We start from the raw sequence: 109,427 nt of genomic DNA on the forward strand, positions 1-109,427 counted from the left end.
GGGAGGTGCTTCACGAAGCGTTACAAGCAGACTTTAAAAGAGAACGCCCTTTCTGTGCGTCCGAGCGGGCCGTCGCCCTCAGGGATTGAGTACAAGCACCTACGCCTCCCCGACGGCCGACAATTCGCCAGAGTGGCCTGGCCAGCCCTCCCCGCCGTCCCGGCCCCAGACCCCTCCACCATGTACGTCGTCGAGATCTCCCTCCGGCTCAGCCCCATGCCCGTTGCCGTCCAGCGCAAGGACCTGGAGGCCGCCCGGGCCCTGTACGGGGAAGTGCGTCAGGCGCTCGAGAGCGGGCACCCCAAGGTGCTCGAGCTCACCTGCGAGAAGGACGAGCAGAAGCGCGTCAGTCTCCTGAGCGGCGAGATCGTCGCCGTGCAGATTTATGAGAAGTCATCGGTCGCCGGCGGTGGCAAGCGTCCCGGCTTCAGCTTCGAGCCTTGACCGCAGCGGCGACCTCAGAGGCGGTCGAGCCGCCCCTGAGGGTTGAGGGACTCCGCTTTGGCTGGGGCGAAGGGGCCCTGGCCCTGAGTGACTGTCAGCTGCGCATTCCGGGGCCAGGCCTCTGGATGCTCGTCGGCAGCAACGGCAGCGGCAAGAGCACCCTGCTGCGCCTGATCGCCGGCCTGCTCACACCGACGGCCGGGACCATCACCTGCCAGGGCAGGCCAGCCCTGGTGTTCCAGAACCCCGACCACCAGCTGCTGCTGCCCAGCTGCGGCAGCGATCTGCAACTGGGTCTCCCTGAGGGACTCGACGATCGCGCCCGTGCCGGGCGGGTGGCGTCGGCCCTGGCCCAGGTGGGCCTGGCGGGCCTGCAGCAGCGCCCCATCCATACCCTGAGCGGCGGCCAGAAGCAGCGGCTGGCGATCGCCGGGGCCCTGGCCAGCGCGGCGACCCTGCTGCTGCTCGATGAACCCACGGCACTGCTGGATCCGGACAGCCAGAAGGAGGTGCTGGAGCTGATTCACCGACTGTGCCACCGCAGCCCGTCCCCCCTCACGGCGTTGTGGATCACCCACCGCCTTGAGGAACTGGAGTGCTGCGACGGGGCCGCCCGCATGGAAGCCGGCACGATCGGCCCCTGGCAGAGCGGCGAAAGCCTGCGCCGCTCCCTGGCCCCCTTGCCCGCCGGCGGGGCCGAAAGGTAAGGTCTTCAAATCCCGGTACGCCGGGTGTTTTCCTCGGTAGCTCAGTGGTAGAGCGGTCGGCTGTTAACCGATTGGTCGCAGGTTCGAATCCCGCCCGGGGAGTTTCTCCTTCCGCCCGTTGCCGGGCCCCAGCCACCGGCCACGGCTTCCGACGGCTGTCCCCTGAGCCGAGCTGCCGCCCCCGGCCAGGGAGCGCACCTGCACCCTGCCCCCTGCGGCCTTGCCGCAAAGCCACGACACTGTTGGCTCCCGTGCCCGTGTTCCCCCCTCAGGCACCCACGACGACACGCCTCGCCTCGACCCTCCCATGAAGCCCTCGATCCTGCTCATCGAAGATGACGGCGACATGCTTGATCTCGTCGCCGGACACCTCGAGCACGGCGGCTTCGATGTCCAGAGAGCAGCCGACGGCATCAAGGGCCAGGCCCTGGCGGTTCAGTACTGCCCCGATGTGATCCTCCTCGACCTCATGCTGCCCAAGGTCGACGGCCTCACCCTCTGTCAGCGCCTCCGCCGCGACGAGCGCACCGCCAAGATCCCCATCCTCATGCTCACCGCCCTCGGCAGCACCAAGGACAAGGTCAGCGGCTTCAACTCCGGGGCCGACGACTACCTCACCAAGCCCTTCGACCTTGAGGAGCTCATGGTCAGGGTCAAGGCCCTTCTCCGGCGCAGCGAGCGCGCCCCCCTCTCCGCCAAGCACAACGAAATCCTCAGCTTCAGCTGTCTCACCCTCGTTCCCGAGCGCTTCGAGGCCATCTGGTTCGATGCACCCGTCCGCCTCACCCACACCGAGTTCGAACTCCTCCACTGCCTTCTCCAGCGCCACGGACAGACCGTCGCCCCCTCGCTCATCCTCAAGGAGGTCTGGGGTTACGAACCCGACGACGACATCGAAACCATCCGGGTCCACATCCGCCACCTCCGCACCAAGCTCGAACCCGATCCCCGCAAACCCCGCTTCATCAAGACCGTCTACGGCGCCGGCTACTGCCTTGAGCTGCCTCCCGCCGATCAGATGGAACCCCTCGCCGCCGCCATCCGCAGTGCCAGGGAGGCCAGGCTCACGGCTGATGCCAAAACGAACGAAGGGGCGGTGGCCTGAGCGGCCCCCTCAGGTGCCCAGGTCGAGCAGGGCCACCTCCCAGGCCAGCCGCGGCTGGACATAGGCCAGCAGGTGGGCGCGCAGTTGCTCAATGCGCCGCAGGGGCGCCGCCTCCAGGCGCCGCCGCCAGAGCTGCAGCTGCCACCAGTCGAGCAACCAGAGCTGCTGCTCACCATCGAGGGCCTCGCTGAGATCGCGGGCCAGACCAAGGGCCTCCATCGGCTCCCGGCCCAGGGCCAGCAACCGGTCCGCCAGGCCTTCGGGCAGTCCGTGCCAGACACGCCGGTGGCGCAGCAGGGCCCCGGGCGAGCCGGCGGCCAGCTCGATGAGCTCGGGAGGATCGGCCACGCCCCCCTCCCCAGCCCCCTCCGGCGCCGGCAGGCCCGCCAGCACCTGGTGCACCAGGGCGGGGGACAGACGCGCGAAGGGGATGGCCTGGCAACGGGAGCGGATGGTGCTCAGCAGCCGGTCCGGCGTCGCCGTGAGCAGGATCAGCAGGCCGTGGCCCGGTTCCTCAAGCGTCTTGAGCAGGGCATTGGCGGCCGCTTCGGCCATGGCCTCGACCGTGTCCAGCACCACCAGGGAACGCTCCCCCTCCACCGGACGGCGTGCCAGGAAACGGGTCACCTCCCGCACCTGCTCCAGACGCAACTGGGGGGGACTGCGGCGGCTGAGGCCCTGGGCCTCGGCCTCGGAGGCCTTCACCAGCCGGCCCTGGTGCAGGTGGGTGGGCTCGACCCAGAGCAGATCGGGGTGGTTGCCCTCCGCCAGGCGTCGCCGCAGCGGTACCGATCCGGTGGTTCCCCCGGCGAGCACCCCTTCGAGCAGGCGCAGGGCCGCCAGCCGGCGGCCCACGCCCTCGGGCCCGACGAACAGGTAGGCGGGTGCCAGCCGACGCCGTTCCAGGGCGGCCGTGAGCAGGGCCACCGCCTGGGGCTGGCCCACCAGATCGGCGAACAGCTCAGCCATGGCCCCGTGCGTCGGCGGCGCCCAGGTGCTCCGTGATCAGGGTGCGGCAGTGGGCCGTCACCTGCTCGATCGGCCCTCCGGCCGCGACCCGCTGCCAGCCCCGCTCGGCGGCCAGGGTGGCGAAGCCGTCGCTGACCCGCTGCAGGAAGGCCTCGCCCGTGGCCTCGATCCGGTCGGCGGGCCGACCGCCGCGGCGCCGCAGGGACCCGGCCAGGGGCAGATCGAGCCAGAGGGTGAGATCGGGCTCCAGGCCGCCGGTGGCCATCGCCTCGAGCTGGTGGATGGTGGCCATGGGCAGGCCGCGGCCATGGCCCTGGTAGGCCGCGGTGGAGCCGCTGTAGCGATCACTCAGCACCCAGTCGCCGGCGGCCAGGGCGGGGCGCAGGCACTCCTCGACGTGCTGGGCCCGGTCGGCGGCATAGAGCATCAGCTCGCAGAGGCTGCCGGGAGCGACCCCGTCTGGAGGGTGCAACAGCAGGGCTCGCAGCGCCTGGCCCAGGGCCGTCCCGCCCGGTTCCCGCGTCACCACCAGCCGCGAGTCGGGGGCCATCAGGCCGCTGAGCGGCAGCCAGGCGCGCAGGGCCTCGATCTGGGTGGTCTTGCCGCAGCCGTCGATGCCCTCCAGCACCAGGAAGCGCCCGCTCATGGCGACCGATCCGGGGGAAGATCCTGCAGGAGCAGGGCGTTGCCGACGACGGTGATCGAGCTGAAGGCCATCAGCAGGGCCGCCAGTTCGGGCGAGAGGCTCAGGCCGAAGCCCGGCAGGAGCGCACCGGCGGCGATCGGCAGGACGATCAGGTTGTAGCCGAAGGCCCAGGCCAGGTTCTGGCGGACCTTGGCCATGGTGCGTCGGGCGATCTCCAGGGCCCGGACGATGCCGTCGAGTCCTTCCCCCATCACCACCAGGGCCGCGCTCTCCTGGGCGATCTGGGTGCCCGTGCCGACGGCGATGCCCAGGTCGGCGGCGGCCAGGGCAGGGGCATCGTTGATCCCGTCGCCCACCATCGCCACGGCCCCCTGACGATGGGCCAGCAGCAGGCGTTCCAGCTTCTGCTCGGGCCGCAGCTCCCAGGCCAGTTCCTCCGTCCGCAGGCCCAGGCGGCGGCCCAGCCCCTCGACGCTGGCGCGCCGATCACCGCTGAGCAGGCCCAGCCGCAGCCCCAGCCGCCTCAGGCGGCTCACGGTGGCGGCTGCATCGGCCCGCGGCCTGTCCTCCACCGCCAGGAGTCCCAGCAGCCGTCCCTCGGCAGCCACCGCCAGCAGGGTGGCCCCGCCGGCCTCCAGGTCCTGCTGCAGAGCCGCGACTGCGGGCTCCACCCTCACCCCGTGGCGAGCCAGCCAGTCCAGCCGCCCCACCCGCACCAGGCCGGAGCCCTCCACCAACCCCTGCAACCCTTCCCCAGGGAGGGTCTGGGCCTCGCTGACGGTCAGCAGGGGGAGTCCCCGGCACTGCGCCTCCTGCAGCACGGCGTGGGCCAGGGGATGGCGGCTGTGCTGCTCAAGGCTCGCCGCCAGCTGCACCAGCCGGGCGGCCTCGGCCGCCACCGCCGGGCTGCCCGGGGCCGCCCCCACAACCCGGACGTCCGTCACCAGGGGGCGGCCGATGGTGAGGGTGCCGGTCTTGTCGAACAGCACCGCCTCCAGCCGCGAGGCGGTCTCGATCGCATCGCCGCCCCGGAACAGCAGGCCGGAGCGGGCCGCCAGCCCGGAACCCACCGTGATCGCCGTCGGCGTGGCCAGGCCCAGGGCGCAGGGACAGGCCACCACCAGCACCGCGATGGCCAGTTGCAGCCCCAGGCTGAAGGGAGTGCCGGCTCCCCCGCCCCCGTGAGCCAGGGAGCCGTGGCCGTGGGCGCCATGGCCGGTGGCCGCGGCCACGGTGAGCACCTCGGGCCAGTGTCGGCACCCCCACAGCCACCAGAACAGCAGGGTGGCCAGCGCCAGCAGCAGCACCACGAGGGTGAAGCGACCGGCGACCCTGTCGGCCAGCCCCTGGATCGGGGCCTTGCGGGCCTGGGCCCGTTCCACCAGCCGCACGATGCGGGCGATGGCGCTGTCGGCACCGCTGTGGCGCACCTCCAGCACCAGGGAGCTCTCCAGGTTGAGCAGGCCGGCGGCCAGCTCACTGCCCGCTTCCACCGCCTGCGGCCGGGACTCGCCGGTGAGGCTGGAGGCGTCGACGCGCGAGCAGCCCTCCAGCACCACCCCGTCCACCGGCACCCGGTCCCCCGGCAGGAGCCGCAGCCGGTCGCCCGGCCGCAGCCCCCCCACCCGTACCTGGCGGGGGGGGTCGTCGCCCAGGAGCAGCAGGGCATGGTCGGGCTGGAGGGCGCCCAGCTCCTCAATGGCCCGGCCGGTGCGGTAGCGGGCGCGCTCCTCGAGGAAACGGCCGGTGAGGACGAAGCCGAGCAGCATCACCGGCTCGTTGAAATAGCAGGGCCAGCCGCTGGCCGGCCACAGCCAGCCCACCAGGCTGGAGAGGTAGGCGCTGGCCACCCCCAGTCCCACCAGGGTGTCCATGCCGGGCACCCCGGCCAGGGCCGAACGGGCGCCGCGGACCAGGATCGGCCGGCCGGGGAAGGCCAGGGCCAGGGTGGCCACCAGGGCATGGAACCAGGGGCTGCCCAGCAGCGGCCAGGGGCCGCGCCAGGCCAGCAGACCGGCATCGGCCAGATGCCCCAGTCCGGAGACAAGCAACAGCAGCAGGGCCACCAGCAGCTGGCGCCAGTGGCGCCACCACTGCTCGGCCTGGCGGCGCTCCCGCTGGCTGGCCGGCTCCGGCTCCTGGGGGCGCAGCCGGGCCTGGAAGCCCAGGCCCTCAAGGCTGCCCAGCAGGGCGGGCAGCGGATCGGCGGCGCTGCCGTCGGGTCCCTCGACCCGGGGCTCCAGATCCACCCAGGCCGTGCGGGTCAGCAGGTTGACGCTCGCCTGGCGCACCCCTGCGGTCTGCAGGAGGCGCTGCTCCACGGCGCGGACACAGCCGCCGCATTTCATGCCCTCCACATCGAGGAGCAACGGCTCGCGGGGGCTGCTGGCGGGGGGGGTGGCGCTCAAGCGGGGGGTGCCGGTGCTGGGTGCCGGAGGGGGGGCCGGGCCCCAGGCTAGGGAGCCGCCACGCCCTTGCCCCGACCGCCCGAGGCAGGATGGGGTGACGATCCGGACCTGGACCCTTGCCCCGCTCGCAGCGCAACGACAACTTCATCGACAAGAGCTTCACGGTCATGGCCGACCTGATCGTCAAGCTGCTGCCGATCGATCCCAAGGCGAAGGAGGCCTACGTCTATTACCGCGACGGCCTGTCGGCCCAGAACGACGGCGACTACGCGGAGGCGCTGGAGAACTACGAGGAGGCCCTGAAGCTCGAGGAGAACAGCATCGACCGGGGCGAGATCTTCAAGAACATGGCGATCATCTTCATGAGCAACGGCGAGGAGGAGAAGGCCCTCGACTACTACCGCCAGTCCCTGGAGGCCAACGGCAACTCCCCCTCCTGCCTCAAGAACATGGGGCTGATCTACGAGAAGTGGGGCCGGCTGGCCGAGGAGACCGGCGACCAGGACGCGGCCGACCGCTGGTTCGACGAGGCGGCCGTGCACTGGACCAAGGCGGTGCGTCTCTACCCGGGCGGCTACCTGGACATCGAGAACTGGCTCAAGTCCTCCGGCCGCAGCAACGTCGACGTCTACTTCTGATCAGACATCTCCTTCTGACGACTCGGGGTTGACCCCCAGGCCGGCGACCAGGGCCTCGGCCACCGTGGCCGCCTCCAGCAGCTGCAGGCCCAGGCCGGCCGCCACCGACCCGAGGGCACTGCCGCGGGGCACCACGGCCCGAACGAACCCCAGCCGGGCCGCCTCCTGCAGGCGCAGCTCCAGCTGGCCCACGGGCCGCAGCTGGCCCCCCAGTCCCAGTTCCCCCAGCAGCACGGTGCCCGCCGGCAGGGTGAGGTCGCGGTAACTGGCCACCACGGCGGCCGCCACCCCCAGATCCGCCGCCGGTTCCTCCACCTCCAGGCCACCAGCCACCGCCAGGTAGCAGTCGAAGCGGGAGAGGGGCAGGCCCATGTGCTTCTCCAGCACCGCCAGGATCTGGTGCAGCCGGTTGGTGCCGATCCCGGTGGCGGTGCGCCGCGGGCTGGCGTAGCTGGTGGGGCTGACCAGGGCCTGGATCTCCACCAGGAGCGGGCGGGTGCCCTCGCAGGCCACGATCGTGGCGGTGCCGGGACTGGGGCCATCCCCGGCCAGGAACAGCTCGCTGGGGTTGCTCACCTCCACCAGGCCCGCCCCCCGCATCTCGAACACCCCCAGTTCGTGGGTGGCGCCGAAGCGGTTCTTCGCCGCTCGCAGCAGCCGGTGGCTGGCGAAGCGGTCCCCTTCGAAGGTGAGCACCGCATCCACCAGATGCTCGAGCACCTTGGGACCCGCCAGCATCCCCTCCTTGGTGACGTGCCCCACCAGCACCAGGGCGGTGTGCTGCCGCTTGGCGATGCGCTGCAGGGCGGCGGCGCATTCCCGCACCTGGGACACCGACCCGGGGGCGCTGCCCAGCTCGGCGTCGTGCAGGGCCTGGATGCTGTCGATGATCGCCACCGCGGGCCGCAGGGTCTCCAGCTCCTGCAGCACCAGCTCCAGGTCGGTCTCCGCCAGCAGGCGCAGGCCCTCGCTGTCGCCGTCGCCTGCCTCCGGCACGGCGCCGGTTGCAGCGCCGGAGCCGTCCTCGGCCAGGCGCCGCCAGCGCAGCTTCACCTGCTGGGCCGATTCCTCGGCGCTCACGTACAGCACCACCGACCGCGAGGCCATGGCGCGGGCGCTCTGCAGCAGCAGGGTGCTCTTGCCGATGCCCGGGTCACCCCCCAGCAGGACCAGGGAACCGGGCACCAGGCCGCCGCCCAGCACCCGGTCCAGTTCGCCGTAGCCGCTGGCCAGGCGTTGCAGGGGCAGGTCTCCGACGGCCTGGATCGGTTCGGAGCGGCGGGGCCGGCCCGGCATCCCGGCCCCGTCAGCCCCCGGAACCGTGCTGGAGGCCACCGGCCGGCGGCGGCGGGTATCGCCGCTCGGCTCGCTCTGCTCCACCAGGGTGTTCCAGCCGCCGCAGGCGGCGCAGCGGCCGAAGAACTGCCGTGTCCTGGCGCCACAGGCCTGGCAGACGAACGAGGAACCGGGACGGGCCAAGGCGGGCGGGCGGTGTGTATGAAGAAAGGTGGCGTTCGGTGAATTCCCGACCTTCCGGCCGGTTCAGTGGGTCGGAACCGTGTTGCATTCTCCTCGCCGCGCAATGACGGCCTCCCCCACCGCCAAGGAAACGATCCTCGTCGTCGACGACGAGGCCAGCATTCGCCGGATCCTCGAGACGCGCCTCTCGATGATCGGCTATCAGGTGGTCACCGCCAGCGACGGCGAGGAGGCCATCGAGGCCTTCCACCGCGTCCTGCCGGACCTGGTGGTCCTCGACGTGATGATGCCCAAGCTCGACGGCTATGGCGTCTGCCAGGAGCTGCGCAAGGAATCGGACGTGCCGATCGTGATGCTCACGGCCCTCGGTGACGTGGCCGACCGCATCACCGGGCTCGAGCTCGGGGCCGACGACTATGTCGTCAAACCCTTCAGCCCCAAGGAACTGGAGGCCCGCATCCGCTGCGTGCTGCGACGGGTCGAGAAGGACCCGGGCGCGGGGATCCCCAACTCCGGCGTGATCCAGGTGGGCGATCTCCGCATCGACACCAACAAGCGCCAGGTGTACCGGGGCGATGAGCGCATCCGCCTCACCGGCATGGAGTTCAGCCTGCTGGAGCTGCTGGTGAGCCGTTCCGGCGAGCCCTTCAGCCGCGGCGAGATCCTCAAGGAGGTGTGGGGCTACACGCCCGAGCGTCATGTGGACACCCGCGTGGTGGATGTCCACATCTCGCGGCTGCGCTCCAAACTGGAGGATGATCCAGCCAACCCCGAGCTGATCCTCACGGCGCGGGGCACCGGTTATCTGTTCCAGCGCATCGTTGAACCCGTTGCCACCGAAGGATCCTGAAGGCGCAGGGCGCGACGGCCGTCGCTTCGCCTCCAATCGCCCCAAACCCAACCGCACGATCCGCCGCCTGGTGATCTGGTACCGCCGCAACGCGGCCGTCACCAGCCTGGTGGGCACCGCCACCGCCACCGCCAGCGGCGCCGCCTCGGGGGCGGTGTCGGTGGCCGGCAGCATGGCTGGCGCCGCCACCAACGTGGCGGGCTCCGTGCTCCAGCCCCTGGTGTTCGATCCGCTGCGCCGTCTGCAGCAGGGGAGCCACACCGGCGCCGCCATCGACGACCGGCAGCGCCTCTGGGTGGCCGTCGACGGCATGGGCGGGGACCACGCCCCGGGACCGATCCTGGAGGGCTGCCTGCGGGCCGTGGCCCTGCTGCCCCTGCGCATCCGATTCGTGGCCGAGCCGGAGCCGCTGCGGCAGGCGGTGGCGGCCATGGGCCTCGGCCATGAGCTGGAGGAGGCGGTGCAGCGCGGCCTGGTCCAGGTGGTGCCCAGCGGCCCGTCGGTGGGCATGAACGAGGAGGCCACCGTGGTGCGCCGCAAGCGCGACGCCAGCATCAACGTGGCCATGGACCTGGTCAAGAACGGCGAGGCCACCGCCGTCTATTCCGCCGGCAACTCCGGCGCCGTGATGGCGGCGGCGATCTTCCGCCTCGGCCGACTGGCCGGCATCGATCGGCCGGCCATCGGCGCCCTGTTCCCCACCAAGGACCCCAGCCAGCAGGTGCTGGTGCTCGACGTGGGGGCCAACATGGACTGCAAGCCCGAATGGCTGCACCAGTTCGCCCTGCTCGGGAACATCTACAGCCGCGACGTGCTGCAGGTGAAGCGGCCCCGTATCGGCCTGGTGAACATCGGCGAAGAGGCGTGCAAGGGCAACGACCTCTGCCTGCGCACCCATCCGCTGCTGGCGGGGGACGAGCGCTTCGTGTTCGCCGGCAACTGCGAAGGGCGCGACATCCTCTCCGGTGACTTCGACGTGGTGGTCTGCGACGGCTTCACCGGCAACGTGCTGCTGAAATTCCTCGAATCAGTGGGCAGCGTCCTGCTGGACGTGCTGCGGGCCGAGCTGCCCCGGGGACGGCGGGGCAAGGTGGGCTCCGCCTTCCTGCGCAGCAACCTGGTGCGGATCAAGAAACGCCTCGACCATGCCGAGCACGGCGGGGCCCTGCTGCTCGGGGTCGACGGCGTCTGCGTGATCGGCCACGGCAGCAGCCGGGCCCTCTCGGTGGTGAGTGCCCTGCGCCTGGCCCACTCCGCCGCCAGCCACGGCGTCATGGACGACCTGCACGCCCTCGGCGAGGGGAGCGCCGGAGTGGCAACCACCTGTGGTTGACTGTGCCCACCTGTGAACCGAATGGGTGCCGCTCGGCTCGGACAAGACGGTGACCACGGCCGCCTTGCGGGGAATGGCCCTGGTGGGCTGCGGACGCGCCCTCCCTGCCGCCAGCATCAGTAATGACCAGCTGAGCGAGCGGGTCGAGACCAACGACGACTGGATCCGCAGCCGCACCGGCATCGGCGCCCGGCGGGTCGCCGGCCCCGGCGAGACGGTCACCAGCCTGGCCGCCGAAGCCGCCCGGGCGGCCCTGGCCCATGCGGGCTGGCAGGCCGACCAGGTGGATCTGATCCTGCTGGCCACCTCCAGCCCGGACGACCTGTTCGGCACCGCCCCGCGGGTGCAGGCGGCCCTGGGGGCCCATCGGGCGGTGGCCTTCGATCTCACCGCCGCCTGCAGCGGCTTCCTGTTCGCCCTGATCACCGCGGCCCAGTACATCCGCGGCGGCACGATGCGGCGGGTGCTGGTGATCGGCGCCGACCAGCTGAGCCGCTGGCTCGACTGGGACGACCGCCGCACCTGTGTCCTGTTCGGCGACGGGGCCGGCGCCGTGGCCGTGGAGGCCTGCGACCCCGCCGCCGACGGCCTGGTGGGCTTTCGCATGCGATCGGACGGCAGCCGCAACGCCTGCCTCACCCTGGCCCAGGTGGCCGAGCAACGCCCGCTGGTGGGGGATCTCTCCGCCCAGGTGGGCGGCTTCGCGCCAATCCACATGAACGGCCAGGAGGTCTACAAGTTCGCCGTGCGCGAAGTGCCCGCCGTGCTGGCGGAGCTGCTGGAGGCCACGGGCACCGCCGCCGCCGACGTGGACTGGCTGCTGCTGCACCAGGCCAACCAGCGCATCCTCGATGCGGTGGCCGACCGCTTCGCCATGCCCGCCGAGCGGGTGCTCAGCAACCTCTCGGCCTATGGCAACACCTCCGCCGCCACGATCCCGCTGATGCTCGACGAAGCCGTCCGCGATGGACGGGTCGGCGCCGGCGACCTGATCGCCAGCAGCGGCTTCGGCGCCGGCCTCAGCTGGGGCGCCGCCCTGTTCCGCTGGAGCGGTCCCGGGCGCCCGCCAGCCGAGCCCTAATCTCCTGCCGTTGCACGGGAGGCTTGCATGGCCATCGCCTGGGTGTTTCCGGGACAGGGTTCGCAGAAGCCGGGAATGGCCGACGGGGTGATCGACCTGCCGGGAGCCCGGGAGCGCTTCGATCGGGCCTCGGCGCTGCTCGGCCGCGACCTGCTGGCCATCTGTGCCGATGGCGACCTCAACGACACCCGCAACACCCAGCCGGCCCTGTTCGTGGTCGAGAGCCTGCTGGTGGATGAACTGCATCGGCAGGGCCGTAACGCCCTGTTGGTGGCGGGCCACAGCCTTGGCGAGCTGGTGGCGCTCTACGCCGCCGGTGTCTTTGACGCCGAGACCGGCCTGGGCCTGATGCGCCGCCGCAGCGAGCTGATGGCCGCCGCCTGCGGCGGCGCCATGACCGCCGTGATGGGCTTCGACCGGGACGAGCTCGAGCAGGCGGTGGCCACCACCGAAGGGGTGGTGATCGCCAACGACAACAGCGCCGCCCAGGTGGTGCTCTCCGGCACCCCGGAGGCAGTGGCGAGTATCGCGGCCACGGTGCGCTGCAAGCGGGCCATCCCCCTGGCGGTGTCCGGCGCCTTCCATTCCCCCTTCATGGCCGCCGCCGCCGAGGCCTTCGCCGCCGAACTGGAGGCGGTGCCCTTCGCCGACGCCCGGATCCCCGTGCTCAGCAACGCCGATCCCCGGCCCGAGACCGACGCCACCGTGCTCAAGGAGCGGCTGCGGCGGCAGATGACCCAGGGTGTGCGCTGGCGGGAGACCATGGACCGGCTGCAGGCCGAGGGGATCAGCACCGCTGTGGAGATCGGTCCGGGCAACGTGCTCTCCGGCCTGATCAAGCGCAGCTGCCCCGGGCTCGGTACCGCCCAGATCGCCACCTCAGCCGACCTGGGCCAGTGAGACGCCGCCGCCGCCCCCCCGCCGATCCCCCCGCCCTGCTGAGCACGCCGAAGCCGAGCCTGACCTACCGGCTGATCAGCTACCTGCTGGTGTTTCCCGTCTTCCGGATGCTGTTCCGGGGTCGGACCACCGGCAACGACAACGTGCCCCTGGAGGGGGCCGTGGTGGTGGTGGCCAACCACGGGTCCCACCTGGATCCGCCGCTGCTGGGGCACGCCCTCGGCCGGCCAGTGGCCTTCATGGCCAAGGCGGAGCTGTTCCGGGTGCCGCTGCTGGGGCCCATCATCCGGGCCTGCGGCGCCTACCCGGTGGAGCGCGGTGCCGGTGACCGGGAAGCGATCCGCACCGCCACCGACCGGCTGCTGCAGGGCTGGGCCACCGGGGTGTTCCTCGACGGCACCCGCCAGACGGATGGCCGCGTCAACCAGCCCCAGCCGGGGGCGGCCCTGCTGGCGGCCCGGGCCGGCGTGCCGCTGCTGCCGGTGGCGATCATCAACAGCCACCGGGCCCTTGGACCCGGCGGCCACGGCCCCCGGCTGGTGCCGATCCACATCCGCATCGGCACCCCGATCCCACCACCGGCCTCCCGGCGTCGCCCCGACCTGGATGCCGCCACCCGCGCCGCCCAGGAGCAGATCAACCGCATGCTCGACCTGGGCCCGATCAGCGGATCCCTGCTTTTTCCAGCCAGGGAGCCACCCGCTCTTCCACCCACGGCCTGATGTCCTGACCGCTGATCACCCAGAGGGCCGCCCTGGCGCCGTCGCCCCAGAGGCGCCGCCGGCCCTCGACGACGCAGAGCTCGCCGCAGGGCACGGGGACCGGGGTGAGATGGATGCCGCGGCTGCCGGCCACGATCCGTCCCACCAGCAGGGCCCGCTCCATGTGGTCGGCGGAGGTGACCAGCAAGGCATGGCGGATCCGGGCCTTGCGCAGGTCGTCCACCAGGGAGGTGAAGTTGGACATCGTGTCGCGGGCCCGGTAGTCGAGCTGGACCTGGCGGGGGGACAGACCCTCCTTCTGCAGGAACAGCCAGTGGGCGTACTCGGGGTTGGTGCCGCCGGTGACCACCACCGGCAGTCCGTCCACCCGGGCCAGGCGGGCCGCCGCCGCCTCCCGATCGGCATCCCCCCCCAGCACCAGGATCATCTGGGGCGGCGGCGGCGTGGGCCACCAGCCACCGCGCGACAGCCACAGCAGGGCCAGTCCCGCCAGGCCTGCCAGCAGCACCCGGCCCGAAACGGGTCGCCGGGGACGCGGCCCCCGGCGCGAGCGCTGGGGGGCGACGGCCGGGGGCATGGCGGTGGTGGCGGGGCGACGCGGGCGGCGCCGGCGCGGCCGGGGCTGGGGGCGGGATCCGGGGCGGCTCAGCATGGGAGCGCCTCCACCGGACTGGTGGGATAGAGGGGCAGCACCGGTTGCCAGGGGGCATCCTGTCCTTCCGCGGCGTTGGCCGCACCGATGCCGAGCAGCTGGATCACGTCCTCCGGCAGCTGCACCAGGGCCGGAAGGATCGGGTACGGGGCCAGCGCCCCACTGTCGCGATGGAGCCGGGGCGCTTCCAGCTCGGCGATGCCGCCGGGCTGGCCCGGGTCGGCGCCGTAGAGCCCCGCCACCACACCGCGCCGCGGCAGTTCCTGCAGCAGCCAGAAAGGACCGTCGCCTGGAGGCTGGGATCCGGTGAGCAGGCGGCGGGCCATCAGGCGGAAACTGCTGATCCCGTCCAGGGGCAGCGCCAGCTGCTGGGCCAGGGTGCGGGCCAGCACCACCGTCAGGCGGGTGCCCGTGAAGCCCCCGGGGCCGGTGGCCACCGCCAGACGGCCCAGCCGGGGCCAGGCGCTGGCCGGCAGCACCGACTCCAGACACTCGAACAACCCGTTGGAGAGGGAGCGACCCAGGGGGAACGTCTCCAGCCGCTCGGGCGCCGCTGCACCGAGGCGCTGCAGCCCCACACCGAGGCTCTCGCTGGAACTGTGCAGGGCCAGCAGCCAGCGGCGGCCGTCCGGATCGGGAAGCGCGCTCATGTGGGCAGCGGTCCCTCGGGCCGGCAGCGACGCCAGCGGCCCGGATCGGAGCGGAAGTCGGAGCAGGCCCGCACGTCCCACTCCACCCCCACGCTGGTGCCGCCGGTATCGAGATCGACCACCTGCACGTGGATGCGCGGCTGGCGGGGGCTGAAGTCGGGCTGGGGATTGAGGTGGGCGACGCCATGCTGGCGCTCGACCGCGTGGTAGGCCTGACACCGCTCGACCCAGTGGCAATCCACGCAGATGCACATGCCGCCGCGGCCCAGCAGGGCGCCCATTGTGGCGTGCGAGCCGGGACGTCAAGTCCCTGAACTGTGGCGAGCCCTGGCGCCGGAGACCTGGCCGGTGGCCCCCCACCAGCTGCCGGCGGGCACGGCGCTGGTGGGGGGGGCGGTCCGGGACGGCCTGCTGGGCCGCCTGACCGCCCAGCCGGATCTGGACCTGGTGGTGCCCGTGAACGCCATCGACCTGGCCCGGCGCCTGGGGCGGCAGCTGGGCGGCAGCTGCGTGGTGCTGGACCAGGAGCGCTCGATCGCCCGGCTGGTGCTGCAGGGCTGGACGATCGACCTGGCCCGCTGCGCCGGTGAGGATCTGACGGCCGACCTGGGCCGGCGCGACTTCACCTGCAACGCCATCGCCCTGCCCCTGGACGGGGCGCTTCCGGGCGGCAGCGGGGCCGTTGATCCCCGGCTGATCGATCCCTGCGGCGGCCTCCAGGATCTGGCGGCACACCGGCTGGTGGCCATCAGCGAAGCCAACCTGCTCGATGACCCCCTGCGGCTGCTGCGGGGGGTGCGGCTGGCCTGCGAACTGGCGTTCAGCATCGCTCCAGCCACCTGGGAGCTGATCAGGCGCCATCGGCAGCGGATCACCGCCGTGGCCGGGGAGCGCGTGCTGGCGGAGCTGGAACGTCTGGCCGCCGCTCCCGAGGGGCACCGGGGGCTGGGGCTGGCCCTGGAGGCGGGGCTGCTCCAGCCCTGGGGGGGCGCCGACGGTTCCGGGCCCCGGCTCGAGCCCCTCGGGCCGGGGCGGCCGCAGGCCTGCGGCCTGACGCCGCCGGAGGCGGCCTGGGCCCTGCCGCTGGCACGGCTGGCGGCCGTGCTCGACGGGCCGACCCTGGAGCGGCTGCGGGCCAGCCGGCGCCTGCAGCAACGCTGCCAGAGGCTGCGGCACTGGCACGAGAGGCTCCAGCGCAGCGCTGCGCCCCAGGGCGAGCCGTGCCTGGAGGCCCTCGGCGAAGCGGATCGGCTGCAGATGCACCGCCAGCTGGAAGAGGATCTGCCCGCCCTGCTGATGCCGCTGGATCCGGCGGCCGCACGGGCGGCCCTGGTGCGGTGGCGCAACCCGGCGGATCGCCTGTTCCACCCCCGCCCGCCCCTGGACGGCCGCCGGCTGCAGCAGCTCCTGGCCATCCCGCCGGGCCCCCGTCTGGGCCAGCTGATCGACCACCTCACGGCCGAGCGGGCCTTCGGTCGACTCGGCGGAACCGCAGCGACGGACACAGCGGAGTTGAACGACCCGCTTGCGGTAGAAGAGGCCGTTACCGCGGCCCGGCTCTGGCTCAACCGCCGTGGCCCCGGCGCGTCACCGGACCCACGACGTGATTAACTGCTGAATGCAATGGCGCGATCGCACCGCCTGCCAGAGTTTTTTCCTTTTCCTGAGCCCCTCCCCATGAGCGTTCGTCTCTATGTCGGCAACCTGCCGCAAACCTTTGATGCCAAAGAGCTGGATGCTCTCTTCTCGAGCGTGGGAGAAGGGGTTCGCTTCAAGGCGGTGAACGACCGCGAGACCGGCACCTGCCGCGGCTTCGGTTTCGCCAACGTCGACGATCTGGCCCAGGCCGAGGCGGTGATCGCCCAGCTGAACGGCAAGGACTTCGGCGGCAGCACCCTGCGCATCGAGATTTCCGAGCAGCGCCGTGAGGTCCGCGGTGGCGCCGGCAACGACCGCCGCCCTGGCAGTGCCCCCACGGCCGCCCGCAAGAGCGTCAACAAGGTGGTGCATGCCGACGCCGTCGGCGAAGGCGCCCCCGATCCCCGCTGGGCCGGTGAACTGGCCAAGCTGAAGAGCCTGCTGGCCAACCAGAAGGCCGCGGTCTGAACTGATCGCCGTCGCCCCTGGCCCGCTGTCCTTACGGGGGGCAGGCCTAGGGGAGGACCGCCATCAGGCCGATCACGCCGACGAAGATCGCCAGGAAGACGAAGCCCATGCGCGTCATCTTGCGCTCGTGGCTGTCGATGCCGGCCTCCACGTCGGCACCGATCAGCTCCCGGAATTCGGAGAGGGCGTGTTCCTTGTCTTCGGGGCGGACCGGCTGGATGCTCATGGAACGGGGCCAGGTGGGATTGGCGGGGGGGGGTGACCGGCGCTCGTGAAGGGAGCCGCGGCCGGGCGAGACCGGCTGGATCCGATCGGATCGCCGGCTCAGCCCCGGTGAAAGTACCAGTAGGAACCGATCGCCAGCAGCACCATCAGCACGATCGGCACAGCGATGGCCGCCATGCCGCTGTGGCTGCGCACCACCCGGCCCTCATGGGCGACGACCGCCTCGCGGATGCTGGCCTGCATCTCCTCGCGCAGCCGGGCCAGGTCAGATTCCAGGGTCTCGTTGGTGTAGAGATCGCGCAGGCGGTCGAAGACGCTGCGTCCGAGCACCAGGCTGCGCTCGGGATGCTCGAACAGCAGGTCCATCAGTTCGTCGCGGCTGAAGACGAGCAGTTCCGTGGGCAGCGAGGCCCTGGCGGTGTGGGTGCGGGCGCGGCCGTCGATGAGTTCCACCTCACCGAACACGTGGCCGGGGCCGTGGCGGCCGTCGACACCTTCTCCGGTTTCGGGATAGAGGGTGACCAGTTCGATCGCCCCGGTGCGGACGAGAAACACCTCCTGACCACTCTCTCCACTGCGGTAGGCGAACTCACCGGGATCCAGGTGAAGCTTGCGCACCGGTTGCCGTTCAACAGGGCGGCAGTCTAATTGCTTCAGCCGTTTCAACTTGGTCCCCGGCTCCAATGGTGCTAAACAGGGTCGGTCGGCCCGTGGAACCCGTGTCGCGCCCGGCTCAAGTACGACCCAAGGAATGACCCAGGGACTCGAGAACTTCTGGTATGCGGTGGAGCATGCCCACGGGCTCCGCGACCAACCCCTTTCCGTCACCCTGCTGGGGCGCCGCTACCTGCTGTTCCGCGACGCGTCCGGCCAGGCCCATGCGCTGGCCGACTACTGCGCCCACCGCGGCGCCAGCCTGGCCCGGGGATGGGTGGAGGGCTCCTGCGTGCGCTGTCCGTACCACGGCTGGAGCTACGACACCGACGGGCACTGCGTCCGGATTCCGGCCGATCCCCCGGGGACGGCCATCCCCGCCCTGGCCCGCATGGCCACCTTCCCCATCCGGGAGCAGTCCGGGTTCCTCTGGATCTTTCCCGGCGAGGCCGGGCGTGCCTCCGAGGTCCCGATTCCGCCCTTCCCGGAACTGGGGCAGCCGGGCTGGCGGGCGGTGAGCGGGTCCTACACCTGGAACGCCCACTTCAGCCGCGTGGTGGAGTCGGCTCTGGACACCTCCCACGCCCCCTTCGTGCACCGGCCCTTCTTCGGCAACCGGGAGGACGCGAGCGTGGAGGGTCTGGAGATCGTGAGCGAGCCGGGCCTGGTGTCCACCCATCACAAGCTCAAGCCACCGGCCCGGGTGGGACTGCTGAAGTACATCGTCAAGAGGAAAAGAAGCCACTCCAGTTCCACCCTCACCGGGTACCTCCCCAACGTCAACAGGATCGCCCTGGACTTCAACTGGAAGGGGTATCAGTACATCTATTTCGCCAGCAACATCCCCGTCGGGGATCACACCACCCTTACCAAGTGGATCGGCGTGCGCAATTTCCTCCCCTACGGCTGGGCCGACGGCAACTCGATCCGCAACACGGTCGACACCTACGAGGAGGACAAGGCGGTGGTGGAAACCCAGCCCCCGGGCCCGTCCTGGAGCACCCAGGGGGATGAGCTGCTCCTGGCTTCCGACCAGCTGATCCTGGCCTACAGGCGTGCCCTGGCCCGGGCCTGCCCGTCCGCCGCCCCTGTCCCCGCGCCCTGAGATGCCGACCCCGTCGCCCTGGCCCACCGACTGCTGGTATGCCGTCGGCCTCTCCAGCCAGGTGGGGCACCAGCCCCTGGCCCACCGCTTCCAGGGCCGGGAGGTGGTGCTGATGCGCGACGGCGCCGGCCGGGTGCTGGCCTTCGATGGCCGCTGCGCCCACCGGGGCTGCTCCCTCGCGGCGGGATGGGCGCAGGGGGACCACCTGGTCTGTCCTTACCACGGCTGGCAGTACGACGCCCAGGGCACCTGCGTGCACATCCCGGCCCTGCGGGCCGAGGAGTCGATCCCGCGCCAGGCGCGGCTGCGCACCTTCCCCACCCGGGAGCGGCACGGGTTCGTCTGGCTGTGGCTCGCCGGCCGCCAGGCCAGCCCCGATGGCGATGTGCTCGACATCCCGGAACTGGAGGGGCTGACCCTGCGGGCCGGCGGTGACATGGCCTACACCTACGCCACCCATTTCACCCGCACGATCGAGAACGGCATCGACCCCACCCACGCCGCCTTCGTGCACGGCAAGAGCATCGGACGGGTGGACCCGACCACCGACTTCAGCCTCGAGCACTATCCGGTCCAGGTGGAACCCGGGAGCCTCTACGGCCGCATGCCGATCAAGGTCAAGAAGCTCAATGGCCTCACCCGCCTGCTGCTGAAGGGGGACAGCTCCAATGCCTACAAGGAGTACCGCTTTCTGTACCCGAATGTGGTGGTCTCGATCATCCATTTCGGTGCGTTGACCCTGGCGGCGCTGCAGGCCCACGTGCCCGACAACGACGGCGAAACCACCGTCCGGGTCACCAACGGCCGCAACTTCCTCACCGCCACCCCCCTGCTGAACCGGCTGTTCGATCGCATCACCCTCGACACCGGCCTGCAGATCTCCAAGGAGGACGCCGCCGTGATCATCGAACAGGAGCCCAAGCGGGTGACCTTCCGGGGCTCCCATGAGGTGCTGATCGACTCCGACCTGATCCTGGTGGAGTACCGGCGGATGATGCGCGAGCGCGCCCGGGTCTGAGGCGCCCTCTTCAGAGCCCGGCGCTTTCGCTTCAGCCGGCGATCTCGACGGGGACCGGCACCGGTTCCCTGACGCCGCGCAACAGGGGCGCCCCCAGCAGGCAGACCACCGCCTGGAGCAGGAAACAGAGGGTGGGGGACTGGTCGTAGAGCACCCCCGCCAGCATTGGACCCAGGGCACTCGCCAGGCCCGTGAGGGCCAGCAGGCTGCCCAGCATCACCCCCTGCCGGTTCTCCGGGACCAGCCGCGACACCAGGCTGCGGGCCGTGGGGATCACGCAGGCCGCCCCCACCGACAGCATCACGGCGGCCGTGACGATCACGACGGCGGCGGCGGCGCCGAAGACCCGGGCCAGGGGGATCAGGGCGATGCCGGCGGCGACCGCCGCCAGGCCATAGATGTTGAGGCGAGCCTCCCCATGGCGCCGCACCAGGGGGCCGGTGAGCGCCACCTGCACGTAGGTGACGGTGAGGCCGACAATCACGAAGATGCCGCTCGACTGGGAGGCCGACCAGGAGAACTGATCCTTGAGATAGAGCACCAGCAGGGTGGTGAAGCCGCTGAAGGCGAAATTGAAGCAGCAGAAGGCCAGGGCCACGCGGTTCGCCTTGGGCAGCGCCAGCAGGGCCATGACCGGCGCCAGTCCGTTGATCTGGGACCACTGGAAGCGAGGCCTGTTCTGGAGCGGCAGGGTCTCCTTGAGATAGAGAAACGCCATCAGGAAGTTGTAGGCCGCCAGGCCGGCGGCCACGAACACCGGAAGGCGCATGCCGAATCCCACCAGCGCCCCCCCCAGGGCCGGACCGGCGATGGCCCCGAGGCCGAAAGCGGCGCCGCTGATGCCGAAATTGCGGGCCCGGTTCGCCGGGGTGGAGATATCGGAGATGTAGGCCTGGGCCGTGCCGACCGTGGCGGTGGAGACGCCGTTGATCGCCCTGGAGAGAAAGATCAGCCCCAGTGTCCCGGCCAGGCCGAACATGAACAGGGACAGGCCATTGATGGCCACGCAGAGGAGAATCACCGGCCTCCTGCCGCAGGCATCACTGAGGGAACCGATGATCGGCGACGCCAGTACGGAAAAGAGTGTGGCCGTGGAGGCCAGCAGCCCCAGGGTGAGTCCGTCGGGAGAGAACTTCTCGAGGATGAAGGGAAGCAGAGGGTAGACGATGTTTTCGCCCAGCTTGTCCAGCAACAGGGTGAGAAACACGATCGCCAGGGGACTGCGCAGCTTGCGAATCACTTGCGGATCATTCGGACGGCAGTGTGGGACGACCCAACCTTGGCGGCGGCGCCAATCTAGGGGGTGTCGCTCTCTCAATCGGGACGTTTCGCTTAAGATCCGCGCAGCATCGGCAGAGCATGTCATTGGCTGGGACCACTTCAGAGACATCCCCTCCCCAGGTGTCTCAACTGGCCCGGAACTGCTGGTACGCCGTCGCCTCTTCGTTCGCCTTCCGCAAGGGACCGGTGGCCGTGCCCTTCGCCGGCCACGATTTCGTGCTCTTCCCGGATGCCGAAGGCCGGCCCAGGCTGTTCAGCGACCGCTGTCCCCACCGGGGGGCCTCCCTGGCCCTGGGCAGGCTGGAGGAGGGCGGCTGCCTGCGCTGTCCCTTCCATGGCTGGAAATTCACCGCCGACGGCACCTGCCTGGAGGCCCCCGCCGAGCCGGCCGGCGCCAGCCCCCCGGCACGCAGCGCCCTGGTGGGTGAGCGGCCAGCGGTCGAGTCCCGAGGCTTCATCTGGATGTGGTGGGGCTCCGGCCCGCCCGATCCGGCCCTGTTGCCCGATCTCCCCGTCTTCCCGGAGGAGGCCTGGGGCCATGTGGAGAGCAGCTTCGACTGGGAGACCCATTTCAGCCGGGTGATCGAGTCCAACCTCGACAATTCCCATGCCTACTGGGTGCACAAAAGCACCTTCGCCAGCCAGGATTCACCCCTGTCGGTCCCCGTCGATCTCCACAGGGAGGACCGCATGATCGCCGCCACGGTGAGCTTCGAACTGCCGGTGAAGGGGGTCCTGAAGCTGCTGCGCACCCTCGGCGGCCAGAGCGGCCCCCTCTGCGCCACCACCACCTTCAGCTTCTATTACCCCAACCTCAACATCGTCGACACCAGCATCGGTGACCAGCTGCGTTTCATCTTCTTCAACGCCAGCCTGCCCCAGAGTGACACCCACACCCTGGCCCGCTGGGTGAAGTATTCGAAACGCAAGCGCTTCCGCCTTCCCGGCAGCGAGGCGCAGTCGATCGCCATCTCCCGCACCATCTTCCAGGAGGACCATGGCGTGGTGCGCAGCCAGCGTCCGACACCCGTCCCCCTGGATCTCACCCAGGAGCGTCACGTGGCCTCCGACATCCTCTCGATCGAGTACCGCCGGATGCATGGGCGCTGGCTGGGCGCAGAGGCGGCGGCTACCATGGCGCGCCCGGAGCCCCTCGGTTCGTGACGGAGACGCCGCACGTCGACAGGCTTGAGGGCCTGCAGCGCTTCTGGCGGGAGCGGGCCTGGGGCAGCGGCCGCCAGAAGGTCGTCACCGTGTCGCTGCTGGCGGGGCTGGGGCTGGCGGGCTGGCAGCTGAGCCACCGCCCCGCCCCGCCCCCGCCGCCCCTGGCGCCTCGGGCCGTGACCGCCTTAGGACGCCTCACCCCCCAGGGGGGCGTCGTGTCCCTCTCCACCGCCTCAGGCAACAGCGGCGGTTCGGAGGTCGTCGACAAGTGGCTGGTGGCGGAGGGGGCGGTGATCCGCCGCGACCAGCTGCTGGGTTTCCTCAGCAGCTGGGCCAGCCTCCGCAAGGGGGTCGTCCAGGCCGAGAGCCAGCTGGCCCTCAGCGAGGCCAAGCTGGCCCAGGTCGATGCGGGAGCCCGCAAGGGGGCCCGGGCCAAGGCCGAGGCGGATCTCAAGGCCGAGCAGGTGGTGATTCCGTACCTCAAGATCAGCCAGCAGAAGAGCGTCGAGCTGTTCAAGGCCGGGGCGATCTCCGAGGAGGAACTCGGCAAGGCCGATGCGGCCCTCGCCCAGGGCCAGGCCAACATCCAGGCCCTCAAGGGCACCCTGTACGACAACCTCACGGTCCGCCCGGTTGACCGGGAGGTGGCCCTCGCCGACGTGGCGGTGGCCAAGGCCAATCTCGCCCAGGCCCGCAGCCAGCTGCGGAACGCCGAGATCCGCTCCCCCCTCGACGGAAAGCTGCTGCGCATCTACAGCTGGCCGGGCATGAAGGAAACCGACCAGGGGCTTGCTCAGATCGGGCAGGTCGGGGCCATGCAGGTGTGGGCCCAGGTGTTCCAGAGCGACATCCCCCAGGTGCGCCCCGACCAGCCGGTGGAGATCTGGCCGGAGAGCGGCGGCTTCAGCGGCAAGCTGGAGGGCCGTGTCGTGGACATCACCGGTGAGGTCTCCGACCGGGATCTGTTCAGCGTCAATTCCAACAACAACGTCAATGCCAGGGTGGTGCTGGTGAAGATCGCGCTCAGCCCCGCCGACTCCGCCCGCCTCGCCAGGCTCAGCGGGCTGAACGTGAACGTCCGCTTCCTGCCGTGATCGGCCGCTCCCTGAGGCGCAGCCTGGGCGATCTGCCGGTGGCCTGGCTGCAGCTGAAACGCCAGCCGATCCGCTACCTGGTGGCCGTCACCGGCATCGGCTTCGCCGCCCTGCTGATGTTCATGCAGCTGGGCTTCCAGTCCGGGCTGCTCACCAGCGCCACCACCTTCTACCAGGCCCTGATCACGGATCTGGTGGTGATCAGCCCCGGCACCCGCGACAGCGGTGCCTTCCAGCAGTTCCCCCAGTCCCAGCTCTACCAATCGCTGGGTGTGCCAGGGGTGGCCGACGTCATCCCCGTTTATGTGGCCAATGTGAACGCCCAGCAGATGGGCGGAATCAAGCCCACCAGCCTGCGGCTGATTGGCTTCGATCCCGACCAGCAGATTCTCGATCTGGCCCCGGTGCGCGAGCAGATCGACCGGATCCGCACGCCCGGTTACGTGCTGTTCGATGCGGCCGGCAACAGCAACACCGGGCCGGTCGCGGCGGCGGTGAAGGCCCAGGGGAGCCAGACCATGATCCTCTCCGACTATTCCAAGACCTTCCGGGTGGTGGGCCTGTTCCGCCTCGGCTCCACTTTCGCCGCCGACAGCAACCTGATCAGCAGCGACACCACGGCCCTGCAACTCGCCTACAAGCAGATCAACGAGGGCGAGATCTCCATGGGGCTGATCCGCGTCACCGATCCAGCCGCCATTGCCCCCGTTCAGCGCCATCTGCGGGCCCTCTACGGCAGCCAGCTCCAGGTGTTCACCAAGCCCGAGCTGATCGCCAGCGAGCAGAACTACTGGAACACCAGTTCCTCCTTCGGCATCATCTTCGGCTTCGGCACGATCATGGGTCTGCTGGTGGGGGGGGTGATCGTCTATCAGGTGTTGTACACCGATGTCAGCGACCATCTGCACGAGTACGCCACCCTCAAGGCCCTGGGTTTCCGCAACCGCTTCCTGCTGCTCCTGGTGCTGCAGGAGGCGTCGATCCTGGCAATCTCCTCCTTCGTGCCCGCCCTGGTGGCCAGCGCCGCGCTCTATGCCTTCCTCACCGCCGTCTCCGGCATCCAGATCGTGATGACCACCGACAAGACCGTGCTGGTGTTCAGTCTCACGATCGGGGTCTGCGCCGTGGCGGCCGCGATCGCGCTCAACAAGCTGCGGGATGCGGATCCGGCCAGCGTCTTCTGATCCCGATGCTGCCTGTCGTCGCCGAGAACCTGCGCCACGCCTATGGGGAAGGTCCGCTGCGCAGCGAGATCCTGCACGGGATCAGCTTCACGGTGAACCCCGGCGAGATCACCCTGCTGGTGGGGCCCTCCGGCAGCGGCAAAAGCACCCTGCTCACCCTGGTCGGGGCGCTGCGATCGGTCCAGGAGGGCTCCCTGCGGGTCCTCGGCAGCGAGGTGCGACGCTCCAGCGAACGGATGCGGGTGGAGATCCGCCGGCGCATCGGTTTCATCTTCCAGAGCCACAACCTGGTGGCCTCCCTCACCAGCCTGCAGAACGTGGCGCTCGTTCTCCAGCTGAGCGAGCCGGACCCCGAGCGGCGTCGGCACCGGGCCACCGCCCTGCTTGAGGCGGTGGGTCTGGGCCACCGCTTGCATTACTTCCCGTCCGAGCTCTCCGGCGGCCAGCGGCAGCGGGTGGCGATCGCCCGAGCCCTGGCTCCCGAGCCCGATCTGGTCCTGGCGGACGAACCCACCGCCTCCCTCGACAGCACCTCCGGGCAGGAGGTGGTGGCCCTGCTGGGCGACCTCTGCCGCAAACGGGGCAGTTCCGTGCTGCTGGTGACCCACGACCTGCGCCTGCTCGATGACGCCGATCGGATCTGGGCCATCGAAGATGGCAGGGTCGAACCCTGGAAGGGGTCCCATTGAGTCCCCCGTCCTCAGGCCCCATGACCGTGACACCCCTGGCCGACGGCGGCACGGTTTTCCCAACGAACTGGCTGGGCACCTGGTCGTGGCAGGGGCAGACCATCAGCTACGTGCACCACAGGCCCGCGGCAGCGGATGGGGAGAGCGGCGCGGCCCTGCCCGTGCTGTTGATCCACGGCTTCGGCGCCTGCAAGGAGCACTGGCGCCACAACCTGCCGTCCCTGGCCGGCCAGCGCCCGGCGTACGCCATCGACCTGGTGGGCTTCGGGGCCAGCAGCAAGCCCCCCTCCCGGCTCGAGGACGAGCCGGAGGACGGCCAGGCGCTGCGCTACGGCATCGACCTGTGGGCCGGGCAGGTGGCCGCCTTCGTGCGGGAGGTGATCGGTGGGCCGGTCCAGCTGGTGGGCAATTCGATCGGGGGCGTCGTCGCCCTGGCCGCGGCCGCCAGGCTCGGGGACGACGCCAGGCAGGTGATCCTGATCGACTGCGCCCAGCGCAGCCTCGACGACCGCCGCCTGGCCGAGCAGCCGCCCCTGCGCCGGATCGGCCGGCCCCTGCTGAAGCGCCTGGTGCGCCAGCGCTGGCTCACGGGTCGCCTGTTCCGCTGGCTGGCCAACCCGGGCGTGATCCGCCGGGTGCTGGGCGCCGCCTACCCCTCCGGCGACGGCATCGACGACCAGCTGGTGCAGCTGCTGCTGGTCCCGGCCCGCAGCCCGGGCGCCGACGAGAGCTTCCGGGGCTTCATCAACCTCTTCCGCGACCGGCTCGCCCCGGACCTGCTGGCGGAACTGCCCGGCCCGGTCCGCCTGCTCTGGGGGGAGGCGGATCCGTGGGAGCCGGTCGCCGAGGCCCAGCGCTGGGCCGGGGCCTTCGCCGCCATCCGCGACCTGCGCATCCTGAACGGCCTCGGCCACTGCCCCCACGACGAAGATCCCTCCCGGGTGAACCCGGTGCTGGAGGAATGGCTGGCCCTGGCGGATCAGCCCTGAGGCGGGGCCGCCGGCCTGCTGGCGCCGAGCCGGGTGCGCCAGCACTCGCGGGCGGGATCCCAGCCCAGCCAGCCCCACTCCTGCAGCTGGGCCCGCAGCTCCGCCGGAGCCTGACCAGGAGCCACCGCAGCTGCACAGCCGGCGTCGAGCTCGGCCTCGGCCAGTCCGGCCCGCAGGCCCGCCGTCAGAAGCCGTCGCAGCGCAGCGGGTTCGAGCGCCACCAGCCGGGCCATGGTCAGGGGGCCCTCCGGCAGGGGAAGGGGGGCCGGGCCGTCGCCGGCGGCAGCAGGCTCAGAGGAGCGCATCGGCGAGGTCGGCCGCGAGCTGGGTCACACCGGTGCTCCAGGGGTGGGAGGGGACATCCACCAGGGCCAGGCTGCCACTGGCGATGGTGAGCAGGTCGTCGCTGAGGGGCAGGATCGCTCCGACGGGAATGCCGTAGCTCTGGGCCACCCGGGCGCGCACCTGTTCCGCATCGAAATGGGCCGGCAACTTGTTCACCACCAGGCGGGCCTCCGGCACCATCAGCCTCTGGGCCACCTCGATCGCCACCGCCGTGCCGAGGTAATCCTGCTGATCGGGGCGCATCACCATCACCAGGCAGTCGGAGATGGCGGTGGAGAGCAGGGTCTCCTCGTTGATCCCGGGGTGGGTGTCGACGATCAGCAGATCCAGGCGCTGGCTCTGGCCGAGGCTGAACAGGGCATCGTTGAGCCGCTCCACCTCATAACCTTCCCGCAGCAGCCGGGCGATCCGATCCCCCTCCATGGCGGCAGGCACCAGAAAGATGCAGCCCTTGCCACCCGCCATCGAGGCGGGAGTCACGTCATGGGAACATTTTTCGATTGGAATGGAGCCCTGCAGATGATCATTGAGCGTATGGGATTGCGGCCCTGCCGTGAACCCGAATAGGACGTGAATACCCGGTGAAGCAAGGTCGGTGTCGAAGACCCCGACCCTGAGTCCGCGGGCCGAAAATGCGGCTGCCAGATTCGCCGAGAGGTTGGATTTTCCCGTTCCACCGCGGAAGGAATGGACGGAAAGGATCCTGGTCATGAAGCGATCCAAGTCACGGGCGTGAGAAAATCATAGGCATGGTGCTGCAGGCCCTTTTGAAGATTCGCCCCCGGCTCCAGGGAGGATCGCCGCAGGCGCCGGACCGGAGGCTGGGGCGACCGATGCGCCTGTCCGTGCGGCTGATGCTCCTGGGGATCAGTGGCCCGCTCGTGAGCCTGGCGATCTTCCTGGCGCTGGCCACCATCGGCTCGATTCGCCTGGCCCAGAAAGCCAGGATCGAGATCAGCACCATGTTCGACCACGACAACCTCTCCTCCCTGGCGGTCACCACTTCGATCATCCAGAAGTCGGCCGCAGAGTTCAGCCGGGACATCCAGCAGGATTCCCAGGAGCTGGCCGGAAGCCTGGCGCCCCTGCGGGTGGATGCGAAGGGACGACTGTCCTGGAGAGGCGCACCCCTCTCCGTGGACCAGGCACCGGCGCTGCTCAACGAACGGCTGCGGCTCCCCCTGGCGATGCCCCATGAGCGGGCGTCGCTCTATGTGCGGGAACGCCCTGGTGTCTGGCGTCGCCTGACGGGCATCACCAGCCGGGGCAAGGCCCTGAGGCCCGGCACCCTGGCCCGCCCATCCACGGTGGCGGACTTCGAGAACCTCTTCAAGGGCGCTCCGGCCACGGAGGTCGGTCGCAACACCCTGATCCAGCTGGACGGGGAATGGCGGATGGCCCGGCTGACACTGCTTTCGGGTGGGAAGCCGGGTGATGGCCATCTGGCCCTGATGGTAGATGTCAGCACCCAGGCCGCCTCCCAGCTGCTGGCCGCCGGCTCCAGCCTCTTCCCGATCGACACCCACCAGGCGGCCTTCTTCGGCATCAGCCCCACCGGGACCCTGTACTGCAGCTACCAGACCCCGGACACCCAGGCCTGCATCGACCTGGCCATGGCGATGCGGGAGAACGGCGGGATTCCCGAACCCCGCGCCCTTGGCCAGAGCCGGACCTTCGAGCGCAAGGCCATGGTGCGTCCTCCGGGCACCGACACCCCGGTGCTTCAGCACCTCTACATCGCCACCTTCCCGGAGTGGAACTGGCTGGCGGTCGTCTCCGTGGAGGAGGAGGCCCTGGCGGATGCCCTGGTGCCGATGCAGGAGGCCAAGGACCAGATGGTCCGCCGGCTGGTGATCCTCACCCTGATCCTGATCAGCGCCAGTGGGGTCGCCGCCTGGCTGATCGCCCGCGGCATCCGGCGCGAGCTGCGGGAGCTGGCGGCCGCCGCCGATGCCATCGCCGACGGCAAGGACCATCAGGCCCTGACCTACCCGGCGGACGACGCCATCGGCCGGCTGGTGCGGGCCTTCAACCGGATGTCGGGGGCCGTGGCGGACCGGGAGAACTCCCTGCGCGACCAGATCCGGCAGATGGAGATCAACATCAACGCCAGCGAGCTGCAGGGCCAGGTCTGCTCGATCCTCAACGATCCCGGCTTCGAGCAGCTCAGTGCCCGGGCCCGGGCCATGCGGCAGCGACGGCTGGAGCAGATCAGCGCATCTGGGCCATCCGCGTCGGCAGACGCAGGGTCTGCAGGGGATTGCCCACCGCCTGGAGAAGGGCGGGATCGGGCTGCACCGGCAGGCCGCTCGAGCGGCTGAGCTGCACCAGGGTGTCGTTGTAGGTGGCCAGGTTCTCGATATAGGAGCTCACCGCCTGGCTGATCTCCTGCTGGGCCTGCACCACATCGGTGATCGTGCCGTAGCCGGCGTTGAAGCGCAGGGTCTGGAGGCGCAGCGCCCCGTTGGCCGCCTTGACCCGTTCGGCGCCGGCCATCACGATGCTGCGACCGGAGCGGGCCTGGGCCACCAGGGACTGCACGTCGCTGCGCACCTGCAGCAGGGTGGCGCTGTAGGTCTCGGCGGCGGCGGCGGCCTGGCGGCGGGCGGCGGCGGCGTTCATGCGGGCCTGACCGCCGTCGAAACCCGTGAAGGTCAGCTGCAACAGGGCGGATCCGTTCCATTCATCGGAGCGGGCATTGGGCACGAACGGAGGGCCCTGGTTGAGGTACCCCACCCCCTTGGTCCAATAGAGGGAGGTGATCAGCTGCAGGGTGGGGCGGTAGGTGGCCAGATAGATCCGGGCCTGGGCCTCGTTGGTCTGGACGGCGAGGAGCTGCTGCTCCAGCACCTTGCGGTAGGCGATGCTCGCCGTGATCGAGTCGTCGAGGGAATGGTCCCAGGCGCCGAGGGGCTCGAAGGGCGTGGCGGGCGTGAGGGCCTCGGGGCTGGGGGTGGCCAGCAGCTGGGCCAGGTTGGCCCGGGCCGTCTCCACCTGCTGTTCGGCGGCCAGCAGGGCCTGGCGATCGGCCAGCAGGACGGTCTGCTGCTTGAAGACCTCCAGCTTGGAGGCCACCCCCATCTGCACCCGGGTCTGGGCCAGGCGATAGAGAAGCTCATCGTTCTCAACGATCTCACGGCCGGTCTTGACGGCGGCAAGGGCCCGCTGCAGATCGATGAAGGCCGCCTGGGTCTTGAGGCGCTGGTCGCGGCGGGTGATCACATAGGTGTCGGCCGCCTGGCGTACCAGGTACTTGTTCTGCCAGATCGTGGCCGATCGGGTGGGATCGATCAGGTTCCAGGTGGTATCGATCTGGCCGATCGCCTGGAAATAACTGGCCTCGAACACCCTCTCACTGCTGAGACCGGAACCCGAGATGGGGAAGCCTGCGGAGGCACTGAAGGGGTAGTTGTAGAAGGTCTTGGAGCCGTAAGGCCCGCCGTTGAGGCTGAGGTTGAGGGTGGGCCACCAGCTGGCGTAGGCGGCGCCGAGGCTGTTCTGGGTGGCCACCAACGACTCATAGGCGGAGCGCACCACAGGATTGCGATCCACCGCCCAGGCCGCCGCCTGCTCCATCGTCAAGGCCCCCAGGAGCTCGGAGGGAAGGGGGGGCAGACGGTCGCCGGTGGGCATCGGACCGGGCCATCCCGCCCCCAGGCCCTCGACGGCCTTCACTTCGGGGGGGGGTGAGCGTGGCGGGCAGGGACTGGGTCCGGGCCGGGTCCGGCAGCACCAGTCCGGCGATGGCGGCGGAAGCGAGGCTGAGGCTGAGGGCCTGCCGGATGGGGCGCCACTTCATCGCGTCTGGGCGATCACATAGGAGAGGGGAAGATCCAGCAATTTGCCGACCCTGGGCACGAAGGCGCGGTGATTGAAGACGTCATAATCCAATCGCTCGATGACATCAAGGATCCCCCGATACAGCCGCAGCGATGCCCACACCGGCCAGCGGGCATCGGGAGCCAGCCAGCGAACCCCGGCCTCGGAGCGATTGAACCAATCCCGGGCCCGCTCCAGCTGGAACCGCATCAGCGCCTGCCAGTTCTCATTGAGACGACCGGCCATCAGATCGGCTTCGGAGTAACCAAAACGGTCCAGATCCTCCTGGGGCAGGTAGATGCGGCCGCGACCGCGATCCTCACCCACATCCCGCAGGATGTTGGTCAGCTGGTTGGCAATGCCCAGGGCCACGGCCGCTTCGGAGGTGTCGGGCCGCTCGCTCCAGGGGGCGGAGGTGTAGGCCGCATCGACCCCCATCACCTCCTGGGTCATCAGACCCACGGTGCCGGCCACCCGGTAGCAGTATAGCTGGAGATCGGAGAAGCTGGCGTAGCGGTCGCGCAGCACATCCATCCGCTGACCCTCGATCATGTCGAGATAGGCCTGCAGGGGCTGGGGGAAGCGCTCGATCGTGTCCAGCATCACCCGGTCGAGGCCATCGACGCCATGGCCGGCGAACAGGGCGCGGGTGCGCTCCTCCCAGGCATCGAGACGCTCCAGCAGAACCTCGGCCGACAGCGTCTGGGCCTGGGCGCTGTCCATGAGTTCGTCGGTGCGGCGGCACCAGACGTAGATCGCCCAGATCGCCCGGCGCTTGGCCGGCGGCAGCAACATCGTGCCGAGATAGAAGGTCTTGGCCCACTGCGCCGTCTCCTGGCGGCAGGATTCGTAGGCCTCCTCCAGATCGGAGGCGTGCTCGAGGGGCAGCGGGGCCAGCACACTCACACCGTCGCCAGGCTCTGGGCGGGGGCCGGACCCTGGCCGCTGCCGGAGAGGTGGGCGTCGACGGCGGCAGCACAGAGCTTGCCGCTCAGCACCGCCCCCTCCATCGAGGCCAGGTAGCGCTGCATGGTGAAGCAGCCCGCCAGGAAGAAGTTGGGGATGGGGGAGTCCTGGGAGGGCCGCAGCTGCTGGCAGCCCGGCACGGTCTTGTAGACGGAGAGGGGGGTCTTGACGACCACCGACTTGCGCAGCACGGCCGGGGTGTCGCCAGTGAAGTGGATGGGGAACAGGCGCTTGAGCTCCTCCATGGTGGCGGCCACGATCTCCGCATCGGGGCGACCGATCCAGTCGGCGGCCGGGGCGAACACCAGCTCCAGCATGGAGCGCTCGGGATCCTCGTACTCCCGGCAGGTGTTGCTCATGTCGGCATAGACGCTGAGCAGGTCGGAACGGCTGAACAGCAGGTGGTCGATGTCCGTCAGCTTGCGGTCGAACCAGAGATGGATGTTGATCACCGGCACCCCCCGCAGACCCTCGAGCTTGCTGAAGTACGGCAGCGACTTCCAGGCGTCCGGCAGCAGCAGCTTGAGCGGATCGACGGGCATGGCGCTCACGTAGGCATCGGCCTGGATCTCCCGCTCGGGCCGCCCCTTGATGCCGCCGATGCGAAAGCCCGTCACGGCGCCATCCTTGCCGATGCGGATCTCCCTGAGCGGGGAGTCCAGATGGACCTCGCCGCCCCGGGCCTCGATGTAGTCGACCATCGGCTGACAGAGCCGCTCCGGCGGATTGCCGTCCAGGAAGGCCATTTTGGAACCGTCCGTCTCCTGGAGAAAGCGGTTGAGGGCGGTGAGGACCACCGTGCTGGAGATCTCTTCGGGGTTGATGAAGTTGAGCGCCTTGCTCATGGCGAGAAAGACTTCATCGTTAACGCGCTCCGGAATATTGTGAATGCGCAGCCATTCACTCCAGCTGTACTTGTCGCATTCCTCCACATAGTCCTGGCCGCGCAGCATGGCCGGCACCAGGCCGAGGCCGAAGGCGATCTTCTCGGGCCAGGTGAGCATGTCGTTGTTGCCCAGGATCGCCGCCACCCCGTTCAGCGGGGCCGGCAGATCCGGAAAATCGAAGCGGCTGTAGGTGCCGGGCACTTCCTTCTGATTGAAGATCATCGCGTGGGATTTCCACTGCAGACGATCCTCGATGTCCAGCTCGGCGAAGAGTTGGCGCATGTTGCGATAGGCGCCGAAGAAGATGTGCAGGCCGGTTTCGTACCAGTCGCCGTCCTCGTCCTGCCAGGCCGCCACCTTGCCTCCCAGCACATCTCTGGCTTCGAGCACGATCGGGGTGTGGCCGGCGTCGCAGAGGTATTTGGCGCAGGACAGGCCGGCCAGCCCGGCCCCGGCGATGACAACCCGCATGTCGTACCCGAGATCAGCAGCAACCTTATCGGGCCTCCCAGGGCAGGGGTGACCGGCACCGGGGGGCCTCGGCGCCGGAATCGGCCGCCGACCTACCTAAAGTTGCGGCAGCACTCAATGGGTGCCACCCCTTCTCCCGATCCCCGCCCCCGAGGCTGAGCCCATGGTCGAGACGCTGCTCAAGTCCACCACCCGCCACATCCGGCTGTTCACGGCGCGGGTCGAGAACGACGACCTCATCCCCGACCCGGATCAGCTCACCCTCGACATCGATCCCGACAACGAGTTCCTCTGGGACGAGGCGGCCCTCGAGAAGGTGCGCGCCCGGTTCCGGGAGCTGGTGGCGGCCCAGGCCGGTCAGGAACTGAGCGATTACAGCCTGCGTCGCATCGGCTCCGAGTTGGAGGGGCTGGTGCGGCAGATGCTCCAGGCCGGAGAACTCAGCTACAACCCCGAGGCCCGGGTTCTGAACTACTCGATGGGCCTGCCCCGCAGCTCCGAAACCCTGTGACCCGCTCCCGCAGCAGCGCCGGCCGCTCCGAACCGGGCGGCTACGCGCCCCGACCCGACCGCGCCACCCCCCGCTACGACCCCCGCTCCGACCGCTACGACGACCGGGGGGATCGTTTCGCCACCGGCTACGGCCGCCGGGAGGATCCCCGCTACGGACCCGAGCGCCGCGGCAGCAACGGTGGCGGCGGTGGACGCCCCCCCGCCGGCAACGGCGGTGGCCCGTCCGGCGGCGGTCCCAACATCCAGCTGAACGTGGCGACGGTGGCAGTGCTCGCGGGCGTGCTGGTGGTGGGCATCGGCATCGGCAGCGCCGTGACCAGCACCACTCAGGGGAACCAGGGCAACATCGCCAGCGCCCAGCAGCTGGACATGGCGGTGCCCGACCCCGAGTTCTGCAAGCAGTGGGGCGCCAGCGCCTTCGTGATGGACATCGAGCTCTACACCACGATGAACCCGAGCAGCAGCTTCGTGACGCAGCCGACCCTCCAGCCCGGCTGCGTCATCCGCCGGGAGAACTGGTCGGTGCTGCAGAAGGAGGGCGCCGTGACCGCCGAGCAGATGCGCCAGTGCAAGCAGCGCATGAACACCTTCGCCTACATCGGCTCGGTGCGCGACAAGCCGATCGTCCGCTGCGTCTACCAGACCGACATCTCTGGCAACAAGTTCCAGACCCGGGGCGTGGCCGGGGCCGCCGACGACGCCGTCGGCATCACACCGGAGGCCGATCAGTTCTGACGCCGTTCCGCTCCGCCAACCCCGGCGTGGTCTGCACCTGGCGCAGGGGGCTGTCCGGGCTGGCGAACACCGGCAGCACCTCGCGCCGGAAGGCGTCGGCGGCCCGCGAGCAGTAGCGGGCCGGGTGGGTGATCAGCTTCAGCTGGCGGCGCACCATCAGGTCGGCCACCTGGGGCCGGTGCAGGGTGCCGGCGGCCAGCTCCCGCTCGATCGACACCACCGGCAGGAACGCCGCGCCCAGGCCCGCCTGGACGGCGTTCTTGATGGCCTCGAAGGAGTTGAGCTCCATCTCGATCTTGAGCCGCTGCACGTCGAGCTTGGAGCGGCTGAGCAGCTGGTCCACCATCTTGCGGGTGGTGGACTGGGCGTCGAGACAGACGAAGCCGAGGCGGTAGAGATCGTCCTTGGTGAGCTCGGGCAGGCGGGAGAGCGGGTGCTTGGGGGGCAGCACCAGGGCCAGTTCGTCGTTCGCGTAGGGCACCACCTGCAGCAGGTCGTTGAGGTCCGCCGGCAGTTCGCCGCCGATGATCGCCAGGTCGATCTGGCCGTTGGCCACGCTCCAGCCGGTGCGGCGGGTGCTGTGCACCTGCAGCTGCACCGCCACGTCCGGGTACTTCTGGCGGAACAGGCCGATCATGCGGGGCATCAGGTAAGTGCCCGTCGTCTGACTCGCCCCCACCACCAGGGAGCCGCCGCGCAGGTTGTGGAGATCGTCGAGGGCCCGGCAGGCCTCCTGGCACTGACTCAGGATCCGGTCGCAGTAGCTGAGCAGCAGGTGGCCGGCTTCGGTGAGCTGGGCCTTGCGGCCGCCGCGGTCGAACAGGGAGACGTCGAGCTGCTTCTCCAGGTTCTGGATCTGCAGGCTCACCGCCGGCTGGGTGACATAGAGGCTGTCGGCCGCCTTCTTGAAGCTGCCCTCACTGGCGATGGCGCGCAGGATGCGCAGCTGGTCGAGGGTGAAAGGCAGATCTGCCATGGGTCGGGGAGGCCGCGGGGGGACCGTTCGCCGGAGCCGGCAGGCCGTGCGGAACTCTAGGGGGCTCCCCCGGTGGCAAGAATCGGCCTGTCACATCCGCTCCCGGACGCCGCATCACCATGCCCTCGCTCCCCCTGGTTCCGGCGGGCCCCCAGCACAGCAGCGTGGTCATGCTGGCCCTGCTGGTGGTTTTCGCCCTGATCCACAGCGGCGGGGCCTCCCTGCGGGTCTGGGGGGAGGAGCGGATCGGGGCCCGGCTCTGGCGCCTGCTGTTCGCCGGCCTCAGCATCCCCTCGGCCGTGCTGGTGGTGGGCTACTTCCTCGCCCACCGCTACGACGGGGTCCGGCTCTGGAACCTGCAGGACCAGCCCTGGGTGGTGCCGGTGGTCTGGACCGGCACGGCCATCAGCTTCCTGTTTCTCTATCCGGCCACCTACAACCTGCTGGAGATCCCGGCCGTGCTCAAGCCCCAGGTGCGCCTCTACGCCACGGGGATCATCCGGGTCAGCCGCCATCCCCAGGCCGTGGGCCAGGTGCTCTGGTGCGCCACCCACCTGCTCTGGATCGGCACCAGCTTCACCCTGGTGGCCTGCGTGGGACTGATCGGCCACCACCTGTTCGCCGTCTGGAACGGGGACCGGCGCCTGCGCCACCGCTTCGGCGCCGCCTTCGAGGAGCTGCGAGCCTCCACCTCGGTGCTGCCCTTTGCCGCCGTTCTGGACGGCCGCCAGACGCTGGTGGCGGCGGAATTCCTGCGGCCCTCCCAGCTGGGCATCGCCATCGCCATCGGCGTCCTCTGGTGGGCCCACCGCTGGATCGGCCTTGCCGCCACCACCTTCTCGCGCACGGGCCTGGCCCACTGGCTGGGGTGAAGCTCCCGCCAGCCGGCGGGGGTCGATGGGCAGGCCCCCACAGAGCCGGAGCCAGGCCGGCGGGCCTGCCTAAACTCGCCCCAACAGAGCCTCCAGGATGCCCGCCGCTTCCGAACTTGCCTGGCTGATCCCGGTGCTGCCCCTGCTGGGGGCCTGCCTCACCGGCCTGGGGCTGATCACCTTCAACCGCACCGTCAACCGCCTGCGCAAGCCGGTGGCGCTGCTGCTCATCACCACCGTGGGCATGGCCGCGGTGCTGAGCTTCGCGATCCTGGCCGAACAGCTGGGCGGCGCAGGCTCCACGGAAGTCCTCTTCGACTGGGCCGGCGCCGGCACCTTTCACCTGCAGATGGGCTTCCGCGTCGACGCCCTCGGGGCCGTGATGCTGTCGCTGGTGACCACCATCGCCCTGCTGGTGATGGTCTATTCCGACGGCTACATGGCCCACGACAAGGGCTACGTCCGCTTCTTCACCTACCTGGCCCTGTTCAGCAGCTCGATGCTGGGGCTGGTGATCAGCCCCAACCTGCTCGAGATCTACGTCTTCTGGGAGCTGGTGGGCATGTGCTCCTACCTGCTGGTGGGCTTCTGGTACGACCGCGACGCCGCCGCCAATGCCGCCCAGAAGGCCTTCGTGGTCAACCGGGTCGGTGACTTCGGCCTGTTGCTGGGGATCCTCGGCCTGTTCTGGGCCACCGGCAGCTTCGGCTTCGAGGAGATCGGTGCACGGCTCTCGGCCGCCGTCGCCGGCGGGGGCCTGCCCACCGGGGTGGCCGTGCTGCTCTGCCTGCTGGTGTTCATGGGCCCGATGGCCAAGTCGGCCCAGTTCCCCCTGCACGTGTGGCTGCCCGACGCCATGGAGGGCCCCACCCCGATCTCGGCCCTGATCCACGCCGCCACGATGGTCGCGGCCGGTGTCTTCCTGGTGGCGCGGCTCCAGCCGGTCTACGAGCCCTTCCCCCAGGTGCAGCTCGTGATCGCCGTGATCGGCACCATCACCCTGTTCCTGGGGGCCACCATCGCCCTCACCCAGATGGATCTGAAGAAGGGCCTGGCCTACAGCACCGTCTCCCAGCTGGGTTACATGATGCTGGCCATGGGCTGCGGCGCTCCGGTGGCCGGCATGTTCCACCTGGTCACCCACGCCTTCTTCAAGGCGATGCTCTTCCTCGGCTCCGGCTCGGTGATCCACGCCATGGAGGAGGTGGTGGGCCACGAGCCGGTGCTGGCCCAGGACATGCGCCTGATGGGGGGCCTCCGCCAGTACATGCCCATCACCTCCGCCACCTTCCTGATCGGCTGCATCGCGATCAGCGGCATCCCCCCCCTGGCGGGTTTCTGGAGCAAGGACGAGATCCTCGGTCAGGCCTTCAACAGCTTCCCGCTGCTCTGGGCCATGGGCTTCCTGACCGCCGGGATGACCGCCTTCTACATGTTCCGCCTCTATTTCCTCACCTTCGAGGGCTCCTTCCGCGGCCAGGACGCCGGCATCCGCTCCCAGCTGCTGAGCGCCGCGGGCCAGCCCGCCGGCGGATCCGCCGACGAGGGCCACCACGCCCACGCCAGCCATCCCCACGAATCGGGCTGGCAGATGGCGGCCCCCCTGGTGGTGCTGGCGGTCCCGTCGGTGCTGATCGGCCTGCTGGGCACCCCCTGGAACAGCCGCTTCGGCCTTCTGGTCGATCCCGCCGAGGCCATCGAGGCCGCCGAGCACTTCCGCTGGGGGGAGTTCCTGCCGCTGGCCGGTGCCTCGGTGGCCATTTCCAGCCTCGGCATCGGCCTGGCGGTGCTCGCCTACGCCCTGCACCGCATCGACCTGGGCACCGCTGTGGCGGGGCGCTTCCCGGCCATCAACCGATTCCTGGCCAACAAGTGGTACCTCGATGCCATCAACGACAAGCTGTTCGTTCAGGGCAGTCGCCGCCTGGCCCGCCAGGTGCTCGACGTTGACTCCAAGGTGGTGGACGGGGTGGTCAACCTCACCGGCCTGCTGACCCTGGGCAGCGGCGAGGGTCTGAAGTACTTCGAGACCGGCCGGGTTCAGTTCTATGCCCTGATCGTCTTCGGCGGCGTCATCGGCCTGGTGCTGCTGTTCGGGGCCTTCGGCTGATCCCCGCCCGGCCAGGGGCGCGAGCCCCGCTGTGTGTGACAACGCCCATCCGGTGGGTGGGTTGGAGGCCGGAATTTCTACACTCCGGCCAGATGGACAGCACCGTTCTGTGCCCTTTCCCTGGCTGAGCACCGCGATTCTGTTCCCGATCGGCGCCGCTCTGCTGATCCCCTTCGTGCCGGACAAGGGCGATGGCAAGCAGGTCCGCTGGTACGCCCTCGGCGTCGCCCTCACCACCTTCCTGGTCACCGTGGGGGCCTACCTGCGGGGCTACGACCCTGCTGATCCCGGCCTCCAGCTGGTGGAGCGGGTGCAGTGGCTGCCCGATCTGGGGCTGGCCTGGTCGGTGGGGGCCGACGGCCTCTCGATGCCGCTGATCCTGCTCACCAGCTTCATCACCTCCCTGGCCTGCCTGGCGGCCTGGCCGGTGACCTTCAAGCCCAGGCTGTTCTATTTCCTGCTCCTGGCCATGGACGGCGGTCAGATCGCCGTCTTCGCCGTGCAGGACATGCTGCTCTTCTTCCTTGCCTGGGAGCTGGAGCTGCTGCCGGTGTACCTGCTGCTGGCCATCTGGGGCGGCAAGAAGCGTCAGTACGCCGCCACCAAGTTCATCCTCTACACCGCCGGCAGCTCCCTGTTCATCCTCCTGGCCGGCCTGGCGATGGCCTTCTACGGCGGCGGTGCCCCCAGCTTCGAGTACACGGTGCTGGCCGCCAAGGAGTTCGGCACCGGCTTCCAGGTGCTCTGCTACGCGGCCCTGCTGATCGCCTTCGGCGTCAAGCTGCCGGTGGTGCCCCTGCACACCTGGCTGCCCGATGCCCACGGTGAGGCCACGGCGCCGGTGCACATGCTGCTGGCGGGCATCCTGCTGAAGATGGGCGGCTACGCGCTCCTGCGCTTCAACGTGCAGCTGCTGCCCGAGGCCCACGTCCAGTTCGCCCCCCTGCTGGTGATCCTGGGGGTGGTCAACATCATCTACGCCGCCCTCACCTCCTTCGCCCAGCGCAACCTCAAGCGCAAGATCGCCTACAGCTCGATCAGCCACATGGGCTTCGTGCTGATCGGCATCGGCAGCTTCAGCGCCCTGGGCACCAGCGGCGCCATGCTCCAGATGATCAGCCACGGCCTGATCGGCGCCAGCCTGTTCTTCCTGGTGGGGGCCACCTACGACCGCACCCACACCCTTCAGCTCGACGAGATGGGCGGGGTGGGCCAGAAGATGCGCAAGATGTTCGCCCTCTGGACCGTCTGCTCCCTGGCCTCCCTCGCCCTGCCGGGCATGAGCGGGTTCGTCTCCGAGCTGATGGTGTTCGTGGGCTTCGCCACCAGCGAGGCCTACAGCCTCAGCTTCCGCATCGTCATCGCCGTCCTGGCGGCCATCGGCGTGATCCTCACCCCCATCTACCTGCTGTCGATGCTGCGGGAGATCTTCTTCGGCAAGGAGAACCCCGAACTCGCCTCCCACACCCACCTGGTCGACGCCGAGCCGCGGGAGATCTACGTGATCTCCTGCCTGCTGGTGCCGATCATCGGCATCGGCCTCTACCCGCGCCTGGTCACCGACAGCTACCGAGCCGCGATCGAGGCCCTGGTCGAGCGCGAGTCCGTGGCGATGGTGAAGGTGGGCCGTGCCCCGGTCCCGGCGGTGATGGCCACCGGCGCCTTTGGCAGCCTCCCTCCGGCCCTGCTGCACGCCCCTGCCCTCGGCTGAGCCCCATCCCCGCCAGGGCGAGGTGTCGGTCGGGGGCCGGTTACGAAACCCTGCGCAGCCCCGGGACCATGGCGCCATCCTCCGGGGAGGATGCCTACGCTCCTCCATCGCACAGCGAGGGTCTCCATGCGGCAGATCAACTTCCTTCTGATCTTCAGCTTCGGCTTGGCCACGGTGATGTTCACCCTGGAGAACACCGCGGCCACCACGGTGCATTTCCTTCCGGGCGTCAGCACCACCCTGCCGCTGGCGGCTCTGCTGCTGCTGGTGGGCGGTCTCGGTGCCACCGCCGCCTGGATCTACGCCGTCTGGAGCGGCGTGGTGCGGAAGGTGGAAACCCTGCAGACCGCCGGCGAGGTGGAGGCCCAGCAGGTGCGGATCAGCGAGCTGGAGAACGATCTGCGCCGCTACCGCGCCACCGTGGACGCCCAGCTGGGGCTGCTGCCGGCCGCCGGCGAGAGCTCGGCGCCGTCCTCCACGGACGGGGGCGACGGGAGCCTGTCCCTGGCGGTCGACTGAGCCCACCAGGGCTGGATCGGTCGTGACCGTGACTGGTGCCATGCGGCCGCAACCGGTAGCTTGCCCAGGGACGGCACCCTCCGAACAGGACATCGCGCGTGGCAGAAGCGGGGGCCAGACTCGCTATCCGGTTGCTCCAGGACGCGGCCGAACGGGGCGACATCGATCCCTGGGATGTGGATGTGATCGCTGTTGTCGACGGTTTCCTCGACCAGCTGCGTCAGCGCATTGAGCTCCCCAGGCGCCTCGCACCCCGGGGAGGCAGCTACGAACAGGATCTGGCCGAGTCCAGCGAGGCCTTCCTGGCCGCCTCGGTGCTGGTGGGGCTCAAGGCGGAACTGCTGGAATCGGCCACCTTCCCTCCCGAACCGATGCTGGAGGACCCCTTCGCCGAGGAGGACGGCGGCTGGGACTCCTCCGCCGTGGCCCTGCCGCGGCGGCCCGAACGGCACCTGCAGCGCCGGCCGGTGGCCCCGCCCCCCCTGCAGCGTCCCGTCACCCTGGGGGAACTGATCCGCCAGCTCGAGGACATCGCCGAGCGTCTCGAGCGGGACGGGGGCGAGGGCCGCCCCAGGCCCCGCCACCGCCGCTACAGCGAGCGGGCGGCGATCGCCCAGGTGGCCTCCCTGGCCCACCGGGAGAAGCTGCCGGAGACCACCGCCGCCCTGAGCCGCTTCCTGCTGGCGTGGGCGCCCACCGCCGAGACCCTCGAGTGGGTGGCGTTCGATGCGCTGGTGGGCGCCTGGGCGGAGGCCCTCTCCAGCCCCGCCGCGGGCTCGCCGGAGGACACCGATCTGGACAGCGACCGGGTGGGGGTGTTCTGGGCCCTGCTGTTCCTCTCCTCCCAGGGCAAGGTGGAGCTGGCCCAGGACGGCGGCCTCTACGGCCCCCTCAGCCTGCGGCGGCACCGTGACGAGCGGAGTGAGGCGGTGAGCCTGCCGCGGCTGCCGGGCCAGGGGTCAGATAGGGGGCCGGCTCGGGAAGCACTGGCCGCCTGAGGTTTCTCCGTAGGCTGGGCTTTCACCTCCGACCTGAAACGACGCCGATGAAGGCGATGATCCTGGCGGCAGGCAAGGGAACAAGGGTGCGTCCGATCACGCACACAACGCCCAAGCCGATGATTCCGATCCTCCAGAAACCCGTCATGGAGTTTCTGCTCGAATTGCTCCGGGAGCACGGCTTCAACGAAATCATGGTCAACGTCTCCCACCTGTCGGAGGAGATCGAGAACTATTTCCGGGACGGCCAACGCTTCGATGTCCAGATTGCCTACAGCTTCGAGGGGCGCATCAAGGACGGTGAGCTGATCGGTGAAGCCATGGGCTCCGCCGGGGGCCTGAAGAAGATCCAGGACTTCCAGGCCTTCTTCGACGATACCTTCGTGGTGCTCTGTGGCGACGCCCTCATCGACCTCGATCTCACCGAGGCCGTGCGCCGCCATCGGGAGAAGGGCGCCATGGCCAGCCTGATCACCAAGCGCGTTCCCCGCGACCAGGTGAGCAGTTACGGGGTGGTGGTGACGGATGACGCTGGCCGGGTGCTCTCCTTCCAGGAGAAGCCGTCGGTCGAGGAGGCCGCCAGCGACATGATCAACACCGGCATCTACATCTTCGAACCGGAAGTCCTTGACTTCATCCCCAGCGGAGAACCCTTCGACATCGCCGCCGATCTGTTCCCCAGGCTCGTGGAGTCCGGTGCTCCCTTCTACGCCCTGCCCATGGAGTTCGAGTGGGTCGACATCGGCAAGGTGCCGGATTACTGGCAGGCGATCCGCAGCGTGCTTCAGGGGGATGTCCGCCAGGTTCAGATTCCCGGCAAGCAGGTGCGCCCGGGCATCTACGCAGGTCTGAATGTGGCGGCCGACTGGGACAAGATCCACGTTGAGGGGCCGATCTTCGTGGGCGGCATGACCCGCATCGAGAACGGCGTCACGATCATCGGGCCGGCCATGATCGGGCCGAGCTGCCACATCTGCGAAGGGGCCACGATCGACAACTCGATCATCTTCGACTACTCCCGAATCGGCCCCGGGGTGCAGCTCGTCGAGAAGCTGGTCTACGGCCGCTACTGCGTCGACCGCAACGGCGACCACTTTGATCTCCAGGAGGCAGCCCTCGACTGGCTGATCACCGATTCCCGCCGCCAGGACGTGGGCACGCCCTCACCGCAGCAGAAGGCCATGGCCGAGCTCCTGGGCACCGACCTCGCCGCCAGCGGCGCCCCCTAGCCCCGCCAGCTGCAGGATCTCGGGAATGCGGTGTTCGGCCTTGATGGCCATCAGGTGCACCCCCTGGGCGATGGAGCGGTAGGTGGCCACCTGTTCGGCGGCGATCGCCACCCCTTCCGCCGCCGGATCGGCCGCGCCGGCCAGGCGATCGATCAGGGACTGGGGGATGCAGGCACCCGGCACGACACGGTTGATGAACTGGGCATTGCGGGCCGACTTGAGCAGAAACACGCCGGCCAGCACCGGCAGTCCAAGGGGTCCGGTGATCTCCTCCACGAAGCGGCGCAGGGCGGCCGCATCCATCACCATCTGGGTCTGGAGAAAGCGGGCCCCCGCCTCCTGTTTGCGCCGCACCCTGGAGATCAGGCCACTCCAGCTGGCCGACTGCGGATCGGCGGCGGCGCCGGGGAACAGCGCCGTGGCACCATCGGGCAGCTCCCCCTTGACCGGGTCCTCACCGGCGTTGAGGCCCCGCACCAGCTGCAGCAGCCGCACCGCCTCCAGCTCATTCACCGCCCGGACCCCGGGCTGATCGCCGGCGCGCACCGGGTCACCGGTGAGGCAGAGCAGGTTGCGGATGCCGAGAGCATGGGCGCCGAGCAGATCGGCCTGGAGGGCGATGCGGTTGCGGTCGCGGCAGGTCATCTGCAGCACCGGCTCGATGCCGACCTCCAGCAGCAGACGGCACACCGCCAGGCTGCTCATCCGCATCACGGCCCGGCTGCCATCGGTGACATTGACCGCATGTACCAGCCCCCGCAATGCCGTCGCGGCCTCGAGGGTGCGCGTGGCATCACCACCACGGGGCGGTGTCACTTCCGCCGTCACGGCGAACCGACCATCCGCCAGGACCTGTCGAAGCTGCAACGGCCATCTCCAAGACAGGGGCATCATGGAGCAGCCGCTGCCTAGAGTGAACCAGCCCTCGTCGAGGAGCCGATGGCTGAACGCAGGTCCATGGCGGCTTCCAGCTCCGTGTCCCCATCCCCGTCCCTGGAGCGGCCCATGGTCCATCCACGCAGCGAGTTGTCCGAACGGGAACTCGAGATCATCGAGCTGGTGGCCACCGGTCTGACCAATCTGGAGATCGCCGGCCAGCTCACCATCAGCAAGCGCACGGTCGACAACCACGTCAGCAACATCTTCACCAAGACCGGCGCCAAGAACCGGGTAGCCCTGCTGAACTGGGCCATGGACCACGGCAAGATCTGCCGTGACGGCTTCAACTGCTGCGCCCTGCCCCCCGACGACGGGAACGGCAAGGGCTGAGCGCCGGGGGATCACCACTACGGGCCCGGCGCGGTCGGCTCAGGTGGTCAGAGCAAGCAGGGCCTGGCGGTCGGCCTCCAGCCACAACGCCAGGGGATAGCGGGCCAGGGCGGCATTGCTGAGTTCGCGGCGGCCGGTGATCTCCCTGGCGCACCAGGGGGGAACGGCCACCGGCTGGTCGGCGCGCTCCAGTTCCACCTCCGCCACCACCAGGGGCGCATTGGCGCCCTCAAAGACATCCAGGACCCAGTCGCCCCCTGGCAGATCCAGGCCGTAGCGGATCTTGCCGACCCGGTGGGGGCACCGCTCCAGCAGGGCCTCGGCGTCGCTGGATGGGATCGCGTACTCGTACTCCTCCCGCGCCAGAGCCACGCCGGCGGCAGGGATCGGTTCCCGGTGCTCCGGCCCCGTCAGACCTTCGCCTGCGGGCGGCAGCTTGAGGGTGAGGAAGGCCGCCACGGGCCCCGCGGGGGGGCGGGCCAGCCGCACCCGCAGGGTCGGGCCCTCGTTGCCGCTGGCCAGGTACCCCTGGCGGATCACGCTCCCATCGAGCGCGTAGGGACGCCATAGCTCCCCGCGGACGAGGAAGCGGCGCTCGATTTCCAGGGCCATGGTCGGAGTGGGCGGTTCAGTTGCGGGACGGTTCGACGGCGGTGAGGCTGCCGGCCCAGTGGAGCTTGTGGGTGAGGGTGCTGTAGTACGAGGGACTCTGCTCCAGCTGGAGCATCAGCACCGGATGGCGGCCCCGCTGCAGGACGCAGCGATCCCCGGGTTCCAGCACCGTGGCATGGGCCCCGTCCTTCCAGAGTTTCACCCGGCGGCTGGCCTCCCCCAGGGGCCACACCGACAGCCTGGAGCCGGGGGGCACCACCACCGCCCGGCTGGAGAGACTCATGGGGCAGATCGGCGTGACCACGATCGCTTCGATGCCCGGGTGGAGGATCGGGCCCCCCGCGGCCATCGCGTAGCCCGTGGAACCGGTGGGCGTGGCGATGATCAGGCCATCGCCACGGTACTGATCCACCACCTCCCCGTCGATCTCGAGCTCGAGCATGCAGGTGGGGGAGAGCTCGTCGAGGGCGGGGCGAAAGTAGAAGTCGTTGAGGGCCGTGTGGGGGCCATCGCCGACCCCGCTGAGGTCGCCGTCGGAGGCCGCATCCCCCTCCTGGGGCACGCCATCGCCCCGGTCGACCCGGGCCTCGAGCATCATGCGCCGCTCGATCGCGAAGCGGTCATCCCGCAGGCGCTGCCAGAGGGTGTCGCCCGGGTCATGGCCGCCGCTCTCCCCGTGGCCATCGCCCTGCAGCCTGAGCAGGCGCCGCTCGTGGGTGAGGAAGCCCAGATGGCCGCCGACGTTGAAGCTGAGCACCGGCACTCCGTAGCTGGCCAGGTACCGACCGGCGGCCAGAACGGTGCCGTCACCGCCGAGGACCACGGCCAGATCGGGCAGCTCCGCTTCGGTGGCCAGGAGTCCGGGGAAGGGGTTCAGCCCCAGCCCGCTCACGGCGGTGGTGACGATGGTCCCCTGGGAGCGCAGGTCCTGGGCGCAGCGACGGGCCTGGCGCTGGGCCGCCTGGCTGCCCTTGCGCTGGATCAGCCAGACCCTGTCAAGCCGCATGGACGCCATCCGGGGACAGTGGCACCGCTACCAGCGCAGGAGGTTGAAGCGCTCCATGTCGACGGTTTCGCGGTTGCGATAGAGCGACAGCAGAATGGCCAGACCGACGGCTGCCTCGGCCGCGGCCACGGTGATCACGAAGATCGCGAACACCTGGCCGCGGATCAGCTGACCATCGAGGTAATTGGAGAAGGCCATCAGGTTGATGTTGACGGCGTTGAGCATCAGTTCGATGCTCATCAACACCCGCACGGCATTGCGGCTGTTGATCAGCCCCCAGACACCGACGCAGAACAGCATGGCCGCGACGGCGAGAAAGGCCTCGAGGGGGATCGGGGAGGCGGCGTCGGAGGTCATGGCTTGGTGAGCAGGGTGGGGGCGTTGGCGGAGGTCTCGATCAGCAGGGGGGTGCGATCCTTCTCGATCAGACCCTGGTCGGCCGGCTCACCGGTGATCACGTCGGTGCTGAAGACGTCGCGGCGGGCCAGCACGATCGCCCCGATCATCGCCATCAGCAGCAGCACCGACGCCAGCTCGAAGGGCAGCAGGTAGTCGGTGAACAGGTGCTCACCGATCCGGATGGTGGCCTCCTCGCCCACCGGCGTGGGGCCCGGCAGGGCCCACGGGGTGGTGAACGCCACCCGCAGCAGCAGGGCGAACAGGCCGGCGCAGACGGCCCCGGACAGGAGACGGCGGACCAACAGGCCGGGAATCGCAGCGAGGGTTTCCTTCTTGTTCACGAGCATGATCGCGAACAGGATCAGCACATTGACCGCCCCGACGTAGACCAGGATCTGGGCGGCCGCGACGAAGCTGGCGTTGAGCAGCAGGTACAGACCGGCCACCGAGAGGAAGACGCCGCCGAGCAGAAAGGCGGAGTAGACGATGTTGGGCAGCAGGACAACGCCCAGGGAGCCGATCACCGTGGTGGCCGAGAGCACCAGGAAACAGATCTGCTGGGTGGTGGAGGCGATCGACATCAGGACTCTGCGGTGCTGTCGGAGGGGAGGGTTTCCAGCACCTGGGACGGCAGCCGGCCGGCCCGGGGCTCGCTGGCGGGAACCCCATGGGGATCCATGGCGCCCTTGGGAAGGTAGGCCAGTTCCCGCAAGGCGAACACCGCGGGGTCGGAGGTGACGCTGGTGGGCAGGCGGCCAAGGGCGACGTTGTCGTAGTTGAGGCTGTGGCGATCGAAGGCGGCCAGCTCGTACTCCTCGGTCATGGAGAGGCAGTTGGTGGGGCAGTACTCCACGCAGTTGCCGCAGAAGATGCACACCCCGAAATCGATCGAGTAGTTGCGCAGTTCCTTCTTCTTGGTGGCCTTGTTCATCACCCAGTCCACCACCGGCAGGTTGATGGGGCAGACCCGCACGCACACCTCGCAGGAGATGCACTTGTCGAGCTCGTAGTGGATGCGGCCCCGATAGCGCTCGGAGGGGATGAGCTTCTCGTAGGGGTACTGCACCGTGATCGGGCGCCGGCGCAGATGGTCGAAGGTGACCGCCAGCCCCTGGGTCATCGTCTGGGCCGCGCTCACCGCCTCCCGGGTGTAGTCACCGACTTGCTTGAGAAACCCGAACATGGCTGGGGCGTGGGGGTTACGGGATGGGGTCCATGATGGCCCGGTGGGGGCCGCTGTGTTGGTATCCGGGGAACGGTTCAGCCGCCGAAGGCGACCGGGAAGGCCAGCTTGAGGCCAGCAGTGACCAGCAGGTTGACCAAGGCGATGGGAAGGAGGAACTTCCAGCCCAGGTCGAGCAGCTGGTCGATCCGAACGCGCGGGGTGGTCCAGCGCAGCAGAATCGCGAAGAACACCAGCAGGTAGGCCTTGAGGATCGTGCTGACGATGCCGATCGAGCCGGTGACCACCTGGACCAGGGGGGCATCGGGGGAGACGCCGAGCCAGCCCGTGATCCACTCGACGGGCACAGGGAAGCTCCAGCCGCCCAGGTAGAGCACCGACACCAGCAGGGCCGAGAGCACCAGATTGATGTAGCTGCCCAGGTAGAAGAGGGCGAACTTCATGCCGGAATATTCGGTCTGGTAGCCGGCCACCAGCTCCTCCTCGGCCTCCGGAAGGTCGAAGGGCAGGCGCTCGCACTCCGCCAGGGCACAGATCCAGAAGACCACGAAGCCGACGGGCTGGCGCCAGATGTTCCAGCTGAAAATGCCGGCCCCGGTCTGTTGGGCGACGATGTCAACGGTGCTCAGGGAGTTGCTCATCATCACCACCGCCAGCACCGCCAGGGCCAGGGGGATCTCGTAGCTGATCGACTGGGCCGCCGCCCGCAGCCCGCCCAGCAGGGAGTACTTGTTGTTGCTTGAGTACCCACTCATCAGCAGGCCGATGGGCTGGATGCTGCTCAGGGCGATCCAGAGGAAGATGCCCACCCCGACGTTGCTGATCAGGAGGTTCTGGCCGAAGGGCACCACCAGCCAGGACAGGATCACCGGCACCACCACCAGCACCGGGCCGAGGCTGAACAGCAGGGCATCGGCCCGGGCCGGGATGATGTCCTCCTTGAACACCAGCTTGAGACCATCGGCCAGGGGCTGCAGCACCCCCAGGGCGCCGGCGTACTCAGGACCGATGCGCTGCTGCACCGCCGCCGAGATCTTGCGCTCGAGCCAGACGCTCACGAGCACCCCGACCACGGCCCCCACCAGCACCAGGACCATGGGCAGGGGCAGCCACAGCAGGCGGGCCGCACCGGGGGTGAGGCCCATGGCCTGGGCGAGGTCGAGGAAGCTCGACTGGAGGTCGAGACCGGGGGGAGCGATGGCGGCTCCCAGCAGGCCAGTGGACAGCATCAGAGAACTCCGTTGGAAGGGAACCTAGGGGGGAACGGGTCAGCCAGTGACTCAGCCAGGAACCGGACGGCTTTCCAGGGGGAGCCAGCCCCGCTCGGCGGGGCCGGTGTAGATCTGGGAGGGACGGTAGATGCGGTTGGCACCCAGTTGTTCCTTCCAGTGGGCCAGCCATCCTGCCGTACGGGCGATGGCGAAGATGGGGGTGAACAGGTCGCGGGGAATACCCAGCTTCCGGTAGACGAGACCGGAGTAGAAGTCGACGTTCGGGTAAATGCCCTTCGGCCCCAGCCGCCGGCCGGCCACCTCCTCCAGCTTGAGGGCGACGTCGTACATGGCGTCGTGGCCGAAACGCTGGAAGAGCTCCTCCGCCAGGCCCTGCAGGATCACGGCCCGGGGGTCCTTGACCCGGTACTCGCGGTGGCCGAAACCCATGATCTTCTGCTTCTGGGCGATGGCCCTCTCGAGCCAGGGTTCCACCTGATCGATGCTGCCGATCTGGTCGAGCATGTCGAGCACATCCTCGTTGGCGCCGCCATGCAGGGGGCCGGCCAGGGTGCCCACCGCCGAAGCCACCACCGCGTAGGGGTCGGTGAGGGTGCTGGCCGTGACGCGGGCACTGAAGGTGCTGGCGTTGAGGCTGTGCTCGGCGTGCAGGATCAGGCAGGCATCGAAGATCCGCGCCGCCAGGGGATCGGGCTCCCGCTCGGTGAGCATGTAGAGGAAGTTGGCCGAGTAGGCCAGGTCGTCCCGGGGCTGGATCGGGTCCTGGCCCTTCCGGATCAGCTGGAAGGCCGCCACCATCGTCGGGATCTTGGCGATCAACCGCACCACCGCATCAACGATGTACTGGGGGTCGTAGAGGGCGCGGCGGGAATAGAAGAGACCCAGGGAGGCCGCACTGGCCTGAAGGGCATCCATCGGATGGCCCGTGGCCGGGAAGCACTTCATCATGTCCCGGATGCGGAAGCTGAGCCGCCGGTGCATCTGCACCTCCTGCTCGAACTCACGCAGCTGGAAGATGGTGGGCAGCTCCCCCCAGATCAGCAGGTAGGCGGTTTCCAGAAAGCTGCTGTGGCTCGCCAGCTGCTCGATCGGGTAGCCCCGGTAGGTGAGCAGGCCCCGCTGGCCCTCGATGTCGCACACCGCCGACTGGGTGGCCGGCACCCCCTCGAGACCGGGGCGGTAGGTGGGCGGGGCCGCCGCCGGGGGCGATGGGGGGGGTGGGGTGCCCTGAGGGTCGTTGGCCTCTGGGGTGCTCACCGCCGCCATACCGAATCCTGTGGATGGGATGAACTTAGGCGCAGGAACCGGCTGCTGCCGTAGCGCCGGCTGCCGGCTCAGGGGCGGGGCAGCCAGAGCTTGGGCCGCACCAGCCAGTCCAGACGGGCGGTTCCGGCCAGCACCCCCCCGGCCGGAACCACGGGCAGACGCAGCAGGGCCAGGCCCGCCTTACGCACGGCGATGGCGCCGGGGGGCGCCCCCAGGAGGCGGGCCGCCAGCAGCCCCAGGTCCGGTTCATGGCCCACCAGCAACAGCCGGCAGGGCGCCGCCGCGCCCCCCTCCGCCTGGCTCAGCCAGGCCGGCAGCAGGGGCAGGGGATCACCCCCCGGCTCCAGGGCCTGGGCGAGCTCCAGGGCCCCGGCCAGCCCGGCTTCGCAGGCGATCTCTGCGGTCTGCCGGGCCCGGGCCAGGGGGCTGGAGAGCAGACGATCGGCCCGCAGCCCCAGGCTGGCGGCCCGCTCCAGTACGGCCCGCGTGCGGGTCCGGCCGGCGGTGGTGAGTTCCCGCTCGGCATCGACGCGGTCGGGGTGGCGCTCCTCGGCGATGCCATGGCGCAGCAGCAGCAGTTCCCAGGCCGGAGACGCCATGGTCAGGAGTCCCCGAAGTCGAGACGCGCGTCCACCGCCAGCACCCCGGACTCTCCCGTCAAGGCAAGAGCCAGGCCCGCCACCGGGTCGCTGAGCGGACCGCCGGCCAGGGCGCTGAGGCGCTGCCAAGGCTGCCAGGAGGCCAGCAGGTCGCGGGCCAGCGGACCATCGAGGGCCCACTGCAGGGCCGCGCCTGGGGCGCCCAGCGCCTCCAGCGGGTCCTGAGGGCGTGCAACGCCTTTCGGCCCGGGGCCGTCGAGGCTCTCCAGCTGCCCCAGGGACGCTCCCCACCAGGCCTGGTCGCCCCGTTGCCAGCGCCAGCCCAGCAGGGGCGCCTGCAACTGCTCGGCCCGGTTGTCGCGACGGCCGGCGCCGGCCCGCAGCCGCGTCCAGACCAGCAGCGAATGGCCCTCCACTTCCAGGGGAGCGGCGATCAGGCCATCGGCCGCCAGGGAGGCTTCGACGGCCGCCACCGCCGGGCGATCGGCCCCGGTGCCGAGCAGCCAGCGGTCGCCGCTGGCGGCGGCCAGCAGGGGGCCCCCGTCGGTCCCCACCACAAGGGATGGCAGGGGTCCGGCCGCCCCCGCCATGCGCGTGAGCAGCGGCTGCAGCAGGGGAATCGCGGCGATGGCGGCGGGGTCCTGGACCAGGGCAAGGCTGGCGGAGGGGCGGTGCAGGGCACCCCGCAGGGCCCGGCCCAGGTCGCCGTCGGCCCCGACCTCCGGCAGCGTCGTCTGCGACGGCAGCTCCAGCAGGCCCGAGAGCCGCAGGCTGCGGCCGTCGGGCCGCAGGGCCAGCAGCAATCCGCCGGGCCGCTGGTCGGCCGGGGCCGGCAGCGGCAGCCCCAGCCAGCGCTCCAGGGCGTCCGGGGCCGCCTGCACCAGGGCGGCCCCGGTGCCCAGCCGCCGCAGCCCCTCCTGGAAGCCGGGCTGGCCGGCCTGGTTGAGCTCGTCGATCTGGGAGACGTCGAGGGCCTGCTCCAGCACCCCCCGTCCCGAGGCGATCAGGACGAGGTCGTCATCCACCAGGGCCGTGGCCAGGGGCATCGGCGTCCGGCCCAGCAGGGCTCCCCGGCCGCTGATCAGACCCAGGCCCCGGTAGGTGCTGATCTGGAGATCCGTGCCCGCCAGGCTGCGGGTCTGCCAGAAACGCTGCAGAAAACGGCGGGCGCCGCCGTTATCCCGGCTGCCCAGCACCAGCAGCCAGCCCCCGCGCCGGGTGGCCCCCGCCGAGCCGGCGTCCGCCTCAAACAGGGCCAGGCCCACCGGTGACGCCAGCCAGGAGCTCAGCTCCGTGCCGTAGTCGAGGCCGGCCGCGGCGAAGGCCCCGTCCCGCAGGCGGCCGACCGCCTCCGCCGCCTGGCGGCGCCGGCGGGGAGGGGCGACGGCACGGGCGTAGTCGAGGGGCTGCTCGCCGTCGCTGAACAGGTGGAGGCTGAAGGGGGCGTCCCGGGGCACGAACCGGGCCGCCCGCGGCGCCACCAGCGGCAGCCGCTGGAGCCGCAGGGCACTGCGCTGCCACACCAGCCACCAGCCACCGAGCCCCAGACCGAACACCGCCAGCACCAGGGCCAGCAGCACCGCCAGGAATGGGCGGGCCTTCATCTGTTCTCAGCAGGATGGGACCATCCTGACGCCACCCCTCCTCCGACGCCCACCATGGACGAGCCGACCGCCCCGGGCACCCCCCGCACCCTCTCCGCCGTGGAGCTGCAGCGGCGCCTGGCGGAAGGAGAACCGCTCCGGATCGTGGACGTGCGCGAGGACCGGGAGCTGGAGGAGGCGGTCCTGCCCCACGCGGTGGTGCATCTGCCCCTGAGCCGCTCCGTGGAATGGATCCCGGATCTGGAGACCCTGCTCGACCGGCAACAGCCCGTGGTGGTGCTCTGCCATGCGGGCATCCGCAGCTGGCACTTCGCCTGCTGGCTGATCCAGGAGCAGGGCTACGTCGAGGTCTGGAACCTGCAGGGGGGCATCGACGCCTGGAGCCGGGAGGTGGATCCCCGGGTTCCCCGTTACTGAACCCCCGTGCCGGGCGGAGGGCGGGTCCGTCGCACCTAGGATGAAGGTTCTGTTTATCTTTTCAACTTTTCCCCCATTCCTTGGACACGCTGCCGCGCCGACAACAGGAGGTCCTTCGGGCCACGGTGCGGCACTACGTGGACACCGTCGAACCCGTGGGCAGCAGCACACTGGTGCGCCGTTTCGCTCTGCCGGCCAGTCCGGCCACGGTGCGCACGGCCATGGGAGCCCTTGAGCAGCGCGGCCTGCTGACCCAGCCCCACACCTCCGCCGGCCGGATCCCCAGCCAACGCGGTTATCGCCTCTACGTCGATCAGCTGCTGCCGGCCCCGGGGGCCGCCGCCCTGCAGCTGGAGCGTGAGCTGGCCGGGATCAGCCTGCAGTGGGCCGCCCTCGATGATCTGCTGCTGCACCTGGCCCGCCGCCTGGCCGATCTCACCGGCCTGCTCAGCCTGATCACCCGCCCCCAGCGGCCCAGTCCCCTGCTGCAGGCGGTGCGGCTCGTACCCAGCGGCGACCGGCTCCTGGTGTTTCTCGTCCAGGGGCCCGACTTCAGCACCAGCCTCAATCTGCGCCTCGGTGCCGGCCTGGAGGAGGAACTGCCCATCCTGGAGCGCTGGAGCAACCAGCAGCTCCGCGACGGCGGCACCGGAAGCATCCCCTGGGATCGACTGCCGGCGGAACTGCGCCGCAGCGGCGGCCTGCTGCGCCAGGCCCTCGACAGCCACGGCCGCATCCGCAGCGAGGAACTCGACGCCGTGGTGGCGGCCGGCCTGGGCGGGCTGTTGGCCCAGCCCGAGTTCCGCCAGAGTTCAAGTCTGCTGCCCGTGGTGCAGCTGGTGGAGCATGGCCCCCGGGCCCTGCTCGGGATCACCGGCGACCAGGATGCGGTCGCGACCGAAGCGATCTGGATCGGCACGGAGCATCCCCATGCGGCCCTCGGCCAGTGCTCGGTGGTGCAGGCCACTTACCGCACGGGGCACGGCGGCCGCGGCCAGGTGGGCCTGGTGGGTCCGATGCGGATGGCCTACGCCACTGCCCGCGCCGCGGTCCAGTCGGTGGCGTCGATCCTGGAGAGGCTGCTGAGCTGATGACCTACTGCCTCGGCTTCCTTCTCCACAGCGGCCTGGTGCTCGCCTCCGACTCCCGCACCAACGCGGGGGTCGACTACATCTCGAGCTACAGCAAGATGCACGTGCTGGCGCCGGCTGCCGACCGGCTGTTCGTGCTGATGGCGGCGGGCAATCTGGGCACCACCCAGGCGGTGCTCAATCGGATCCGCCGGGACATCGAGAACCACGGCGCCGGCCCCAGCCCCCAGTGGACGCGCCAGGACGACCCCCCGGCTGGGCCGAGCATGCTCACCGCCCGCTACCTGTTCGAGGTGGCCGACTACATCGGCCGTCTCAACGTGATGGTCCAGAAGGAGTTCAACCCCAACCTGCGCCAGGCGGGCGCCAGCGGCGAGGCCAGTTTCATCCTCGGCGGCCAGATCGCCGGCCAGCCCCATGGTCTCTACATGATCTATCCCCAGGGGAACGCGATCATGGCCACCGATGACACGCCCTTCCTGCAGATCGGCGAAACCAAGTACGGCAAGCCTCCCCTCGATTACATCGGCCGCCCCGACCTCTCCCTGGAGGATGCGGCGCGGCTCTGCCTGGTGTCGGAGATCGTCACCCGGCGCTCCAACCTCACCGTGGGGCCTCCCTTCGAGATCGCCATGGTCCCGCGTGACGGCTTCAAGGTGACCCGGCACCTGAAGCTCGAAAAGGACGCTCCCGAGATCCAGCACACCATGGACGTCTGGGCCCGCCACATGCAGGAGGGGCTCAACAAGCTGCCCCGTTTCCCCTGGGAGCACGACCCCCTCTGAACCCCGAACCTGGGAACCGTGGCTGGAGACCTATCCAGCCAATCCGTCGCCCAGCTTCTCCGCCACCGTGTTGACGTCCTTGTCGCCGCGGCCGGAGAGGTTGAGCACCACTTCGGTGCCGGGCGCGAGGGTGGGGCAGAGGGTCTCCAGCCAGGCGAAGGCGTGGGCCGTCTCCAGTGCCGGGATGATCCCCTCCAGTTCGCTCACGCGCTGCAGGGCGGCCAGGGCCTGGGCATCGGTGACGGCGGCGTACTCGGCCCGGCCGATCTGGCGCAGGTAGCTGTGCTCCGGGCCCACGCCGGGGTAGTCGAGGCCGGCGCTGATCGAGTGGGCCTCCTGCACCTGGCCTTCGTCGTCCTGCAGCAGCAGGCTCATGGCGCCGTGCAGCACGCCCACCCGGCCTTCGGTGATGGTGGCGGCATGGCGACCGGTGGCCACACCCTCGCCGGCCGCCTCCACCCCGATCAGGCGCACGGAGGCGTCCTCGACGAAGGGATGGAACAGCCCCATGGCGTTGGAGCCGCCGCCCACGCAGGCGATCAGGACATCCGGCAGCCGGCCGAAGGCCTCCAGGCACTGGGTCCGGGCTTCCTGGCCGATCACGGCATGGAAATCCCGCACCAGCATCGGATAGGGGTGCGGGCCGGCCACCGAGCCGAGGATGTAGTGGGTGCTCTCCACGTTGGTGACCCAGTCGCGGATGGCTTCGCTGGTGGCGTCCTTGAGGGTGGCGGTGCCGGCGGTGACCGGCTGGACCGTGGCCCCCAGGAGCCGCATCCGGAACACGTTCAGGGCCTGGCGGCGCATGTCCTCGGCGCCCATGTAGATGACGCACTCCAGTCCGAAGCGGGCGCAGACCGTGGCCGTGGCCACGCCGTGCTGACCGGCGCCAGTTTCGGCGATGATCCGCTTCTTGCCCATCCGCAGCGCCAGCAGGGCCTGGCCCAGGGCGTTGTTGATCTTGTGGGCACCGGTGTGGTTGAGGTCCTCGCGCTTGAGCCACAGGCGCGGACCCCCCTCGGGCCGGCGGTAGTGCTCGCTGAGCCGCTCGGCCTCATAGAGGGGGGTGGGCCGGCCGACGTAGGTGCGCAGCAGGTGGTCCAGCCGGGCGGTGAAAGCGGGATCGGCCCAGGCCTCGGCGGCGGCCACCTCCAGCTCCGCCAGGGCGGGCATCAGGGTCTCGGGGACGTACTGCCCGCCGAAGGGGCCGAAACGGCCCAGGCCATCCGGGCGGACCGACGGCTGCAGCTCGGCAGGATCGGCGCTGCGGGTTGGGGCGGTGCTGGTCACCGGCGCTGCGCGAGAGGAGATAATTCACCTTAGGGAGCCGCCACCCGGGGCGGCAGCGGCGGAGGGGCTACCGGGCGCCACCGGAGAACCCTCCGCTGGAACGGCTGCCGACCGAGTCGCCCACGAACGCCAGAGATGCTTCCCGCCGACTACCTCACCTCCCTGCCTCTGGCGGAACGCCTGTATCGACACCAGCCGGATCTGGCCGGCCGGATCTATTCGCCCCCCGTGCTCGATTTCCTGCGCGATGGTGTGGTGATCCTTCCGCAGGTGCTGGACTCCGAGCTCCTCGATCGGATGGACCGCGACCTCGAGGCCCTGCCGGCACTGGCCCGCACCTCCCTGCTGCACGGCATGATCGGCATCGATGGCAAGGCGGAGCATTACGAAGCCCGGGTGCTGCGCAATCTGTCGCTGCTCGGCATCAGCGATCTTCGCGAGGCCGCCCCGGGACTGAAGCTCAACGACCTGCACCGCTACTTCGAGGCGGCCCGTTCGCTGGCTTTCGCCGATCCCATCATCCATTTCCTTGATGAACTGTTCGGATCGGCGCCGGGGCTGATCCAGACGCTCACCTTCTGGAAGAGCAGTGAGCAGTCCCTGCACCAGGACTTCTCCTACGTCCACCACCACAGCCGCCTGGGCCATCTGGCCGCCGCCTGGATCCCCCTGGAGGACATCAGCGATCAGGCCGGACCGCTCGTCTACTACAAGGGCTCCCATCGTCTGGCCAGCGATCAGTTCTACAACTGGGGAGGAGGTGGGATCCTGGCCAGTCGCGACAGCGACCCCCGGACGGCGGAAGGGTACGGCCGGTACCTGGAGGCCCTGATCGACGCCCAGGGCTGGACCCCGAGCATCTACCTGCCCCGGCGCGGCGATGTGCTGATCTGGCACGGGGCCCTGATCCACGGCGGCAGCCCGATGGGCGACCCCGCCCTCACCCGTCGCTCCTACGTCTGTCACTACACGGCCGCCGCCGGCCACAAGGCCCTGGCCCGGCACCGTGTCGGTGACGGCTACGACTTCTCCGAACCGCCCACCCTGCCCGAGACGATGCGCCCCAGATCCCTGCCCTCCCGGCTGGTCGCCGCCGCCGGCCGCCGCCTCAAGGGACTGATCACAGCGGGAGCCACCCATGGCTAAGGGGGGCTGGAGGGAGTTCAGCGGGCCCGAGAGCCTGCGGCGGCCCGAGGCCGCGTCGGCTCCGGCCCCCAGGGGGCTCCAGACGGTACGGGTGCAGCGCACCCGGGCGGGCAAGGGCGGGAAGCTGGTCACCACCATCACCGGCCTGGAGACCCCCGAGGCCGAGGCGTGGCAACTGCTCAAGCGGCTCAAGGCCACCGCCGGCACCGGCGGCACCCTCAAGGACGGGGTGATCGAACTGCAGGGGGACCATGTGGCGGCGGCCCTGGCCGCCCTGGAAAAGGACGGCTACCGGCCGAAGCAGGCGGGGGGGTAGGGGAGAATGCGGCCCGAAGCCCCCGCCCCGTTTCCGTGTCCGAGATGACCTCGCCGGCCAAGGCCACCAACATCGTCTGGCACCACTCCACCGTGACCCGTGCCGCCCGGGCCCACCAGCGGGGCCACCGCAGCGCCATCCTCTGGTTCACGGGCCTGTCGGGGGCGGGGAAGAGCACCCTGGCCAATGCGGTCAACTCGGCCCTGTTCGAGCAGGGGCTCGCCTGCTACGTGCTCGATGGCGACAACGTCCGCCATGGGCTCTGCAGCGATCTGGGCTTCTCCGACGCCGATCGCGAGGAGAACATCCGCCGAATCGGAGAAGTGGCCAAGCTGTTCCTGGATGCCGGGGTGGTGGTGCTGACCGCCTTCGTCTCCCCGTTCCGGGCCGACCGCCAGCGGGCCCGCGCCTTGGTGGAGGACGGCGACTTCCTCGAGATTCACTGCGCCGCCGACCTGGCGGTCTGCGAGCAGCGGGACACCAAGGGGCTCTACGCCAAGGCCCGGGCCGGCGAGATCCGGGAGTTCACCGGCATCTCCAGCCCCTATGAGGCCCCCGAGGCCCCCGAGCTGCGGGTGGCCACCGGGGAGCAGAGCCTCGAGGACTCGGTGGCCCAGGTGATGGCCGAACTGGAGCGGCGCGGCATCATTCCGGCTCCGGCAGAGGCCTGAACGACCCCGGTTCGGGCCACTCCCTTCGCAGGCGCAGGGCCCAGGCATCGAGGAAGGTCTTGGCGCAGCTGGCCACCGGCACCGCCAGCAGCAGGCCCAGCAGTTCCCCCAGCCCCATCAGCGCCCCCAGCCGGGCGCCGATCGGCAGGCTGATCAGCAGCCAGGCCGGCTGCAGCCCCACGATCGACCCCATCAGCCTCGGCTGGATCACCTGGTCGACCACCTGGCCGACGGTGATCGCCACCGCCAGCACCTCCAGCCCGGTGCGCGGATCCTGCAGGGCCAGCAGCACGCTCACCCCCACGATCGTGAGGGCGCTGGCGTAGGGGATCAGGGTGGTGAAGCCGATCGCCACCGCGAACAGCACGCCATAGGGAATCCCCAGCAGGGTGAACACCAGGCTCTGGGCACCGCTGAGGATCAGGGCGAGCACCACCTGGCCGGCGAAGTAGCCCCGGAAGGTGCGGTCCAGGGTGCTGAGCACCAGGGAACGGGTGCCGGCGGGCAGCCACTCCACCAGCCCCCTGGCGATCCCCTCGCCCCCCAGCAGCAGGAACACCGCCAGCACCAGCACGATCACCGTGTTGACGGTGACCCCGACGGTGGCGCCCAGGATCCCCAGCACCTGCTGGCTCAGCTGGGAGGCGATCTTGCTGGTGCGGGTGATCAGATCGCTGCTGAGCCCGCCGAAATCGGTGGGCAGTCCCCGCTCGGTGGCCCAGCGCTGCAGCTGCCCCAGCAGCGTCTCCCCCTGCGCCAGCCAGCTGGGCAGGGCCAGCACCAGGTCGCCGAGCTGCTCCACCAGGCGCGGCACCAGCACCAGGGCCGCCAGCACCACCGCCGAGAGGCTCAGCCCCAGCACCAGCAGCAGGGCCAGGGCCCGCGGCAGCCCCCGCTGGATCAGCCAGCGGCTGGGGATGTCGAGCAGGAAGGCCAGCAGGGCGGCCGTCAGGAACAGGGCCGGGAACGGCGCCAGGGGCACCAGCAACTGGCGCAGCACCCAGAGGTTGAGCACCAACAGGGGCAGGGCCAGGGAGAACCGCAGCCAGGGGGGGAGGACCAGCCGCTCGAGCATCAGCGGGAGCGGGGCCAGGCCCCGGAGGATCGACGATCGCCGACCAGCTTGGCCTGCCGGGTCGGCGGCGGCCAGCGCCTCATCCCTGGCCCATCGCCGCCAGGTAGGCGGCACTGCCGAGGGTCTGCAGGCGCGCATCCTTGGCCACCACCTGGTCATGCAGGCCCCGGCGGTAGGCCTCCAGGGCCTGTGCGAGCACCGGATCGGCGATCGCCAGCATGGCGGCCGCCAGCAGACCGGCGTTGAGGCCGCCGCCGATCGCCACCGTGGCCACCGGGATCCCCGCCGGCATCTGCACGATCGAATGGAGGGAGTCCACCCCGGAGAGGGCCTGGCTGCGGACGGGCACACCGATCACCGGCAGCATCGAGAAGGCCGCCACCATGCCGGGCAGGTGGGCCGCGCCGCCGGCCCCGGCGATGATCACCCGCAGGCCCCGGGACGCGGCCGCCTCGGCGAACTCCGCCATTTCCCGCGGCGTGCGGTGGGCCGAGAGCACACGCACCTCGCTGGCCACCCCCAGCTGCTCCAGGATCCGCACGGCCGGCTCCAGCGTCGGCAGATCGGAATCGCTGCCCATGACGATCGCCACCCGGGGCGGGGGTGTGGAAGCGGACGGGGCGGCTTCGGGATCCATGGGGCGGGGGCGGCGAGGATGGCATTGTCCCGTCCCGCCGCTGCCCGGATGCGCTGGCTGACCAACCTGCGACTGGCGGGCGATGACCCGGCCCGGGCCGAGGCGGGCTGGCGCTGGCGGGTCGGTGTCGATGACGACGGCCGGATCGCCCGGGTGCGGCCGACGACGCCGGGCAGCCGGGCCGCCGGCGAGGACTGGGGAGGCGACTGGCTGTCCCCGGGGGGCGTGGACCTGCAGATCAACGGCGGCCTGGGGCTGGCCTTCCCCGAACTGACCTCGGGCGACCTGCCCCGCCTGGAGGCGTTGCTGGAACTGCTGTGGAGGGATGGGGTCGACGCCATCTGTCCCACCCTGGTGACCTGCGCCCCGGAGGCCCTGCGCCGGGCCCTGGCGGTGCTGGCCGAGGTCCGCCGTCGGCACAGGCCCGGGCGCTGCCGGCTGCTGGGCGCCCACCTGGAAGGGCCGTTCCTGGCGCCGGAACGGCGCGGCGCCCACCCGGCCCAGCACCTGCAGGCCCCCAGCCGGGCGGCCCTTGAGCGGCTGATCGCCGGCTTCGCGGGCGGGCCCGAAGCCGATGTCGCCCTGGTGACCCTGGCCCCGGAGCTGGAGGGGGCTGCCGAGGTGATCGCAGCGCTGCGGACCGCCGGCGTGGTGGTGTGCCTGGGCCACAGTGGCGCCAACGCGGCCCAGGCTCGGCGGGCCTTCGCCCAGGGGGTGGGGATGCTCACCCACAGCTTCAATGCCATGGCCGGCCTGCACCACCGCGCCCCGGGACCGGTCGGGGAGGCCCTGCTGGAGGTGGCGGTGACCCTGGGGCTGATCGCCGACGGCGTCCACGTGGACCCCACCATGGCCGTGCTCCTGCAGCGGCTGGCGCCCCAGCGGGTGGTGATCGTCAGTGATGCCCTGGCCCCCTACGGACTGGCCGACGGCCACCACCGCTGGGACGAGCGCGTCCTGCTGGTGGAGGACGGCAGCTGCCGGCTGGAGGACGGCACTCTGGCCGGGGTGACCCTGCCGCTGCTGGAGGGGGTGCGGCGGCTGGCCGGCTGGGGCGGCCTGGTGCCGGCCTCGATCGCCGCGGCCACCCTGGCCCCGCGGCGCCTGCTGGGGGAGCGGCAGCCCCTGGAGCAGCTGCTGCTGGGGCGGCCCCTGGCGGACACCCTGCGCTGGAGCACGGCGGCGGATGGGCGCCTGGGCTGGCGGCGCCCCGAGGCGATGGCCGGTGGATCCGCGGCGGTGCCCCTGGCCCCACCTCCCTAGGATCCGGCCCACCTGAACGGCCCTGCGCCCCATGCCCCCGGAACTGCCAACCCCCGCGCCCACCGAGGCACAGGCTGAGACGCAGGCCGAGAAGGCCGAGGTGCAGGCCTATTTCGAGAGCACCGGCTTCGATCGCTGGAACCGCATCTACAGCGACAGCGAGGAGGTGAACCGGGTCCAGCGCAACATCCGCCTCGGCCACCAGAAGACCGTGGACGCGGTGCTGGCCTGGCTGCAGCAGCAGGGCGACCTGGCCAGCCGCAGCTTCTGCGATGCCGGCTGTGGCGTCGGCAGCCTCAGCCTGCCCCTGGCGGCCCTCGGGGCCGGCGCGATCGCCGCCAGCGATCTCTCCGCGGCGATGGTGGCCGAGGCCAGCCGCCGGGCCAGCGAGGCCGGTCTCGCTTCGGAGCGGCTGACCTTCACGGTTTCCGACCTGGAGAGCCTCCAGGGCCGTTACGACACGGTGATCTGCCTGGACGTCTTCATCCACTACCCCCAGGCGGCCGCCGAAGCGATGGTGCGGCACCTGGCGGCCATGGCCGAGCGGCAGCTGATCGTCAGCTTCGCCCCCTACACGCCGCTGCTGGCGGTGCTCAAACAGATCGGCCAGCTGTTCCCCGGGCCCAGCAAGACCACCCGCGCCTACACCCTGCGGGAGGACGGCATCGTGGCGGCGGCCGCCGCCGCGGGCTTCCGCCCCGTGCACCGCAGCCTCAACCAGGCGCCGTTCTACTTCTCCCGGCTGATCGCCTTCGAGCGCACCCCGGCCTGATCAGCGGGCTGGTCAGCACGGGAAGCGGTGTTGCCGGGCCTTTCCTGATTCTGTACAGCCTGTACAGGAACGGGGCAACCAGCCGAGTGGGGCAACCAGCCATGCAATGGCCACACCGTTAAGCAGGCCAGTTCAGCAGCTCAGATCTGCGGCTCAGCCGCCCTGGGGCTCCACCGCCATGGCCAGACCCTCGGCCGGTGGGGCCTCCAGCTCCAGGACCGACCCGTCCGGCGGCTGCAGCCGCAGCCAGCGGGCCTGGAGCCGGTAGCCGCCCTCGCCAGGCAACCCCCCGGGCCGGGCCCGCCCGCCCGGCAGATAGAGGGGATCCCCCCGCAGCGGCGCCCCGATGGCGGCGCAGTGGATGCGGATCTGATGGGGCCGTCCGCTGACGATCGCCACCTCGACCAGATCGGCCTCGCTGCCGCTCTCCAGCAGGGTCAGCCGGCTGCGGGCCGGCAGGGCGGCCGGGTCGCCGGCCTCGGCCGCGCACCAGATCACCCCGAGCGGCGGATGGAGCCGCCGACCGATCGCCGTGGTGATCAACAGGCTCTCCCCGGTCGGCAGCGCCAGACGGCCCGGCTCCAGCAGGGCCCGGTAGAGCTTGCGGCAGGGCGGGGGCCCGCCGCCGTCGCAGGCCAGCGAGCCCGTGCTCTCCCGCAGCTGGGCGCTCAGCCAGGCGCGGGTGGCCGGCCGGCGGGCGCACACCAGCAGGCCGGAGGTGAAGCGCCCCAGGCGGTGCACCGGCCGCGGAACGCCGGCGGGGTCGCCGCCATGGCGGCGCTCCAGCAGCCGCAGCACCGTGTGCTCCAGGAAGCCGCCCGCCGGCAGCACGGGCAGGCCGCTGGGCTTGTCGATCACCAGCAGATCGCCGTCGTCGTGGATCACGTCCCAGTGGGCCGGCACGGCGGACTCCGGCCAGGGGGGACGCCGCCAGACGAGCTGATCCCCGTCGGCGAGGACCGCGTCGGCCCGCAGCGGCACCCCATGGCGGCTGATCTCACCGGCCGCCAGACGCCGTTCCCACTCCTGTGCGCTGGAGTGGCCGTAACGCCCGGCATAGAAGGCCACCACCCCCAGGCCGGCCCCGGCGGGGGGGATGCGGTCGCGGTAGGCCCAGCCGCCGTTGGGGCGGGAGGGAAGCCAGCCCGGCGGCAGCGTCAGGGGTGGGAATGGGTGGGGCTCAATCCACCAGCCCGTGCTCGAGGGAGAAGCGCACCAGCTCGGTGCGGCTGGCGGTGCCGGTCTTGATGAACAGCCGGCTGACGTACTTCTCGACGTTGCGGATCGACGTCTCCAACCGGCGGGCGATCTCCTTGTTCATCATCCCCTCGGCCACCAGCTGCAGCACGCTCGCCTCGCGGGGGGTGAAGTCGAGCTTGACGTCGGAGACGGGCTTGCGGGTGCTGCCGCCGCTGCCGGAACCGCCGCCGCCGCCGCCCAGCATCGAGCGGATCTCGGTGATCTGGCGGGCCATGGCGCCGATGTCGGCGTCGGCGAAGCGGGCCGCCTCCGCCAGCAGCCGCTCCTGGCGACGCACCACGTTGCGCACCCGGGCCACCAGTTCGTCCGGATCGAACGGTTTGGGAATGTAGTCGTCGGCGCCGGCCTGGAAGCCGGCGATGCGATCGGCTGTCATGCCCTTGGCGGTGAGGAAGATCACCGGTGTGCCGCCGAGCCGCTCGTCGGCCCGCAGACGCTTCAGCAGGCCGTAGCCGTCGCAGCGGGGCATCATCACGTCAGTGATGACGACGTCGGGCATCTGGGCCTGGGCCGCCGTCCAGCCCTCTTCGCCGTCATTGGCGGTGGTGACGGCGAAACCCTCGTCCTCCAGGTAGGCCTTGACCGCCGTGCGCAGTCCGGGTTCGTCATCGACCAGCAGCAGCCGCACCGGGGTGCTGACGGCGGCATCGGCCCCCTCCGGCGGCCCGGACGGCTCGGAGATGGGACCGGCGGCGGCGGAGGGTTCCTGGCTCATGGGGGAAATCTATCGACCGGGACCGAGCACCACCTGTTCCCGTTCGGGCAGGAAGCCGCTGTAGCCCAGCTGGCGGGCCACCGGACCGAGGCTGGCGGGATCCCGGCCGGCCTGTTCGGGCACGCACACCGCCCACCACATCAGGTGATCGAGGCGGTTGGCCGGGGTGATCACCCCGCCGGGATTGAGCTCGCGGATGATCAGGCGGCGGGAGCTGCCGGTGATCCGCAGCGGGGCGGTGACGCTGCAGCCGATCTTGTCGGTGGCGACGGTCACCCGGTCGTCGAGCTCCTCCCAGACCTGCACCCGCCACATCCCCGGCTGGGCGGGCTCGGCCACCAGGCCGTAGATGCCCACCACTTCCCGGCCCCGGTGGGTGACCCGGTCCAGCAGCACCTTGAAGCCCTTGGGCCGGCTCTCCTCGTTGCTGCGGGACTCGCCCTGGGCGGCCGCCGGGCGGGGCAGGGCCAGGGACCAGGCCAGCGCCAGCGGCGACACCGCCAGGAAGGCCGTGGCGAGCACGGCCCCCGGGCGGAGGGGACGGGCACCGCAGGGGCGGGGACGAATCAGCATGGCCCCATGCTGACGTACCTCGACCACCACGCGAGCACCCCGTGCGATCCGGCGGTGGTGGCGGCCATGGCGCCCTGGTGGACGGAGAACGCCGCCAACCCCTCCAGCCGGCTGCACCGGCCGTCCCTGGAGGCGGGCGCGGCGGTGGACATCGCCCGTATCCGGGTGGCCGGAGCTCTGGGCGCGGCCGACGATGCGGTGATCTTCACCAGCGGCGCCACCGAAGCCAACAACCTGGCCCTGCGCGGGGTGGCCGAGGCCGCCCTGGAGCGGGGGGACCCTCGCCGCCGGCTGGTGACGCTGGCCACCGAACACCGGGCTGTGCTGGAGCCGCTGGCCTGGCTGGAGCGCCATGGGTTCCCCCTCACCGTGCTGCCCGTGGAGGCCAATGGCCTGGTGGACCCCGACCGGCTGGCGGCGTCCCTGGGGCCCGACACCCTGCTGCTGTCGGTGATGGCAGCCAACAACGAGATCGGCGTGCTGCAGCCCCTGGCCGCCATCGGCGCCCTCTGCCGCCAGCGGGGCGTGCTGTTCCACTGCGACGCCGCCCAGGCGGTGGGCCACGTCCCCCTTCCCATGGCCGACCTCGGTATCGACCTGCTCAGCCTCAGCGGCCACAAGCTCTACGGACCCAAGGGGGTGGGGGCTCTGCTGCGGCGCCCGGGGGTGCCCCTGGCCCCCCAGCAGCTCGGCGGCGGCCAGGAGGGCGGGCTGCGGGGCGGCACCCTGCCGGTGCCCCTGATCGTGGGCCTCGGCGCGGCCGTTGCGGGCGCCGTGGCCGACCGGGAGGAACGGGCCGCACGGCTCGGGACCCTGCGGGACCGGCTGTGGGAGGAGCTGACGGCCCTGGGCGGGGTGCGCCGCAACGGCCACCCGCTCCAGTGCCTGCCGCACAGCCTCAACATCAGCGTCGAGGGGGTGGACGGCACCCGCCTGCACCGCCAGCTGCGCCGGGTTCTGGCGGTGAGCAGCGGTTCGGCCTGCAGCCAGGGCAGCCCCTCCCACGTGCTGGCCGCCCTCGGCCTCGACCGCCGCGCCGCCGGCGCCGCGATCCGCTTCGGCCTGGGCCGGGACACCACGGCAGCCGACATCGACGTCGCCGTGGCGGCGGTGGGCGAGGCGGTGGCGACGTTGCGGATGCCTGTCTAACTTTCGGGTCTGCGCCCCACCCCAGATGTCCACACCCGGCGGTCGGCAGGGGCCCCGGCTCAACTTCGGTGATGCGCTCCAGGAGGGCTGGCGGGCCTTCAGCCGCAGCCCGGGGCCCTTCGTGGGCTTCCCTCTGCTGGTGATCGCCCTGCAGTTCCTGATCCAGCCGCTCCAGAGCCGCATCAGCAACGGCGGCGTGCCCTCCAGCGACCCCCTCGACTGGGTGCTGTACCTGATCGGACTGACCGGGAACCTGCTGCTCAATCTCTGGTGCGCCATCGGGCTGGTGCGTGGCGCCGGCAGCGCCCTGCAGGGCGGCCACCCCTCCCTGGGGCAGCTGATGCGCTGGGACGGGGAGGTGTTCGGTCGGCTGCTGCGGGCCTGGCTGCTGCTGGCGGCCATGGTGGCCGTGCCCCTGCTCGGCCTGCTGCTGGTGGTGGGCGGCCCCCTGGCGCTGCTGGGGATCTACGCCGACCAGCTCGTGCCGTTCAGCCGCACCCTGGTGGAGGTTCTGGGGCTGAGCCTGGCGGTGGTGTTCGCGCTGCTCCTGGGGGTGCTGCTGCTGGGGGTGATCTATCTGGCGATCAACCAGAGCTTCCTCACCCAGATCGTGCTGTTCGAACGCGCCGGCTCCCGCACCGCGGTGCAGCGCGGAAGAGACCTGGTGGATCCCAGCTGGCTGATGGTGCTCCTGCTCACCCTGATCGAGGGTCTGCTGGTGCTCCTGGGCCTGCTGGCCTGCCTGGTGGGAGCCTTCGTGGCCTGGCCCCTGGTGGTGTGCATCGCTACGGCGGCCTACCGCCAGCTGGCGCTGGCCGGCGGCCGCCCCGATCCCCTGCCGCCCCTCCCCGGGCGCTGAGGCATCTCAGCCGGCGGCCCCATGGGCCAACGGGCCCACCGTCAGCAGCACGAAGCCCAGCACCCCCAGCAGGGCCAGCAGCAGCTGGGCCAGCCGACTCACGAGCATCCCGGCCACCACCGCCAGGCCCACCAGCAGGGAGCGGCGCAACCGGCCCAGGCCGGGCGGGCCGAGGGACGGCGGGGCGGTGATCAGCTCACCCAGGCTGGCCCCCAGCAGCGGGCCCACCAGGGCCCCCAGCAGGGGCCCGCCCACCGGCAGGGCCGGCAACAGCCCCAGCAGGCCCACCACCAGCCCCACGCCGGCTCCGACGTAACTCCAGCGGGTGGCCTGCATCCGGGCGGGACCGAGCAGCAGACCCAGGGCCTCGGCCCCCCAGCCCAGGAGCAGCAGCACCACGGCCAGCACCAGAGCCGGCCAGCCGGAGCCCCAGCCGACGGCCCAGCACCAGAGCAGGGCACCCAGGGGCAGCAGGGTCAGGCCCGGCGCCACCGGCAGCACGGTCCCGGGAATCGCCAGGGACTGGATCAGCAGGGCGATCCACCAGAGCAGATCGGCGCGGTCAAGGCTGGGCAGGTGGGCCGGGGTCATGGCAAACGGCTCAGGCCACGCGGCGGGCCACCCGCAGCTTGGCGGAGCGGCTGCGGGGGTTGGCCTGCTCCTCCTCTTCGCTCGCCACCAGCGGCTTGCGGGTGAGCCGCTCCAGGCGGGGGTCACTGAGGAAGGCGGTCTTGACGCGCCGGTCCTCGAGGGAGTGGAAGCTGATCACCGCCAGCAGCCCGCCCGGCACCAGCCAGCCGGGGGCCCGATCCAGCAGACGGTCGAGGGCGCCGAGCTCGTCATTGACGGCGATCCGCAGGGCCTGGAAGGTGCGGGTGGCGGGGTGGATCCGGCCGTGGCGCGCCTTGGGGGGGAAACAGCCGGCCACGGCATAGGCCAGATCGGCCGTGGTGCGGCCGCTGTCGGCCCAGGGGCGTTCGGCCACCAGGCGCCGGGCGATGCGGCGCGACAGCCGCTCCTCGCCGTAGCCGTGGATCAGATCCGCCAGCGCCGACTCCTCCAGCCGGTCGATCAGCTCGGCGGCGGTCTCACCGGCGTCAGGGTCCATGCGCATGTCCAGGGGGCCGGGGGCGCGGAAGCTGAAGCCCCGGCTGGGCTCGTCCAGCTGGGGGCTGCTGACCCCGAGATCGGCCAGCACACCCACCAGGGGGGCGGGCGGGATGAAATCGGCGAAGTTGGCCGCCTCGATCCGGGTGCGATCGCCGAAGGGGGCGAGGCGCTCGGCGGCCGCGGCGCGGGCGGCGGGGTCCCGGTCGAGGCCGATCAGGCGCAGAGCGGGGTGGGCCGCCAGGAGCAGCGAGCTGTGGCCGCCCCCGCCGAGGGTGCAGTCGAGCAGCAGCGCCTCCCCGGCATCGGCAGCCCCGTCAGCGACGCCGGCCGGTTGTCCAGGCAACCCGGAAAAGGCCGCGAGCACCGAATCGGCCAGAACCGGGAGATGGGCGAACGAAACGGCCATCTCACCTTCCTAAGATCCCGTGACTCCGTTCCTTGCGAAGGGCATGACCCAGCTCGAGACCCGCACCGAGCCGATGGTGGTCAATTTCGGCCCCCATCACCCGTCGATGCACGGGGTGCTGCGGCTCGTGGTGACCCTCGACGGCGAGGACGTGATCGACTGCGAGCCGGTGATCGGCTATCTCCACCGCGGCATGGAGAAGATCGCCGAGAACCGCACCAACGTGATGTTCGTGCCCTACGTGAGCCGCTGGGACTACGCGGCGGGCATGTTCAACGAAGCGATCACGGTGAATGCTCCGGAAAAGCTGGCCGATGTGCCGGTACCGAAACGCGCCAGCTACATCCGGGTGCTGATGCTGGAGCTCAACCGCATCGCCAACCACCTCCTCTGGCTCGGCCCCTTCCTCGCCGACGTGGGCGCCCAGACACCCTTCTTCTACATCTTCCGGGAGCGGGAGATGATCTACGACCTGTGGGAGGCGGCCACCGGCCAGCGGCTGATCAACAACAACTACTTCCGCATCGGCGGGGTGGCCGTGGATCTTCCCTATGGCTGGCTGGAGAAGTGCGCCGACTTCTGCGACTGGTTCGGACCCAAGATCGACGAGTACGAGAAACTGATCACCAACAACCCCATCTTCCGCAAGCGGATCGAGGGGCTTGGGGTGATCGGCAGGGAGCAGGCGATCAACTGGAGCCTCTCCGGTCCGATGCTGCGGGCCTCTGGCGTGCCCTGGGATCTGCGCAAGGTGGATCACTACGAGTGCTACGACGACTTCGAATGGTCGGTGGCCTGGGAGAAGGAGGGCGACTGCTACGCCCGCTACCGGGTGCGGATCGAGGAGATGCGCCAGTCGCTGAAGATCCTGCGCCAGGCCATCACCATGATTCCCGGCGGCCCCACCGAGAACCTGGAAGCCCGGCGGATGGCCGAAGGCAAGAAGAGCGAGTGGTACGGCTTCGACTACCAGTACGTCGCCAAAAAGGTGGCGCCCACCTTCAAGATTCCCGATGGCGAGCTCTACTGCCGGGTGGAATCGGGCAAGGGTGAACTGGGGGTGTTCATCATGGGCAACAACGACGTCACCCCCTGGCGCTGGAAGATCCGCGCTGCCGATTTCAACAACCTGCAGATCCTGCCCCACATCCTCAAGGGGGCCAAGGTGGCCGACATCATGGCGATCCTGGGCTCGATCGACGTGATCATGGGATCGGTGGATCGGTGAGCACGGCCGGCCGGCGCTGGATCCGCCGGCTCGCGCGCTGCGGCCCCCTCCTGCCCCTGGGGGCCACCGGCCTGCTGGTGCTCAAGGGCCTGCATCCGGGTCTGCCCGGCCTCAGCTGCCCGTTGCGGGCCCTCACCGGCATCCCCTGCCCCACCTGCTACCTGACCCGGGCCACGGCGGCGAGCCTGGTCGGTCGCTTCGACGACGCGGTGGTCCTGCATGCCTTCGGGCCCGTGGTCGCGGCCGGCCTGGTGGTCTGGTCGCTGGCGGCCCTGCGCACCGGCCGGCTGGTGCCCCGGGTCCTGCGGGGACGGCACCTGGTGCTTGTGGGGGTTCTGCTGCTGCTCTACTGGGCCGGGCGGATGGGGCTGACCTACGGCATCGGCCTGCAGGCCTTCCCGCTCAGCTGAGCAACCGGCACTGGCCATGGGGCCGTCCTTGGGCAGCGCGGCGGGGCGACGGGGCCCCCTAGCGTGCAGCCCGGTCGGCCCTCCCTCCTTGCTCCCCGGGCCGCCCAAGGAACTGCTTGCCCCATCCGTCCGGCACCCTCGCCCCCGCTGACCCCCAGAACCTGATTGCCCAGCCCGACTACGCCCGAGCGCTCCGCCCCCTGTTGCCGGACGAGGCCTTCACGCCCGATCGGGCCACCCCCATCGTTCTCGGCCTGAATGGGGCGATCCTGCTGCTGGGCTGGGCCATGGCCCGCCAGCTCGACGCCAGCCACTGGCAGGGCCTGCTGATCTTTCTGCCCTTCGCCCTGGTGATGGGCAATGCCGTGGTGGTGCTGCTCTTCGCCACCCACGATGTGATGCACAGCAAGGCGATCCGTCAGCCCCAGCTGCGTCAGGCCGTTCAGCTGCTTGGCCTGGCGCTGCTGTGGATGCCGCCCACGCTGTGGAAAGCCGTCCACAACAGGGAGCATCACGGCAAGACGAACTCGGCCCAGGACCCGGACCGCAACTACACCCTCGAGCAACCGCCCAGCTGGGGCAAGTGGATCCAGAACCTCTTCGTCCCCTCTCTGGAAGTCCACCCCTTCTGGCTGTGGGTGGGAATGACGTCGGCCTGGGGTGTGCATGCCTTCCGCAACCTGACTTCGGTGCTGCTGTTCAACGACGGATCCACCCGTTACCCGGTGGTCTCCTTCCAGGTGAGCAGCCGCGAGCGGCGCCGGATCGCGCTTGAGCTGGCCGCCGTGGTGCTGGTCCACGTGGCCATCATCGGCTTCATCGGCCTGCGGCCAGTGCCGTTGCTGCTGGGCTATTTCCTGCCGATCTGGATCGGCTACAGCGTCGTGATTGCCTACATCTACACCAATCACATGGCCTGCCAGATCACCGAGACAAACGACCCCCTGATCAACAGCATCTCACTGAAGATGCCAGGCATCGTCGACACACTCCACCTCAACTTCTCCTACCACACCGAACACCACATCTTTCCCGGGATGAATCCGGCCTACTACCCCCAGGTGCGGGCCCTGCTGCTGGAGCACTACCCCGAACGCTTCAATCTCCTGGGCGCCCGCGAAGCCTGGCGGCTGCTGATGCAGACCCCTCGCCATTACGTCGATGCCACCACCTTCGCCAGCAGCTGCGGCACCATCACCCGACCCTGCCCCCTCAGCTGATCACGCCGCGGTGATAGGCGGCGTTCTGGATGTAGAAGGTGGCCACCGGCACCGCCACCAGCGAGGCCAGGCCGCAGGTGAAGAGCGACACCACCAGCACCAGCAGCCAGGCCAGCAGCTCGATGCCGGCGAAGACGCGGCCCTGGGGGGAGCCGTAGACCGCCTGGAACGAGGAGGAGAAGGCGTCGAGGATGGGACTGTCGGTGAGGAAGATCTTGTTCACGTAGATCGGCATCACCAGGGTGACCGCGAGGCCCGGCAGGATGCAGAGAACGAAACCGACGACGGCCACGGCTGTGAACAGCACCCCCGCCAGGAGATAGCGGACCGGCCGATGCAGGAGCACCCGCAGGGCCCCTTCGGTGTCGATGATCTCGCCGCTGGCGTAGTGCATCGCCGGGACCGCCACGAACAGCACCCCCACCAGATTGGAGAGGATCGTGAAGGGCAGCTGCACCAGGTTGCCGAGCACCGCCGCCAGGCCGGCGGCGGCCTCCGCACCGCCGCCGCCGCCGCTGGAGAGACCCACCCCCAGGGCGGTCAGGGCCAGGGAGGCCACGACGCCGATGACGGCGATGACGATCGTCACCACCCAGATCAGCAGGATGGTGGGGATGTGGGCCAGGAAGGCGGCCCAGGCCTTGGAGATGCTGGGCGGCTCGTAGGCGATCGCGGCGGCCAAGGGAAAGGGTTCGTACTGGGCGGAACCTAGGGGCGTTCCGGCACGCCAGCAACGGCATCGGACCTGCCGGGGGCAGAAGGGGGCGTCAGCATGGGTCGAGGAGCGCCCCGCCGGCGCCATGGAGCCCCATGTCCCCATCCGACCCGGCCGACTGGCTGCTGCTCTGCCGCACGGTGCGCTTCGGTGACACCGATGCCGCCGGGGTGATGCACTTCCACCAGCTGCTGCGCTGGTGCCATGAGGCCTACGAGGAAAGCCTGGAGCGGTTCGGCGTGGTGGCCGGCGAGATCTTCCCCGGGCCGGGCCGGACCCCGGTCGTGGCCCTGCCGATCGTGCATGTCAGCGCCGACTACCGGCGCCCCCTGGCCTGCGGCGATCCCCTGGCGATCGAGCTGCGGCCCCAGCAGCGCGACGGCGGCAGCTTCGAGATTCGCTACCGCTTCCTCCACAACAGCCAGGAGGCGGCCACCGGGCTAACCCGGCACGTGGCCATTGAGGCGTCCAGCCGGCGGCGGACGGACCTGCCCGCCAGCGTCCTCCAGTGGCTGGAGGCCAGCCGGACGGCCTCCTAGCGGCGGTGCATCCCGGCCCAGGCCAGGGCGGCCAGCTGCAGCGGCAGCAGCGCCGCCATCAGGGCCAGGGGGTGCAGGCCATCGTGGGGCGTGGCCGCCAGGGCCAGGAAACTGACCAGCCCACCTCCCGCCAGCAGGACGAGCGCCAGCCGTCTTGGCTTGGCCCCGGCCGGCCGGAGCACGGGCATCAGAACCACTCCCGGGTGGCGTCGATGTACTGGGCCTGGAACTCGTCGGTGGACTTGGTGAGGTAGATGACGCCTTCGATCACCCCGATGATTCCCATCACCGAAGCCCCGAAGCCGCAGGTGAGCACCGTGACCAGCAGCATGATCAGCCCGGCTTTGCTGTAGCCGAGCACGAATTTGTGGATGCCCAGCGACCCCAGGAAAATGGCCAGCAGCCCTGCCGCCAGCTTCTTGTTGCTGGTCTCGACCTGTTGGCTTTCGGTCATCGCGGCAGGGGGCGGTTCAGAAGGCTTCTAGCGAGTCCAGCCAGCGCTGCCAACGTCCCCGTTGCCATTTGCCTGCGGTGGTCGGCGCCAGCGAGGGGCAGAGGTGCCAGCTCCGGGGCCGCTCGGCCGGGGGCCAGGCGGCCGTGATGGCCTGGAGCTGCCCCAGCAGTTCCGTGCCTTCCCCCTGCCTGAACGGCCGCACCAGGGCCACCAGCCGTTCCCCCCATTCCGGATCGGGCCTGGCCAGCAGCAGCAGGGCCTCCACGTCAGCCCCGGCGCGGGCCGCCTGCTCCTGCAGCCGTTCCTCCAGCCGCTCCGGGAACACCGTCTCACCGCCGCTGTGCAGGGCGCCATCGAGGCGGCCGAGCAGCTCCAGCCCCTCGGGCCCGATCCGGCCGCCGTCACCGCTGCGCCACCAGCCGTCCGGCTGCAGCGGCAGGGGCTGCAAGCAGCCCGCCACCAGCCGGCCGGGGCTGAGGCGGGCGCAGCGCACCTCCACGGCCCCGGTGGCGCCATCGAGGCGCAGGGCCACGTCCGCCAGCGGTGCGCCGCAGCCCGGCACGCCGGCCAGGAAGCGCTGCGGCGGCAGGGCACACACCATCGCGGCGGTCTCGGTGGCGCCGTAGCAGGGGGCCAGGGGCAGGCGGGCGCGGCGGGCGGCGGTCGCCAGCGGTGCCGGCAGGGCGGCCCCGCCGACCCAGATCAGGGCGCAGCCGGCCAGCCAGGCGCTGGCCGCGGGGCTGGCCATCAGCCGGGCCAGCTGGGTGGGAACCAGGGAGAGCAGCACGGGTCGCCCGGCGGGCAGGGGACAGGCCGCGGGCAGGAGCTGCGGCCGGCGCAGCAGCGACGGGGCCAGCCAGCGCAGCTCCCCTCCCCAGCGACGGGCCCGCACCAGCGGCAGCAGACCGCTGACATGGTGCAGGGGCAAAGGGTCGAGATGGAGGCAGGCCGCCGGCTCCAGGCCCAGGCCCTCCAGCCAGGCGGCGGTGGCGTCAGCGGAGGCCTGCAGATGGGCCAGGGGCTGCAGGCACCATTGCCGGCCCCCGCTGCTGCCGCCGCTGCCCACCACCACGGCGGCCCCGAACCGTGCCAGCTCCGCCAGTTCCTCCGGGGCTCCGCCGAGGGCCGCGGCCAGCTCCCCCTGCTGCCCCGGCCCCGCCAGGGCCACCAGCCGCTGCCGTTCCCAGGCCTGCTCCAGGCGGGCCGCCGCCGCCTCGGGGTCGGCCCGGGCGGCATCGAGCAGCAGGGGCGCCCAGGGGGGATCGGCCACGCGGGGTCTCGGCGGAGCGCCACGGGCAGGTGACGCTTTCGGGCACGGTAGGGCTGGTGAGGGGCGCCAGCGCCGGCCCCGGCTCAGGCCGCCGCCGCCCAGACCCGCTCGGGGTCCGCATCGAACAGGGGGCCGCTGGGGGACCAGTCCGGCGCCAGACCGGGGGCCACCGGCGTCGGCCCCCGCCACTGCAGGGCCGCCAGGTGGGCCGTCCAGCGGGCGCCGATGCCGGTCTCGAAGCCGGTGCTGACCATCAGCCGGGGCACCCCGCGGCCCAGCTCGGCCAGCAGGGGCCGGGGGTCCCCGTCCTGGGACGGACGCCGCACCTGCCAGCCCGCCCAGCGCCGCCGCAGCTCGGGCCGCTGCCGCAGGGATTCATCCAGGGCCACCGGAATCCGCAGGGCCAGCGCCTCGAGGCCCTCCTGGTCGTCGGCGGCCAGGGGCTGCTCCAGCCACTGCAGCCGCGGCTCCTGCCCCAGCCGTTCGGCCCAGGCGGCGGCGGTGGCCCGGTCCCAGCCGCCGTTGGCATCGAGCCGCAGACGGCCGTGGGCCGGCAGGCGCTCCAGCAGCTGATCCAGCAGGCGCCGCTCCAGCCCATCGGCCGCCGCCGCCACCTTCCACTTGAAGGTGGGTGTGCCTTCGGCAGCAGCGAGCCTCCGCTCCAGGCCGTCGAGCATCGCCTCGCCGGCGGGGAGCAGCCAGGCGGAAGGCGGAGCCGCCAGCCAGCCACCGGCGGCCGCTCCCACCTCGGCGTCGATTTCGGCCAGGGCGCCCCCCAGGGCGAAGGCCAGGCTGGGCGGCAGGGCGGGCAGGCGGCGCTCCAGGTCGTTCCGCTCCAGGTCGGGGCCGAGGCCCTCCAGGGCGGCGGCCACCGCGCCCGTCTCGCCCGGATCGAGCGGGGCCGCCTCGCCCCAGCCGACGGCTCCGTCGGGAGCCTGCAGCCGCAGCAGCCAGCCCCGTTTCGCCGCCACCGCGCCCGCGGCCGTCTGCAGCGGGCTGGGCAGCCGGAAAGCGAAGGGCCGGATCTGCAGGGCCAGCCGCGCCCCAGCCCCCCCCACGGCCGCGCCGGCGCTCACCGGCCCGCCAGCGCCGTCAGCCAGGGGCCCAGGGCCAGGCCGCAGGCGAGCCCGAGGCCGTTGAAGGCCTGGAAGCGCAGGGCCAGGAACTTGCTGCCGACGATGCGCTCCGGCTGGTGGTGCTCCTCGCCGAGGAGCCGGATCAGGGCGCGGGCCGGCGGCAGGCCGATGGCCCCCAGCAGGGCCGTGAGGGGCCACCAGCCCAGCAGCACCGGCGCCCACTGGAGCGCCAGGGCCGCGGCCACGAACCAGGGCACCAGGCCGGCGGCGCGCTGGGTGCCGAGGCGCACCACCGGCGAGCGCTTGCCGTGGGCGGCGTCCTCCTCCACCTGGTGGAAATGGGAACAGAACAGCACCAGGGTGGTGGCGAGCGCCGGTCCACTGCCCAGCAACAGGGCGGCCCCCCAGGGCACCCCACCCGCCCCCTCACCGGCCGGGGCCAGGGCCAGCAGGGCGGCGGCGGTGGCGCAGGGGCCGAAGGCCAGCCAGCAGAGGGGTTCCCCCAGACCCCGGTAGCCGAGGCGGAACGGCGGCCCCTGGTAGAGGTAGCCCAGCCCGCAGCAGAGCAGCACCAGCAGCAGCACCACGGCGCTGCTGCGCAGGGCCACCAGGGCCATCAGGGCCAGCCCGACCACCAGGCAGCCGTTGGCCAGAGCGAGCACCCGGTCCCGTCGGCCGGTGAGGTTGACCACCGAATGGGGCTTGCCGTGGGTGTCCACGCCGGTGTCGGCATCGAAGACGTCGTTGGCGAGGTTCTCCCAGGCGAGCAGCAGCACCGCCGCCAGCAGGAACAGCAGCAGCTGCTCGAGCCGCAGGCCCAGCCCCTGGCCCAGCCGCCAGCCGGCGGCCAGCAGCACCGGCATCACCGCCACGGCGTACATGGGCCACTTCACGGCGGCACGCCAGAGGCGGCCGCGAGAAGAGGCCTCAGAGGCGGCCCCACCCCCCGCGGCGTAACGGCTTGCGACGACCTGTGGCTCAGACATGGGGGCCGCGGGCGTGGGGCGGGGAAAGGCCCATACATTTGAGCAGCCTTCCGCCCCGGTCCCGCGGCCCCTTGGTGCAGGCCCCTGCCACCTTCTCCGCGCTGCTCTCGGCAGCCACCGCCGCCAGCCGGCGTCTGGAGGAGGAGGGAGTGCTCAGCCTGGCCCTGCCCATGGCCGCCCTCGACCCCCTCGCGGCCCTGACCCACCTGGACAGCGGCGCCGACTTCCGCTTCCTCTGGGACGGCGCCCCGGGGCTCAGCATCGCCGCCGCCGGCCTGTGCAACAGCCTGGAGCTGAGCGGTCCGCGGCGCTTCGAGCTGGCCCAGCGCTTCAGCAGCCTCAGCCTCAGTCGCCTGGCCACCGAACCGGCCCCCTGCCCGGCCCTCGCCCGGGCACGGGTGCTGCTGGCCTTCGCCTTCTTCGAGAGCCCCCTGCACCCCGGCACCGGGGCGGCGGGGGTGACGGCGGTCCTGCCCACCTGGCAGCTGAGCCGCCAGGGCCGCCACTGCTGGCTGCGGCTGCAGCGCAGCCTGGGGGGCGACGTCACGGGCCGCAGCGTGGCCGAGGAACTCTGGGACACCCGCCAGCGGCTCGAGGCCCTGGCCGGGCGCGCCCCTTCCGAGGCCGTCCACGGCCCGCCGGTGGGCATCGCCCATGGCTCCCACTGGCACGCGGGCTACCGCTCCGCCCTCGACCGGGCCCTGGAGCTGGTGGAGCGGGGCGAACTGCAGAAGCTGGTGCTGGCGGTGCGCCAGCACCTGTTGCTCGATGGTCCCCTCGATCCCCTCAGCCTGCTGTCGCACCTGCGCCGCAGCCAGCCCGGCAGCTGCCGCTTCCTCTGGCAGCGCTCGGAGCGGGAAGCGCTGGTGGGGGCCTCGCCGGAACGGCTGCTCACCCTGCGCCAGGGCCAGCTGCGCAGCGATGCCCTGGCCGGCACGGCACCGCTGGGGGAGCCGGCCGATCTGCTGCTGCAATCGCGCAAGGACCGCCACGAACACGAGCTGGTGGTGGAGACGATCACCGCCGTGCTGCAGAAGGCGGGCCTCGATCCGCGACGGCCGCGGCGGCCGCGGCTGGCCCGCCACGGCTCCCTGGTGCACCTGCACACCCCGATCACGGCGTCGCTGCGCGGTCAGGCACCACTCAACCTGGCCGAAGCCCTCCACCCCACCCCGGCGGTGGCGGGCCTGCCCCGGCGCGAGGCGATGGCCTGGCTGCGCAGCCTGGAACCCTTCGAGCGGGGGCACTACGCCGCTCCGATCGGCTGGATCGACACCGAGGGCGACACCGACCTGCGGGTGGCGATTCGCAGCGGCACGCTGCGGGGCCGGCAGCTGGAGCTCACCGCCGGCGCGGGGCTGGTGCGGGGCTCCCACCCCGAGCGGGAGCTGCAGGAAGTGGCGCTCAAGCTCGGGGTGCTGCAGCAGCAGCTCAACCTGCCGCTGGCGGCCAGCTTCGACTGAGCCGGGCCGCCGCCCTCAGCCAGCCAGCAGTCGCTCGATCACCTGATCGGCCAGGGGCCGGCGGCCCAGCCGCTCCACCTCCCGCACGCCGGTGGGGCTGGTGACGTTGATCTCGCTGAGCCGGCCGTCGATGACGTCGATGCCGACGAAGAACAGCCCCTCGGCCCGCAGCACCGGCGCCAGCTCATCGCAGATGCGCCGCTCGGCCTCAGTGAGATCGGCGGCGACGGGGGCGCCCCCCAGGGCCAGGTTGCTGCGGAAGTCCCCCGCTTTCGGCACCCGGTTCACGGCGCCGAGGGGCTCCCCGTCCACCAGCAGGATGCGCTTGTCACCGGCGGTGACCGCGGGAAGAAAGGCCTGGACCATCACGGGCAAGGTCTCCTGGAGGGTGACCAGCTCCAGCAGGGACCGCAGGCCGGGGACCGCCGTCGCGGTCCGCACCACCCCCTGGCCGGCCCGCCCTGCCAGGGGCTTGAGCACCACCTCCTGGTGGCCGGCGGCGAAGGCGGCCAGCTGCTCCACCCGGGCGCTGACCAGCGACGGTGCCATCAGATGGTTGAAGCGCAGGGCCCCCAGCTTCTCGTTCCAGGACCGCAGGGCCGCCGGGCGGTTGAGCACGCGCACCCCGAAGGGCTCGGCCAGTTCCAGCAACTGGGTGGCGTAAAGGTAGGCCTCGTCAACGGGCGGGTCCTTGCGCATCCAGATCCAGCGGAAGTGATCCAGGGGCAGGTCGCGGGGATCGTCGGCCTCGACCCAGGGATCGGGGACGCTCCAGCCCTCGGCGGTGGCGGCCATCGGGGCCAGTCGCACTGGCTGGGCCCAGGCCCGGGGCCGGTGGCGGCCGTCGTCAGAAGCGGCGCTGGAAAGATCGGCCTGGGTACAGACCCACACCGTCAGACCGGCCCGCTGGGCCGCCTGCATCAGGGCCACGCTGGAGTCCTTGGCCGGCCGCAGGCGCGTGATCGGATCGACCACGAACAGCTGGGCGTCCCGATCGCGGCTCACGCGGTCAGACGCAGGATGGGGCCGAGCTCACCGGCCGAGTTGAGCTTGGCCAGCTCGACATAGCCGCCGATGGCGATGCCATCGATGAAGATCTGGGGAACGCTGGCGCGGCCGCCGGAGCGCTTCATCATCACCTCCTTGTTGATTTCGTCGTCGTCGATGATGAACTCGTTGTAGGTGACCCCGAGCCTGTCCAGCAGACCCTTGGCCCGGATGCAGTCGGGGGAGAACCGGTAGGTGTAGATCTCCACCTTGGCCGGCGGCTTCACCTCCACGGCGTCCTGCCCGGATTGCTCTGGGGGGACTCCTGGGATCTCCATCCGGTCACTCATGGATCGTCGTGGCGCAGCTTAAGGGGACCGTCCATGCCCCACCGGATCCGCCCATGACGATCGGCGCAGGACCGGCATCCTGTGGCCTGATTCCCCGGCGGTGCAGGATCCGGCGGCTTGATGCTCCCCCCTCCCCCTTCGTCCCAGCAGATCCGCAACGCCCTGCAGGTGGGGTTCGCCGGGTTCCTGGCGGCCGGCATCCACGCGGCGGCCGGACCGGACGTCAACGCGATCGACGGCTTCTATGTGGTCTATGGCGCCGCCCGCAGCCTGCTGCCCACGCCTGAGGCGTCGCGGGAGGCGGCCTGGGCGCGGATCGTGGGCACCGTGTTCGGCGGCGCCGTGGTGGTGCTGCTCACCCTGGCCCTGCACAACTGGCTCGCCATCGGCGTCGGCTACGTGCTCATCCAGCTGCTGGGACGCCGCCTGGGGCTGAGTCCGGCCACGCTGATGAATGCCGTGATCATGACGGTCCTGATCCTGGCGGTGCCCGCCCACGAGCGGATGGGGGGCTGGTACGTCGTCGACAGGACCGGCTGGCACCTGCTGGGCCTGCTGCTGGGCATGGCCGTCGAGCGCCTGTTCTGGTTCCGCTCCCCGCTGCAACGCCTGGAGGACAGTGAGCGGGGGCTGCAGGGCCGGATCGAGGCCCTGCTGGCCGGACCATCCCGCGACGGGGCGGAGGAGCTGATCGGCGCCTACGGCGCCCACTGCGCCGTGCGCGCCGCCGTGCTGCGCAGCCCCCAGGCCCGCGGCCTGGCGAGTGAACGGATGCATCAGCGGCACGAGGCCCTTGAGCAGGCGCTGCGCCACGCGGTCGCCATGGTGCGGGCGCCGGCCGTGCTGCGCTCCATCGACGCCGACGGCTGCCGCGAGGCCCTGCTGCGGTGGCGGGCCCTGACGGCAGCGCCATGACAGCGCCGGGACGGTCGGCCGTGATCATGCGCAATGGGGCGGTCCTGGCGCTGGTGGTGGCCGCCTGCAACCATCTGGCGCTTCCGGAGGGGCTGTTCCTGGCCCTGGGGATGCTCACGATTCTCGAGACCGACCTCGGCGGCGGCGTGCTGGCCGGTCGAGAGCGGATCATCGGCACCCTGCTGGGACTGCTCGCCGTGGTGATCGGCGCGGGCATCCTCGGCGGCCTGTCCAGCGCCCTCGGCGTCTTCGTGGGACTGACCCTGGTGCGGCTGTTCGGCTTCGCCGCCGGTCTGACCAGCGGCTTCGTGGTGGGAGGGCACATGGTGGCGGGCAGCCTCATGAACCACGGCGACGCCTGGTGGCACTACGTCTTCTGGCGGATGGTGATGACGATCCTGGGGGTGATCCTCGGGCTGCTGGTGTCGCGGCAGATCTACAGCCAGCGGTCCGCCAGCTCCTGGCAGGCCTCCTGTGACGGCTGGCTGCTCGATCTGGCCCGGTTCCTGGAGCGCCTGCCGGCCATTCCCGAGCCGGAACAGCACGCCACCTCCCTGCGGGAGCGCCGCAATGGCCTGCGCCGCCAGCTGCCCCAGCTGGCGGCGGAGCGGACCCTCATCCACGGCGAGCCGGACGAGGCGGTGCTGCGGGCCCAGGAGCAGCTGCAGCACGGCAGCACGGTGATGAGCGCGGCGCGGGATCTCTGCCTGCTGCTCCGGCAGGAAGCCCCGGCGGCCTGGGTGCCGCCCGGGCTGATCCCGCGCCTGCTGGACAGCGGCCGGACCCGGATCGAGGCCCTCATCGAGGGGCGGGACGCCCCTGACGCGGTGGCGGACCTGGGCCGCTGCCGGGACCTGCTGAGCGCGGCGCTGCCGGAGTCGCCGGCGGCGCCCCAGGACGCCCGGAACCAGCTGCTGATCGCCAGTCGGCTGCTGCTGCTTGCGGATGCCCTGATCCGGCTGCCCCGCTCTCCGCAGCGCCAGGGGCGGCCGGCAACGGGGCGCTGATAGGGTCGAGCCATCGCCGGATTCGCTTCCCCTTGCTGGATCTCACCGACTTCAAGCGCGACCTCTCCGAGCTCACCGACCGCCTGGGCCATGCCCAGGACTGTCTTTGACGTACCGGCCCTGAAAGCCCGCCAGCGGGACCTGGAGCAACTCGCCTCCCAGCCAGGCTTCTGGGACGACCAGCAGCAGGCCCAGAAGCAGATGCGCCAGCTGGATGAGGTGAAGGCCCAGCTGGAGCAGCTGCAGCAGTGGCAGGCGGCCATCGATGACGCCCGCGCCACGCTCGAGCTGTACGACCTCGAGCCCGATGAGGAGCTCCTCGGCGAGGCCAACGGCGGCCTGCAGAGCCTCAAGGGGGCCCTCGACCGCTGGGAGCTGGAGCGCCTGCTGAGCGGCCCCTACGACAGGGAGGGGGCGGTGATCTCGATCAATGCCGGTGCCGGCGGCACCGATGCCCAGGACTGGGCCCTGATGCTGATGCGGATGTACACCCGCTGGGCGGAGGACCACGGCATGAAGGTGACCGTGGACGAGCTCTCGGAAGGGGAGGAGGCGGGCATCAAGAGCTGCACGATCGAGATCGACGGCCGCTATGCCTACGGCTACCTGCGCAACGAGAAGGGCACCCACCGCCTGGTGAGGATCTCGCCCTTCAACGCCAACGACAAGCGCCAGACCAGCTTCGCCGGGGTGGAGGTGATGCCCAAGCTCGAGGAGGAGGTGAAGCTCGACATCCCGGAGAAGGACCTGGAGATCACCACCTCCCGCTCGGGCGGCGCCGGCGGCCAGAACGTCAACAAGGTGGAGACGGCCGTGCGGATCCTGCACATCCCCACCGGCCTGGCGGTGCGCTGCACCCAGGAGCGCTCCCAGCTGCAGAACAAGGAGAAGGCCATGGCGCTGCTGATGGCCAAGCTGCTGGTGATCGCCCAGGAGCAGCGGGCGGCCGAGATCGCCGACATCCGCGGCGACATCGTCGAGGCGGCCTGGGGCAACCAGATCCGCAACTACGTGTTCCACCCGTACCAGATGGTCAAGGACCTGCGCACCGCCCAGGAGACCACCGACGTCCAGGGGGTGATGGACGGAGATCTCGATCCCTTCATTCAGTCGCTGCTGCGCCAGGGTGTGGAAATCGCCGCCGACGCGGCCGCCTGATCCCCACCGCAGCGCCCCCCATGCCCGAGCGCCCCAGCCCCCCGCCCGCCAGCACCGCCGCCGCCGATGGCGAGGCCGGTGGCGAGAACCCGAGCTTCGTGAAGCTCGCCATGCGCAACATGGTGCGCAAGGGCCGCCAGAGCCTGCTGCACTTCGGCCTCACCGCCCTGGGGCTGAGCGGCTTCCTGTTGCTGATCGCCTGGCTGGGGCGGCCCAGCCTGCCCGGATGACCAGCCCAGCGGCGGCGCCGGAGATCGACCTGGCCTTCCGCCTGGAGCCCGGGGCCTCCGGGGACGGGGCATCGCCGGAGTCGCTGGCCGACCCCGCCGTGGCCGAAACCCTCTGGAGCGGCCATCTGGGCGCCTGGCTGGCCCAGCTGCGGCCGGAGCTGCCGGCCCCCCTGCACGCCGCGGGCTACAGCCTCGGGCTGGAGCTCACGGACGACGCCACAATCGCGGAGCTCAACGAGGCCTGGCGCCAGCACAGCGGCCCCACCGACGTGCTGGCCTTCGCCGCCCAGGAGGAGGCGCCACCGGCCCCCGCGGGGGCGGAGCCGGACTGGCTGGAGCTGGGCGACATCGTCATCTCCCTCGACACGGCCCAGCGACAGGCCGAGGCGGCCGGTCACGACCTCCGGGAGGAACTGCTGTTCCTGGCCAGCCACGGGCTCCTGCACCTGCTGGGCTGGGATCACCCCGATGACGACAGCCTGGAGGCGATGCTGGCCCGGCAGACGGCCCTGCTGGCCGCGTCCCCCTCCTGACAGGGGCTGTTCCCAGCGGCCATCGGCGGTAGGGTGCCGCTTGTCCCTCCAACGGCGGTGCGATGCCGATGCTCGTTCCCGAGGAACATCCGCCGGCCCTCCGAGAAGTGACCAGCGACGTGACCAGCGACGTGCAGCGCCGCGGCAGGCGCCTGCGGGTGGGGGCGTGGAAAGTGGCGGGCGACCTGCCGGCGAGCTTCCGCTACGCCGCCCAGGGCCTGGCCTACGGCTTCGCCAGCCAGCGCAACTTCCGCATCCATGTGTTCACCGGCGCGGTGGTGTTCGGCATGGGGCTGTGGTTGCGGCTGGCCGCCGATCGCCTGGCGGTGCTGGTGCTCACGGTGGCGGCGGTGCTGGTGCTGGAGCTGCTGAACACGGCCACCGAAGCGGTGGTGGATCTGGCCATCGGACGCCAGTTCCATCCCCTGGCCCGCATCGCCAAGGACTGTGCCGCCGCCGCCGTGCTGGTCGCCGCGCTCTCGTCGCTGCTGATCGCCCTGTTGCTGCTCGTCCCCCCCCTGCTGATCCGCCTCGGCGTCTAGACCGTCCCCATGCTCCTGGTCCTCGACAACTACGACAGCTTCACCTTCAACCTGGTCCAGTACCTGGGTGAACTGGCCGCCGACCACCCCCTGGCCGCCGAGGTGCGGGTGGAACGCAACGACGCCCTCGACCTGGAGCAGATCCGGGCCCTCGACCCGGCGGCGATCCTGATCTCCCCGGGCCCGGGCGATCCGGACCAGGCCGGGGTCTGCCTGGAGGTGCTGCGGGACCTGGGACCCACCGTGCCGGTGCTGGGGGTGTGCCTGGGTCACCAGTGCCTGGCCCAGGTCTTCGGCGGACGGGTGGTGCGGGCCGGCGAGCTGATGCACGGCAAGACCTCACCGGTGCACCACAGGGGCGCCGGGGTGTTCGAGGGCCTGCCCGAGCCCCTCACCGCCACCCGCTACCACAGCCTGATCGCCGAGCGGGAGACCCTGCCCGACTGCCTGGAGATCACCGCCTGGCTGGAGGACGGCACGATCATGGGCCTGCAGCACCGGGAGCATCCCCACCTGCAGGGGGTGCAGTTCCACCCGGAGAGCGTGCTCACCCAGGCTGGTCACCAGCTGCTGGCCAATTTCCTGCGCCAGGCCTCCCACTGCTAGTTTCGCGCCACATCCCAGGGCCCGGTGGGGCCAGACGCGACTCCATGGTTGACCCCACCAGCCGGTCCGCGACAGCGCTGGCCGGATCCGCGACAGCGTTGCGCAGGACCACCACCACGGCCGTGCGCCTGGGGGCGGGCCTGGCCCTGGCGGCCGGACTCACCCTGCCGATGCCGGCGCTGGCCCAGAAGGGCGGCGGCGTCTCGATCACCCATCTGGGCCACAGCGCCCTGCTGATCCAGGGGGGGGGCGCCCGGGTGCTGGTCAACCCGTTCCAGGCCGTCGGGTGCGCCGCCGGCCTGCCCGAGCCCCGCGTCAGCGCCGATGTGATCCTGGCCAGCAGCCTGCTCAAGGATGAGGGCGCCCAGGTGGCCAGCGGCAAGTTCCTGGTGAAGCCGGGCTCCTACCGGCTGGCCGGCCTGCAGATCGAGGGCATCGCCGCCCCCCACGACCGGGTGGGCGGCCGCCGCTTCGGCAACGCCACCCTCTGGCGCTGGCGCCAGGGCGGCCTCGACATCGCCCACCTCGGCGGCACCGCCGGCCGCCTCGGCCCCGCCGACCGGGTGCTGCTGGGACGCCCGGATGTGCTGATCATCGGGGTGGGCGGCGGCGGCAAGGTCTACACCGGCCAGGAGGCGGCCGAGGTGGCCCGGGAGCTGCAGGCCCGTCGGGTGATTCCTGTGCAGTACACCACCGGCAAGCCCCCGGCCGGCTGCGACCAGGGGTCGGTGGAGCCGTTCCTGAAGGCGATGGTGGGGGCCACCGTGCGCCGCAGCGGCCGCACCATCTCGGTGGTGCCGCCCCTGGGGGATGGGGTGGTGGTGGAGGTGATGCGCTGAGGCCGCTAGCGGCGCCCTCGCCTCACCCCAGCCCGTCGATGCGGCGGTAGGCCTGCCAGAAGCGTTCCATCTGCTCACCGGTGCCGAGGCTGACCCGCAGGGAGCCGTCGATCAGCGGCTTGCCGGCCATCGAGCGCACCAGGATGCCGGCCTCGCGCAGGTCGGCCTCCACCGCCTCCGCGGAGCGGCGGGGCCAGAGCAGCAGGTAGTTGCCGCCGGCGGCATGGTGGCGCACGCCCGCCTGGCGCAGCTGGCTCAAGAGCTGGTCGCGGGCACGCAGCACCTCGGCCACATAGGCGTCCACATAGGCCTGGTCGGCCAGGGCGGCATGGGCGGCGGTGACCGCGAAGCTGTTGATGTCGTAGGGCCCGCAGACCCGGCCCACCCGCTCCACCAGCGCCGGCGCACCGATGGCGAAGCCGATGCGCAGGCCCGCCAGGCCGGCCGTCTTGGCCAGGGAGCGCAGCACCAGCAGGTTGGGGGCTGCGGCGAAATCGGCGACGGGCAACACGCTGTCGCCGGTGAAGGCCTCGTAGAGCTCATCGACCACCACCAGGGTGTCCGGCGCGGCCGCCGCCAGCTCCAGGATCCGGCCGGGCGCCAGCCGGGTGCCGGTGGGGTTGTTGGGGTTGCAGATCAGCAGGATCCGGGGGGCGTCCGCCGCCGCGTCCGGGGCCTCCAGGGCCGCCCGGATCGCCTCGAGCGGGAAGCCGAAATCCGGCAGGCCGTAGGGAATCGCCTCGATCGCCATGCCCTGCATGCGGGCACAGGGGCTGTAGTAGCCGAAGGTGGGGCTGGTGGTCAGCAGCCGGTCGCCCGGCGAGCCGAAGGCCTGGAAGACGGCATGGATGGCCGCGTCCACGCCGTTGAACAGGCCGATATGGGCCGGCGTCAGGCCCCGTCCCCCGAGCGAGCGCACCACCGCCTCCCGCAGGCCGTCGTACTCGGGATAGATGGCGTAGTGATCGGCGGGAATGGCGCGGATCGCCTCCACCACCCGGGGGCTGGGCCCGACGGTGTTCTCGTTGAAGTCAAGCCGCAGCAGGCCGCGGCGCCCCTCCAGGGGGGCGCTGTAGGCCGTGAGGGTCTCCACCTCCGGCCGGGCCCGGGGGCAGGGGGGAACGGCCGGGCTCTCGCCTGGGGTGGGGCTGGTCACGGCGGCGGTGCTCAGAGCGCTGCGACTGCCATCCTGCAGCGCAGCCCTACCGTCTGTGCACGACGATCTGGAATCCGGTGGCGGGAACGGAGCTGGCCCTGAGGGCCCTGGAGCGGGGCGATCTGCGGTTCATCCACGACCAGGTGAACAACCGCAGCGTGATGGCCTACTGGTTCGAGGAGCCCTACGAGTCGTTCGATGAGCTTGAGGAGCTCTACAACCGCCACATCCACGACAATGCCGAGCGTCGCTTCGTGGTGGAAAATACCGCCAAGGAGCTGATCGGCCTGGTGGAGCTGATCGAGATCGACTACATCCACCGCCGGGCGGAATTCCAGATCATCATCGCCCCGGCGCACCAGGGCAAGGGCTACGCCAGGTTCTGCATCCACAGGGCCCTCGACTACTCCTTCACCATCCTGAATCTGCACAAGATCTATCTTTCTGTGGCCGTGGACAACGAAAAGGCCCTGCACCTCTACCAGCAGTGCGGTTTCATCGAAGAGGGCCATCTGGTGGGTGAATTCTTCATCGAAGGCCAGTATCGCGACGTCAAGCGCATGTACATCCTGCAGGAGGACTATCTGGCCAGAATGCCGAAGGATTGAGACTCCAGTCGGCGTCAGTGCCCTAGGGTGATGGGGAAGACCCAGTGGGGGAGCGCGACCGGGCAGGAGCTGAACGGCGCCTTCCATCGCCGGGGGGAGCTCAGAGGATCCCGGAGGCCGCAATCGTGGCGATCGGGATGTTGATCTTCTGAGCGATTTGATTGGCAATCTTGGCACCAAGCCAGACGCCACCGGTGTGGCCCAGCTCCCGGGGGGTGGCCGGAACACCGAAGACATCGTCGTCGGTGCCCGGACGGCGGCTGGTGATGCCATCGAATTGCCAGTGCACACCCAGGTAGGCCCGGCTCACCGCGTTATCCACCATCGCCTGCCACAGGCTGTCGTAGCTCAGAGTGAGCAGATCCCGCGGTCGCCGGTTGCGGGGATCCCTGTGGCGACCATCGAACTCGTCGGAGACGAAGTCGAAGCGCACATCATCCAGGCCGCTGCCGGATGGATCGAAGCTGCTGACGCCCCTGGCCACCAGGAACAGCCGCAGCAGCTGGAAGGCCGCCGCGCCGAAGGTGGCAGGGCCGGAGGGGTAGGCGGGAAAATCGGGCGTCAGCCCCGTACCTGCGCCGTTGGTGTCAGGACGCCCCAGGGGCAGCCAGTTGCGGTCGGGCGCCCCGTTGCCTGCAACGGCCTCACGGATCCCCACCGCCGGGCGCCACATCATGTGGCTGGGGGCGTACTTGTAGTACCAGGCATCGATGCCCGCATCGGCCATGGCCACAGCCGCACCAGCGATGACGCCCAGTTCATCCAGCTCCTCCAGCCGGCCGGGATTGCGTGCTTCGATGGAGTCAAGAACCGTCAGCACCACCTGCAGGTAGAGGCGGGGTGGAGTTCCGAGCTCCTGGGAACCGTCATCACCCCAGGCGATACCGATGACTTCTTCGGCGAGGGTCCGGAAGGCCGGATCGCCTGGGGAGCGGTTGATCTCACCCTTGACGGCGACGCTCCCGAGGTCGCCGCGATGGTGCTGGGAGGGGGTGACGGTGTCGGCGTCGAGGTGACCGGGGGGCGGCGGGAAGTCCATCACCCGTGCCGCGGCCAGTGGCGTGGAGTTTCCCCAGACGCCACCCAGAAACCCCTGGCTCGACTGGGTGGGTGGCGCCTTGTAGTTGTAAGGCGTGCCGTCGGGCGCGTACGCAGCGCGCACCTTGGTCATGTCGTCCTTGCCGAACTGATGGACGGCCGTGCCATAGGCCCTGCCGACCATCTCCACCGGCGTCTTGGCAGGACCCATGGCGAAGTGGTCAAGCCAGTTGAGCCAGGCTGGCTCCAGCATGGAGGCCTGGTTGGGATAGCGAAGCCGGAGCACCTGGTGACAGGCGGCTGCGGCGGCCAGATCCCTCTCCTTCGGGCTGGGGAGGGGGAGCAGGCTGGCGGGGATGGGAAGGCTGAGCAGCTTCGTGGCGGAGCCGGCGACGACGGACCTGACGTCATGCAGTGCCCCCAGAGCCATCCCGAGGGCCCGCGCCGAGAGAAAGGGGCCCCGCTGGTCACCGGAGGAGAGGGAATACGTGTGATCTCTGCGAACACATTCCAGGCTCATGTCAATCCAGAAACGTGTTCGGATGCCGCCTGCCGTCATCATGATGTTCGTGAAGAGCCCCTTGATTGTGTAGAAGAAGGTCACGATGGCATGGGCCTTCGATCACGTTCATCTGTCCTGTTGATGGTGGCTGACTGTCATCACGATGACAGTCAGATTGACCACCCCCCCAAGCCATCAGTGGCGTTCCTGATGAACCAGCCTGCCGCGCACAGGTGGCTCGATCGCCACCGATTCGGCACGGGCCTGGCCGACCGCGCAGGCCATCGGCGGGCTGGCCGGCAACAGACCCGGGCGGCTCTGGGATGTCCACCAGTCGAAGCCCAGCCCTGGGAACATGGCCACGCGACGGGCCATGGCATGGAAGAACACATAGGCGGCCAGCAGCCGCCGGAGGGATCCGAATCGGGATTCCCGGATCGCTTCGATCCCATCGTCACTGGGGAGGCGGATGCCGTTGCCGCAGCCGCCATGGATCGGGCTGGGAATCACCAGGGCCGCGCGAAAGCGCCCGTCGGCGATGCAGGGATCGGAACTCAGGGCAACGATGTCGGGACCGGTGCCCAGATGGCGGAGGCCATCGGCCTGCCGTGCCGCCTCGATCACCGCATCGGCATGGGCGCGCTGGCGCTGGCTGCAGCGGCCGTCCGGGACGCCGAGGAACAGCAGAGTGCCGCGCACCAGCCGATGGGCATAGCCGTGCAGCAGGGAATCGGTGGGATCAGCACCATGCACATCAAGGGCTGTGAGGCCATAGCTCAGGGCGAAGAGTTTGCTGACGTAACTGCTGAGCAACTGGTGCAGACCCTCGGCCTCGCCGATCACCAGCGTGCGCCGGCCGGTGCGGGCCAGGGGCTGACGCCCCTGCAGGACCCTCAGGCCCAGGGTCCAGCACCAGGGGCCCAGCACGTAGAGGGCGACATCGGCGGGCAGGGTCAGGGCCAGCAACAGCGCACCCAGCCCGTGCCCCTCGGCAAGTCCGGCCAGCGGCAGCAGGGCCAGGGTGAAGCTCCGAAACAGCGGCATCCCCCATCCCAGGCTGCCAAGGACGTAGGCCGCGTGGATCAGCCAGGCGGTCGGGGTCTCCAGGACATGCCAGGCCCATTGCCGTCCCTCCTGCACCAGCCGGCGGGAGACGGCGCTGGGGTGGGGCAACCCCCCTTCGTCGGCACCGATGATCGCGCGGACATCGTTCACAAGGAGCTGGTCCTCCATGGTTTCCAGAGCCAGCAAGGCCTCGGCTCGCAGCCGCAGTCCCAGGGGGCGCTGGTCTGGACAGGCCTGCTGGACCTGGCGGCAGAGGCAGAAGAGCAGCTCGGTAAGGGTCTGGTGCATGGCCGCCACCGTGGCGGTGGCCGCCTCGGAGGTGCGGCGCCCCGCTGCCGTCGTGAACAGGCGCTGGCTGCGGGCCTGGTCGGAGCTGTCGGCACCCCCGGAGGCCAGCGACCGGGCCCCCGGCAGGCTGGCCGGGTCGCCGATGATCAGAAAGACGTCCTGGATCACCGCCTCATGCACCAACCGATCGCAGGCGTCCAGGACCTGACGGCAGGGGGTGCTCTGGCCGGAATCGCTGAGCACCAGCACGATCGACTGGCGGTACAGATTCAGGGATGAGGCGTCGCGGTGCAGCCGCTGGAGCACGGTGCTGGCGGAGAGCGTCCTCACGTTGAGCATGGGCATGAGCCCTTCCAGATCCCTTGCGAAATGGGCACCGAGCCAGAGGTTGTTCTCGATGCCCGTCACCAGAAGGTCCACATGGCTGGACCGAGCCAGGGCCGGATCCAGCCCCTCACGGGCGAGCGACGCCTGCTTTTCGCTCAGGCGCGTCGCCATGGCGATGAGAAACCCAGCCATGGCCTTGGCGCTGGCGCGATTGGCCGAGAGGGGATGGATCCAGTCGTCCTGGATCCTGGACAGCAAGCCAGGAATGGCCGCAAGGTCCGCACCGACAGGGTCCAGGTGCTGGCGGCCGAGCCTGGAGGCGGGCCCTGCGGATCCTGGTCCTTCGCAGGAGAGCTGGCGGCGACGACGGATCTCCTCGGCGGTCAGCTCACGCTCCTGCAACAGCGAGTGAATGGTGAGGTCCGTGGAGGACAGAACGGCGATCTCGCCGGCCACGGGGTCCAGATCGATGCGGTGGCAGCCGGGTCGGCCCGCCAGCACCGCATCCACTGCGGCCGGTTCGGAGGCGTAGAGGGCCGCGGCGCCGGGTCCATCGAAGCCGATGGTGATCGACTGCCCCTGGCTGCAGAGCACAAGCCGGTCGGGCCAGGTGGAGGAGATCACGACCAGTCCGAAGCGGCCCCGGGCGCAGGCCATGAACTGGCGGGCCGCAGCAAAGGGATCGTTGTGCAGGAAGGCGCCGATGGCGGCACGGATCCATCGTTGCGTCCGCGTGGAGCTGTACCGCCGCAGCCGGGGATCGGCCTCAAGCCGCTGCTGGATCCGCAGGGTCAGTTCCTCGAGCACCTCGGGGTGATCGAGGCTGGCGTCAGGACAGGAGGCGATCTGATCCTGGAAGGCGGCTTCGAAGCCCGTGGCCCAGGGAGCGAACGCGTCGGTGGCCGGGGTGGTGGCGGGCTCCGCCAGAAGTCGCAGGGAAGCCAACCGCACGGAGGCGAACCAGTCGCCCTTGCAGATCAGCAGATCCATCAGTCCCGCAATCATCGACGAAGGGCCGGTCGCCGGAGTGCCGCAGCGGAGAGCCACAGCCAGCCATGGTCCCAGTTCGTTGATGGCGGCCTCGGTGCCGAACAGGGTGAATGCTTCGAAGGCGCCGTCGTGGGCGACGCGGTGCTGCACCGCCTGCCAGTCACTCACCCAGCGCCCCTGCAGCCTGGTCCAGAAACGGCGCCGCTGTGGCGGGGACCATTGGAGCCAGTGGGACGCAACGTCTCCAGCTGCGCCGCTGGCGCCAGGGCCGTAGTGCCAGGCCGCGATCAAGCCGGACGGCAGGGTGCGTCGGCCCGTCCGCACGGCCCGGTGCCCGGCACGGCGGAGACCGCGCTCCAGCGATCGGGTGAGATGGCCGCGCTTGCCGTTGATCCTCCCGTGCCCGACGAAGCCGATCCGACCCTTGCGATCCCGCACCAACACCAGACCTGCTCCCGCAGGGGCTCCCAGGGTTTCCATCTCCAGGCCCATGGCCCGGAAACGATCCATCGCAGGCGGCGGCAACAGCTCGCCCCGCGCCAACGGATCGGCGGCCGTGACGAAGCCGAAATGGCCGCAGTGGAAACAGGCGGCTCGGCCGCTCCTGATCGCCTGCCAGTCCGTGCGCGACGCCAGCAGGAGCGTGCCATTGGCCGTCGCCATGCTGATCAGCAGGGCACGGACCAGGGCAGCGCCATCGGCGGGGAAAGCCAGTAGGCAGCCCCAGGCCAGGACGAGGGCCAGCAGGTTGAACAGCAGTCCGCCACCGGCCTTGAGCCGCACCCGCCAGGGAGTCGGGTCCCCGACCGCCACCCAGGGGAGTGATCGCACCGTGCCGTCGGCCAGACCGATCGGCCCCAGGGGCGCCAGTGTCCTGAGGACCTCACCAGGGGAGCGATGCTCCAGAAGGTTGACCACGGCCAGGGCGGCGCCGTCGCTGTCGACCATGGCCAGCAGCAGCCCATGGCCGGCCCCGTGGAGGAGCTCCGCCGAGCACCAGCTGAGCCGCATCAGGGAAGGCAGCAACATCCACAGCGGGCTGGCCTGACCGGACGACCCGACGACCACCAGGGCGAGCAGCTCCGGCCAACTGCACCCGACCCACCCCTGCGCCCCGGCGGGCGCGGGCCACCGACGCCGGACACCGAGGACGAGGGACGACATGACAGGCGAGCCAATCCAATGACGTCACTGTCCGGGCATCGCTCCAGGCGTGTGTTGATCCCGGTCGCCTCGAGGAGGGAGATCGGTGCCATCCAGCTGTCACCCAGATGACAAGCCAGGCAAACCATGGGAAGGTGGCGTCGCCGTCGGAGGGTGATGAGAGGCTTCGAGGCCGGTGAGTTGAGGTCCTTCCCACTGTTCGAGGGGCTGGAGATCAAGCAGCTGGAGAGCCTTCTCTGCGAGCACAGGACGCTGCTGGTGCCAGCGCAGCATCAGCTGGTCTTCGAGGGTGACTGGAACGATGGATTGTTCCTGATCCGATCGGGGGTGGTAAAGGTCCGACGCCTCACCCTGCAGGGGGAGGAGGTGGTGATCGCGCTGATGGGCGCCGGGGAAATGTTCGGGGAGCTGGCGATGCTGCTCGGGAACAGTCGGCGGTCCGCCGATGTGGTGGCTCTCACCCCGCTCGAGGTGGTGAAACTGCGCTGGAAAACGGTCCAGGACGAGTTGGATCGCTCAACGGGATTCGCCCTGGAGATGGCCCGCCTGCAGGCCCGACGACTGCTCCGCCTGGGACGGCGCTTCAGCCTGCGGGGAGAGGATGCTTCCACCCGTGTCCTGGCCACCCTGCTGGAGCTGGCCTTCTGCAGCGGCTACGGAAACGATCCGCTGGCCCCGATTCCCGACCTGAAGCAGACGGAGATCGCCACGATCGCCGGCCTGGCCCGGGGCACCACATCCCGGATCCTCACCCAGCTCCGCTCGAGGGGAACCATCGTCGAGACGGCCGAGGGGCTGCGACTGGCGAATCTCGAACCCCTGCGACGAAGGGGGCTGCTGGAATCCTGATTGAGGGTGTCCTGGGGAGCCCACCAGTCCGGCAGGCCCGGTTCACGACGCCAGACTCCGGGTGAAGGGGAAAGACTGAACGTCAGCACAAAGACTTCATAAAGGGTAGAATGGCCCGAGCAATCAGCACGGTTCAGAGTTGACCACAGGCGCGAGCACGGTGATGAATCAGCGATGGCCACAAGGGTGAAACCTGTCAAGCGTCCACCGGAACGCCGTCAGGTCACTGTGCTGTTCTGCGACCTCGTCAACTCAACAACCCTGGCGGAGCAACTCGACCCCGAGGAGCTCATGGAGCTGATCGAGTCTTACTACGCCATTTGTGATGACGTTGTGTCCTGCCATAGTGGCTATATGGCCCAGTATCTGGGTGATGGCATTCTGGCGTACTTCGGCTATCCCGATGCTTCGGAAGAAGCTGCTCCCAATGCCGTCAGAGCCGGCCTGCGGCTGCGGGACGCAATTCGGCGCCTCCCGTCGCCCACCTGCGCTCCCCTGAGCTGCCGCATCGGCATTGCCACGGGATCGGTGGTGGCCACCAGCATCCGGAACATCGAAACGCCGCACAAGGCCGGGCTGATGATGGGGAAAACCCCGAATCTGGCCGCCAGGCTGCAGTCGGAAGCAGGGCCCAACCAGATCCTGGTGTCGGAGAGCACCCATCGGATCACACGGGAGTTGTTCCATCACCAGAGCCTTGGTGCGAAAGAACTGAAAGGCTTCCATCAGGCCATGCAGATCTATGCGGTGGTGGAGGAAACCGATGTCTCCTGCCGTTCCCAGGCCCGCTGGAAAACGAGCGATCTGCCCCTGATCGGCCGCCAGCAGGAGATGGAGCTGCTGCGGAAGGCTTGGCAGACCGCCTCGGGAGGGCAGGGCCAGCTGGTGCTGCTCCAAGGGGAAGCCGGGATCGGCAAGTCGCATCTCGTCAGTGAACTGAAGCGATCACTGCTCGATCAGGGCCATCGCCAGATGAGCTGGTATTGCGGCCCGAACACAAGGGAAAGCACCCTGCATCCCATCGCCGAGCAGATCAAGAAAGCCGCCGGCTTTGAGAAGGGCGAAGCCGATGGCAGCCGCCAGGAGAAGCTGGCCCGGCTGATGGAGCGCTATGGCGCCACAGAAGCAACCAGCCTGGAGGTTCTGGCCGATCTCATCGGCCTGCCCGGAGGCCATCGATCGGCGCTCGACGGGCTGACCCCGGAGAAGAAACGCCAGATTCGACTCGACACCCTGCTGGCGATGATCCAGGCCTGGAGCGATGGTCAGCCGAGCCTGATCGTCGTGGAAGATCTGCATTGGATCGATCCCACAACCCTGGAGCTGCTCGATCGCCTGATCGCCACAGCCCGTCAGCAGCCCTGGCTGGTCCTGGCCACGGCGAGGCCTGAATTCAAGGCGCCCTGGCTATCTGGCGACAACTGCGCCCATCTCAACCTCAAGCGGCTGGACCGCACGGCCTCCGAACTGATCTGCTCCTGCCTGAACGCCGATGAAGCTCTCTCTCCCCAACTGACCAGGCGCATCGTCGAACGTTGCGATGGGATTCCCCTGTTCGTGGAAGAAACGACGAAATCGATGCTCGAGCAGCTACGGGCCAACGGCTCGAGCGGTGGTGATGGCAGCGACACCATCCCGGAAACACTGCAGGACTCGCTGGCCGCCCGCCTCGATCGCCTCGGGCCGGCCCGAAGGCTGGCCAGCATCGCTGCGGTCATCGGCAGAAGCTTCACCTACGAACTCCTGGAAGCCGTCTCCAGCCAGCCGGAAGTCCTGCTGCGCCAACAGATGGATGATCTGCTGGTTTCCGGACTGCTGCAGTTCTCTGATCAGACCGCCGGTGAAGCCTATGAATTCAAGCATGCGCTGATTCGTGATGCCGCTTACGAAACCATGCTGAAGCGGGAACGCCAGACCCTCCACGAACAGATCGCCGAGACACTCTCGGGGCAGTTCCGTGAGCTGGTTGATGCGGAACCCCAGCTGCTGGCCCATCACTTCACCCGCGCAGGTTCCTTCGAGCAGGCGATCCCTCACTGGATCAGTGCCGGACAAAGATCCGCTGAAATGGCCTCCCATGAAGAAGCCGTGCAGCACTTCCAGACGGCCCTGGATCTGCTGCGACACGAAGCCTTTCCCCAGGAGAGTCTGCCCGCCTCCCTGGAGCTGATGCTTCTGCTGGGCCTGGCCATGAGCCTGGCCGGGTCCCGTAGCTACTCGGCGCCTGAAGTGGGCCAGATTCTGGAGGAATCCCGGATGCTGGCGGAGCGCCTCGACGATAACCAGTCGTCCTTTGCGATCCTGCGTGGAATCTGCAACTTCAGCATCGTCTCCTGCGATCTGGATAACGCCGAGCACTCGGCTGGCCAATGCCTCCAGCTATGGGATCAGGGCCGGAATCCCATCCATGGCATCGAAGCCCATTTCTCCATTGGTTATGTCCATTACGTCAAGGGATCCATGACCCTGGCGCGCCGACATCTGAGTGAAAGCATTGACCTTTACCATCACCACGAGGGCTGGGATCTGAACTTTCCTTCCACCCATGATCCAATGACCGGCTCCCTCACGGCCCTGGCCATGGTGGAGCAGGCTTGCGGGGATCCGGATCAGGTGGCCGCCACCCTGGAACAGGCGCGGCGACATGCCGCACGGCTGGGCAGGAACTACGAAACTGTCTACACGATGAGTCATGAACTGCTGATTCGTGTCTTGCAGGGTCGCTATCTCGAGGCCATTGCCCTCAGCGAAACCATCCTGAAGATCTCCGATACCTATGGCTACCTGACCTGGCGTGCCATTGCAAAAGTGTACAGAGGCGTCGCCTTGGCCCAGGCAGGCCAGGCCGAACCGGGGGGCGAGGCCCTGACGATCGCGATGGAAGGCATGCGAGAACAGCAGCGCCTGGGTGTGATGACACTGGAGGGATTTCGACCGGCGGAGATTGCCACGCTCCACTCTCTGGCTGGCTCGGCGCCCGAGGCCTTCGCGACCATTCAGGCTGCGGAGGAGGCGGTCAGCCGCTCAGGTGAGGCCTACTTCATGCCCCTGGTCCATGTCCGCAAAGCGGACGTGATCGCCAGAGCCAAGGGTCATGACGAGCCAGCCGTGATGGAGGCCTTGGATCAGGCCCTGGCCATGGCCAGGACACAGGGGGCCACAAGCTTCGAAACCATGATCCGCGAGAAGAAACAGCTCTACGCCCTGGAACGGATCGGCGGATCCGCGCCATAACCCGGATCCTTCAGAGCTCAGAGGTCCGCCTCAAGCATCCGCCGGACCCCACTCAGCTTTTCAGACCAAGTGCTTGTCGTGCCAGCGAGACCGACAGGCCAGCCCACTGGACATAGGCATCGGCCATGTCGGCGGTCAGGGACAGGCAGGCCATGGGAATGGTGGTGAGATCGCGGAGCAGGGTGCTCCCAGTCGTTGACTCAGCACCGCTCGCTTCCGCCAGAACGGAGGAGCTCACCATGCGCAGATCGGCACTGAGGGAATAACTGGAGCCCAACCCGACCAGCTCAATGAAGTCACCATCGCGCTTGTGTTCCCCCAGACCGAGCTGGTTGACCAAGGGAAGGCCGGCATGGTTAAAGATCTGGATCCGGAAGTGGCCGAGGCCCCAGAATCTGAGTTGGCGCACATTCTCCGACTGCCAGACGGTCTCAATCAAAGCCTGATGGTCTGAATAGGCCGGATCAACACTGCTCCTCGTCTGCTTGAGGCTGTTGATGGCCAGTTTCGGAGACAGGAAGGTGAACCCATGGACCAGCTCCGCGATGCTGTTCAGGAGCGCTCCCGAGCTGGCCGCTTCAGGGCCTTGCCCGAACGGTCCGATCCCAGCCCCTGCCTCGACGGCAGCACGATCAAGAATCGGAGGTTCCTGCAGGTCAGTCGCCTGGGCATCCGGCAGGCCCTCAGGCTGGAACTTGGGATCCGCCTGAACGCGAATGATGGGCAGCATCTGCTCATGGATGTCGTGGCCATAGCGCATGTACGTTGGGACACTGATCCCCATGGAATCCGTATCGTCACCAAACAGCTCTCCGGAAAGAGAGTCGCGGGACGGCGAGTGAGACGTGCCCGACGGGCGGGAATCCAGACAATCGAATCGGCCGACAAGCTTGGAAAGCCCGATCACTTCTCGACCTGTGATGGCTGAACGGATATTGTCAACACAGATGAATGGATAGACCCAGCAGATCTTGTCTGGGAATCCATTATTGAAGCGGACAACGGGAAAAGAGAAAAAGACCTCGTGCTGTCGGGTGGAGCGCTCAGGGTGGAAGCTTCCGGAACGCATGTCTGGATAAAAAAGGACCCCAAGAACAACAAAAGGCCGTCCAAAACCGGCACCCAACAACGGCAGGGAAGAAAGCGGCCAGTAGGTGAAGGAGTTGGATGCTGGATTGAGATAGCGAGAGCAGAAGCTCTCCAGGTCCCTGGCCTCGGCCTTCAGCTTGAAGTAGTGCGACTGGATACCCTTGAAGACATAGGGAGGGGCTTCCTGCTGGCCATCCAGGGGATTATCGAGATAGGGAAGATCGTTCACAAAAGCAGGCGCGACTGATCCCGATAGGCGTCGACTCACCCTACTCGCAGAACACAACCGCATGCCTCAAGCAGCGAAGCTCCGTAGAGGTGGGCGGGCGACTGAAACCCCGGAGCGACATGGCCCTTGAGGACACGCCCGACGATCGCCGTGGCGGTGGCACCCGTGACGGCATAGCCATCCGGTGTCCGGATGCGGAGGGAGCGGCAGCGTCGCCAGCGATCCTCTGCTTCCACCACCAGGGTGAAACCGGAGCGCTCCCGTTGTGCCGCGGAGGGGGCCTCGGGCCAGCCGTGGCTCACAAGATCCAGCAGCCGCTGGCCGAGGGCCGACTGATGGAGAGGAGCCAGGCCGGAGCCCGCCCGATAGGCGAACGCAACGGGCCAATCGGCCTGCGCATACACCTCCAGGCTGGCGATGCCCTCGGTGACCTGGCTGATGACGACATCCGGCCAGGTGACGGCCACCGCCTTGCGCAGCCCGGTGCCGAAGTCAAAGCAGCGGGATAGCGACCCCGCCGGCACGGCGGTGGGGACGCCCTGCCTGCGCACCATGGCGGTGGCACTGGTGAGTCCCATCAGGCTGCGGAACGTGCCCCGGGACATCACATCTGGGGCGGAGAGGGCCAGACGCAGAGCCACCGCTTCGGGGAACCGGGCCCGGGCCATCGCCAGGAGGCAATCCGACGCCACGATCGAGAAGCCGATCCCCGGCATCAGCATCACCCCATGGCCGGCGGCCCGATCGCCCAGATCCATCGCCTGCTGAAACACAGGCCACTCCCCGGCCAGATCGAGATAGTGGGTGCCGGTACGAATACAGGCGGAGATCATCGGCAGGGCCGTGCGCTCGAAGGGACCAGCCGCATGGAGCACCACGTGGATCGCCTCGAGGGACGCCTCCAGCTGCGCAGGATCGTCGAGCGTGAACACACGCCAATCCAGGTTCCAGCGGCGCGCCATCTCCACCAGCCTGGCCCGATTCCGGCCCGCCAGCACCACATCGATCCCCTGCGCCTGGAGGCACTCGGTCAGCAGGCGACCGCTGAACCCGGTGGCGCCGTAGAGCAGGACACGAGCGGATGAAGGTGCGACAGCTTCGCCAGGAGATTCAGGCATCAGGTCGCCCGGTTGAACACCCAGGGAACCAGATCCTCGATGAAGTCCTTGTCTTGGGAATCCGGCAGGTGCCCATAGGCTCTGGTGAATTCATGGCGTGCGGCTCCCGCCAGGGACTCCGCCACCATGCGTGCGTAATCCACCGAACCTTTGCTGAGCATGAGGTCGGCAAGCCAAGCCACGGACTCAGCGGAGCGCTCCTCGCGGCGCAGGTTCATGAAGTGGTCGAGCTGCTGGCGTTCGTGCGGATGGCATTGATCTCGCACATGAATCAAGAGCAGGGTTCGCTTGGCTTCAAACAGATCCCCCCGCGGCTCTTTGCCGTAGGCAGGTTCGGAGGCGAAGTTCAACAGATCATCCTGGATCTGAAAGGTGGCACCCAGAAAAAAACCAAAGCGGACCACGGACTCCGGGTCCACAAGGCCATGGGTTCCGAGCAGCATCCCCACCTGGGCCGGCCAGATGGTGGCCATCCATGCCGTCTTCTTCAGCACCATGCTGAGATAGTCAGCCGTGCTGATGTCATGGCGATTGTCCTGTCTCCAGCCGATATCCAAAGCCTGCCCCTCCGCCGTTTCCCTGGCCATCCGTCGTGTCACGTCAAGAATCCTTCGGGCAAACGTGCCACCGCGACTGCCGACATGGTCGAGCAGGGGGCCGAAGGCCATCAGCAGCATGGCATCACCGGCGTTGATCGCCAGCGGCACACCATGCAGGGCATGCAAGGTGGGAAGGCCTCGGCGCTCCACACTTTCATCCTGGATGTCGTCATGAATGAGCAGCGCATTGTGCAGAATCTCCACGGCACCGGCAAAGGGGATGGCATCTTCCAGCCGCCCCCCGAAGGCACGCGCATTGGCCATGCAGATGCACGGTCGCATCATCTTGCCGCCACGGCTCGGATAATCGGCCAGGAGTTCATGGAGATAGGGAGCCTGGGGCTGGCTCGTGAGATAGCCATCCACATACTCACGAATCAACGCCCCATAGGCTTCAAGCAGTGGCTGGATCGTTCGGGTCATGGGCCCCACGCACCAGAATGGCCACGGCCTGCGCTAACGCGGCACACCGGCATCGTCGACTCCAGGATCCTCAGGGGCATCCCGCCGCTCCTGCGAGCGTTCACGATCCCCGCGACGCTGATCGACTTCCTGCAGCAGGATATCCATGGCATCAAAGTAGGTATTGGCCATGTCCCGTCCCAGCTGGATCATGCGGCTGGTCAGGGTGCCCAGGTCGCGGGAGGCCTCGGCAGCGCCACGGGGTGCGTGCTGGCTGTAGCGCTCGGCGGCGTCGTGCCCCTGACGAACATTTTCCCCGATGACCTGATAAGCCGTTCGTATGGTGTCTTCAACGGTGTCTGTGATGCGCCGCCCCCCCACGTGCGGCCCACCGTCTGACCAGCCGCTGCGGAGGGGCACCTCACGCTCGAGCGGGGGACGTTGCCAACGTCCATCCGGGGTTGCCTCCTGCTCCATTCCCGGCTGGGAATCTGGCAACTGGGAACCTGACATCGATAGGCTCGTACGTTACTGGGGATTTTATACCGAAAGACTCAAGGATGATCATATCCGTGAATCTCCACCAAAGCAGGTGAAGCCGAAAGGGCATGGGCGGCCAGCCGCCCGGAGATCACGGCGGCTTCGGTGCATCCCTCGTTGAAACCACAGTCGGTCCAGTCTCCCGCGATGGTCAGGTTGTCGTAGGTGGGATCCAGCGGCGAAATCCGATGTTTCAGACTGCCTGGAAGCGCCAGCACGTAGCGGTCGCTCGGGTTGACGTTCGCTCGCCAATACTGGCTCAGGAATTTCTGCTCACCCCGGAGCTCTTCGGTGCCCTCCGTCGAGCCAGGATCGGCCAGCAGTTCCCAGCGGAAGGCTCCTGCGGCGTCATAGGCCCGGGGCCACAGGGCCGAGCCGGCGTTGCGCAGGAAGGCCAGGGCGTTCTCCCGGACCTCCTCCGCCCGCCGGTGCGGATAGGGGCTGTCGGTATCCGCGGGCGGCTCAGGAGGATCCTTGAGCACCCCGCAGAAGTAGAGGGCGGTGGCGGGAGGCCGCGCCCACGCCTCCTCCGGAATGACATGCGCCATGTCACACCAGGTGTCAAAGGGCTTGTCGAACGCCGAGACGATGTAGGGGGGACCCTGCCACCCCAGCTGGGTCAAGTCCTCCTGCAGCCAGACCTGAAAAGCCTGCGTCGCCGTGGTTTTCACCGTCTCCACCATGGTGGCCCAGCGCGGATCCCTGGCCAGGATCGGGGCGCAGACATGGGGGATGGCGCCGATGCTCACACCCAGGACCACGGCATCGAAATCCCGCTTCACTTCGAGGCGGCGCCTGGAGGTGAACGTGGGATCCCAGTGCGACTCGAAATCCCGCTGTTCGAGCCGGAGGCGCTCGCCGTCGACCAGTTGATGGAAGTCAGGCTGGGATGGCCAGCAGGGGCGATGGCCCACGCTGATCAGGGGGGCATAGTCGCGATGGCCGTGGATCTCTGCCTGGACGTCAAAGTCGAGGGCCTCCACGTGGCTGCGGTCACCCGGCTGGATGGGTGGCCCCGCAGGGATCTGGACGTTGGTGAGCTTGTGGAAGAACTGGAAGCGCACCCCCCGACGGCGCAGCAGTTCATACAGCGGGGCGAACACCACATCGCCCATGCCCGCCCGCAGGCGCCAGAACAGGGAGCCGCGATAGCCGAAGAACATGCGCAGCGAGCCCCGGATCGCCTGTCCTGCCGCGAGGGCCGGCTTGCTGGAATCGCCGTCCTCGTAGGCCAGGGCAAGGTCATAGAGACCGACCACGAAGGGAGAGCGCACGGCCCGCTCCGAAGCCCCATTCAGGCGCAGCCATTCCCGGCATTCGTAGTCATCGATCGCATCCAGCCCCCTGGGATCCCGGAGCAGATTGAAGCGAACACTGCCGACGATGATCGCCAGCACGAGATCGACGATCTCCCAGATGTAGCGCTTCGGGTGGTCCGCGAGCCAGCGCTCCTCCAGCCAGGATCGGATGGCGGCGTTCAGCTCCTCGACGAAGCGGATCAGGGGGGCTTCCACCGGAAGCGGCAGGATCCGGAGGGCGCTGCTCAGCAGACCGAGGCCCTCCACGATCAGGGCCGCTCCAGTAAAGGTGCCCCCCGACAGCCAGCCGGCCATGGCCTCGAGAAGGTCTCCGGGCCTGCCCACGTCACGGGGCTCCGTCGAGGTGCTCACGTCCACGTCCAGGATCAGGGTGCGCAGCATGGCAATGGCCTGCTGCAGATACCCCGCCATGGAAAAGGTGGCACCGGGTGGCAGGGGATCCCCCGGGAGGCCCGGTCTGGGTGGGAATTGCGCCGTCCACTTCTGCCAGCCAGCGGATCCCCCCCGCGAGAACAGCCCCACATCCATTTCCGGCAGGAAGGCCTCCTGCCAGGGGCCGAACGGTGAGCCTTCCGGCGACGCCTCCAGGGCGGCGTAACACTCCCGCATCATGCGGAAGGAATTCTCATAGAAGCCCAGCCACACATGCAGTCCGTGCTCCTCCACCCGACCGGACGGACCACGGCCTGAGGCCCCCTTTCCCCCCAGCCTCCACCCCTGCTGGTAGACGGTGACGGCATAGCGGCCGTTGTGCTCAGGCCTGGAGAGTTCGTAGGCCGCGGTCATGGCGCCGCAGCCACCGCCGATGATCACGACTCTGACGGGCTCTCCCACGACCATCCGGACGAATCAGCCGCCGTGCCGGCAAACGCTACCGGACCTTTCCGCTGGCCTCACATCCGCTCCAGGGTGGGGATGCCCAGCAGGCCCAGGCCCAGCTTGAGGGTGTCCGCGCTGAGGCGGCAGAGGGCCAGCCGTGAGGCGCGGGCCGGCTCGTCGGCCCTCAGCACCGGCACCTGGTCGTAGAAGCGATTGAACAGCTGGCAGAGCTCGAACAGGTAGCTGCACAACCGGTTGGGCAGCAGCTCCTCCTCCACCTCCTGGATCACGGCGTCGAACTGCAGCAGCTGGCGGACCAGCGCCCACTCCTGGGGCTCGCTGAAGCCCAGCACCTCCGGGACCTCGCCATCGCCGCCGCCCTTGCGGGCGATCCCGGCGATCCGCACCACCGCATAGAGGAGGTAGGGGGCAGTGTTGCCGCTGAGGGCCAGCATGCGATCGAAGCTGAACTGGTAGTTGGTGATCCGGTTGGTGCTCAGGTCGGCGTACTTCACCGCCGCCAGGCCCACCGTGGTGGCCACCTCGCTGATGAAGGCCTCCTCCTCCTGGCGCTCCTCCTCCTCCAGGCGGCGGCGCAGGTCGGCGTCGCAGCGCTCCACCGCCTCGTCCAGCAGCTCCTTGAGCCGCACCGTGTCGCCGGCGCGGGTCTTGAGCTTCTTGCCGTCCTCCCCCTGCACCAGCCCGAAGGGCACATGCTCCAGCCGCCCGCCCTCGGGGATCCAGCCGGCGCGGCGAGCCACCTGGAACACCCCGGCGAAATGGCTGGCCTGGCCGGCGTCGGTGACGTAGATGACCCGGCGGGCACCGTCCCCCTCGGGGGGCGCCGCGAAGCGGTAGCGGATGGCCGCCAGGTCGGTGGTGGCGTAGTTGAAGCCGCCGTCGCTCTTGCGCACGATCACCGGCGGCGCCTGGCTCGCCGTGCCGTCGTCGGCCTCAAGGAAGACGCACTGGGCGCCGCCATCGCTGACCAGCAGTCCGGCGGCGGCCAGGTCGGCCACCACCGCCTCCAGGTAGGGGTTGTAGAAGGATTCGCCGCGCTCGTCGAGGCGGATGTCGAGGCGGTCGTAGAGGCGCTGGAACTCCCGGCGTGACTGGTCGCAGAGCAGCTGCCAGGCCCGGCGGGAGACCGGATCGCCGCTCTGCAGCTTCACCACCTCCTCGCGGGACGTGGTCTGGAAGGCTTCATCGCTGTCGAAGCGGGCCTTGGCCTGGCGGTAGAAGGCCACCAGATCCCCCAGGTCGACGGCATCGGCGGTGTCGAGCGCTTCGGGGGCCACCTGCTTGAGGTGGGTGATGAGCATGCCGAACTGGGTGCCCCAGTCACCGACATGGTTGAGCCGCAGCACCGGATGGCCGCGGAACTCCAGCACCCGGGCCAGGGCGTCGCCGATGATCGTGGAGCGCAGGTGCCCCACGTGCATCTCCTTGGCGATGTTGGGGCTGGAGAAATCCACCACCACCGGGGCACCACCGGGGGCCACGGGCTCCACGCCGAGGCGCGGATCGGCCAGCCGGCGCCCCACCTCGGCGGCCAGCAGCTCGGGCTTCAGGGTGAGGTTGATGAAGCCCGGGCCGGCGATCTGCGGCGGCAGGCAGAGGGCCCCAAAGTCCGGGTCAGCCGCCAGTTGGTCCACGATCGCCGTCGCGATCGCACGGGGCGCCAGGCGGAGGGGGCGGGCCAGGGCGAGGGCGCCGTTGGCCTGGAAATCGCCGAACTCCGGCTTGCTGGCGGGACCGAGCTGGGGATCCAGCGGCGCGCCGGCCACCCGGGCGCTGGCGACCGCCTCGGGGAACGCGCTCTCCAGGGCCCCCAACAGATGGCTGTTCAGGGCGTGGGCGATGCGCAGCATGGAGCGGAACCGGTCGAACGGCAGGCGTGGCCGTGATCATCCTCCCCGGTGGGGTGGTGGGGCCGACGGGGAGGGCTTAAGCGCTGATGCCCGCCCGACTGGGGCCGACACACGGCCCTGGCGCGGCAGGGAACCCAGACGCAAGAGGGGCCATGAAAGGGAAGCCGGTGCCGGGAAGGGGAGGCTTCACCCCAGTGGCCGCAGCGGATCCGGGCCAGGGAGCTCCCGCACCGACCCATGGCCGGCCAATAGCTTAAGGATTGACTAAAGCGCCTTGGTGCCAGGTGACAAAACCTGTGGTATGGTGAGTGAACTCTCATGCCACCGCAATGTTGGGCAAGGCCCGCCGCAACCAGCTCCTATCGGTCGGCTGCCTGGCTGGACTCCTGACTGGGGCCACCCCTGCGATGGCTTTCACGTCGTTTGACGTTGATTTCAACGCTGCCAGCAAGAAAACAAGCTCTGAGGCTACGGGTGTTTCAGGAAAGATGACCTTTAGTTTCAGCAAGAACCCTCTCGCTGACAATTTTATACTAGATCTTTCGATATCCAATACCACCAAACTCGATGGAAACCCCTCGGGAAATTTAACCGCATTTGCTTTTAACGTCCCTGGGGCTACAAAGCCATCACCCGACTTCAAGCTTGTGACCTATGAACCTTTAAGTTCTGGTTTTGGCGATCTTTTTGGCGCCACCACTAACGGCAAGGAAGCGAATGTGGTCGATGGGGGAGAGTACCGTTTCCCAGCTGGGACTCCTCGCACCGCACCCTACGCACCGTTCAATAACTTCACCTTCTGTGCACGTGATGACGGCAATAACTGCCATGGAGGCAGTGGAAATACGAAGTTTGGCATAGCAGACGGAATTACGAAATCGGTTCGATTCACAATTGCGTCAAATCGCTCCGACATCAATACCGCATCACTTGTAGCACAATCATTTTTCGACTTATTTGATTCGATTGACTACAGTGATAACGGTGATTACAAAAATGCACCGATTGCTCTTCGCTTCCAAAGTGTCACGACAGCTTCGGGCGCCAGAGGGAAAAGCGACAAAGTTGCTGGTGTCCCCAAAAGACCGCCCCAAGCTCCAAGCGATGAAGTCCCAGGTCCGGTTCCCATGCTGGGTGCAGCCACCGCCTTCGCCTTCAGTCGCAGGCTGCGCCGCAGGATCGCCGCTTCCTGTGCCCAGAAACATCCCACCGTCTGAAGCGGGCTGAATCGGTCGGCATCTGGCCTTAACCTTCCTTCATTGCCTCTGCAGTTGATGGGGGAACTGGTTCATGGGCAGGCACCACGCATGGTCTCTGATTCCCCCGCCAAGCCCCGAGAGGGAACGTTCCTGGCGGCGAGGCTGTCCGTCTTCGCGATGGTCCTCTTCGTCATCTACGGCGTCAGGGTCATCGCCACCGCCCTGCCCCTGCGGCCACTCGACACCCTCTGGCAGCTGAGCGTCAGTTCCGCCCTGATCAGCGCCGCCGCCATCCCGCTGGTGGGCCTCGCCCTGCTGCATCTGGCGGCCTACCTGGATGCGGCCAATGCCGCCCTGGAGAGACGAAGGGATGCCCTGGCCCGCTGGGCCATCCTGGCGGTGCTGGGGTTTCTGCTGCTGATCCCTGTTCAGGTGTATGCCTCCTGGAGCACCGTCGCCACGGCCAGAGCCCGGCTGACGACCCAACAGTCCACCGCCAACAGGAACTTCGCCCTTATCCGCGAGGCGATCAACGCCGCCACCAGCCTGGAGGATCTCCAGGCGCGGCTGCAGGCGCTCCAGTCCCCGGAGCTGGGCGTCCGCTTCGAGAACCTGGGGCTGCCGCTGCCGGAGACCCAGCGCCAGATGCTGATCCGCCTCAACGAGATCGAGGAGCAGGTGAAGACCCGCATCAAGGCGCCACCACCGGAGGCCATCGAGAACGTGGCGACGAACGCGTTGCGGGTCATGGCCACCAGCGTCGTCTATGCCCTGGCCTTCGCGATCGCGGCCCAGCGCCGCGGCCGGGAGGTGCCGCTGCTGGTGGAGATCCTGACGATCTGGAGCCTTCGGCAGCAGAGCCGCCAGAACCGACGCGGGTCCCCCGGCGCCATCGAGGAGGACTATTTCGCCCAGCTCGCCCCGCCGGAGGACGATCCGCCCGCCTCCCCCTGAAGGCCTGAGGGCGGACGAAACTGTGAGCAGGGTGAGAGAATTCCTGCTATGGTGAGCGCGGATTAAGGAAGCGTTCATGCGCGCCACAGCGAAGACCCCCCTCCGGCTGCTCGGTGGCCTCACTGGCGTGGGCCTCGCGGCCCTGGTCGGGCCGGTCGGGCTCGCCAGCCCCGCCATGGCCAGGACCGCCTTCGATGTGGTGTTCGACAGCGGCATCGCCGGCACCAGCTTCTACAACACCGGCGTCAAGGGCCGGATGAGCTTCGACTTCCGCAAGGACCCGGGCGACGGCAACACCTATACCCTCGATCTCGGCATCACCAACACCTCACCGGCGTCGGGCCCCTCCTCCGGCACCCTGGTGGGCTTCGCCTTCAACGAGCCGCTGCGCGACAACGGCAGCGAGGCGATCTCCCTGCTGAGCTACAACCCGCTGGATTCGGGCTTCGGCAGGGTCTTCGGCGGTGTGAACAACACCACCCCCAACCAGCGCAGCCGCGGTGTGCGCGTCGCCGAAGACAAATGGCTGGAGATCACAGGCTCGGCCACCGCCCCCTACGCCCCCTTCGCCAACTTTGATTTCTGTGCGCGGATGAGCAGCACCGATGGCTGCCATGGAGGATCCGGCAGCACCGGCATCGGTGGAGGCAGCACCGTCAATGTTCAGTTCCAGTTGAGAGCCAACGACGCCTCCATCGCCACGGCCGATCAAGTGGCGGAGCGCTTCTACAACCTCTTCAACTCCTTCGATCCGGGTGATCGCTGGAGCAAGGCCCAGATTGCGCTGCGCTTCCAGAACGTCAAAAAGCCCAATGGACATAAGGAAAGCGGCGGCGAAAAGGTTACGGGGGCAGCGTTCTGGCGGGTTCCCGATGAAGGACCCACCAACGAAGTTCCGGGCCCACTTCCGATTCTGGGAAGCGCAGCAGCCTTCGGATGGAGCCGAAAGATGCGGCGACGGATCAGGTATTCTTCATCGCGGAACATCACCAAATCGTGAAGGTCATCACCAGAAGTTTCAGCATTGACACCTCCGCCACCATGCGCTGAGCGCAACCAGAGATCATCGTCTTTCGTTGATATCGAAGCCATGATCCAGCCTAGGGTCTGGTCATAACCAGTCACACATTGCTTGCCCGGTCGGTTGGCAGACTGGCAACTTCCGTCTTCGGTGATTGAAGTCGCTGCGAGAAAGTTCTGCGGCCTGAATGCTTCCGATCCCGTGGCGCTCGCACCCCAACCCATCGACATCCACGCAGGAGAACCGACAGGCCACCCAGCGTCCCGAACCGGGACCCGGCTCTCCTGATGGCCGTCACCAAGGAATTCAGGGCCTTCGATTCGGCGATCCTGGCTGACCGGCTCGCCTTCATGGCGATCGCCCTGTTCGTCACCTACCTCATCACCCTGCTGGCCAGCGTCCTTCCCGTTCGTCTGCTGGACACGGACTGGCAGCTGCGCTTCATCGCCGCCTGCCTGGATTCGGCCACCATCCCCCTGGTGGCCCTCGGGCTGCTTCACCTGGCGGCCTACCTCGACCCGGACAATCCAGCCCTGCAGACACGGCGCGACACTTTGGCCCGTCTCGCCATGGTGGCGGTCATCGGCTTCCTGCTGATCGTTCCCCTGCAGGCCTTTGCCGGCTGGAACAGTGTGGTTTCGGCCAGGACCAACGTCGCCCGCCAGCTCTCCGTCGCCAACGGCACCTTCGATCTCCTCCAGGAGACCATCACGACAGCCACCAGCCTCGACAACCTTCAGGCCCGCCTCCAGGCCATCCAGACCCCAAGCCTCGGGATCCGCTTCGAGACCATGGGGCTGCCGCTGCCGGAAACCAAGCGCAGAATGCTGGCTCGCCTTCAGGAGGTGAGGAAGGAGGTGGTGACCAGGATCGAGGCCCCGACGCCCAAGGCCATCGAGGCTGTGGTCAGGGACAGCCTCCGGGTGATGCTCTCCTCCTTCGCCCTGGCCGTCGCCTTCGCCATGGGCGCCCAGCGCAAGGGAAGTGACGTCCCCCTGCTGGTGGAGTGGCACACCGCGATCAGCCTGCGGGGCCCACGGGCGAACCAGCCCGAGACCGGCGGACTGCTGGGTCTGCCCCTCCCGGGCCTGTCCTCCGGCCCCAGCGAGGAGGAGTACTTCTCCCGACTGGTCCCCGAGGAGGACGACGACAGCTCGGAGACCGGCGTCCCCCCTCCCGCCTGAGGCTTGCCGCCCTCTGCTCCGGATGGCACTATCCCCACAAGTGGCCTGCCCATCGCAAGGCAGAGCCAAGTTTGCAGATCCGTTACAGATCTGCACCTCATGCTTAAAGGCGCTTAGGGCGTTAAAGCCCTGATCCTCAGGTTTCGGAAGGTTCTTCCAAGCTGCTGGAGGCCGCGATGGCGGCGGCTCCAAGCCTTGCCATGACTGGGATCCTTCCTCCATCACCCCTTCGGTGACCCCGCTGATCCGTACGGTCACGCCGCCCGGACAGTTGTCGCTTGACCTCCCGGGCAAAGCGCCAGCGCTCGCCCTACAGCGATCCATGAATCTGAAACCACAGGGTTGGTGGTGCAATTCCAAGGAAATGCTCAGCGGCGGTCACGCAACTCTCCCCGTGAATTGGCCTGTGCATAAAGGCTGCAGAGCTGCTGCAGAACGATGATGAGTGCGGGGGAAAGGGTTCCTTCCATCAGCCCCCCCCGGAAACAAAGTCGATCCCTCCAGTCCTCTGGGCGCAACGACTTTGAAGATCTCCTGAAGCATCCGCCTGTCAATGGTTGGAGGCTCCAGGTGTTGATGGATCTCGCTGGCTGTTTACCCTCTCACCGCCATGACTTACACCACATCCGCAGGGGGCCAACAATCGCTTTCCCCCCTCTTTCCTGAACATTCGAACCAAGCAAGACGCTCCTCCGACGCAACCTTCACCCTGCTGGGCGACGCGGCTCCGACCTCAACCGAAGTTCCCGCCACCCTGATCACTTCTGTTCTGACCACCACCAAGGCTTCCCCTCCCCTCAGCGGCTCAGGCAACGCCCTGGACAGCCTCGAAGCCAGCTTTTCGGCTCCAGCCGCCCAGGCCGCAGCTGGGGAGTCCGTCTTCCAGAACGGTGTCACCCTCGCCGCCACCCCGGCGGTGGCCACGAACAGCCACCAGGCGCTGAACGATCCCTGGCCCGGAGATGCGACCGACACCCCCACCGCTTCCATGGGACCCACCTGCGGCTGCCGGGCCTGCAGCGTCTTGGCCGTCACCACCGGTGATGGTGCCGCCGCCTGGGACACCAGCAACGACCAGGCCCCCTTGGTGATCGACGGGGTGGTCACCCTCGGCACGGGAGTGGATCTGAGCAAGGTGTTCCAGCTGCACAGCAATCCGACCGCCACAAAAACGATCTACCTCGACTTCGACGGCTATCAGATCAACAACACCCCCTGGGAAAACGGTGGCAACCTGAGCCTGAAGAGTTTCTACAGCACCTTCGACAGCAAAGCTCTGAGCGAGATCCAGCGGATCTGGCAACGGGTGGCGGAGGATTTCGCACCGTTCAACATCAACGTCACCACCCAGGATCCCGGCACCGAAGCCCTGCGGAAATCCGGCACCGGGGACGACCGCTGGGGCATCCGGGTGGCCTTCACCAGCAACCTCAACCTGCTCACCGGCTCGGCGATCAAGAATGCCGGTGGTGGCGGCACCGCCTACTACAACAGCTTCAACTGGGGCACCGACGACGTGGCCCTGGTGTTCAACCGCGGTGAATACACCGCCGCCGAAACGGCCAGCCACGAAGTCGGCCACACCCTCGGCCTCACCCACGACGGCGCCGGCACCTCCACCGAGTACTACGGCGGCCACGGCGGCACCGGTCCCACCAGCTGGGGCACCATCATGGGGGCAGCCTGGCTGGGCAACGACGAGTACCTGACCCAGTGGAGCAAGGGTCAGTACACCGGCGCCAACAACACCCAGGACGACCTGGCCACGATCACCAACGGCAACGGCTTCACCTATCGGACCGATGACCACGGCAACACCTTCAGCAGCGCCACGGCGCTCACCGGGCTGACCTTCAGCAGCTTCGGAGTGATTGAGCGGAACACCGATGTGGACATGTTCCGCTTCGACACCGCCGCCGGTCAGGTGTCCTTCAACATCCTCAACGCCTCGCGGGCCTTCGTCGGCAGCGCCGGCGCGTACAGCACCGAGTACCTCACTTCCCGCGGCGCCAACCTGGACATCGCCGCGACCCTCTACCGGGCCGACGGCAGCGTCGTCCAGACCTTCAACCCGGCCGATCTGACCACGGCCAGCTTCTCCACCAGCCTTGCCGCCGGCACCTACTACCTGGGCATCGACGGGGTCGGCTTCGGCACCCCCCTGGCCAGCTCCCCCACCGGCTACACCGACTACGGCAGCCTCGGCCAGTACATGGTGACCGGGACAGTGCAACCGGCGGGAAGCACTCCGCCGCCCCCCACCACAACCACAACTCCGCCCACGAGCAGCACCCTGCAGGTGGTCGATCCCAACGGCGCCGTCGAGCTGCTGCGCGACACCACCAACAACCGCGTTTCCGTCCGCGTCGACGGTGTCACCGCCGC

At 69.5% G+C, this 109,427-nt stretch carries 110 protein-coding genes and 1 tRNA gene; 60 read left to right on the top strand and 51 right to left on the bottom strand.

Annotated features, from left to right (window positions below; all coding sequences use genetic code 11):
* The first annotated feature begins 180 nt into the window (after positions 1-180).
* From VB738_RS00005 to VB738_RS00020, 4 genes are all read left to right on the top strand, one after another.
* Positions 181-444, top strand: coding sequence for a hypothetical protein (locus tag VB738_RS00005; RefSeq protein WP_323303783.1), 264 nt, complete (start codon positions 181-183; stop codon positions 442-444).
* On the top strand, positions 441-1,151 hold the full coding sequence (locus tag VB738_RS00010) for an ABC transporter ATP-binding protein (protein WP_323303784.1): 711 nt from the start codon (positions 441-443) through the stop codon (positions 1,149-1,151). Before VB738_RS00005 ends, VB738_RS00010 begins: the two co-directional genes overlap by 4 nt.
* Before the next feature lie 30 nt (positions 1,152-1,181).
* Positions 1,182-1,253: transfer RNA gene (locus VB738_RS00015), tRNA-Asn, on the top strand.
* A 205-nt stretch (positions 1,254-1,458) separates the two neighbouring features.
* The gene (locus tag VB738_RS00020) at positions 1,459-2,256 is read left to right on the top strand and encodes a response regulator transcription factor (protein WP_323303785.1); all 798 of its coding nucleotides are present in this window, start codon (positions 1,459-1,461) and stop codon (positions 2,254-2,256) included.
* A 9-nt stretch (positions 2,257-2,265) separates the two neighbouring features.
* On the opposite strand, the gene VB738_RS00025 is transcribed toward VB738_RS00020, so the two are convergent.
* The 3 genes from VB738_RS00025 to VB738_RS00035 are packed head-to-tail and all read right to left on the bottom strand — an operon-like array spanning position 2,266 to position 6,279.
* A complete protein-coding gene (locus tag VB738_RS00025) occupies positions 2,266-3,225 on the bottom strand; it encodes a DNA polymerase III subunit delta' (protein ID WP_323303786.1) in 960 nt (319 codons plus the stop codon).
* On the bottom strand, positions 3,218-3,871 hold the full coding sequence (gene tmk, locus VB738_RS00030) for a dTMP kinase (protein ID WP_323303787.1): 654 nt from the start codon (positions 3,869-3,871) through the stop codon (positions 3,218-3,220). The genes VB738_RS00025 and tmk overlap by 8 nt, the downstream gene beginning before the upstream one ends.
* A complete protein-coding gene (locus tag VB738_RS00035; RefSeq protein ID WP_323303788.1) occupies positions 3,868-6,279 on the bottom strand; it encodes a heavy metal translocating P-type ATPase in 2,412 nt (803 codons plus the stop codon). The genes tmk and VB738_RS00035 overlap by 4 nt, the downstream gene beginning before the upstream one ends.
* A gap of 116 nt (positions 6,280-6,395) precedes the next feature.
* On the opposite strand from VB738_RS00035, the gene VB738_RS00040 reads away from it, so the two are divergent.
* Positions 6,396-6,917: a photosystem I assembly protein Ycf3 gene (locus VB738_RS00040; RefSeq protein ID WP_323303789.1), complete on the top strand. Its 522-nt coding sequence runs from the start codon at positions 6,396-6,398 to the stop codon at positions 6,915-6,917.
* On the opposite strand, the gene radA is transcribed toward VB738_RS00040, so the two are convergent.
* Entirely contained in the window at positions 6,918-8,396 is a 1,479-nt protein-coding gene (radA, locus tag VB738_RS00045; RefSeq protein ID WP_323303790.1) for a DNA repair protein RadA, read from the bottom strand.
* Positions 8,397-8,499: 103 nt separating this feature from the next.
* Here radA and rpaB point away from each other — a divergent pair, with 103 nt between their 5' ends.
* The 5 genes from rpaB (at position 8,500) to VB738_RS00070 (ending at position 13,282) form a co-directional block, all read left to right on the top strand.
* A complete protein-coding gene (gene rpaB, locus VB738_RS00050) occupies positions 8,500-9,246 on the top strand; it encodes a response regulator transcription factor RpaB (RefSeq protein WP_015110442.1) in 747 nt (248 codons plus the stop codon).
* Positions 9,227-10,579, top strand: coding sequence for a phosphate acyltransferase PlsX (plsX, locus tag VB738_RS00055; RefSeq protein ID WP_323303791.1), 1,353 nt, complete (start codon positions 9,227-9,229; stop codon positions 10,577-10,579). The genes rpaB and plsX overlap by 20 nt, the downstream gene beginning before the upstream one ends.
* A gap of 73 nt (positions 10,580-10,652) precedes the next feature.
* A complete protein-coding gene (locus tag VB738_RS00060) occupies positions 10,653-11,660 on the top strand; it encodes a beta-ketoacyl-ACP synthase III (RefSeq protein WP_323304379.1) in 1,008 nt (335 codons plus the stop codon).
* 27 nt (positions 11,661-11,687) lie between these two features.
* Complete coding sequence (gene fabD, locus VB738_RS00065) at positions 11,688-12,560, top strand: ACP S-malonyltransferase (protein WP_323303792.1); 873 nt, start codon at positions 11,688-11,690, stop codon at positions 12,558-12,560.
* Positions 12,557-13,282, top strand: coding sequence for a lysophospholipid acyltransferase family protein (locus tag VB738_RS00070; protein ID WP_323303793.1), 726 nt, complete (start codon positions 12,557-12,559; stop codon positions 13,280-13,282). Before fabD ends, VB738_RS00070 begins: the two co-directional genes overlap by 4 nt.
* Here the strand turns inward: VB738_RS00070 and VB738_RS00075 are convergent.
* Genes VB738_RS00075 through VB738_RS00085 form a run of 3 tightly spaced genes read right to left on the bottom strand, consistent with a single transcriptional unit; the run spans position 13,224 to position 14,838 of the window.
* Entirely contained in the window at positions 13,224-13,934 is a 711-nt protein-coding gene (locus tag VB738_RS00075; RefSeq protein WP_323303794.1) for a YdcF family protein, read from the bottom strand. The two genes, VB738_RS00070 and VB738_RS00075, sit on opposite strands and share 59 nt — an antisense overlap.
* Positions 13,928-14,584 carry a tRNA (adenosine(37)-N6)-threonylcarbamoyltransferase complex dimerization subunit type 1 TsaB gene (tsaB, locus tag VB738_RS00080; RefSeq protein ID WP_323303795.1) on the bottom strand — a complete coding sequence of 219 codons (657 nt, stop codon included), beginning with the start codon at positions 14,582-14,584 and terminating at the stop codon, positions 13,928-13,930. Before tsaB ends, VB738_RS00075 begins: the two co-directional genes overlap by 7 nt.
* Positions 14,581-14,838, bottom strand: a complete 258-nt coding sequence (locus VB738_RS00085) for a Ycf34 family protein (protein WP_323304380.1) — start codon at positions 14,836-14,838, stop codon at positions 14,581-14,583. Before VB738_RS00085 ends, tsaB begins: the two co-directional genes overlap by 4 nt.
* Before the next feature lie 94 nt (positions 14,839-14,932).
* Here VB738_RS00085 and VB738_RS00090 point away from each other — a divergent pair, with 94 nt between their 5' ends.
* Complete coding sequence (locus VB738_RS00090; protein WP_323303796.1) at positions 14,933-16,195, top strand: CCA tRNA nucleotidyltransferase; 1,263 nt, start codon at positions 14,933-14,935, stop codon at positions 16,193-16,195.
* Between the two features lie 66 nt (positions 16,196-16,261).
* Positions 16,262-16,690, top strand: coding sequence for an RNA-binding protein (locus tag VB738_RS00095; protein WP_323303797.1), 429 nt, complete (start codon positions 16,262-16,264; stop codon positions 16,688-16,690).
* Between the two features lie 46 nt (positions 16,691-16,736).
* Here VB738_RS00095 and VB738_RS00100 read toward each other — a convergent pair whose 3' ends face one another.
* Positions 16,737-16,916 carry a hypothetical protein gene (locus tag VB738_RS00100; RefSeq protein WP_323303798.1) on the bottom strand — a complete coding sequence of 60 codons (180 nt, stop codon included), beginning with the start codon at positions 16,914-16,916 and terminating at the stop codon, positions 16,737-16,739.
* A 98-nt stretch (positions 16,917-17,014) separates the two neighbouring features.
* The gene (locus VB738_RS00105) at positions 17,015-17,533 is read right to left on the bottom strand and encodes a cyclic nucleotide-binding domain-containing protein (protein WP_323303799.1); all 519 of its coding nucleotides are present in this window, start codon (positions 17,531-17,533) and stop codon (positions 17,015-17,017) included.
* Between the two features lie 133 nt (positions 17,534-17,666).
* On the opposite strand from VB738_RS00105, the gene VB738_RS00110 reads away from it, so the two are divergent.
* Positions 17,667-18,674: an aromatic ring-hydroxylating dioxygenase subunit alpha gene (locus VB738_RS00110; protein WP_323303800.1), complete on the top strand. Its 1,008-nt coding sequence runs from the start codon at positions 17,667-17,669 to the stop codon at positions 18,672-18,674.
* 1 nt (position 18,675) lies between these two features.
* A complete protein-coding gene (locus VB738_RS00115) occupies positions 18,676-19,692 on the top strand; it encodes an aromatic ring-hydroxylating dioxygenase subunit alpha (RefSeq protein ID WP_323303801.1) in 1,017 nt (338 codons plus the stop codon).
* 31 nt (positions 19,693-19,723) lie between these two features.
* Here the strand turns inward: VB738_RS00115 and VB738_RS00120 are convergent, their stop codons facing one another.
* Positions 19,724-20,932: an MFS transporter gene (locus VB738_RS00120; RefSeq protein WP_323303802.1), complete on the bottom strand. Its 1,209-nt coding sequence runs from the start codon at positions 20,930-20,932 to the stop codon at positions 19,724-19,726.
* Positions 20,933-21,093: 161 nt separating this feature from the next.
* On the opposite strand from VB738_RS00120, the gene VB738_RS00125 reads away from it, so the two are divergent.
* Genes VB738_RS00125 through VB738_RS00145 form a run of 5 tightly spaced genes read left to right on the top strand, consistent with a single transcriptional unit; the run spans position 21,094 to position 26,093 of the window.
* On the top strand, positions 21,094-22,137 hold the full coding sequence (locus VB738_RS00125) for an aromatic ring-hydroxylating dioxygenase subunit alpha (RefSeq protein ID WP_323303803.1): 1,044 nt from the start codon (positions 21,094-21,096) through the stop codon (positions 22,135-22,137).
* Positions 22,134-23,231, top strand: coding sequence for an HlyD family efflux transporter periplasmic adaptor subunit (locus VB738_RS00130; RefSeq protein WP_323303804.1), 1,098 nt, complete (start codon positions 22,134-22,136; stop codon positions 23,229-23,231). The genes VB738_RS00125 and VB738_RS00130 overlap by 4 nt, the downstream gene beginning before the upstream one ends.
* Positions 23,228-24,415: an ABC transporter permease DevC gene (gene devC, locus VB738_RS00135; protein WP_254946373.1), complete on the top strand. Its 1,188-nt coding sequence runs from the start codon at positions 23,228-23,230 to the stop codon at positions 24,413-24,415. The genes VB738_RS00130 and devC overlap by 4 nt, the downstream gene beginning before the upstream one ends.
* A gap of 5 nt (positions 24,416-24,420) precedes the next feature.
* A complete protein-coding gene (locus tag VB738_RS00140; RefSeq protein WP_323303805.1) occupies positions 24,421-25,104 on the top strand; it encodes an ATP-binding cassette domain-containing protein in 684 nt (227 codons plus the stop codon).
* Between the two features lie 20 nt (positions 25,105-25,124).
* Positions 25,125-26,093: an alpha/beta fold hydrolase gene (locus tag VB738_RS00145; protein WP_323303806.1), complete on the top strand. Its 969-nt coding sequence runs from the start codon at positions 25,125-25,127 to the stop codon at positions 26,091-26,093.
* Here the strand turns inward: VB738_RS00145 and VB738_RS00150 are convergent.
* Positions 26,084-26,398 (bottom strand): hypothetical protein, encoded by a 315-nt coding sequence (locus tag VB738_RS00150; protein WP_323303807.1) that lies wholly within the window; start codon positions 26,396-26,398, stop codon positions 26,084-26,086. The genes VB738_RS00145 and VB738_RS00150 overlap by 10 nt on opposite strands.
* The gene (locus tag VB738_RS00155) at positions 26,385-27,149 is read right to left on the bottom strand and encodes a MinD/ParA family protein (protein WP_323303808.1); all 765 of its coding nucleotides are present in this window, start codon (positions 27,147-27,149) and stop codon (positions 26,385-26,387) included. The genes VB738_RS00150 and VB738_RS00155 overlap by 14 nt, the downstream gene beginning before the upstream one ends.
* 122 nt (positions 27,150-27,271) lie before the next feature.
* Between VB738_RS00155 and VB738_RS00160 the strand changes: the two genes are divergently transcribed.
* Complete coding sequence (locus VB738_RS00160; protein WP_323303809.1) at positions 27,272-28,759, top strand: HAMP domain-containing protein; 1,488 nt, start codon at positions 27,272-27,274, stop codon at positions 28,757-28,759.
* Here the strand turns inward: VB738_RS00160 and VB738_RS00165 are convergent.
* From VB738_RS00165 to pds, 3 genes are all read right to left on the bottom strand, one after another.
* A complete protein-coding gene (locus VB738_RS00165; RefSeq protein WP_323303810.1) occupies positions 28,650-30,071 on the bottom strand; it encodes a TolC family protein in 1,422 nt (473 codons plus the stop codon). The genes VB738_RS00160 and VB738_RS00165 overlap by 110 nt on opposite strands.
* A gap of 162 nt (positions 30,072-30,233) precedes the next feature.
* Entirely contained in the window at positions 30,234-31,163 is a 930-nt protein-coding gene (locus VB738_RS00170; RefSeq protein ID WP_416233136.1) for a phytoene synthase, read from the bottom strand.
* Complete coding sequence (pds, locus tag VB738_RS00175) at positions 31,160-32,581, bottom strand: 15-cis-phytoene desaturase (RefSeq protein WP_323303811.1); 1,422 nt, start codon at positions 32,579-32,581, stop codon at positions 31,160-31,162. The genes VB738_RS00170 and pds overlap by 4 nt, the downstream gene beginning before the upstream one ends.
* A gap of 163 nt (positions 32,582-32,744) precedes the next feature.
* Between pds and VB738_RS00180 the strand changes: the two genes are divergently transcribed.
* Positions 32,745-33,092, top strand: coding sequence for an NAD(P)H-quinone oxidoreductase subunit M (locus tag VB738_RS00180; RefSeq protein WP_323303812.1), 348 nt, complete (start codon positions 32,745-32,747; stop codon positions 33,090-33,092).
* Positions 33,089-33,829, top strand: a complete 741-nt coding sequence (locus VB738_RS00185) for a DUF3172 domain-containing protein (RefSeq protein WP_323303813.1) — start codon at positions 33,089-33,091, stop codon at positions 33,827-33,829. The genes VB738_RS00180 and VB738_RS00185 overlap by 4 nt, the downstream gene beginning before the upstream one ends.
* Here VB738_RS00185 and VB738_RS00190 read toward each other — a convergent pair.
* Positions 33,804-34,805: a LysR family transcriptional regulator gene (locus VB738_RS00190; protein WP_106219309.1), complete on the bottom strand. Its 1,002-nt coding sequence runs from the start codon at positions 34,803-34,805 to the stop codon at positions 33,804-33,806. The two genes, VB738_RS00185 and VB738_RS00190, sit on opposite strands and share 26 nt — an antisense overlap.
* A gap of 119 nt (positions 34,806-34,924) precedes the next feature.
* Here VB738_RS00190 and VB738_RS00195 point away from each other — a divergent pair, with 119 nt between their 5' ends.
* The 6 genes from VB738_RS00195 to VB738_RS00220 all read left to right on the top strand — a co-directional run bounded on the left by VB738_RS00195 (position 34,925) and on the right by VB738_RS00220 (position 42,244).
* Complete coding sequence (locus VB738_RS00195; protein WP_323303814.1) at positions 34,925-35,677, top strand: NnrU family protein; 753 nt, start codon at positions 34,925-34,927, stop codon at positions 35,675-35,677.
* A gap of 97 nt (positions 35,678-35,774) precedes the next feature.
* Positions 35,775-37,787: an NAD(P)H-quinone oxidoreductase subunit 5 gene (locus VB738_RS00200; protein ID WP_323303815.1), complete on the top strand. Its 2,013-nt coding sequence runs from the start codon at positions 35,775-35,777 to the stop codon at positions 37,785-37,787.
* A 109-nt stretch (positions 37,788-37,896) separates the two neighbouring features.
* On the top strand, positions 37,897-39,498 hold the full coding sequence (locus VB738_RS00205; RefSeq protein WP_323303816.1) for an NAD(P)H-quinone oxidoreductase subunit 4: 1,602 nt from the start codon (positions 37,897-37,899) through the stop codon (positions 39,496-39,498).
* A 126-nt stretch (positions 39,499-39,624) separates the two neighbouring features.
* Positions 39,625-40,017 carry a lipopolysaccharide assembly protein LapA domain-containing protein gene (locus VB738_RS00210; protein ID WP_323303817.1) on the top strand — a complete coding sequence of 131 codons (393 nt, stop codon included), beginning with the start codon at positions 39,625-39,627 and terminating at the stop codon, positions 40,015-40,017.
* A 98-nt stretch (positions 40,018-40,115) separates the two neighbouring features.
* A complete protein-coding gene (locus tag VB738_RS00215; protein WP_323303818.1) occupies positions 40,116-41,015 on the top strand; it encodes a segregation/condensation protein A in 900 nt (299 codons plus the stop codon).
* Positions 41,016-41,062: 47 nt separating this feature from the next.
* On the top strand, positions 41,063-42,244 hold the full coding sequence (locus VB738_RS00220) for an NDP-sugar synthase (protein ID WP_323303819.1): 1,182 nt from the start codon (positions 41,063-41,065) through the stop codon (positions 42,242-42,244).
* Here the strand turns inward: VB738_RS00220 and VB738_RS00225 are convergent.
* Positions 42,179-43,138 carry a methylenetetrahydrofolate reductase gene (locus tag VB738_RS00225; protein ID WP_323303820.1) on the bottom strand — a complete coding sequence of 320 codons (960 nt, stop codon included), beginning with the start codon at positions 43,136-43,138 and terminating at the stop codon, positions 42,179-42,181. The two genes, VB738_RS00220 and VB738_RS00225, sit on opposite strands and share 66 nt — an antisense overlap.
* Before the next feature lie 111 nt (positions 43,139-43,249).
* Here VB738_RS00225 and VB738_RS00230 point away from each other — a divergent pair, with 111 nt between their 5' ends.
* Complete coding sequence (locus tag VB738_RS00230; RefSeq protein WP_323304382.1) at positions 43,250-43,513, top strand: helix-turn-helix domain-containing protein; 264 nt, start codon at positions 43,250-43,252, stop codon at positions 43,511-43,513.
* A gap of 39 nt (positions 43,514-43,552) precedes the next feature.
* Here the strand turns inward: VB738_RS00230 and VB738_RS00235 are convergent, their stop codons facing one another.
* The 9 genes from VB738_RS00235 to VB738_RS00275 form a co-directional block, all read right to left on the bottom strand.
* On the bottom strand, positions 43,553-44,125 hold the full coding sequence (locus VB738_RS00235; RefSeq protein WP_323303821.1) for a CYTH domain-containing protein: 573 nt from the start codon (positions 44,123-44,125) through the stop codon (positions 43,553-43,555).
* Positions 44,126-44,141: 16 nt separating this feature from the next.
* Positions 44,142-45,131: an NAD(+) kinase gene (locus VB738_RS00240; RefSeq protein ID WP_323303822.1), complete on the bottom strand. Its 990-nt coding sequence runs from the start codon at positions 45,129-45,131 to the stop codon at positions 44,142-44,144.
* A gap of 27 nt (positions 45,132-45,158) precedes the next feature.
* The gene (nuoK, locus tag VB738_RS00245) at positions 45,159-45,488 is read right to left on the bottom strand and encodes an NADH-quinone oxidoreductase subunit NuoK (RefSeq protein ID WP_323303823.1); all 330 of its coding nucleotides are present in this window, start codon (positions 45,486-45,488) and stop codon (positions 45,159-45,161) included.
* On the bottom strand, positions 45,485-46,111 hold the full coding sequence (locus VB738_RS00250; RefSeq protein ID WP_094586744.1) for an NADH-quinone oxidoreductase subunit J: 627 nt from the start codon (positions 46,109-46,111) through the stop codon (positions 45,485-45,487). The genes nuoK and VB738_RS00250 overlap by 4 nt, the downstream gene beginning before the upstream one ends.
* Complete coding sequence (gene ndhI, locus VB738_RS00255; RefSeq protein WP_094586745.1) at positions 46,111-46,713, bottom strand: NAD(P)H-quinone oxidoreductase subunit I; 603 nt, start codon at positions 46,711-46,713, stop codon at positions 46,111-46,113. Before ndhI ends, VB738_RS00250 begins: the two co-directional genes overlap by 1 nt.
* Before the next feature lie 77 nt (positions 46,714-46,790).
* The gene (nuoH, locus tag VB738_RS00260) at positions 46,791-47,942 is read right to left on the bottom strand and encodes an NADH-quinone oxidoreductase subunit NuoH (protein ID WP_323303824.1); all 1,152 of its coding nucleotides are present in this window, start codon (positions 47,940-47,942) and stop codon (positions 46,791-46,793) included.
* 51 nt (positions 47,943-47,993) lie between these two features.
* Entirely contained in the window at positions 47,994-49,211 is a 1,218-nt protein-coding gene (locus tag VB738_RS00265; protein ID WP_323303825.1) for a citrate synthase, read from the bottom strand.
* A gap of 68 nt (positions 49,212-49,279) precedes the next feature.
* The gene (sixA, locus tag VB738_RS00270; RefSeq protein ID WP_323303826.1) at positions 49,280-49,810 is read right to left on the bottom strand and encodes a phosphohistidine phosphatase SixA; all 531 of its coding nucleotides are present in this window, start codon (positions 49,808-49,810) and stop codon (positions 49,280-49,282) included.
* 2 nt (positions 49,811-49,812) lie between these two features.
* Complete coding sequence (locus VB738_RS00275) at positions 49,813-51,414, bottom strand: DUF3352 domain-containing protein (protein ID WP_323303827.1); 1,602 nt, start codon at positions 51,412-51,414, stop codon at positions 49,813-49,815.
* A 54-nt stretch (positions 51,415-51,468) separates the two neighbouring features.
* Between VB738_RS00275 and VB738_RS00280 the strand changes: the two genes are divergently transcribed.
* The 3 genes from VB738_RS00280 to VB738_RS00290 all read left to right on the top strand — a co-directional run bounded on the left by VB738_RS00280 (position 51,469) and on the right by VB738_RS00290 (position 53,707).
* On the top strand, positions 51,469-51,831 hold the full coding sequence (locus tag VB738_RS00280) for a rhodanese-like domain-containing protein (protein WP_323303828.1): 363 nt from the start codon (positions 51,469-51,471) through the stop codon (positions 51,829-51,831).
* A gap of 80 nt (positions 51,832-51,911) precedes the next feature.
* Entirely contained in the window at positions 51,912-52,922 is a 1,011-nt protein-coding gene (locus tag VB738_RS00285) for an HrcA family transcriptional regulator (protein ID WP_323303829.1), read from the top strand.
* Positions 52,922-53,707, top strand: coding sequence for a 20S proteasome subunit A/B (locus VB738_RS00290; RefSeq protein ID WP_323303830.1), 786 nt, complete (start codon positions 52,922-52,924; stop codon positions 53,705-53,707). Before VB738_RS00285 ends, VB738_RS00290 begins: the two co-directional genes overlap by 1 nt.
* A 30-nt stretch (positions 53,708-53,737) precedes the next feature.
* On the opposite strand, the gene trpB is transcribed toward VB738_RS00290, so the two are convergent.
* Entirely contained in the window at positions 53,738-54,997 is a 1,260-nt protein-coding gene (gene trpB, locus VB738_RS00295) for a tryptophan synthase subunit beta (RefSeq protein ID WP_323303831.1), read from the bottom strand.
* Between the two features lie 135 nt (positions 54,998-55,132).
* Between trpB and VB738_RS00300 the strand changes: the two genes are divergently transcribed.
* The 3 genes from VB738_RS00300 to cysC are packed head-to-tail and all read left to right on the top strand — an operon-like array spanning position 55,133 to position 57,130.
* Positions 55,133-56,143 carry a phytanoyl-CoA dioxygenase family protein gene (locus tag VB738_RS00300; RefSeq protein WP_323303832.1) on the top strand — a complete coding sequence of 337 codons (1,011 nt, stop codon included), beginning with the start codon at positions 55,133-55,135 and terminating at the stop codon, positions 56,141-56,143.
* The gene (locus VB738_RS00305; RefSeq protein WP_323303833.1) at positions 56,136-56,459 is read left to right on the top strand and encodes a translation initiation factor; all 324 of its coding nucleotides are present in this window, start codon (positions 56,136-56,138) and stop codon (positions 56,457-56,459) included. Before VB738_RS00300 ends, VB738_RS00305 begins: the two co-directional genes overlap by 8 nt.
* A gap of 44 nt (positions 56,460-56,503) precedes the next feature.
* Entirely contained in the window at positions 56,504-57,130 is a 627-nt protein-coding gene (cysC, locus tag VB738_RS00310) for an adenylyl-sulfate kinase (protein ID WP_323304383.1), read from the top strand.
* Here cysC and VB738_RS00315 read toward each other — a convergent pair.
* Both VB738_RS00315 and purE read right to left on the bottom strand, forming a co-directional pair.
* Positions 57,105-58,205 (bottom strand): AI-2E family transporter, encoded by a 1,101-nt coding sequence (locus tag VB738_RS00315; protein WP_323303834.1) that lies wholly within the window; start codon positions 58,203-58,205, stop codon positions 57,105-57,107. The two genes, cysC and VB738_RS00315, sit on opposite strands and share 26 nt — an antisense overlap.
* Before the next feature lie 79 nt (positions 58,206-58,284).
* Entirely contained in the window at positions 58,285-58,842 is a 558-nt protein-coding gene (purE, locus tag VB738_RS00320) for a 5-(carboxyamino)imidazole ribonucleotide mutase (protein ID WP_323303835.1), read from the bottom strand.
* Between the two features lie 48 nt (positions 58,843-58,890).
* Here purE and VB738_RS00325 point away from each other — a divergent pair, with 48 nt between their 5' ends.
* Positions 58,891-60,105 carry an N-acetylglucosamine-6-phosphate deacetylase gene (locus VB738_RS00325; RefSeq protein WP_323304384.1) on the top strand — a complete coding sequence of 405 codons (1,215 nt, stop codon included), beginning with the start codon at positions 58,891-58,893 and terminating at the stop codon, positions 60,103-60,105.
* 31 nt (positions 60,106-60,136) lie between these two features.
* Positions 60,137-60,877: a magnesium protoporphyrin IX methyltransferase gene (gene bchM / locus VB738_RS00330; protein WP_323303836.1), complete on the top strand. Its 741-nt coding sequence runs from the start codon at positions 60,137-60,139 to the stop codon at positions 60,875-60,877.
* Between the two features lie 153 nt (positions 60,878-61,030).
* Here the strand turns inward: bchM and VB738_RS00335 are convergent, their stop codons facing one another.
* The 3 genes from VB738_RS00335 to VB738_RS00345 are packed head-to-tail and all read right to left on the bottom strand — an operon-like array spanning position 61,031 to position 63,425.
* Complete coding sequence (locus VB738_RS00335; RefSeq protein WP_416233143.1) at positions 61,031-62,032, bottom strand: pseudouridine synthase; 1,002 nt, start codon at positions 62,030-62,032, stop codon at positions 61,031-61,033.
* A 25-nt stretch (positions 62,033-62,057) separates the two neighbouring features.
* Positions 62,058-62,852 (bottom strand): response regulator transcription factor, encoded by a 795-nt coding sequence (locus VB738_RS00340; protein ID WP_323303838.1) that lies wholly within the window; start codon positions 62,850-62,852, stop codon positions 62,058-62,060.
* A gap of 9 nt (positions 62,853-62,861) precedes the next feature.
* The gene (locus tag VB738_RS00345) at positions 62,862-63,425 is read right to left on the bottom strand and encodes a hypothetical protein (RefSeq protein ID WP_323303839.1); all 564 of its coding nucleotides are present in this window, start codon (positions 63,423-63,425) and stop codon (positions 62,862-62,864) included.
* A 6-nt stretch (positions 63,426-63,431) separates the two neighbouring features.
* Here VB738_RS00345 and VB738_RS00350 point away from each other — a divergent pair, with 6 nt between their 5' ends.
* Both VB738_RS00350 and VB738_RS00355 read left to right on the top strand, forming a co-directional pair.
* Positions 63,432-64,574, top strand: coding sequence for a cysteine desulfurase family protein (locus tag VB738_RS00350; RefSeq protein WP_323303840.1), 1,143 nt, complete (start codon positions 63,432-63,434; stop codon positions 64,572-64,574).
* Positions 64,575-64,599: 25 nt separating this feature from the next.
* Positions 64,600-65,433: a hypothetical protein gene (locus VB738_RS00355; RefSeq protein WP_323303841.1), complete on the top strand. Its 834-nt coding sequence runs from the start codon at positions 64,600-64,602 to the stop codon at positions 65,431-65,433.
* A 6-nt stretch (positions 65,434-65,439) separates the two neighbouring features.
* On the opposite strand, the gene VB738_RS00360 is transcribed toward VB738_RS00355, so the two are convergent.
* Positions 65,440-66,024, bottom strand: coding sequence for a DUF456 family protein (locus VB738_RS00360; protein WP_323303842.1), 585 nt, complete (start codon positions 66,022-66,024; stop codon positions 65,440-65,442).
* A 10-nt stretch (positions 66,025-66,034) separates the two neighbouring features.
* Positions 66,035-66,949, bottom strand: a complete 915-nt coding sequence (gene rsmH, locus VB738_RS00365; protein ID WP_323303843.1) for a 16S rRNA (cytosine(1402)-N(4))-methyltransferase RsmH — start codon at positions 66,947-66,949, stop codon at positions 66,035-66,037.
* A 43-nt stretch (positions 66,950-66,992) separates the two neighbouring features.
* On the opposite strand from rsmH, the gene VB738_RS00370 reads away from it, so the two are divergent.
* The 3 genes from VB738_RS00370 (at position 66,993) to VB738_RS00380 (ending at position 69,807) form a co-directional block, all read left to right on the top strand.
* Complete coding sequence (locus VB738_RS00370) at positions 66,993-68,177, top strand: NAD(P)H-quinone oxidoreductase subunit H (RefSeq protein ID WP_015110378.1); 1,185 nt, start codon at positions 66,993-66,995, stop codon at positions 68,175-68,177.
* Positions 68,174-68,587 (top strand): DUF2752 domain-containing protein, encoded by a 414-nt coding sequence (locus tag VB738_RS00375; RefSeq protein WP_323303844.1) that lies wholly within the window; start codon positions 68,174-68,176, stop codon positions 68,585-68,587. Before VB738_RS00370 ends, VB738_RS00375 begins: the two co-directional genes overlap by 4 nt.
* Positions 68,588-68,703: 116 nt before the next feature.
* A complete protein-coding gene (locus tag VB738_RS00380; RefSeq protein WP_323303845.1) occupies positions 68,704-69,807 on the top strand; it encodes a fatty acid desaturase family protein in 1,104 nt (367 codons plus the stop codon).
* Here the strand turns inward: VB738_RS00380 and VB738_RS00385 are convergent.
* Positions 69,800-70,489, bottom strand: a complete 690-nt coding sequence (locus VB738_RS00385) for a hypothetical protein (RefSeq protein ID WP_323303846.1) — start codon at positions 70,487-70,489, stop codon at positions 69,800-69,802. The genes VB738_RS00380 and VB738_RS00385 overlap by 8 nt on opposite strands.
* Before the next feature lie 128 nt (positions 70,490-70,617).
* On the opposite strand from VB738_RS00385, the gene VB738_RS00390 reads away from it, so the two are divergent.
* The gene (locus tag VB738_RS00390) at positions 70,618-71,061 is read left to right on the top strand and encodes a thioesterase family protein (RefSeq protein ID WP_323303847.1); all 444 of its coding nucleotides are present in this window, start codon (positions 70,618-70,620) and stop codon (positions 71,059-71,061) included.
* Here VB738_RS00390 and VB738_RS00395 read toward each other — a convergent pair.
* From VB738_RS00395 to menA, 5 genes are all read right to left on the bottom strand, one after another.
* Positions 71,058-71,249 carry a hypothetical protein gene (locus tag VB738_RS00395; RefSeq protein ID WP_094587400.1) on the bottom strand — a complete coding sequence of 64 codons (192 nt, stop codon included), beginning with the start codon at positions 71,247-71,249 and terminating at the stop codon, positions 71,058-71,060. The two genes, VB738_RS00390 and VB738_RS00395, sit on opposite strands and share 4 nt — an antisense overlap.
* Positions 71,249-71,515 carry a TM2 domain-containing protein gene (locus tag VB738_RS00400; protein WP_094587399.1) on the bottom strand — a complete coding sequence of 89 codons (267 nt, stop codon included), beginning with the start codon at positions 71,513-71,515 and terminating at the stop codon, positions 71,249-71,251. Before VB738_RS00400 ends, VB738_RS00395 begins: the two co-directional genes overlap by 1 nt.
* 16 nt (positions 71,516-71,531) lie before the next feature.
* Positions 71,532-72,785, bottom strand: coding sequence for an AMP-binding protein (locus VB738_RS00405; protein ID WP_323303848.1), 1,254 nt, complete (start codon positions 72,783-72,785; stop codon positions 71,532-71,534).
* A gap of 83 nt (positions 72,786-72,868) precedes the next feature.
* The gene (locus tag VB738_RS00410) at positions 72,869-73,861 is read right to left on the bottom strand and encodes an o-succinylbenzoate synthase (protein WP_323303849.1); all 993 of its coding nucleotides are present in this window, start codon (positions 73,859-73,861) and stop codon (positions 72,869-72,871) included.
* Positions 73,858-74,847: a 2-carboxy-1,4-naphthoquinone phytyltransferase gene (menA, locus tag VB738_RS00415; RefSeq protein ID WP_323303850.1), complete on the bottom strand. Its 990-nt coding sequence runs from the start codon at positions 74,845-74,847 to the stop codon at positions 73,858-73,860. The genes VB738_RS00410 and menA overlap by 4 nt, the downstream gene beginning before the upstream one ends.
* A gap of 74 nt (positions 74,848-74,921) precedes the next feature.
* Here menA and VB738_RS00420 point away from each other — a divergent pair, with 74 nt between their 5' ends.
* The gene (locus VB738_RS00420) at positions 74,922-76,310 is read left to right on the top strand and encodes an isochorismate synthase (protein ID WP_416233144.1); all 1,389 of its coding nucleotides are present in this window, start codon (positions 74,922-74,924) and stop codon (positions 76,308-76,310) included.
* Positions 76,311-76,325: 15 nt separating this feature from the next.
* Here the strand turns inward: VB738_RS00420 and gshB are convergent, their stop codons facing one another.
* Both gshB and VB738_RS00430 read right to left on the bottom strand, forming a co-directional pair.
* Complete coding sequence (gshB, locus tag VB738_RS00425) at positions 76,326-77,315, bottom strand: glutathione synthase (RefSeq protein ID WP_323303852.1); 990 nt, start codon at positions 77,313-77,315, stop codon at positions 76,326-76,328.
* Positions 77,312-77,590, bottom strand: coding sequence for a glutaredoxin domain-containing protein (locus VB738_RS00430; protein ID WP_416233137.1), 279 nt, complete (start codon positions 77,588-77,590; stop codon positions 77,312-77,314). Before VB738_RS00430 ends, gshB begins: the two co-directional genes overlap by 4 nt.
* Before the next feature lie 177 nt (positions 77,591-77,767).
* On the opposite strand from VB738_RS00430, the gene VB738_RS00435 reads away from it, so the two are divergent.
* The 8 genes from VB738_RS00435 to VB738_RS00470 all read left to right on the top strand — a co-directional run bounded on the left by VB738_RS00435 (position 77,768) and on the right by VB738_RS00470 (position 83,477).
* Entirely contained in the window at positions 77,768-78,562 is a 795-nt protein-coding gene (locus VB738_RS00435) for an FUSC family protein (RefSeq protein WP_323303854.1), read from the top strand.
* Positions 78,559-79,569, top strand: coding sequence for an FUSC family protein (locus tag VB738_RS00440; protein ID WP_323303855.1), 1,011 nt, complete (start codon positions 78,559-78,561; stop codon positions 79,567-79,569). Before VB738_RS00435 ends, VB738_RS00440 begins: the two co-directional genes overlap by 4 nt.
* Before the next feature lie 35 nt (positions 79,570-79,604).
* A protein-coding gene (gene prfB / locus VB738_RS00445) for a peptide chain release factor 2 (protein WP_416233145.1) occupies positions 79,605-80,727 on the top strand; the annotation gives its coding sequence in 2 pieces (ribosomal slippage) (positions 79,605-79,676 and positions 79,678-80,727; 1,122 coding nt in all).
* A 20-nt stretch (positions 80,728-80,747) separates the two neighbouring features.
* Positions 80,748-80,957 carry a DUF3285 domain-containing protein gene (locus VB738_RS00450; RefSeq protein WP_323303857.1) on the top strand — a complete coding sequence of 70 codons (210 nt, stop codon included), beginning with the start codon at positions 80,748-80,750 and terminating at the stop codon, positions 80,955-80,957.
* Complete coding sequence (gene ybeY / locus VB738_RS00455; RefSeq protein ID WP_323303858.1) at positions 80,954-81,490, top strand: rRNA maturation RNase YbeY; 537 nt, start codon at positions 80,954-80,956, stop codon at positions 81,488-81,490. Before VB738_RS00450 ends, ybeY begins: the two co-directional genes overlap by 4 nt.
* A gap of 68 nt (positions 81,491-81,558) precedes the next feature.
* Positions 81,559-82,032, top strand: a complete 474-nt coding sequence (locus VB738_RS00460) for a diacylglycerol kinase family protein (RefSeq protein ID WP_323304385.1) — start codon at positions 81,559-81,561, stop codon at positions 82,030-82,032.
* Positions 82,033-82,041: 9 nt separating this feature from the next.
* Positions 82,042-82,638, top strand: coding sequence for an anthranilate synthase component II (locus VB738_RS00465; protein WP_254946469.1), 597 nt, complete (start codon positions 82,042-82,044; stop codon positions 82,636-82,638).
* A 170-nt stretch (positions 82,639-82,808) separates the two neighbouring features.
* On the top strand, positions 82,809-83,477 hold the full coding sequence (locus tag VB738_RS00470; RefSeq protein WP_323304386.1) for an MBL fold metallo-hydrolase: 669 nt from the start codon (positions 82,809-82,811) through the stop codon (positions 83,475-83,477).
* Between the two features lie 22 nt (positions 83,478-83,499).
* Here VB738_RS00470 and VB738_RS00475 read toward each other — a convergent pair whose 3' ends face one another.
* Entirely contained in the window at positions 83,500-84,633 is a 1,134-nt protein-coding gene (locus VB738_RS00475; protein WP_323303859.1) for a histidinol-phosphate transaminase, read from the bottom strand.
* Positions 84,634-84,710: 77 nt separating this feature from the next.
* Between VB738_RS00475 and speG the strand changes: the two genes are divergently transcribed.
* Complete coding sequence (gene speG, locus VB738_RS00480) at positions 84,711-85,241, top strand: spermidine N1-acetyltransferase (protein WP_323303860.1); 531 nt, start codon at positions 84,711-84,713, stop codon at positions 85,239-85,241.
* 100 nt (positions 85,242-85,341) lie between these two features.
* Here the strand turns inward: speG and VB738_RS00485 are convergent, their stop codons facing one another.
* Together VB738_RS00485 and VB738_RS00490 are read right to left on the bottom strand one after the other, a co-directional pair.
* The gene (locus tag VB738_RS00485; RefSeq protein ID WP_323303861.1) at positions 85,342-86,799 is read right to left on the bottom strand and encodes a hypothetical protein; all 1,458 of its coding nucleotides are present in this window, start codon (positions 86,797-86,799) and stop codon (positions 85,342-85,344) included.
* A gap of 177 nt (positions 86,800-86,976) precedes the next feature.
* Positions 86,977-90,480 carry a hypothetical protein gene (locus VB738_RS00490; protein ID WP_323303862.1) on the bottom strand — a complete coding sequence of 1,168 codons (3,504 nt, stop codon included), beginning with the start codon at positions 90,478-90,480 and terminating at the stop codon, positions 86,977-86,979.
* Between the two features lie 315 nt (positions 90,481-90,795).
* Here VB738_RS00490 and VB738_RS00495 point away from each other — a divergent pair, with 315 nt between their 5' ends.
* Together VB738_RS00495 and VB738_RS00500 are read left to right on the top strand one after the other, a co-directional pair.
* Positions 90,796-91,464: a Crp/Fnr family transcriptional regulator gene (locus VB738_RS00495; protein ID WP_323303863.1), complete on the top strand. Its 669-nt coding sequence runs from the start codon at positions 90,796-90,798 to the stop codon at positions 91,462-91,464.
* Between the two features lie 186 nt (positions 91,465-91,650).
* A complete protein-coding gene (locus tag VB738_RS00500) occupies positions 91,651-94,698 on the top strand; it encodes an adenylate/guanylate cyclase domain-containing protein (protein ID WP_323303864.1) in 3,048 nt (1,015 codons plus the stop codon).
* Positions 94,699-94,750: 52 nt separating this feature from the next.
* Here the strand turns inward: VB738_RS00500 and VB738_RS00505 are convergent, their stop codons facing one another.
* From VB738_RS00505 to argS, 6 genes are read right to left on the bottom strand one after another with little or no spacing between them, the layout of a single operon-like run.
* Positions 94,751-96,016 carry a hypothetical protein gene (locus VB738_RS00505; RefSeq protein ID WP_323303865.1) on the bottom strand — a complete coding sequence of 422 codons (1,266 nt, stop codon included), beginning with the start codon at positions 96,014-96,016 and terminating at the stop codon, positions 94,751-94,753.
* Positions 96,017-96,051: 35 nt separating this feature from the next.
* Positions 96,052-97,134, bottom strand: a complete 1,083-nt coding sequence (locus tag VB738_RS00510) for a saccharopine dehydrogenase family protein (RefSeq protein WP_323303866.1) — start codon at positions 97,132-97,134, stop codon at positions 96,052-96,054.
* Positions 97,134-98,156: a polyprenyl synthetase family protein gene (locus tag VB738_RS00515; RefSeq protein WP_323303867.1), complete on the bottom strand. Its 1,023-nt coding sequence runs from the start codon at positions 98,154-98,156 to the stop codon at positions 97,134-97,136. The genes VB738_RS00510 and VB738_RS00515 overlap by 1 nt, the downstream gene beginning before the upstream one ends.
* Before the next feature lie 33 nt (positions 98,157-98,189).
* The gene (locus tag VB738_RS00520; RefSeq protein WP_323303868.1) at positions 98,190-98,648 is read right to left on the bottom strand and encodes a hypothetical protein; all 459 of its coding nucleotides are present in this window, start codon (positions 98,646-98,648) and stop codon (positions 98,190-98,192) included.
* Positions 98,649-98,689: 41 nt separating this feature from the next.
* Positions 98,690-100,834 (bottom strand): NAD(P)-binding protein, encoded by a 2,145-nt coding sequence (locus tag VB738_RS00525; protein ID WP_323303869.1) that lies wholly within the window; start codon positions 100,832-100,834, stop codon positions 98,690-98,692.
* A gap of 53 nt (positions 100,835-100,887) precedes the next feature.
* Positions 100,888-102,684, bottom strand: coding sequence for an arginine--tRNA ligase (argS, locus tag VB738_RS00530; RefSeq protein WP_323303870.1), 1,797 nt, complete (start codon positions 102,682-102,684; stop codon positions 100,888-100,890).
* Between the two features lie 407 nt (positions 102,685-103,091).
* Between argS and VB738_RS00535 the strand changes: the two genes are divergently transcribed.
* The 5 genes from VB738_RS00535 to VB738_RS00555 form a co-directional block, all read left to right on the top strand.
* Complete coding sequence (locus tag VB738_RS00535; RefSeq protein ID WP_323303871.1) at positions 103,092-103,901, top strand: hypothetical protein; 810 nt, start codon at positions 103,092-103,094, stop codon at positions 103,899-103,901.
* 90 nt (positions 103,902-103,991) lie between these two features.
* Entirely contained in the window at positions 103,992-104,837 is an 846-nt protein-coding gene (locus VB738_RS00540) for a hypothetical protein (RefSeq protein ID WP_323303872.1), read from the top strand.
* 76 nt (positions 104,838-104,913) lie between these two features.
* The gene (locus VB738_RS00545; RefSeq protein ID WP_323303873.1) at positions 104,914-105,837 is read left to right on the top strand and encodes a hypothetical protein; all 924 of its coding nucleotides are present in this window, start codon (positions 104,914-104,916) and stop codon (positions 105,835-105,837) included.
* 308 nt (positions 105,838-106,145) lie between these two features.
* Complete coding sequence (locus VB738_RS00550; RefSeq protein ID WP_323303874.1) at positions 106,146-107,042, top strand: hypothetical protein; 897 nt, start codon at positions 106,146-106,148, stop codon at positions 107,040-107,042.
* A 916-nt stretch (positions 107,043-107,958) separates the two neighbouring features.
* The coding region (locus tag VB738_RS00555; RefSeq protein WP_323303875.1) for a zinc-dependent metalloprotease family protein at positions 107,959-109,427 on the top strand (1,469 nt) is incomplete at its 3' end.

Origin of the sequence: Cyanobium gracile UHCC 0139 (assembly GCF_034931325.1) — a bacterium.
GTDB classification, from domain to species: domain Bacteria; phylum Cyanobacteriota; class Cyanobacteriia; order PCC-6307; family Cyanobiaceae; genus Cyanobium; species Cyanobium gracile_B.

Bases quoted from the DNA above. Each gene is read 5' to 3' on its own strand.
- VB738_RS00140 (WP_323303805.1), top strand. From the start codon at position 24,421: ATGCTGCCTGTCGTCGCCGAGAACCTGCGCCACGCCTATGGGGAAGGT.
- VB738_RS00230 (WP_323304382.1), top strand. From the start codon at position 43,250: ATGGTCCATCCACGCAGCGAGTTGTCCGAACGGGAACTCGAGATCATC.
- VB738_RS00200 (WP_323303815.1), top strand. From the start codon at position 35,775: ATGCCCGCCGCTTCCGAACTTGCCTGGCTGATCCCGGTGCTGCCCCTG.
- VB738_RS00545 (WP_323303873.1), top strand. From the start codon at position 104,914: ATGCGCGCCACAGCGAAGACCCCCCTCCGGCTGCTCGGTGGCCTCACT.
- VB738_RS00060 (WP_323304379.1), top strand. From the start codon at position 10,653: ATGGCCCTGGTGGGCTGCGGACGCGCCCTCCCTGCCGCCAGCATCAGT.
- VB738_RS00490 (WP_323303862.1), bottom strand. From the start codon at position 90,480: ATGTTGCTGCCTTCCCTGATGCGGCTCAGCTGGTGCTCGGCGGAGCTC.
- VB738_RS00195 (WP_323303814.1), top strand. From the start codon at position 34,925: ATGCCCTCGCTCCCCCTGGTTCCGGCGGGCCCCCAGCACAGCAGCGTG.
- VB738_RS00160 (WP_323303809.1), top strand. From the start codon at position 27,272: ATGCGCCTGTCCGTGCGGCTGATGCTCCTGGGGATCAGTGGCCCGCTC.
- VB738_RS00250 (WP_094586744.1), bottom strand. From the start codon at position 46,111: ATGTCGATCGCCTCCACCACCCAGCAGATCTGTTTCCTGGTGCTCTCG.
- VB738_RS00110 (WP_323303800.1), top strand. From the start codon at position 17,667: ATGACCCAGGGACTCGAGAACTTCTGGTATGCGGTGGAGCATGCCCAC.
- nuoH (WP_323303824.1), bottom strand. From the start codon at position 47,942: ATGCTGTCCACTGGCCTGCTGGGAGCCGCCATCGCTCCCCCCGGTCTC.
- VB738_RS00390 (WP_323303847.1), top strand. From the start codon at position 70,618: ATGTCCCCATCCGACCCGGCCGACTGGCTGCTGCTCTGCCGCACGGTG.
- VB738_RS00540 (WP_323303872.1), top strand. From the start codon at position 103,992: ATGGTCTCTGATTCCCCCGCCAAGCCCCGAGAGGGAACGTTCCTGGCG.
- nuoK (WP_323303823.1), bottom strand. From the start codon at position 45,488: ATGACCTCCGACGCCGCCTCCCCGATCCCCCTCGAGGCCTTTCTCGCC.
- VB738_RS00325 (WP_323304384.1), top strand. From the start codon at position 58,891: ATGCGCTGGCTGACCAACCTGCGACTGGCGGGCGATGACCCGGCCCGG.
- cysC (WP_323304383.1), top strand. From the start codon at position 56,504: ATGACCTCGCCGGCCAAGGCCACCAACATCGTCTGGCACCACTCCACC.
- fabD (WP_323303792.1), top strand. From the start codon at position 11,688: ATGGCCATCGCCTGGGTGTTTCCGGGACAGGGTTCGCAGAAGCCGGGA.
- VB738_RS00515 (WP_323303867.1), bottom strand. From the start codon at position 98,156: ATGACCCGAACGATCCAGCCACTGCTTGAAGCCTATGGGGCGTTGATT.
- VB738_RS00275 (WP_323303827.1), bottom strand. From the start codon at position 51,414: ATGAAGGCCCGCCCATTCCTGGCGGTGCTGCTGGCCCTGGTGCTGGCG.
- VB738_RS00315 (WP_323303834.1), bottom strand. From the start codon at position 58,205: ATGCTCGAGCGGCTGGTCCTCCCCCCCTGGCTGCGGTTCTCCCTGGCC.
- purE (WP_323303835.1), bottom strand. From the start codon at position 58,842: ATGGATCCCGAAGCCGCCCCGTCCGCTTCCACACCCCCGCCCCGGGTG.
- VB738_RS00520 (WP_323303868.1), bottom strand. From the start codon at position 98,648: ATGTCAGGTTCCCAGTTGCCAGATTCCCAGCCGGGAATGGAGCAGGAG.
- VB738_RS00020 (WP_323303785.1), top strand. From the start codon at position 1,459: ATGAAGCCCTCGATCCTGCTCATCGAAGATGACGGCGACATGCTTGAT.
- VB738_RS00210 (WP_323303817.1), top strand. From the start codon at position 39,625: ATGCGGCAGATCAACTTCCTTCTGATCTTCAGCTTCGGCTTGGCCACG.
- VB738_RS00350 (WP_323303840.1), top strand. From the start codon at position 63,432: ATGCTGACGTACCTCGACCACCACGCGAGCACCCCGTGCGATCCGGCG.
- VB738_RS00305 (WP_323303833.1), top strand. From the start codon at position 56,136: ATGGCTAAGGGGGGCTGGAGGGAGTTCAGCGGGCCCGAGAGCCTGCGG.
- rsmH (WP_323303843.1), bottom strand. From the start codon at position 66,949: ATGGCCGTTTCGTTCGCCCATCTCCCGGTTCTGGCCGATTCGGTGCTC.
- VB738_RS00225 (WP_323303820.1), bottom strand. From the start codon at position 43,138: ATGATGCCCCTGTCTTGGAGATGGCCGTTGCAGCTTCGACAGGTCCTG.
- VB738_RS00535 (WP_323303871.1), top strand. From the start codon at position 103,092: ATGGCTTTCACGTCGTTTGACGTTGATTTCAACGCTGCCAGCAAGAAA.
- VB738_RS00395 (WP_094587400.1), bottom strand. From the start codon at position 71,249: ATGCCCGTGCTCCGGCCGGCCGGGGCCAAGCCAAGACGGCTGGCGCTC.
- VB738_RS00460 (WP_323304385.1), top strand. From the start codon at position 81,559: ATGCTCGTTCCCGAGGAACATCCGCCGGCCCTCCGAGAAGTGACCAGC.
- pds (WP_323303811.1), bottom strand. From the start codon at position 32,581: ATGCGGGTTGTCATCGCCGGGGCCGGGCTGGCCGGCCTGTCCTGCGCC.
- VB738_RS00235 (WP_323303821.1), bottom strand. From the start codon at position 44,125: ATGGCCCTGGAAATCGAGCGCCGCTTCCTCGTCCGCGGGGAGCTATGG.
- VB738_RS00525 (WP_323303869.1), bottom strand. From the start codon at position 100,834: ATGGTCGTGGGAGAGCCCGTCAGAGTCGTGATCATCGGCGGTGGCTGC.
- VB738_RS00355 (WP_323303841.1), top strand. From the start codon at position 64,600: ATGTCCACACCCGGCGGTCGGCAGGGGCCCCGGCTCAACTTCGGTGAT.
- argS (WP_323303870.1), bottom strand. From the start codon at position 102,684: ATGCTGCGCATCGCCCACGCCCTGAACAGCCATCTGTTGGGGGCCCTG.
- sixA (WP_323303826.1), bottom strand. From the start codon at position 49,810: ATGGCGTCTCCGGCCTGGGAACTGCTGCTGCTGCGCCATGGCATCGCC.
- VB738_RS00450 (WP_323303857.1), top strand. From the start codon at position 80,748: ATGCCCGAGCGCCCCAGCCCCCCGCCCGCCAGCACCGCCGCCGCCGAT.
- VB738_RS00165 (WP_323303810.1), bottom strand. From the start codon at position 30,071: ATGCCCACCGGCGACCGTCTGCCCCCCCTTCCCTCCGAGCTCCTGGGG.
- VB738_RS00550 (WP_323303874.1), top strand. From the start codon at position 106,146: ATGGCCGTCACCAAGGAATTCAGGGCCTTCGATTCGGCGATCCTGGCT.
- ndhI (WP_094586745.1), bottom strand. From the start codon at position 46,713: ATGTTCGGGTTTCTCAAGCAAGTCGGTGACTACACCCGGGAGGCGGTG.
- VB738_RS00190 (WP_106219309.1), bottom strand. From the start codon at position 34,805: ATGGCAGATCTGCCTTTCACCCTCGACCAGCTGCGCATCCTGCGCGCC.
- VB738_RS00485 (WP_323303861.1), bottom strand. From the start codon at position 86,799: ATGAGCCTGGAATGTGTTCGCAGAGATCACACGTATTCCCTCTCCTCC.
- ybeY (WP_323303858.1), top strand. From the start codon at position 80,954: ATGACCAGCCCAGCGGCGGCGCCGGAGATCGACCTGGCCTTCCGCCTG.
- tsaB (WP_323303795.1), bottom strand. From the start codon at position 14,584: ATGAGCGCGCTTCCCGATCCGGACGGCCGCCGCTGGCTGCTGGCCCTG.
- VB738_RS00510 (WP_323303866.1), bottom strand. From the start codon at position 97,134: ATGCCTGAATCTCCTGGCGAAGCTGTCGCACCTTCATCCGCTCGTGTC.
- VB738_RS00280 (WP_323303828.1), top strand. From the start codon at position 51,469: ATGGACGAGCCGACCGCCCCGGGCACCCCCCGCACCCTCTCCGCCGTG.
- VB738_RS00370 (WP_015110378.1), top strand. From the start codon at position 66,993: ATGACCCAGCTCGAGACCCGCACCGAGCCGATGGTGGTCAATTTCGGC.
- VB738_RS00290 (WP_323303830.1), top strand. From the start codon at position 52,922: ATGACCTACTGCCTCGGCTTCCTTCTCCACAGCGGCCTGGTGCTCGCC.
- VB738_RS00085 (WP_323304380.1), bottom strand. From the start codon at position 14,838: ATGTGCATCTGCGTGGATTGCCACTGGGTCGAGCGGTGTCAGGCCTAC.
- VB738_RS00145 (WP_323303806.1), top strand. From the start codon at position 25,125: ATGACCGTGACACCCCTGGCCGACGGCGGCACGGTTTTCCCAACGAAC.
- VB738_RS00340 (WP_323303838.1), bottom strand. From the start codon at position 62,852: ATGAGCCAGGAACCCTCCGCCGCCGCCGGTCCCATCTCCGAGCCGTCC.
- VB738_RS00435 (WP_323303854.1), top strand. From the start codon at position 77,768: ATGCTCCCCCCTCCCCCTTCGTCCCAGCAGATCCGCAACGCCCTGCAG.
- tmk (WP_323303787.1), bottom strand. From the start codon at position 3,871: ATGAGCGGGCGCTTCCTGGTGCTGGAGGGCATCGACGGCTGCGGCAAG.
- VB738_RS00440 (WP_323303855.1), top strand. From the start codon at position 78,559: ATGACAGCGCCGGGACGGTCGGCCGTGATCATGCGCAATGGGGCGGTC.
- VB738_RS00400 (WP_094587399.1), bottom strand. From the start codon at position 71,515: ATGACCGAAAGCCAACAGGTCGAGACCAGCAACAAGAAGCTGGCGGCA.
- VB738_RS00025 (WP_323303786.1), bottom strand. From the start codon at position 3,225: ATGGCTGAGCTGTTCGCCGATCTGGTGGGCCAGCCCCAGGCGGTGGCC.
- VB738_RS00075 (WP_323303794.1), bottom strand. From the start codon at position 13,934: ATGCTGAGCCGCCCCGGATCCCGCCCCCAGCCCCGGCCGCGCCGGCGC.
- VB738_RS00155 (WP_323303808.1), bottom strand. From the start codon at position 27,149: ATGACCAGGATCCTTTCCGTCCATTCCTTCCGCGGTGGAACGGGAAAA.
- rpaB (WP_015110442.1), top strand. From the start codon at position 8,500: ATGACGGCCTCCCCCACCGCCAAGGAAACGATCCTCGTCGTCGACGAC.
- VB738_RS00345 (WP_323303839.1), bottom strand. From the start codon at position 63,425: ATGCTGATTCGTCCCCGCCCCTGCGGTGCCCGTCCCCTCCGCCCGGGG.
- VB738_RS00095 (WP_323303797.1), top strand. From the start codon at position 16,262: ATGAGCGTTCGTCTCTATGTCGGCAACCTGCCGCAAACCTTTGATGCC.
- VB738_RS00470 (WP_323304386.1), top strand. From the start codon at position 82,809: ATGCCGGCGCTGGCCCAGAAGGGCGGCGGCGTCTCGATCACCCATCTG.
- VB738_RS00300 (WP_323303832.1), top strand. From the start codon at position 55,133: ATGCTTCCCGCCGACTACCTCACCTCCCTGCCTCTGGCGGAACGCCTG.
- VB738_RS00265 (WP_323303825.1), bottom strand. From the start codon at position 49,211: ATGGCGGCGGTGAGCACCCCAGAGGCCAACGACCCTCAGGGCACCCCA.
- VB738_RS00180 (WP_323303812.1), top strand. From the start codon at position 32,745: ATGGTCGAGACGCTGCTCAAGTCCACCACCCGCCACATCCGGCTGTTC.
- VB738_RS00115 (WP_323303801.1), top strand. From the start codon at position 18,676: ATGCCGACCCCGTCGCCCTGGCCCACCGACTGCTGGTATGCCGTCGGC.
- VB738_RS00465 (WP_254946469.1), top strand. From the start codon at position 82,042: ATGCTCCTGGTCCTCGACAACTACGACAGCTTCACCTTCAACCTGGTC.
- bchM (WP_323303836.1), top strand. From the start codon at position 60,137: ATGCCCCCGGAACTGCCAACCCCCGCGCCCACCGAGGCACAGGCTGAG.
- VB738_RS00100 (WP_323303798.1), bottom strand. From the start codon at position 16,916: ATGAGCATCCAGCCGGTCCGCCCCGAAGACAAGGAACACGCCCTCTCC.
- VB738_RS00220 (WP_323303819.1), top strand. From the start codon at position 41,063: ATGAAGGCGATGATCCTGGCGGCAGGCAAGGGAACAAGGGTGCGTCCG.
- VB738_RS00240 (WP_323303822.1), bottom strand. From the start codon at position 45,131: ATGCGGCTTGACAGGGTCTGGCTGATCCAGCGCAAGGGCAGCCAGGCG.
- VB738_RS00150 (WP_323303807.1), bottom strand. From the start codon at position 26,398: ATGCGCTCCTCTGAGCCTGCTGCCGCCGGCGACGGCCCGGCCCCCCTT.
- menA (WP_323303850.1), bottom strand. From the start codon at position 74,847: ATGTCTGAGCCACAGGTCGTCGCAAGCCGTTACGCCGCGGGGGGTGGG.
- VB738_RS00360 (WP_323303842.1), bottom strand. From the start codon at position 66,024: ATGACCCCGGCCCACCTGCCCAGCCTTGACCGCGCCGATCTGCTCTGG.
- VB738_RS00005 (WP_323303783.1), top strand. From the start codon at position 181: ATGTACGTCGTCGAGATCTCCCTCCGGCTCAGCCCCATGCCCGTTGCC.